General features: G+C 62.6%; 107 protein-coding genes and 1 tRNA gene (2 of these 108 cut by a window edge). 56 read left to right on the plus strand and 52 right to left on the minus strand.

The window, feature by feature from the left end; translation table 11 throughout:
* Window positions 1-122, minus strand: the 5' end (the start) of a protein-coding gene (locus tag J8C05_RS09095; protein WP_211421896.1) for a hypothetical protein. 277 nt of this gene lie to the left of the window's left edge; only the first 122 of its 399 coding nucleotides appear in the window; its start codon is at window positions 120-122; the stop codon falls past the left edge of the window.
* A gap of 93 nt (window positions 123-215) precedes the next feature.
* Between J8C05_RS09095 and J8C05_RS09100 the strand changes: the two genes are divergently transcribed.
* The 8 genes from J8C05_RS09100 (at window position 216) to J8C05_RS09135 (ending at window position 7,115) form a co-directional block, all read left to right on the plus strand.
* Entirely contained in the window at window positions 216-1,397 is a 1,182-nt protein-coding gene (locus J8C05_RS09100; RefSeq protein ID WP_211421897.1) for an acetyl-CoA C-acetyltransferase, read from the plus strand.
* A gap of 29 nt (window positions 1,398-1,426) precedes the next feature.
* A complete protein-coding gene (locus J8C05_RS09105; protein WP_211421898.1) occupies window positions 1,427-1,771 on the plus strand; it encodes an AtuA-related protein in 345 nt (114 codons plus the stop codon).
* 132 nt (window positions 1,772-1,903) lie between these two features.
* Window positions 1,904-3,382 carry a hypothetical protein gene (locus tag J8C05_RS09110; RefSeq protein WP_211421899.1) on the plus strand — a complete coding sequence of 493 codons (1,479 nt, stop codon included), beginning with the start codon at window positions 1,904-1,906 and terminating at the stop codon, window positions 3,380-3,382.
* A complete protein-coding gene (locus tag J8C05_RS09115; RefSeq protein ID WP_211421900.1) occupies window positions 3,379-4,113 on the plus strand; it encodes a DNA-binding transcriptional response regulator in 735 nt (244 codons plus the stop codon). Before J8C05_RS09110 ends, J8C05_RS09115 begins: the two co-directional genes overlap by 4 nt.
* Entirely contained in the window at window positions 4,110-4,367 is a 258-nt protein-coding gene (locus tag J8C05_RS09120; RefSeq protein ID WP_211421901.1) for a hypothetical protein, read from the plus strand. The genes J8C05_RS09115 and J8C05_RS09120 overlap by 4 nt, the downstream gene beginning before the upstream one ends.
* 291 nt (window positions 4,368-4,658) lie before the next feature.
* On the plus strand, window positions 4,659-5,990 hold the full coding sequence (gene iscB / locus J8C05_RS09125) for an RNA-guided endonuclease IscB (RefSeq protein ID WP_211421902.1): 1,332 nt from the start codon (window positions 4,659-4,661) through the stop codon (window positions 5,988-5,990).
* 84 nt (window positions 5,991-6,074) lie between these two features.
* Window positions 6,075-6,392 carry a hypothetical protein gene (locus J8C05_RS09130; protein ID WP_058866928.1) on the plus strand — a complete coding sequence of 106 codons (318 nt, stop codon included), beginning with the start codon at window positions 6,075-6,077 and terminating at the stop codon, window positions 6,390-6,392.
* Between the two features lie 3 nt (window positions 6,393-6,395).
* The gene (locus J8C05_RS09135) at window positions 6,396-7,115 is read left to right on the plus strand and encodes a tetratricopeptide repeat protein (RefSeq protein ID WP_211421903.1); all 720 of its coding nucleotides are present in this window, start codon (window positions 6,396-6,398) and stop codon (window positions 7,113-7,115) included.
* A 60-nt stretch (window positions 7,116-7,175) separates the two neighbouring features.
* Here the strand turns inward: J8C05_RS09135 and J8C05_RS09140 are convergent, their stop codons facing one another.
* Entirely contained in the window at window positions 7,176-8,555 is a 1,380-nt protein-coding gene (locus tag J8C05_RS09140; protein ID WP_211421904.1) for a hemolysin family protein, read from the minus strand.
* Window positions 8,556-8,621: 66 nt separating this feature from the next.
* A complete protein-coding gene (locus tag J8C05_RS09145; RefSeq protein ID WP_063896901.1) occupies window positions 8,622-9,161 on the minus strand; it encodes a CarD family transcriptional regulator in 540 nt (179 codons plus the stop codon).
* A gap of 247 nt (window positions 9,162-9,408) precedes the next feature.
* Here J8C05_RS09145 and J8C05_RS09150 point away from each other — a divergent pair, with 247 nt between their 5' ends.
* The 5 genes from J8C05_RS09150 to uvrC all read left to right on the plus strand — a co-directional run bounded on the left by J8C05_RS09150 (window position 9,409) and on the right by uvrC (window position 14,671).
* Entirely contained in the window at window positions 9,409-10,302 is an 894-nt protein-coding gene (locus tag J8C05_RS09150; RefSeq protein ID WP_211421905.1) for a class I SAM-dependent methyltransferase, read from the plus strand.
* Window positions 10,295-11,632, plus strand: coding sequence for a tetratricopeptide repeat protein (locus J8C05_RS09155; RefSeq protein WP_211421906.1), 1,338 nt, complete (start codon window positions 10,295-10,297; stop codon window positions 11,630-11,632). Before J8C05_RS09150 ends, J8C05_RS09155 begins: the two co-directional genes overlap by 8 nt.
* Before the next feature lie 82 nt (window positions 11,633-11,714).
* Complete coding sequence (locus J8C05_RS09160; RefSeq protein ID WP_211421907.1) at window positions 11,715-12,266, plus strand: hypothetical protein; 552 nt, start codon at window positions 11,715-11,717, stop codon at window positions 12,264-12,266.
* Between the two features lie 68 nt (window positions 12,267-12,334).
* Entirely contained in the window at window positions 12,335-12,802 is a 468-nt protein-coding gene (locus J8C05_RS09165; RefSeq protein WP_211421908.1) for a hypothetical protein, read from the plus strand.
* A 42-nt stretch (window positions 12,803-12,844) separates the two neighbouring features.
* Window positions 12,845-14,671: an excinuclease ABC subunit UvrC gene (gene uvrC / locus J8C05_RS09170; RefSeq protein ID WP_211421909.1), complete on the plus strand. Its 1,827-nt coding sequence runs from the start codon at window positions 12,845-12,847 to the stop codon at window positions 14,669-14,671.
* Window positions 14,672-14,687: 16 nt separating this feature from the next.
* On the opposite strand, the gene J8C05_RS09175 is transcribed toward uvrC, so the two are convergent.
* Window positions 14,688-18,968 carry a translocation/assembly module TamB domain-containing protein gene (locus J8C05_RS09175; RefSeq protein ID WP_211421910.1) on the minus strand — a complete coding sequence of 1,427 codons (4,281 nt, stop codon included), beginning with the start codon at window positions 18,966-18,968 and terminating at the stop codon, window positions 14,688-14,690.
* 321 nt (window positions 18,969-19,289) lie between these two features.
* Between J8C05_RS09175 and J8C05_RS09180 the strand changes: the two genes are divergently transcribed.
* The gene (locus J8C05_RS09180; RefSeq protein ID WP_211421911.1) at window positions 19,290-19,892 is read left to right on the plus strand and encodes a sigma-70 family RNA polymerase sigma factor; all 603 of its coding nucleotides are present in this window, start codon (window positions 19,290-19,292) and stop codon (window positions 19,890-19,892) included.
* Window positions 19,889-20,509 (plus strand): cupin domain-containing protein, encoded by a 621-nt coding sequence (locus tag J8C05_RS09185; RefSeq protein ID WP_211421912.1) that lies wholly within the window; start codon window positions 19,889-19,891, stop codon window positions 20,507-20,509. The genes J8C05_RS09180 and J8C05_RS09185 overlap by 4 nt, the downstream gene beginning before the upstream one ends.
* Window positions 20,510-20,568: 59 nt before the next feature.
* Here J8C05_RS09185 and J8C05_RS09190 read toward each other — a convergent pair whose 3' ends face one another.
* The 8 genes from J8C05_RS09190 to ffh all read right to left on the minus strand — a co-directional run bounded on the left by J8C05_RS09190 (window position 20,569) and on the right by ffh (window position 25,775).
* Window positions 20,569-21,090, minus strand: a complete 522-nt coding sequence (locus J8C05_RS09190) for an NADH-quinone oxidoreductase subunit B (protein WP_014100356.1) — start codon at window positions 21,088-21,090, stop codon at window positions 20,569-20,571.
* A 78-nt stretch (window positions 21,091-21,168) separates the two neighbouring features.
* On the minus strand, window positions 21,169-21,585 hold the full coding sequence (locus J8C05_RS09195; RefSeq protein WP_110249689.1) for an NADH-quinone oxidoreductase subunit A: 417 nt from the start codon (window positions 21,583-21,585) through the stop codon (window positions 21,169-21,171).
* 119 nt (window positions 21,586-21,704) lie between these two features.
* Entirely contained in the window at window positions 21,705-22,160 is a 456-nt protein-coding gene (gene rplS, locus J8C05_RS09200) for a 50S ribosomal protein L19 (protein WP_211421913.1), read from the minus strand.
* A 19-nt stretch (window positions 22,161-22,179) separates the two neighbouring features.
* Complete coding sequence (trmD, locus tag J8C05_RS09205) at window positions 22,180-22,953, minus strand: tRNA (guanosine(37)-N1)-methyltransferase TrmD (RefSeq protein WP_211421914.1); 774 nt, start codon at window positions 22,951-22,953, stop codon at window positions 22,180-22,182.
* A 78-nt stretch (window positions 22,954-23,031) separates the two neighbouring features.
* A complete protein-coding gene (gene rimM / locus J8C05_RS09210; RefSeq protein ID WP_211421915.1) occupies window positions 23,032-23,580 on the minus strand; it encodes a ribosome maturation factor RimM in 549 nt (182 codons plus the stop codon).
* Entirely contained in the window at window positions 23,577-23,816 is a 240-nt protein-coding gene (locus J8C05_RS09215; protein ID WP_407062868.1) for a KH domain-containing protein, read from the minus strand. The genes rimM and J8C05_RS09215 overlap by 4 nt, the downstream gene beginning before the upstream one ends.
* A 119-nt stretch (window positions 23,817-23,935) precedes the next feature.
* The gene (gene rpsP, locus J8C05_RS09220) at window positions 23,936-24,205 is read right to left on the minus strand and encodes a 30S ribosomal protein S16 (RefSeq protein WP_058866915.1); all 270 of its coding nucleotides are present in this window, start codon (window positions 24,203-24,205) and stop codon (window positions 23,936-23,938) included.
* A 79-nt stretch (window positions 24,206-24,284) separates the two neighbouring features.
* Entirely contained in the window at window positions 24,285-25,775 is a 1,491-nt protein-coding gene (gene ffh / locus J8C05_RS09225; RefSeq protein ID WP_211421916.1) for a signal recognition particle protein, read from the minus strand.
* 501 nt (window positions 25,776-26,276) lie between these two features.
* Between ffh and J8C05_RS09230 the strand changes: the two genes are divergently transcribed.
* Complete coding sequence (locus tag J8C05_RS09230) at window positions 26,277-27,035, plus strand: patatin-like phospholipase family protein (protein ID WP_211421917.1); 759 nt, start codon at window positions 26,277-26,279, stop codon at window positions 27,033-27,035.
* 47 nt (window positions 27,036-27,082) lie between these two features.
* Here J8C05_RS09230 and J8C05_RS09235 read toward each other — a convergent pair whose 3' ends face one another.
* Window positions 27,083-29,380 (minus strand): S9 family peptidase, encoded by a 2,298-nt coding sequence (locus J8C05_RS09235; RefSeq protein ID WP_211421918.1) that lies wholly within the window; start codon window positions 29,378-29,380, stop codon window positions 27,083-27,085.
* Between the two features lie 120 nt (window positions 29,381-29,500).
* Between J8C05_RS09235 and J8C05_RS09240 the strand changes: the two genes are divergently transcribed.
* The 5 genes from J8C05_RS09240 (at window position 29,501) to J8C05_RS09260 (ending at window position 34,745) form a co-directional block, all read left to right on the plus strand.
* Window positions 29,501-30,289 (plus strand): ABC transporter ATP-binding protein, encoded by a 789-nt coding sequence (locus tag J8C05_RS09240; RefSeq protein WP_343316624.1) that lies wholly within the window; start codon window positions 29,501-29,503, stop codon window positions 30,287-30,289.
* 51 nt (window positions 30,290-30,340) lie between these two features.
* Complete coding sequence (locus J8C05_RS09245) at window positions 30,341-31,597, plus strand: ABC transporter permease (protein ID WP_211421919.1); 1,257 nt, start codon at window positions 30,341-30,343, stop codon at window positions 31,595-31,597.
* A 198-nt stretch (window positions 31,598-31,795) separates the two neighbouring features.
* Complete coding sequence (gene mce, locus J8C05_RS09250) at window positions 31,796-32,245, plus strand: methylmalonyl-CoA epimerase (protein ID WP_211421920.1); 450 nt, start codon at window positions 31,796-31,798, stop codon at window positions 32,243-32,245.
* Between the two features lie 72 nt (window positions 32,246-32,317).
* Complete coding sequence (locus J8C05_RS09255) at window positions 32,318-33,463, plus strand: peptidylprolyl isomerase (protein WP_211421921.1); 1,146 nt, start codon at window positions 32,318-32,320, stop codon at window positions 33,461-33,463.
* Between the two features lie 97 nt (window positions 33,464-33,560).
* Window positions 33,561-34,745 carry an acyl-CoA dehydrogenase family protein gene (locus tag J8C05_RS09260; RefSeq protein WP_211421922.1) on the plus strand — a complete coding sequence of 395 codons (1,185 nt, stop codon included), beginning with the start codon at window positions 33,561-33,563 and terminating at the stop codon, window positions 34,743-34,745.
* A gap of 93 nt (window positions 34,746-34,838) precedes the next feature.
* Here J8C05_RS09260 and J8C05_RS09265 read toward each other — a convergent pair whose 3' ends face one another.
* The 4 genes from J8C05_RS09265 to J8C05_RS15730 form a co-directional block, all read right to left on the minus strand.
* Window positions 34,839-36,008, minus strand: coding sequence for a hypothetical protein (locus J8C05_RS09265; RefSeq protein WP_211421923.1), 1,170 nt, complete (start codon window positions 36,006-36,008; stop codon window positions 34,839-34,841).
* A 142-nt stretch (window positions 36,009-36,150) separates the two neighbouring features.
* The gene (locus J8C05_RS09270) at window positions 36,151-38,268 is read right to left on the minus strand and encodes a protein kinase domain-containing protein (protein ID WP_211421924.1); all 2,118 of its coding nucleotides are present in this window, start codon (window positions 38,266-38,268) and stop codon (window positions 36,151-36,153) included.
* A 97-nt stretch (window positions 38,269-38,365) separates the two neighbouring features.
* Entirely contained in the window at window positions 38,366-39,406 is a 1,041-nt protein-coding gene (locus J8C05_RS09275; protein ID WP_211421925.1) for a 6-phosphofructokinase, read from the minus strand.
* 221 nt (window positions 39,407-39,627) lie between these two features.
* A complete protein-coding gene (locus tag J8C05_RS15730) occupies window positions 39,628-40,404 on the minus strand; it encodes a J domain-containing protein (protein WP_211421926.1) in 777 nt (258 codons plus the stop codon).
* 268 nt (window positions 40,405-40,672) lie between these two features.
* Here J8C05_RS15730 and J8C05_RS09285 point away from each other — a divergent pair, with 268 nt between their 5' ends.
* Window positions 40,673-41,443 carry an SseB family protein gene (locus tag J8C05_RS09285; protein ID WP_211421927.1) on the plus strand — a complete coding sequence of 257 codons (771 nt, stop codon included), beginning with the start codon at window positions 40,673-40,675 and terminating at the stop codon, window positions 41,441-41,443.
* An 11-nt stretch (window positions 41,444-41,454) separates the two neighbouring features.
* Here J8C05_RS09285 and J8C05_RS09290 read toward each other — a convergent pair whose 3' ends face one another.
* The gene (locus J8C05_RS09290) at window positions 41,455-42,414 is read right to left on the minus strand and encodes an ROK family protein (RefSeq protein ID WP_211421928.1); all 960 of its coding nucleotides are present in this window, start codon (window positions 42,412-42,414) and stop codon (window positions 41,455-41,457) included.
* Window positions 42,415-42,551: 137 nt separating this feature from the next.
* On the opposite strand from J8C05_RS09290, the gene J8C05_RS09295 reads away from it, so the two are divergent.
* The 5 genes from J8C05_RS09295 to J8C05_RS09315 all read left to right on the plus strand — a co-directional run bounded on the left by J8C05_RS09295 (window position 42,552) and on the right by J8C05_RS09315 (window position 48,661).
* Window positions 42,552-43,541 carry a VWA domain-containing protein gene (locus tag J8C05_RS09295; RefSeq protein ID WP_211421929.1) on the plus strand — a complete coding sequence of 330 codons (990 nt, stop codon included), beginning with the start codon at window positions 42,552-42,554 and terminating at the stop codon, window positions 43,539-43,541.
* Between the two features lie 141 nt (window positions 43,542-43,682).
* Entirely contained in the window at window positions 43,683-45,584 is a 1,902-nt protein-coding gene (gene dnaK, locus J8C05_RS09300; protein WP_211421930.1) for a molecular chaperone DnaK, read from the plus strand.
* Window positions 45,585-45,692: 108 nt separating this feature from the next.
* On the plus strand, window positions 45,693-46,634 hold the full coding sequence (locus tag J8C05_RS09305; protein WP_211421931.1) for a DnaJ C-terminal domain-containing protein: 942 nt from the start codon (window positions 45,693-45,695) through the stop codon (window positions 46,632-46,634).
* 23 nt (window positions 46,635-46,657) lie between these two features.
* Window positions 46,658-47,095, plus strand: coding sequence for a MerR family transcriptional regulator (locus J8C05_RS09310; RefSeq protein ID WP_211421932.1), 438 nt, complete (start codon window positions 46,658-46,660; stop codon window positions 47,093-47,095).
* A gap of 51 nt (window positions 47,096-47,146) precedes the next feature.
* Complete coding sequence (locus J8C05_RS09315; RefSeq protein WP_211421933.1) at window positions 47,147-48,661, plus strand: phytoene desaturase family protein; 1,515 nt, start codon at window positions 47,147-47,149, stop codon at window positions 48,659-48,661.
* A gap of 23 nt (window positions 48,662-48,684) precedes the next feature.
* Here the strand turns inward: J8C05_RS09315 and J8C05_RS09320 are convergent, their stop codons facing one another.
* From J8C05_RS09320 to J8C05_RS09400, 17 genes are all read right to left on the minus strand, one after another.
* Window positions 48,685-50,145 (minus strand): alpha/beta hydrolase, encoded by a 1,461-nt coding sequence (locus J8C05_RS09320; protein ID WP_211421934.1) that lies wholly within the window; start codon window positions 50,143-50,145, stop codon window positions 48,685-48,687.
* 40 nt (window positions 50,146-50,185) lie between these two features.
* Entirely contained in the window at window positions 50,186-50,779 is a 594-nt protein-coding gene (locus tag J8C05_RS09325) for a DUF1990 family protein (protein WP_211421935.1), read from the minus strand.
* Between the two features lie 98 nt (window positions 50,780-50,877).
* Window positions 50,878-51,561, minus strand: a complete 684-nt coding sequence (locus tag J8C05_RS09330) for a hypothetical protein (RefSeq protein ID WP_211421936.1) — start codon at window positions 51,559-51,561, stop codon at window positions 50,878-50,880.
* 296 nt (window positions 51,562-51,857) lie between these two features.
* The gene (locus J8C05_RS09335) at window positions 51,858-53,321 is read right to left on the minus strand and encodes an NADP-dependent isocitrate dehydrogenase (RefSeq protein ID WP_211421937.1); all 1,464 of its coding nucleotides are present in this window, start codon (window positions 53,319-53,321) and stop codon (window positions 51,858-51,860) included.
* A 151-nt stretch (window positions 53,322-53,472) separates the two neighbouring features.
* Complete coding sequence (locus J8C05_RS09340) at window positions 53,473-55,845, minus strand: ATP-dependent Clp protease ATP-binding subunit (RefSeq protein ID WP_211421938.1); 2,373 nt, start codon at window positions 55,843-55,845, stop codon at window positions 53,473-53,475.
* 487 nt (window positions 55,846-56,332) lie between these two features.
* On the minus strand, window positions 56,333-56,533 hold the full coding sequence (locus tag J8C05_RS09345; protein WP_198539640.1) for a hypothetical protein: 201 nt from the start codon (window positions 56,531-56,533) through the stop codon (window positions 56,333-56,335).
* A gap of 188 nt (window positions 56,534-56,721) precedes the next feature.
* Window positions 56,722-57,369: a hypothetical protein gene (locus tag J8C05_RS09350; RefSeq protein WP_211421939.1), complete on the minus strand. Its 648-nt coding sequence runs from the start codon at window positions 57,367-57,369 to the stop codon at window positions 56,722-56,724.
* A gap of 140 nt (window positions 57,370-57,509) precedes the next feature.
* The gene (pyrF, locus tag J8C05_RS09355) at window positions 57,510-58,232 is read right to left on the minus strand and encodes an orotidine-5'-phosphate decarboxylase (protein ID WP_211421940.1); all 723 of its coding nucleotides are present in this window, start codon (window positions 58,230-58,232) and stop codon (window positions 57,510-57,512) included.
* 105 nt (window positions 58,233-58,337) lie between these two features.
* A complete protein-coding gene (locus J8C05_RS09360; protein WP_211421941.1) occupies window positions 58,338-59,564 on the minus strand; it encodes a lytic transglycosylase domain-containing protein in 1,227 nt (408 codons plus the stop codon).
* Window positions 59,565-59,850: 286 nt separating this feature from the next.
* Window positions 59,851-60,861: a phosphate acetyltransferase gene (gene pta, locus J8C05_RS09365; RefSeq protein ID WP_211421942.1), complete on the minus strand. Its 1,011-nt coding sequence runs from the start codon at window positions 60,859-60,861 to the stop codon at window positions 59,851-59,853.
* 30 nt (window positions 60,862-60,891) lie between these two features.
* Complete coding sequence (ftcD, locus tag J8C05_RS09370; RefSeq protein ID WP_211421943.1) at window positions 60,892-61,776, minus strand: glutamate formimidoyltransferase; 885 nt, start codon at window positions 61,774-61,776, stop codon at window positions 60,892-60,894.
* Between the two features lie 6 nt (window positions 61,777-61,782).
* Complete coding sequence (gene dps / locus J8C05_RS09375; protein ID WP_211421944.1) at window positions 61,783-62,277, minus strand: DNA starvation/stationary phase protection protein Dps; 495 nt, start codon at window positions 62,275-62,277, stop codon at window positions 61,783-61,785.
* Between the two features lie 97 nt (window positions 62,278-62,374).
* Window positions 62,375-62,890, minus strand: coding sequence for an NADPH-dependent FMN reductase (locus J8C05_RS09380; protein WP_211421945.1), 516 nt, complete (start codon window positions 62,888-62,890; stop codon window positions 62,375-62,377).
* 95 nt (window positions 62,891-62,985) lie between these two features.
* Window positions 62,986-63,462 (minus strand): rubrerythrin family protein, encoded by a 477-nt coding sequence (locus tag J8C05_RS09385; RefSeq protein WP_211421946.1) that lies wholly within the window; start codon window positions 63,460-63,462, stop codon window positions 62,986-62,988.
* Window positions 63,463-63,528: 66 nt separating this feature from the next.
* A complete protein-coding gene (locus J8C05_RS09390; RefSeq protein WP_014100397.1) occupies window positions 63,529-63,969 on the minus strand; it encodes a Fur family transcriptional regulator in 441 nt (146 codons plus the stop codon).
* A gap of 47 nt (window positions 63,970-64,016) precedes the next feature.
* Window positions 64,017-65,936 carry a serine/threonine-protein kinase gene (locus J8C05_RS09395; RefSeq protein ID WP_211421947.1) on the minus strand — a complete coding sequence of 640 codons (1,920 nt, stop codon included), beginning with the start codon at window positions 65,934-65,936 and terminating at the stop codon, window positions 64,017-64,019.
* A gap of 158 nt (window positions 65,937-66,094) precedes the next feature.
* Window positions 66,095-66,517, minus strand: a complete 423-nt coding sequence (locus tag J8C05_RS09400; protein WP_211421948.1) for a DUF2752 domain-containing protein — start codon at window positions 66,515-66,517, stop codon at window positions 66,095-66,097.
* Here J8C05_RS09400 and J8C05_RS09405 point away from each other — a divergent pair.
* Complete coding sequence (locus tag J8C05_RS09405) at window positions 66,516-68,507, plus strand: tetratricopeptide repeat protein (protein WP_211421949.1); 1,992 nt, start codon at window positions 66,516-66,518, stop codon at window positions 68,505-68,507. The genes J8C05_RS09400 and J8C05_RS09405 overlap by 2 nt on opposite strands.
* Before the next feature lie 138 nt (window positions 68,508-68,645).
* Complete coding sequence (locus J8C05_RS09410; protein WP_211421950.1) at window positions 68,646-69,269, plus strand: PilZ domain-containing protein; 624 nt, start codon at window positions 68,646-68,648, stop codon at window positions 69,267-69,269.
* A gap of 56 nt (window positions 69,270-69,325) precedes the next feature.
* Here J8C05_RS09410 and J8C05_RS09415 read toward each other — a convergent pair whose 3' ends face one another.
* The gene (locus J8C05_RS09415) at window positions 69,326-70,441 is read right to left on the minus strand and encodes a hypothetical protein (RefSeq protein WP_211421951.1); all 1,116 of its coding nucleotides are present in this window, start codon (window positions 70,439-70,441) and stop codon (window positions 69,326-69,328) included.
* Between the two features lie 38 nt (window positions 70,442-70,479).
* Window positions 70,480-70,845, minus strand: a complete 366-nt coding sequence (gene rpsT / locus J8C05_RS09420; RefSeq protein WP_211421952.1) for a 30S ribosomal protein S20 — start codon at window positions 70,843-70,845, stop codon at window positions 70,480-70,482.
* A 215-nt stretch (window positions 70,846-71,060) separates the two neighbouring features.
* On the opposite strand from rpsT, the gene J8C05_RS09425 reads away from it, so the two are divergent.
* Window positions 71,061-71,483 (plus strand): MerC domain-containing protein, encoded by a 423-nt coding sequence (locus tag J8C05_RS09425; RefSeq protein ID WP_211421953.1) that lies wholly within the window; start codon window positions 71,061-71,063, stop codon window positions 71,481-71,483.
* Between the two features lie 30 nt (window positions 71,484-71,513).
* Here J8C05_RS09425 and J8C05_RS09430 read toward each other — a convergent pair whose 3' ends face one another.
* Window positions 71,514-72,443: a DUF3108 domain-containing protein gene (locus J8C05_RS09430; RefSeq protein WP_211421954.1), complete on the minus strand. Its 930-nt coding sequence runs from the start codon at window positions 72,441-72,443 to the stop codon at window positions 71,514-71,516.
* A 244-nt stretch (window positions 72,444-72,687) separates the two neighbouring features.
* Between J8C05_RS09430 and J8C05_RS09435 the strand changes: the two genes are divergently transcribed.
* From J8C05_RS09435 to lpxC, 3 genes are all read left to right on the plus strand, one after another.
* Entirely contained in the window at window positions 72,688-73,452 is a 765-nt protein-coding gene (locus tag J8C05_RS09435; protein ID WP_211421955.1) for a hypothetical protein, read from the plus strand.
* Between the two features lie 55 nt (window positions 73,453-73,507).
* Window positions 73,508-74,167: an arginine-tRNA-protein transferase gene (locus tag J8C05_RS09440; RefSeq protein ID WP_211421956.1), complete on the plus strand. Its 660-nt coding sequence runs from the start codon at window positions 73,508-73,510 to the stop codon at window positions 74,165-74,167.
* 229 nt (window positions 74,168-74,396) lie between these two features.
* Window positions 74,397-75,338 carry a UDP-3-O-acyl-N-acetylglucosamine deacetylase gene (lpxC, locus tag J8C05_RS09445; RefSeq protein WP_211421957.1) on the plus strand — a complete coding sequence of 314 codons (942 nt, stop codon included), beginning with the start codon at window positions 74,397-74,399 and terminating at the stop codon, window positions 75,336-75,338.
* On the opposite strand, the gene J8C05_RS09450 is transcribed toward lpxC, so the two are convergent.
* From J8C05_RS09450 to J8C05_RS09460, 3 genes are read right to left on the minus strand one after another with little or no spacing between them, the layout of a single operon-like run.
* Entirely contained in the window at window positions 75,274-76,746 is a 1,473-nt protein-coding gene (locus tag J8C05_RS09450) for a PDZ domain-containing protein (protein ID WP_211421958.1), read from the minus strand. The genes lpxC and J8C05_RS09450 overlap by 65 nt on opposite strands.
* Before the next feature lie 10 nt (window positions 76,747-76,756).
* Window positions 76,757-77,431 carry a hypothetical protein gene (locus J8C05_RS09455; RefSeq protein ID WP_211421959.1) on the minus strand — a complete coding sequence of 225 codons (675 nt, stop codon included), beginning with the start codon at window positions 77,429-77,431 and terminating at the stop codon, window positions 76,757-76,759.
* Window positions 77,432-77,473: 42 nt separating this feature from the next.
* The gene (locus tag J8C05_RS09460) at window positions 77,474-78,118 is read right to left on the minus strand and encodes an RNA polymerase sigma factor (RefSeq protein WP_211421960.1); all 645 of its coding nucleotides are present in this window, start codon (window positions 78,116-78,118) and stop codon (window positions 77,474-77,476) included.
* A 247-nt stretch (window positions 78,119-78,365) separates the two neighbouring features.
* Between J8C05_RS09460 and amrB the strand changes: the two genes are divergently transcribed.
* Window positions 78,366-79,646, plus strand: a complete 1,281-nt coding sequence (amrB, locus tag J8C05_RS09465) for an AmmeMemoRadiSam system protein B (RefSeq protein ID WP_211421961.1) — start codon at window positions 78,366-78,368, stop codon at window positions 79,644-79,646.
* A gap of 760 nt (window positions 79,647-80,406) precedes the next feature.
* On the opposite strand, the gene J8C05_RS09470 is transcribed toward amrB, so the two are convergent.
* The 3 genes from J8C05_RS09470 to J8C05_RS09480 form a co-directional block, all read right to left on the minus strand.
* Window positions 80,407-80,715, minus strand: coding sequence for a HepT-like ribonuclease domain-containing protein (locus tag J8C05_RS09470; RefSeq protein ID WP_246840690.1), 309 nt, complete (start codon window positions 80,713-80,715; stop codon window positions 80,407-80,409).
* A gap of 31 nt (window positions 80,716-80,746) precedes the next feature.
* A complete protein-coding gene (locus J8C05_RS09475; protein ID WP_211421962.1) occupies window positions 80,747-81,040 on the minus strand; it encodes a nucleotidyltransferase family protein in 294 nt (97 codons plus the stop codon).
* A gap of 267 nt (window positions 81,041-81,307) precedes the next feature.
* A tRNA-Val gene (locus J8C05_RS09480) sits at window positions 81,308-81,381 on the minus strand.
* A gap of 107 nt (window positions 81,382-81,488) precedes the next feature.
* Here J8C05_RS09480 and J8C05_RS09485 point away from each other — a divergent pair.
* Together J8C05_RS09485 and J8C05_RS09490 are read left to right on the plus strand one after the other, a co-directional pair.
* The gene (locus J8C05_RS09485; protein ID WP_211421963.1) at window positions 81,489-82,550 is read left to right on the plus strand and encodes a homoserine dehydrogenase; all 1,062 of its coding nucleotides are present in this window, start codon (window positions 81,489-81,491) and stop codon (window positions 82,548-82,550) included.
* A gap of 198 nt (window positions 82,551-82,748) precedes the next feature.
* Window positions 82,749-83,273, plus strand: coding sequence for a TlpA family protein disulfide reductase (locus J8C05_RS09490; RefSeq protein WP_211421964.1), 525 nt, complete (start codon window positions 82,749-82,751; stop codon window positions 83,271-83,273).
* Window positions 83,274-83,345: 72 nt separating this feature from the next.
* On the opposite strand, the gene J8C05_RS09495 is transcribed toward J8C05_RS09490, so the two are convergent.
* A complete protein-coding gene (locus J8C05_RS09495) occupies window positions 83,346-83,888 on the minus strand; it encodes a NifU family protein (RefSeq protein WP_211421965.1) in 543 nt (180 codons plus the stop codon).
* Window positions 83,889-84,043: 155 nt separating this feature from the next.
* On the opposite strand from J8C05_RS09495, the gene J8C05_RS09500 reads away from it, so the two are divergent.
* Both J8C05_RS09500 and J8C05_RS09505 read left to right on the plus strand, forming a co-directional pair.
* A complete protein-coding gene (locus J8C05_RS09500) occupies window positions 84,044-84,652 on the plus strand; it encodes a thiamine phosphate synthase (RefSeq protein WP_211421966.1) in 609 nt (202 codons plus the stop codon).
* A gap of 56 nt (window positions 84,653-84,708) precedes the next feature.
* A complete protein-coding gene (locus J8C05_RS09505) occupies window positions 84,709-85,503 on the plus strand; it encodes a hypothetical protein (protein WP_211421967.1) in 795 nt (264 codons plus the stop codon).
* 112 nt (window positions 85,504-85,615) lie between these two features.
* Here J8C05_RS09505 and J8C05_RS09510 read toward each other — a convergent pair whose 3' ends face one another.
* Complete coding sequence (locus tag J8C05_RS09510; protein WP_211421968.1) at window positions 85,616-86,761, minus strand: acyl-CoA dehydrogenase family protein; 1,146 nt, start codon at window positions 86,759-86,761, stop codon at window positions 85,616-85,618.
* A 174-nt stretch (window positions 86,762-86,935) separates the two neighbouring features.
* On the opposite strand from J8C05_RS09510, the gene J8C05_RS09515 reads away from it, so the two are divergent.
* From J8C05_RS09515 to J8C05_RS09545, 7 genes are all read left to right on the plus strand, one after another.
* Complete coding sequence (locus J8C05_RS09515) at window positions 86,936-88,402, plus strand: DASS family sodium-coupled anion symporter (protein WP_211421969.1); 1,467 nt, start codon at window positions 86,936-86,938, stop codon at window positions 88,400-88,402.
* A gap of 220 nt (window positions 88,403-88,622) precedes the next feature.
* Window positions 88,623-90,689 (plus strand): alpha-ketoacid dehydrogenase subunit alpha/beta, encoded by a 2,067-nt coding sequence (locus tag J8C05_RS09520; protein ID WP_246840766.1) that lies wholly within the window; start codon window positions 88,623-88,625, stop codon window positions 90,687-90,689.
* A gap of 20 nt (window positions 90,690-90,709) precedes the next feature.
* Window positions 90,710-91,462: a 1-(5-phosphoribosyl)-5-[(5-phosphoribosylamino)methylideneamino]imidazole-4-carboxamide isomerase gene (gene hisA, locus J8C05_RS09525; RefSeq protein WP_211421971.1), complete on the plus strand. Its 753-nt coding sequence runs from the start codon at window positions 90,710-90,712 to the stop codon at window positions 91,460-91,462.
* 51 nt (window positions 91,463-91,513) lie between these two features.
* Window positions 91,514-92,200, plus strand: coding sequence for a helix-turn-helix transcriptional regulator (locus tag J8C05_RS09530; protein WP_157850607.1), 687 nt, complete (start codon window positions 91,514-91,516; stop codon window positions 92,198-92,200).
* On the plus strand, window positions 92,187-93,266 hold the full coding sequence (locus tag J8C05_RS09535) for an Mrp/NBP35 family ATP-binding protein (RefSeq protein WP_211421972.1): 1,080 nt from the start codon (window positions 92,187-92,189) through the stop codon (window positions 93,264-93,266). Before J8C05_RS09530 ends, J8C05_RS09535 begins: the two co-directional genes overlap by 14 nt.
* Before the next feature lie 4 nt (window positions 93,267-93,270).
* The gene (locus J8C05_RS09540; protein WP_014100438.1) at window positions 93,271-93,492 is read left to right on the plus strand and encodes a hypothetical protein; all 222 of its coding nucleotides are present in this window, start codon (window positions 93,271-93,273) and stop codon (window positions 93,490-93,492) included.
* A gap of 252 nt (window positions 93,493-93,744) precedes the next feature.
* Window positions 93,745-94,509, plus strand: a complete 765-nt coding sequence (locus J8C05_RS09545; protein WP_211421973.1) for a glycerophosphodiester phosphodiesterase — start codon at window positions 93,745-93,747, stop codon at window positions 94,507-94,509.
* Here J8C05_RS09545 and J8C05_RS09550 read toward each other — a convergent pair.
* Window positions 94,496-95,959 (minus strand): trypsin-like peptidase domain-containing protein, encoded by a 1,464-nt coding sequence (locus J8C05_RS09550; RefSeq protein ID WP_211421974.1) that lies wholly within the window; start codon window positions 95,957-95,959, stop codon window positions 94,496-94,498. The genes J8C05_RS09545 and J8C05_RS09550 overlap by 14 nt on opposite strands.
* Before the next feature lie 142 nt (window positions 95,960-96,101).
* On the opposite strand from J8C05_RS09550, the gene larC reads away from it, so the two are divergent.
* Together larC and J8C05_RS09560 are read left to right on the plus strand one after the other, a co-directional pair.
* Window positions 96,102-97,445: a nickel pincer cofactor biosynthesis protein LarC gene (gene larC / locus J8C05_RS09555; RefSeq protein ID WP_211421975.1), complete on the plus strand. Its 1,344-nt coding sequence runs from the start codon at window positions 96,102-96,104 to the stop codon at window positions 97,443-97,445.
* A gap of 116 nt (window positions 97,446-97,561) precedes the next feature.
* Window positions 97,562-98,275, plus strand: coding sequence for an inorganic pyrophosphatase (locus J8C05_RS09560; protein ID WP_058866852.1), 714 nt, complete (start codon window positions 97,562-97,564; stop codon window positions 98,273-98,275).
* Between the two features lie 71 nt (window positions 98,276-98,346).
* Here J8C05_RS09560 and J8C05_RS09565 read toward each other — a convergent pair whose 3' ends face one another.
* Both J8C05_RS09565 and J8C05_RS09570 read right to left on the minus strand, forming a co-directional pair.
* Window positions 98,347-99,072: a hypothetical protein gene (locus J8C05_RS09565; protein ID WP_211421976.1), complete on the minus strand. Its 726-nt coding sequence runs from the start codon at window positions 99,070-99,072 to the stop codon at window positions 98,347-98,349.
* A gap of 163 nt (window positions 99,073-99,235) precedes the next feature.
* Window positions 99,236-100,090, minus strand: a complete 855-nt coding sequence (locus tag J8C05_RS09570) for a formylglycine-generating enzyme family protein (RefSeq protein ID WP_246840691.1) — start codon at window positions 100,088-100,090, stop codon at window positions 99,236-99,238.
* Window positions 100,091-100,378: 288 nt separating this feature from the next.
* Between J8C05_RS09570 and J8C05_RS09575 the strand changes: the two genes are divergently transcribed.
* Together J8C05_RS09575 and J8C05_RS09580 are read left to right on the plus strand one after the other, a co-directional pair.
* Complete coding sequence (locus J8C05_RS09575; RefSeq protein ID WP_014100447.1) at window positions 100,379-100,957, plus strand: thioredoxin family protein; 579 nt, start codon at window positions 100,379-100,381, stop codon at window positions 100,955-100,957.
* A 55-nt stretch (window positions 100,958-101,012) separates the two neighbouring features.
* Window positions 101,013-101,669, plus strand: coding sequence for a riboflavin synthase (locus J8C05_RS09580; RefSeq protein WP_211421977.1), 657 nt, complete (start codon window positions 101,013-101,015; stop codon window positions 101,667-101,669).
* 17 nt (window positions 101,670-101,686) lie between these two features.
* On the opposite strand, the gene J8C05_RS09585 is transcribed toward J8C05_RS09580, so the two are convergent.
* The gene (locus tag J8C05_RS09585) at window positions 101,687-103,135 is read right to left on the minus strand and encodes a M16 family metallopeptidase (RefSeq protein WP_211421978.1); all 1,449 of its coding nucleotides are present in this window, start codon (window positions 103,133-103,135) and stop codon (window positions 101,687-101,689) included.
* A gap of 390 nt (window positions 103,136-103,525) precedes the next feature.
* Here J8C05_RS09585 and J8C05_RS09590 point away from each other — a divergent pair, with 390 nt between their 5' ends.
* The 5 genes from J8C05_RS09590 to J8C05_RS09610 all read left to right on the plus strand — a co-directional run bounded on the left by J8C05_RS09590 (window position 103,526) and on the right by J8C05_RS09610 (window position 109,903).
* On the plus strand, window positions 103,526-103,834 hold the full coding sequence (locus tag J8C05_RS09590) for a nucleotidyltransferase family protein (protein WP_014100450.1): 309 nt from the start codon (window positions 103,526-103,528) through the stop codon (window positions 103,832-103,834).
* Window positions 103,821-104,159 (plus strand): HepT-like ribonuclease domain-containing protein, encoded by a 339-nt coding sequence (locus tag J8C05_RS09595; protein ID WP_211421979.1) that lies wholly within the window; start codon window positions 103,821-103,823, stop codon window positions 104,157-104,159. The genes J8C05_RS09590 and J8C05_RS09595 overlap by 14 nt, the downstream gene beginning before the upstream one ends.
* A gap of 319 nt (window positions 104,160-104,478) precedes the next feature.
* Complete coding sequence (locus J8C05_RS09600; RefSeq protein ID WP_211421980.1) at window positions 104,479-106,320, plus strand: ABC transporter ATP-binding protein; 1,842 nt, start codon at window positions 104,479-104,481, stop codon at window positions 106,318-106,320.
* A gap of 47 nt (window positions 106,321-106,367) precedes the next feature.
* Complete coding sequence (gene murJ, locus J8C05_RS09605; RefSeq protein WP_246840692.1) at window positions 106,368-107,978, plus strand: murein biosynthesis integral membrane protein MurJ; 1,611 nt, start codon at window positions 106,368-106,370, stop codon at window positions 107,976-107,978.
* Between the two features lie 257 nt (window positions 107,979-108,235).
* A complete protein-coding gene (locus J8C05_RS09610; RefSeq protein WP_211421981.1) occupies window positions 108,236-109,903 on the plus strand; it encodes a formate--tetrahydrofolate ligase in 1,668 nt (555 codons plus the stop codon).
* Here the strand turns inward: J8C05_RS09610 and J8C05_RS15630 are convergent.
* Entirely contained in the window at window positions 109,887-110,018 is a 132-nt protein-coding gene (locus tag J8C05_RS15630) for a hypothetical protein (protein WP_281503752.1), read from the minus strand. The two genes, J8C05_RS09610 and J8C05_RS15630, sit on opposite strands and share 17 nt — an antisense overlap.
* Before the next feature lie 35 nt (window positions 110,019-110,053).
* Here J8C05_RS15630 and J8C05_RS09615 point away from each other — a divergent pair, with 35 nt between their 5' ends.
* Window positions 110,054-110,437, plus strand: a complete 384-nt coding sequence (locus tag J8C05_RS09615) for a hypothetical protein (RefSeq protein ID WP_211421982.1) — start codon at window positions 110,054-110,056, stop codon at window positions 110,435-110,437.
* 414 nt (window positions 110,438-110,851) lie between these two features.
* Here the strand turns inward: J8C05_RS09615 and J8C05_RS09620 are convergent, their stop codons facing one another.
* Entirely contained in the window at window positions 110,852-112,861 is a 2,010-nt protein-coding gene (locus J8C05_RS09620) for an arginine--tRNA ligase (RefSeq protein WP_211421983.1), read from the minus strand.
* A gap of 147 nt (window positions 112,862-113,008) precedes the next feature.
* Between J8C05_RS09620 and J8C05_RS09625 the strand changes: the two genes are divergently transcribed.
* Window positions 113,009-113,610, plus strand: the 5' portion of a protein-coding gene (locus tag J8C05_RS09625) for a peptidylprolyl isomerase (protein ID WP_211421984.1). It continues 97 nt past the right edge of the window; 602 of the gene's 699 nt are visible here — the first part of the coding sequence; its start codon is at window positions 113,009-113,011; its stop codon lies off the right edge, out of view.

Raw genomic sequence — 113,610 nt, forward strand, 5'->3', positions numbered from 1 at the left:
AAGCGCATCACCGGCGCCGCCGCCACCGCCTGCCAGCACAACACACCCTGCCGGGTGTGCGCTTCGAGTCGGGCGATGCCTTCAGCTACCTGCCGCGAAAGGGACGTGTGCTCATCAACCATGCTTTGCTCCACCAGAACAACCGTAGTCTGTCCAACCAAAAGTGGCTTATAGTAGGGCTACGTCATGATTCCTTCTGCGAGAAAGCATCCACAATGCCAACTTCCGTCATTCTTTCCGCCGTCCGTCTCCCGATTGGGAAGTTTCAGGGTTCGCTCAAATCCTTCACGGCTCCGATGCTTGGCGCGCACGCCGTGCGGGCCGCCGTCGAACGCGCCGGGATTGATGCCGTCCAGGTGGACGAAGTCATCATGGGCTGCGTCCTCCAGGCCGGACTCGGCCAGAATCCGGCGCGGCAGGCCGCCCTGCGTGCCGGACTTCCGCCCGCTGTGGCGGCACTCACGGTCAATCAGGTGTGCGGTTCAGGACTCCGTGCGGTCATGCTGGCCGCGCAGGCCATTCAGGCCGGAGATGCCGAGTATGTCGTCGCCGGCGGGATGGAATCCATGACCAATGCGCCTTACGTCCTGCCCAAGGCGCGGGAGGGCTACCGGATGGGCCACGGCGAAATGCTCGATGTCATGATTCACGACGGCCTGTGGTGCACCTTTGAAAACTGGCACATGGGCTGCACGGCGGAAGTCGTTGCCGAACGCTATGGCATTTCACGGGAAGCGCAGGACGCTTTTGCCGCCGGCTCCCAGGCCAAAGCCGTTGCCGCCCAGCAGGTGGGAGCCTTTCGGGCCGAAATCGAGCCGGTGACGATTCCGCAGCGCAAAGGCGATCCGCTTGTTTTTGCCGAAGATGAGGGACCGCGCGCCGATACGACGGCCGCCGCCCTGGCCAAGCTCAAGCCGGTTTTTCAGCCGGACGGGACGGTGACGGCCGGCAATGCCTCCACCATCAATGATGGCGCGGCGGCTGTGGTCGTCACCTCGGAATCCCAGGCCGCACGTCTGGGACGCCAGCCCATGGCACGCATCGTGGCCCAGGCAATGAGCGGCATCGAACCGAAGCTCATCATGATGGCTCCGGTGGAAGCCACCCGGCGCGTCCTGGCCAAGGCCGGCTGGAAGGTCGAAGATGTGGATTTGTTCGAGTTCAACGAAGCCTTTGCTGCGCAGGCCATTGCTGTCACGCAGGAAGTCGGCGCTGATCCGGCGCGGGTCAACGTCAACGGCGGGGCCATTGCGCTGGGGCATCCCATCGGCGCCAGTGGAGCGCGCGTCCTGGTGACGCTTCTGCACGCGCTCCAGGCCCGCCAGGCCAAGCGGGGCGTCGCGGCCCTGTGTCTGGGCGGCGGCAATGCTGTCGCTCTGGCCGTTGAGCGCGACTGAAAACCAAAACCGGAATGGGGAGATGCCGTATGCGAGTCAGGCTTTTCGACATTGCCCATGCCCGTTCGGGCGACAAGGGCGACACGTCCAACATCGGTCTCATTGCCCGCCGCCCGGAGTTTTATCCGGTGCTGTGTGAGCAGGTCACAGCCGAGCGCGTCAAAGCACATTTTGCCGAGCTGTGTCACGGCCCGGTCGAGCGGTATGAACTGCCCAACCTCGAAGCCCTTAACTTTCTGCTTCACAAGGCGTTGGGTGGCGGCGGCACGGTCTCGCTGCGCAGCGATGCCCAGGGGAAAACGTACAGCACGGCTCTGCTGCGTATGGAAGTTGAGCTTCCCGAACACCTGGCGCACTTGGTCAACCCGGCGTAAGACAGGCATTCCGCGGCCGGGCTGGCAACCGGGCCGCGACTTTCTTTTTTGCCTAATGTGTTTTCTCATGCGTCTTCGTCCCGCACGACCTGTGTTATGTTTCCTGCACATCACACGCGATGACATTCCACTATGGATCGTTTCACTTCGCTTGAGGCCTTCGTCGTCGGCGTCGAAGACCACACGACGTTGCTCAGGCTTTATCTGGAACGGCTGCGCCGCGCGCCGCACAATCCGGCCTACCACCTGGCGGTCTGTGAGCACACGGACGAACTGCTGACGGCCGTCCGCGAGCTGCACCGCGACCAGAACAACCTGTCGCCACACACCCGCGAGGGCGTCGAGGCGCTGCTGTCTCTGGCGGAAGCCGGTGCAGCCTTGGCGTTGCGTCTGGCCAGCTTTGCCCCGGAACAGCAAACGTCGGCACTCGATGGGCTGACCCAGGCCACGACCTGCTTTGTGGATATGGTGCGCACAATGAGCGACACAGGCCGGGTGATAGAAGTTTCCCTGACGCATCAGATTACCCAGCGGCTTCAGGGCTTCCTTGCCGCGCCGCTGTCAGCCACGCCCGACACCAACCAACAGACGCGACGGATTACCACCGAAGTCACCTTCGACGGCAATGAAGACCCCTTCGATGACCTTGCCGTGGACCTTGACGACGACTTTCTCGATGACGTGATCGGCAGTCTCGAAGGAGCTTTTGATGCGGCCACGCATCCAACGTCGGAGTTCGCCCTGCCGGAAGGCGTCTGGCAGTCCGAAACCGAACCCGGCGTTCCCGCTGAAGTGCGGCAACTGTTCGCGGACATTGCCACGGGCTACGTCCAGCCCATCAAGGATTTCATCACTGAACTGCGCAAAGGGGCCTTCGCCCGCGACTGGCTGGAAGCCTGCCGTCCGGCCGTGGTGAACCTGCGGCGTGCCTCACAGTCCATTGCCTTCACCGATCTGAGCATCCGGCTGGAACGCCTGGAAGCCGTGCTGCTTCAGGACCACAGCGAAGGCGACCGGCGGCGCTACGGCCGGCACTGGAAGCTGCGCGTCCTGAGCGCTTATGCCGATCTGGAGGATTACCTGCCCGCGACCTTCTTCATTCCGCCGGCCCCAACGTCATCAGAGAGCATCGTGCTGACAACACTGCTCAAGCAGGTTGAAGGTGTCGGGCAAAAAACCATCCAGAAACTGTTTGCAGCCGGGATGTCGCGCCTCGAAAGCTACACCACCGGGCTGCCAAGCGATATTGCCCTTGCCGCCGGAATCAAACGCACCCTGGCTGAGCGCATCTGTCAGCGCATTGACGCCTATCTGCGGGCCCGTGAAACCACCGACACCGCCGGGCCACAACGCCTGCTGGGATTGGTCGAAGAACTCAAGCAGCGTCAGTTTGAGTTCAAGCGGGCAACCCTTGAAGAATGGTATCGCCGGACGGACTCAGCCGAGAAAAAACGCTGCCGCAAGGCCCGCCAGGAAACCATGTGGCGCATCAACATTGCCCTGGTGGAGCTGGAACAACTCGATGTCCTGCACGAAATCCGCAACGCCGTTTTTGACAAACGCATCCGGCGGCTGGAAGAACTGGTCGCTACGCTGTTGAGAACGCCATGAGCCTTGTTCGTCACCAGACCATTTTGTTTGTGGGAAGCGACCCGGAAACGGCGCAGCTCATCAACAAAACCCTGACGCTGGCCGGCTACCACGTTCTGGTGGCAGATGACCCAAACACGGCGCATACGCTGTCTGACCAGCCCCCAACGCTCATCATTGCGGATACCACGCCGGGCGTCGGGGAACTGGCCCCGGCCCGCATCATGCGGGAGCGGTTCGTCACCACGCCGATCATTGCCCTGACGCGCCTGCCGGATGAGATTCTCTCCCGCGCCATGGAGCGGCTGCGGCTTTCTTCACTGGTCAAACCCGTGACGCCGGCACTGCTGCTGGCCACGGTGGCCGACGAAATCGAGTGGTCGCAAAACCAGGGTTCACACACCCGCATCACCTCGCCACTCGAAACCATTGACATCAGCGAAGACCTCGTTTTCCTGCTGGGCGATCCCCGGTTCGCACCGCCACTCGATGTTGCCTACCGCCGCACACCGGCTATGGAATCGGCCATGGCCGCGGCCAAACTCTCTCCCTCGAATGTGACGCTGCTCGACCTGTTCGACGGTCAGAACTCCCTGGCCGACATCATTGCCAACCTGCCGCACCTCGAACCCAAGATTCTGTTCCTGGCGACCTACCTCGTGCGGGTTGGGTGGCTTGTGCCGTGGTCGGCTGAGCTTACGGACGAACCCTCGCAAGAGGATGCCCAGAAAGATAGAATGGCTGGGCTATGAACATAGATGTCATTCTGTGGGCCAAGGAAGTCGAAGTGCGCGGGCTGCCGCGCGAACTGGAAACCGAATACGAAGGTCGGGGCGCTTTCTGGGTGACACGCGGGCTGCGGATGACGCGCAGCCTGTTTGAACTTCTTGAAATCGAACACCCGGAGCTGACCTTTCGGAAGTATGAAGTTCCCCGGCCGCCCGCGGCCGGACAGCCGGAGGCACCACGTCAGGGAGAAGCTGTGATGTCAACTACCCCGCCCTAAAGGGCGGAGCTTGTCAACTACCCCGGCCCCAAGGCCGGAGCTTTGGGAGCAGGCTGGGTTGACCAGGGAAAGCGGTAGCCAATCCGCTACGTTTGCAACAGGTCGTTGAGACCCACTCCGGGATGCTTCCTCAGTCCCGGACACTGGAAGGTGGGGATCATGCTGGTGAAAGGTAAAGCGCCGAAGGTTCTCATCGCTTCCGCAAGGAAGGAGCCGGTTGCAGACATTCCCGAGGGGAGATGGGCAGAAATGCCCACAAGGCCCGTAAGGGCGGTTTGAAAGGAGTTGAACTTGGCAGTTTTCGTGTTGGATCGCAGGAAAAAACCGCTGATGCCGTGCTCGGAGAAGCGGGCGCGGCTGCTGTCGGAACGTGGGCGGGCGCGGGTGCATCGGCTGGTGCCATTCACCATCCGGCTGCTCGATCGTGAGCAGGAAGATTGCGCCCTGCAACCCGTGCGGCTCAAGCTCGATCCCGGCAGCAGGGCAACGGGTGTGGCCCTGGTTCGAGAGTCGCAAGAGGTCGGTGCCGACACGGGCGAAGTGCAGCGCAGCGCCCACGTGCTGTTCCTGGCTGAGCTCGTTCACCGCGGGCACGCGATCCGCGCTGCACTCAGACAGCGCGCGGCGTTTCGTCGGCGTCGGCGCTGCGCGAACCTGCGCCACCGCCAGTCCCGCTTCGATAACCGAACCCGGCGGAATGGTTGGCTGCCGCCCAGCCTGCAACACCGCGTGGACACGATCACGTCCTGGGTGCGGCGGCTGTGCCGCTGGGCGCCGGTTTCGTCACTGTCGCAGGAACTGGTGCGGTTCGACACCCAGGCGCTGCAAAACCCGGAAATCTCCGGCATCGAGTACCAGCAAGGAACATTGGCTGGCTGCGAAGTGCGGGAGTATCTGTTGGAGAAGTGGGGTCGCAAGTGCGCCTACTGCGATGCAGAAAACGTGCCGCTGGAGATCGATCACATTCATCCGCGCTCAAAGGGCGGAAGTGACCGCGTGAGCAATCTGACGCTGGCCTGTCATCCTTGCAACCGGCGCAAGGGCGCGCAAGACATTAAGGATGTTCTGGCGAAAGACCCGAAGCGACTGGCCCGCATCGAGGCCCAGCGAAAAGCGCCGTTGCGCGATGCGGCTGCCGTCAACAGCACGCGATGGGAACTGTGGCGCCGCCTGACGGCCACAGCCCTGCCGGTCGAGGCTGGAACGGGCGGGCGGACGAAGTGGAACCGACATCGGCTCAACCTTCCAAAGGCGCATGCGCTGGATGCAGCCTGTGTGGGCGAAGTCCACGCTGTTACCAACTGGCGGGTTCCGACGCTGAAAATCCAGTGCACAGGACGCGGGAGCTATCAACGCACGCGCCTGACGAAGCATGGGTTTCCACGCGGATACCTGACCCGCAGCAAGAGTGCATTCGGGTTTCAGACCGGGGACCTGGTGCGTGTGGTCGTGACGACCGGCAAAAAGGCAGGCAACTACCTGGGTCGTGTCGCCATTCGAGCCAGCGGCAGTTTCAACATCCAGTCCGCAACCGGGCTGGTACAAGGCATCCATCACCGATTTTGCACACTGCTCCAGCGTGCAGACGGGTATGGATATTCGTGGACAAGGATAGCCATCTGAAGAAAGGAGATGCGGGAACAGGGCGGCTTGCGCCGCCGCGCTATCCCTCCCCGGCCTGAAGGCCGGGGTCTCCCGCGCATGAGGATGACGACGGCACGGCTGGAAGCCCTGCAGAAAATGCTGGCGGCGAATCCCAACAACCCGATGGCGCACTACGGCCTGGCCAATGAGTACTGGAAACTGGCCGACTACCAGGCCGTCGTCAGACACCTGACGGCTTACCTGGAAACCGGCGATGACCAGGGGGCCGGCTACCGGCTGCTGGGACAGGCGTACCAGCGTCTTGGCGACATTGCCGCCGCCCGCGCCGCCTGGGAACAGGGCCAGCGTGCCGCGGAACGCCACGGACATCCCACCATGGCCGCCGAAATTGGCGAGCTGCTGGCCGATCTGGAGACATAAGCCATGCCGTTCTCACCCCAGCCTCCAGCGCCTTCCCGGCGGCCGACGTGGCTCCAACGGCGTTGGTTTGTCCTGGGCAGTCTGACCGTTGGCCTCATCGGGGGGGGCTGTTTCATCGCCTGGCAGGGCCAGACCGTTGGCGCGCAAGCCGAAGCCACGCTGCACCAGGTGTCAGCCAGCGCCGGCCTGACGCTCAACGGACGCCTCACCCACCTGCCGGTGGCCAAAATGGCCCCTGTCCACCGGGGCAGCCATGACAACGACCAGCCTCAACTCCAGCTCAAGGCGACCCGGCAGGCGCTCGAACGGGAACTCATCCGCCGCCCAACCCCGGACGGCCACCGTACGCTGGGCCGCTGTTACCTTGCCGAAGGCAAACCACTCGCAGCTTTTGCCCACCTGCAAATGGCGGTTCAGCAGTTTCCCCGTGATGCCGCCCTGCACAGCGACTTGGGGCTGGCTCTGCTCGAAGTCGCCCGCACCTCACCGGCAGCAGCCGAAGAAGCCTTGGATGCCCTGGATATGGCGCTGCGTCTGGAGCCGAATCTGCTCGAAGCCCGGTACAACCGCGCCCGCGCGCTCGAAATGCTTGGTCGGTGGGACGAAGCACGGCTGGCCTGGCAGGACTACATCCGGCGCGATCCTGACTCGACTTGGGGCACAGCCGCCCGTGAACGGCTTGCCTTTCTCGACCGCTACGACCGCACCCCTTCGCAACCCTGACCGCACAGCTTCCTGACCTGAACGGTTCCGGCAGAGACCGTCCAGGCACTCACCAGGCACTCACACCGATGGTTGCCGGATCAGCACCGGCGGCGGCAGTGTGGGCGCTTCCGCCCGCCGGGTGACACGCACGCGCGCCACGCGCCGCCGCTCGACCTGCTCGACGCGAAATTCGTGGTCTTGGTAGGAAACGACATCGCCGGAAGCCAGCAGCCGCCCGGCCTGGGTCATGAGAAAACCGGCCAGTGTGGCGTAGTCATCCGATTCGGGAAGGTTGAGGCCGAATTTGCGATTGACTTCACGCACGGCGATAGCGCCGTCGAAGATGAGCGTGCCATCCGGTTCCGTCCACACCCTGGTTTCCTCGTCAGTGACATCGTGCTCGTCCCGGATGTCGCCGACAAGCTGTTCGAGGATGTCTTCCAGCGTCACGATCCCTTCGACCGTACCGTGCTCATCCACAACAACCCCCAGCGGCGACTGCGCCGTACGCAACTGGCGGAGGGCTTCCTCCAGGTGCGCGGTGTCCGGCACGAAGACGGGCCGGCGCAGCAGCGTACCAACGGACAACGGCTCCTTGCGGGCCAGGCAGCGCAGGATGTCTTTGGCGTGGATGAACCCCACGATGTTGTCCGGGTGGGCATCGTGAACCGGCAGGCGTGAGTAGCCCGATTCACACAGCGTCTGAAGAATGTCATCTGCCGTCGCCGTCAGCGGCAGGCTGATGACCTCCGGGCGCGGCACCATGATTTCCCGTACCACGGTGTCGCTGAAATGAAAGACGTTGTGGATGAGTTCCTGCTCGTCAGCCTTGAGGTGTCCGCTCTGGTGTGACAGGGCGACAAGCTGCTGGATTTCTTCCTGGGTATAGGCTGCCGTGTGATGTCCGCCGGGCAGTGGCGTCACACCGAAAAGGCGCACGGCGCGGGCCCCCGCCCGGTCCAGAAGCCAGATGAACGGACGAAAGATGCGGCAGAAGATGTCCAACGGGACAGCCACCGCCAGGGCCACCTGCTCCGCCCGCGCCAGTGCCAGCGACTTGGGCGCCAGCTCACCAAAAACAATGTGCAGCGCGGTGATGAGCGAAAAGGCGACGGCGACGGCAATGGCGTGGGCGGAAACATAGAGCCACAGCCCGGCGGGCATCCATGCCGACAGCCAGTGCTCGAAAATCCGGGCAAAGGTCAGTTCACCAATCCACCCCAGGGCCAGACTGGCCAGCGTGATACCGAACTGGGTGGCCGAGATCGTGCCATCGAGGTCGTCTATCAGCCGCAGGGCCGTCACGGCCCGCCGGCGCCCACTTACCGAAAGCGACGACAACCGTGGACGCCGCGCCGCCACGAGGGCAAACTCAGCCGCCACGAAGAAGGCATTGGCAGCCACGAGAAACCCAACGGCGACAACCTTGAAGACGACTAGGGGAACGGGATCACCCATTCTGAACCAACCTGGAAGGACGGCGACGCCCGGCAGGCATCGCCGTGGGGGGCAGAATGACGCCGCTTAGACCGCCGCGGAAGCAGCGGAAGCTTTGCCATTTTTCTTCTCGAACTTGATGAAGGCTTTTTGCAGCGCCTGTTCGACGGCTTCTTCGACTTTTTCCTGGGGTTTTCCCGAAGCCATGGTCAGTTCACTGATGACCAGATACCGCGCCCGTTCGAGCAGGCGCTTCTCACGAAACGAGAGCGGCTTGAGGCTTCCCAGATAGGTCAGGTGCTTGAGAATTTCAGCCACACTGAAAATGTCACCGCTGCGCATCTTTTCTGAAAATTCCTTGAAGCGGTCCTTCCAGTCCGACGGCGGCGCAACGAAGTTGGTCGCCAGCAGTTTCAGCAGCTTCTCACCATCCACAGTCTTGATGGGCGTTCGGATGCCGATGGATTGAACCTTGTCAACCGGGACGTTGACCGTCGTGTTATTTCCACTGAGGCGCAACTGGTAAAATTCCATTTCGACGCCATCGAATTCCATGCGCTTGATAACTTCGATGACGCCGATGCCGTGATTGGGATAGATCACTTTGTCGCCTACTTTAAATCCCACAGTGATGACCTCCTGAGTGATGAAGAAGGGGCCGTGCAAGTGTTTGGCACAGTTTGGATAGCAATGGCAGACCGACCATTTCGAGAAAAACTACCCAAAAACGAAGACGTGACCACGGCGCATTTTACGCCGGAGAGGGTGGACGGTCAAACGGATTGCGATAGCATGCCTGTCTCCCGGTTCCGGGAAGACAGTATGCCCCCAGACGGTGGCGCTCCACACTTTCCCTGTCCAGAGGATGTTACCGATGCCCAGCCCGGATGACCGCACGCGCGCCTTTCTGCACGATCTCACCATCAGCCCGCTGTGGTGCGAATGCTTCCATCAACTGCTCACCGAGACCATTCCCCTGCCGGAAAGCGGACACATCCTGCTCGTGGAGTGTGGCACCGGCGGACTGGCCATCGAACTTGCCCACCGGCTGCGCGACACCGGCACGGTCACGGCCAGCGACAGCGACCCGGCCCGGTTGCAGCTCATACGGGACAAGTGCCAGGTGGCCAAGCTCGACAACCTGCGCATTCTCGACCGTGACCAACTGGCGGATGATCCCGTTGCCGAAGGCTATGATCTGGTCGTGGGGGATGCCTCACTCCTTCCGACCGAGGCCCTGCCGCCCATGCTGACGCTCCTGCGGGAGCGCGTGGGCGACGGTGGACAGATTGCCGCCTATGCGCTCCTGCGCGGCAGCTTCGACGAGTTTTTCTCCATTTTCTGGGAAGCCCTCTATGAGTGCGACCTGGCGGAAGACCTGTCTGTGCCGCTCGAAACCCTGCTGCGCACCCATCCAACGCCGGCTGACATCCGGGCGCAGGCGACTGGCGCCGGGCTGCACAACGTTGCCCTCACCAGCAGCAAAGAGACCTTTTCCTTCGACAGCGGACACGCTTTCCTCGAATCACCGCTCATTGCCGGCTACTGGCTCGACCGCTGGCTGTCCATCGTACCACGGGACTATCTCAGGACCGTCCGGGATTCACTGTGCGACATCATTGACCGCGACCGTGGCACCTACCCCTTTGAGGTCAGCATCAAAGCGGCGCTGCTGACCGCCCACGCCGAGCCATTCCCCGGCGCGGACGACGAAGACCCGGAAGACAAAGACCTGGAATTGGAAGAAGACCCGGAAAACGATGCTTAGACGCCCCGGACACACGGACGCAACCGGAACCGGGTACAACGCCTGCCCCCTGGCGGCGGCCCATCACGTGGCTCCAGCCCGCTGGTGGACAGGCTGGCGCTGGCTCCTTCTGGCGCTCGGCCTATGGCTTCAGAGCGTGGCCCTGCCCGTTCCGGCCCAGACACCTTCCGCCCCGGCGGCCCCGGATACCGCGGCCGCCATTGCGCGGTTCGAGGCCGGCCAGGATGCCCATCAGGCTGGCCAACTCACTGTGGCGCTCCAGCTCTACGACGAGGCTCTGGCGCTGGATGACACCCTCGCGCCCATCCACTTCCAGCGCGGCATGGCCCTCCTGGCGCTCCGGCGCACCGCCGAGGCCGTCACGGCCTTTGAACGCTGCGTGGCGCTTCAGCCCGATTTCCTGCGCGGCTGGTTGCAGTTGGGCGCGGCGGCGCTGGCGGCTGACAACACCGTGCAGGCGGAACGGGCCTATGCCACGGTGCTGCAACTCGCGCCGGACCATCTGGAGGCACGGCTCCACCTGGCGCGCCTGGCGCTTGGCCGCCAGAAACCGGAAGCGGCTCTGGAAGTCCTGGCACCGCTCGGCACGTCCGCAGTCCTGCCCGAAGTGGATGTCCTGCGCGGACAGGCGCTTCTGCTCGCCGGACAGACCGAGGCCGCCATCAAAGCCTTTTCCCACGCACTCGCCGGGCAGTCCAACCACCCCGAAGCGCGCCGTGGACGCGGCGACGCCTACGCCGTCCAGGGACAGATGGAAGCGGCCGTAGCTGACTGGCAAGTGGCTTATGCCTCCACGCCACATGCCGAACTGGCCGCCAACATCGTCAGCGCCCTCTACCGGCTCGACCGGCCGGAAGCCGCCCGCGCCTTTCTCGCAGCCGCCCGGAAGCAGTTTCCCCAGGATGCACAACTGGCCACGCTGGCCTCGTCGCTGGGCAGGGAAGCGGCGGTTGCATCCGCTGCCGCCCTGCTCCGGGCCGGGCGCTTTGCCGAAGCCGCTGCCGCCTACGCCCCCCTTGTAGCCCAAAACCCCGAGGCCATTGCGCCGCGTGCCGGACTGGCCACGGCCCTGTTCAAACTCGACCGCTTTGCCGAAGCCGCCCGGCACTTCGCCCTTCTTTCGCAACAACAGCCGGAAGTGGCGGCAACCTACTTTTTTCTCGGCGTCTGTTATGACAAAATGGGCGACTACAGACAGGCGCTGGCGGCTTACGAAGCCTTTCTTGCCCGCGCCGATGGCGTTCACCACCAGCTCGAAATCGAAAAAGTTCACCTTCGGTTGCCCAGTCTGAGACGGCAGGCCGAACAGTCGAAACCCCGAAAGCCCTGAAACTGGGCCATGGCTTCAATGGCATCCCCAGTCGGGCCGTCTTTACCAGCCGGGCTACCCCGGCGCACAGGAGGGCAGGACGATGCGGCATTCGACCCTATTGCAGCGCGATTGTCGTCAGGCACGTCGAATCCTTGGCCTCTGGCTCTGGATTGCCGTGTTTGGTGTTGGTGTCTGGGCGGATGACCTGGCCGGGTCAGCGTCCGCGTTGCCGGCGGGACTGTCCGAAACCGAGCGGCAGACGCTTCAGAAAGAGACCAATCCCAAGGACCACCTCGATGCCTGCCTGAAAATCGGCACCAGCCGACTGGCCACGGCCGTTGAAGCCGTCAAGCAGGAACGCTACGAAACGGCGGCCCAGGCGCTGCGGGTTTACACCGGGTTGCTTGATTACACCCACGGTTACACCCGGCAAACGGCCAAGGAAAAGGTACGCCAGCACATGCTGCGCAAGCTGGAAACGACGCTCCGCCAGCAACTGCCGGTGCTGGAGTGGATGGTCAACGGCATGCCCGAATGTCACGAAGGCTGCGCCCGGCAGGCGCTCAACCGCGCCCGGAGTATTCGCCGGGAATCCCTCAATGCCTACTTCGGCGGTGAATTTCTCAGAGCCGGCGACCCACCGACCGAATAAGCTCACGACGTACCATGACGGCACGATGGTTCGGACTTTGCGGCGGCTGGCGGCGAAGGCTGGTGTTTTTGTTCAGTCTGTTGCTGCTCAGTCCGGGGCTGGCGCAGCAGCGGGGCGACGTACTCAACGAACAGGAAATCGAGCGCGTCCGCGAAGCCCAGGAAATTGACCAGCGCACCGAGGTGTTCCTCAAGCTGGCCGGACGTCGCCTCACCGCCCTTGAAGGCCGTCCTGACCCGCTTACCAAGCGTGAGCAGTGGGGCGAGCCGCCCAACGGTTCACCCCAGCAACTCCTTGCGGCTTACACGCGCATTCTCGAAGAACTCGCCGACAAGCTCGATGCCGTTGCCGAAACCAAAGGCGAAAAAGACCCCCGGCTGCGGAAGGCGCTGGCGCGTGTCCGCCACGATATGGAATCCCACCTCACCCGCCTGGAACGCCTTTCCCCCGGCGATGATGAACGACCCGCACACCGGGCTGCCCTGCAGATGGCGCGCCTGCTGCTTGACGGAGCCAGCGACGCCTTGGCGAAATAGCCCCCTCCCCGGCACGTTTATCCACGTCGTTTTACCTATCCAATGTCTCTGGCTGAAAAACTGTCCAGTCTGCCCACCGGTCCGGGCTGCTACCTGCACAAGGACGCCCACGGGACGGTCATTTACGTCGGCAAGGCCAAAAACCTGCGCCACCGCGTGCGCAGCTACTTTCAATCCAGCCGCCACCACGATCCCAAAACCCAGGCCCTTGTGGCGCACATTGCCGATGTCGAGTTCATCGTCACCGATACGGAAGTCGAGGCGCTGGTGCTCGAAAGCAACCTCATCAAGCAGTACAAGCCGCGCTACAACGTCCTGCTCAAGGATGACAAGCAGTATCCGCACCTCAAGCTGACGCTCAACGAACCGTTCCCACGGGTCATCAAGACGCGGCGCGTACTCAACGACGGCGCGCTGTACCACGGGCCCTACCTGCCGGCTTCACTGGCGCACCAGACGCTCCGGCTCGTCAACCAGATGTTTCAGCTCCGCACCTGCGACATCGAGATTGACGGCAAGCGCGACCGCCCCTGCCTCGAATACCACATCAAACGCTGCCTCGGCCCCTGCGTCCGGGAGTTGTGCGGCCCGGCGGAATATGCGGAAGCCGTCCGGGACGTGAAGCTGTTTTTCGAGGGCAAAAACAAGCAACTCGTCGCTGAGTTGCAGGCCCGGATGGAACGGGCGGCCGAAGAACTGCGCTTCGAGCAGGCCGCCCGCTACCGCGATCAGCTTCGCCTCATCGAGCGGCTCGGTGAAACCCAGAAAATGATGCTCAAGGACGCTGCCGACGTGGACATTTTCGGCTACCACCGCGACGGCGCGCGGCTGGCTCTCCAGCTTTTCACCATGCGCGAGGGCCGCATCATCGGACGGCGCGAGTTTTTCTGGGAAGACCTCCCGCCCGGCGACGACTTCGACCCGGCCGCCTTTCTGGGCGAGGCGCTGACCCAATACTACGCCCTGGGCAACTACGTGCCCCACGAAGTCCATGCCCCGCACGACTTTGCTGACCGGGACGTACTGGAAGCCTTCCTGTCGGCGCGGCGCAGCGCCAAAGTGCGCATCCTGACGCCCCAGCGCGGGCAGAAGCGCGAACTCATCGAACTCGTCGAGCGCAATGCGCGCGTGGCTTTCGACCAGCGTTTTCGGACGCTCAAACCCGACATGGCCGATGTCCTCGACGAACTGACCGACCTGCTGGCGCTGCCCCACTTCCCGGCGCGCATCGAGTGTTTCGACATTTCCCACATCCAGGGCGCGGAGGCCGTCGCCTCCCTGGTCGTGTTTGAAAACGGGCAGCCGGCCAAGGATGAGTACCGGAAGTTTCGGATCAAAACGGCCACCGGCGGCGACGATTTTGCCGCCATGCGCGAGGTCGTCGGACGGCGCTACGCCCGGCTGCTGCGGGAAGAAAAACACCTGCCCGATCTGGTCATTGTGGATGGCGGCAAGGGACAGCTCAGCGCGGCAGCGCAGGCGCTGCGGGAACTCGACCTGGAGGCCCTGCCGCTGGCCTCGATTGCCAAACGCGAGGAACTCATCTTCGTCAAAGGTCGGGAATCCGACCCGCTCCGGCTGGAGCGCCATTCCCCCCTGCTGCATCTCATCCAGGCCATCCGGGATGAAGCCCACCGCTTCGCCGTCACCTTCCACCGCCAGCGCCGCACACTGCGGGATTTCGATTCCGAACTGCTGGCCATTCCCGGCATCGGGCCGAAGCTCAAGAACCGCCTGCTGCGCAACCTTGGCAGTCTGGAAAACATCCGGCGCGCCAGCATCGCCGAACTGACCCCGTTCGTTGGTGTGCAGCGCGCCCGCGCCATCTGGCAGCACTTTCACCCGGAGACCCCGGCCGCCGACGCCTGATACCCTCCAAAGCAGGTCAGAACCGCTTGGTCACGCGCACGTCGAAGCCGAAGTTGCCGCGCTGGTCGCGGATGCCGATGATGGACACGTTGTTGCGCAGACGGTACTCGATGAGGATGATCTGCTCTTCGGCCGTGGCCAGGTTCGTCGAAAAGGTCACGCTCAGGTCCTTCGTAATGCGGCGTCCGACGGTCAGCCGCGCCGTGGGGTCGCCGCCGCGCCCCACCAGCAACGGGTCAATCTGAAACCGGTTGATGCCAAACAGCCGTCCGGTCTGCTCCTCGATGCGTTCCGTCAGGAGTTCGGAAAGCAGGGTCGTGGCGGCGCTCACGTTGGCCTGCTGGGCCGCCGTGGTCGTGTTGGCAATTTCCGGCGGCGGCAGGGTTCCGGTGGCCAGCAGGGACAGAATGCTCGACTGCGGCAGGTTTGGCTCCGAGCGCAGAATCGGATTGAAGTTGTCGGCCGTTCCCGTCAGACCGACAATGATCCGGTAGCCCTGAATCGTCGCCTCGGCCTGGATGTCATAGAACGTCGTGCCGGCCGGCCCTTCGGGAATCACGACCACGCCGCGCGTCACCTCGAAGCGGTCGTTGCGAAATTCAAGCTGCCCGCGCGTGATCAGGACGCGGCCGGAAACATCCGGGTCATCTATCGAACCGCTCAGCCGCAACGACGCCGCGCCCACCACATCGGCAATGTTGTTCCGAATGAACAGTGTGTCCGGCGCTTCCACCCGGACATCGAGCGTCGTGAACGTCGCGCGCCGGGCGCGGGTCTGAAGGGAGCTGCCCACGCCGCCCAGGCCGATGAACTGCGTCCGTACGAGCGTGGCCAGATCGGTATTCGTCGTGTACTCGGCGCGTTTGATGCGCACCACGCCGCTCAGCACCTGAAGCGACCGGTTGCCCTGCAGCACCAGATCGCCATCGGCCAGCGAACGGATGTCACGCGGATACTTCACGCGCACGTTCTCGGCGCGCAGTCCGAACCGCCACCGGACATCGCTGAGGCGCTCGAAGATGGCCCCGCCGGTCACTTCGACCTTTCCGCCGCCGGCGTCGGCCGTCAGCGTCTCGATCTGCGCCCGGTTGGCATTGAACAGAATGCGTCCGCCGCCGTTTTCGAGTGCCAGCGGCACATCGGTAATCCGCAGCCCAAAGTCATCAATGTCGGTGTAGCCGGTCAGGCGCGGATTGAGGAGGCTGCCACCCAGGGTGGCCTTAATGGTCAGCTCGCCCCGCGAGGTGATGCGTTTCGAGAAGCCGCGCAGTAGCTTCAGGTCAACTTTTCCTTCGGCCGTGACGGTATCGCGGCCGCCGGTCAGCCCCAGTTTCCCGGCCAGCGCCAGTGAAGTCGTTTCGCCGCGCTCATCCCGGAGACGAAAGTTCCGAAACTCCAGCGCCCGGTCGCTGACGGAAAACTGAAGAGGGCCGTCGTTGACAATGACGTAGTTATCCTGCACCGCGCCAAGTTCGCCCAGCGGCACGACGAGCCGCAGCGCCGAAAAATCTCCGGTCAGGGCCAGCTTGCCGGTGGTGAAACCGCCTTCGTCGGTGACCGGGTCCACGGCATAGAGCGGTCCCGCAAGGCGCAGGCGGCCGGTGATCTCGCCGTTCAGATTCTGCGGCCCGACATCGAAAATGGACAGCACCGGAGCCAGCGGCGTCTGGTTGAAATCAAATTGGCTTTCGACCAGCAGGGCCAGTTCGCCGTCCGGGTCGAGGTACGTCACGGTCGCGTCCGCACGATAGGCAAAATCGCGGTACTGCGCCGTCAACGTCAGCCGGGCTTTTTCCCCATCAGGATCACTGGCTGCGCTGAGCCGGACATCCCGGAACGTATCATTGCCAATGGTCAGCGTCTCACTCGTCGCCTTGAAGGCGAAATCCAGATGATTCGACAGCACCTGGCTCACGGTGGAACGCGAGCTGACATCGAACCGGATGACACCCGCCAGCGGCAGATCGGTTCGCCCGAAGGTCTGTGCCACGGCGGCGGCATCAAGGCCGTTGGATTGCAGCGCCACGTCGTAAGCGCCGGCCGACGGCTGGTAACGTCCCTGACCGCTGATGACACCGGCCGGGAAGCGGGCCACGAGGCCCTCCAGCACCCACTCGTCATCCCGAAAGGAAACCCGTGCTTCTCCACGGCGCAGTTCACCCAGCGGCGTTTTGGTCGTCGTCAGCGCCAGTGTTCCGTCGCCCCGTATCTGCTCGGCCGCTTTGAGCCAGTCACGTGACCCAAGACCGCCCGTGAGCGCTGCCAGGTTGGGCAGTCCGGTCAGGTTGAATTCACCGTCGGCGCGTCCGCCCAGGTCGGTCAGGCGGTCACCAAGGGCGTTCGTCGCCGGAATGGTTTGCAGGATAGCGCCGAGGGAAGCCAGTTTGAGTTCGTATGCCTTAAGGTTGACCTGAGTTGGCTGGCTTTCCGTCCAACTGCCATTGAAACCGGCGACGATACAGCCGCCGTCCGGCTGGACGAGCGAAGCCTCGGTCAGGGTCACGGTCGTCGGCGACGCCTCGAACTTTACAGCCGCCCGGCCGATGCGTTGGTCGTTGACGTAAATTCCGCCCACGCTCGCTGTTCCGGTCAACGTCGGGGCTTTCAGGGAACCGGCGATGGTTCCGGTGACATCCCCGGCCCCGCGCAGCTCCAGCCGGGCGTCTTCGGTTTGGGTCGTCAGTGCAGGAATGTTGAAGCCAAGCCACTTGGCCAGCGTTTGTGCCTGGGCCAGTTCCGGGGTGTGGTAGTCGAGCGTGGCATTCACCTCCCGCGCCCGCCAGCCATAACGGCCGGAGACCGTCAGGACGCCTTCCCCGACACGGGCCACCAGGGATTCCACCTCGACGACGCCCGGCGTCAGGCCGGCGCGGACTTCGGCGGTCAGCGGCAGCGGGGCCGTTTCCGGGCTGCCTTCGGGCGGCACGGCCTCGCCAGTCAGTGTGGCCTGGACGCGCCCGCTGGCCCGCAGTGCCTCCAAGCCGGGCCAGGCGGCTTCCAGTTGCACGTTGCCGCGTCCGGTCAGGACGCGCGCCGGCAGGGGGGTCAAGCGGGCCACCTGCCCGACATCGAAGCCCGTGAGGTTGAACCTGGCCTGTGACCGCTCGCGGGTTTCGGCCGGATAGGCCAGGCGCATCTGTCCCTGCAACCGGCCGCCCATGACCCGTGCCGTGGCCCCGGTGATGTCCACGGCCGTTGGAGAGACGGCGACGTGCGCAGACAGGCTATCCAGCGCATAGCCGGCGAAAGTGACCCGCCCGGCTTTGACATCGCCTTCGGCGCGGTTTGGAAAACGTCCGAAGGGTGTGTCGAGCACGTACTGGGCTGTCAGCCCGGAGACCGTCACCCCGGCCAGGCGTCCGGTCAGCGGTTCGAGGTTGCCTTCCAGGGCAATTTGTTCAGCGTCGCCGGCCACGCGGACGGGCATCTGCACCCGTCCCGTCAGAGGCAGTCCAGCGAGCAATGTCTGGCTGGTGGCGGCAAGATCGAGCGTCACATAGGCATTGCCTTCGTAGCGCGGTACGTTATCGGGCCAGCGCACGCGGCCGGCTGCCGTCACTTCGCCGAGCGGCGTTGTGAGCAACAGTGTGTCAATCTCGGCGGCCTCTTTTGTGACCGTTCCCGTCAGGCGCAGCCGCGCTTCGTTGAGCGTCCGCCGGCGGCCGTCGCCGGCTGTCACTGTGACCGTTGCTGCATCGAAGCCGGTTTCCACGCGCAGGGTGCGTTTGTCGAGTGTGCGCCCAAACAGCGCAAAGTGGTCAATCTGCCCATCCACGCCATAGGTCGCAGCGGCAACCTGCACCGTACCGTCCCGGATGACGATGCGGCTCCCCTCAAGCACCTCATCCACCAGCGGCTCATCGGCTTCGGCCGGCAGCGTCCGGCGGCGTTCCGGCAGGCGGATGCGCGCCAGGTTGATGCCCCGGTCATCGAAGGTCAGGTTGAGCGCCGGGCGGTCAAGGGTCAGGTGACGCAGGGAAAACGCCTGCCGCCAGAGGCTTTCGACGTTGATTTCCGCCGTCAGGCGGTCAGCAGTGAAAAATGGCTGGGCGTCGCCCGGCAGGAAGCAGGCAATCCGTCCGGCTTCCGCCGAGGTCGAAAACAGATGCACCCGCAGATCGTCGATCTCTGCCCGCACGTCCGTCTGGCGTTCGAGTTCGGCAATGAGTTTGCGCCGTACGAAGTCGTCCAGCCCGCCCTGAACCACCCAGACGACACCGGCGCTGAGCAGTCCCGTGACGACGAGCGCCAGCGCCAGGAAGGCCATCCGCCAGCGTTGTCCACGTGTCACAGCCATGTTGCAGTGCTCACACAGGGGAATTTTGGGGGACCCGCACGAACCCGCCGCAGGCAGCTTAGCACGCCGGTTCATCCGCCCGGTTTCCGAAAGATAACGCCAGGGACGGTAAGATAACGCCAGGGACGGTCCTGTTGCCCCTGCCGGACGTATCCCCGGTATTTCCGGTCAGCTACTTTACGCGCGAATCTTATGCGCCAATCTTACGGATGACGTGCGGCGGAGCAGCGGATATAGTCGTGGGCACTTTATCTGTATTCAGTTCACGATCTTTGTCTGACCCTTTTCTCTGGTTATGCCGTATATCGAGGAGAACATCCTGTGTTACCGCCGGATTCCCCACATCGTCATCTGCTTGAGTTGATTCGTCGGATCGCCGCGGGAGACCAGGCTGCCCTGGGAGAGTTTTATGACCTTACATCCCGACAGGTCTTTGGCGTGGCCAGACAGGTTTTACACAACGACAGTGATGCCGAGGAAGTGACCATGGCCGTCTATCTGGAAGTCTGGCGCCGCGCCAAAGATTATGACATCCAGCGTGGACGCCCCATGACCTGGCTCCTGATGATGGCCCGCAGCCGGGCCATTGACGCCCTACGAATGCAGCGGCCGGGCCGGCAGCTTCCGATGGAGTCCGTCACCAACGAGAATTATCCTGCCTCCCTGGAATCCCCAGAGAAGGTGCAGGACGTGGAACAATCCCTCCTTGCAATACAGCGGGGAGACCTGGTGCACAAGGCACTCCAGAACCTCTCGCCTGACCAACGACAAGTCATTGAGCTGACATTTTTCCTGGGCCTGACCAATCAGGAAATTGCCGACCGCCTGGCAATTCCACTGGGAACGGTCAAAGGGCGCCTGCGCCTGGCGCTTCAACATCTGCGGCGCTGGTTGGGTCCGGCGATGAAGAAAGGTTGGTTATGACAAACAATAGCTGGTCCGAGGAAGAGCAACCGTGGGAAACGCTTCTGGGTTATCTCCTCGAAACACTCGACGCAGATGAACGTCGGGCGATTGAAAACCACTTGGTGGACGACCATTGGCTGCGCACCGAAGGGTTGGAAACGATGCGCCAACTGGCCACGCAGATTCTTGAAAGCTGTGCCGCCGAGCCGCCGGTGGCGCTCCGTGAGCGGCTGATGTCCGCCATTGGTCAGCCTTCCACCGTACCACCCTCTCCACCCGAAGCCATTCCCTATTCGACGCTTTCGCGGGCGCGCGATGGCGCGTGGATCCCCTGGCAGCCGGGGTGGATGACCCGGCTGCTTTATCACAACCCGGCCGAAGACCTCATTGTGGCCTTGGTTCGCGCCGAGCCGGGCGCGTCACTTCCACCACATCGCCACCAAATCGCTGAGGAAGTCTTCGTTCTGGAAGGCGATTTGACCGTGGGTGAAGAACGCCTTGGACCCGGAGATTACATTCGGTCGGAAGCCGGCACGACCCATACCCGCAACTTCACGACCACCGGCTGCACGATTCTGGTTCGCCGTTCCCTGAGCGAATGCCAAGCTGAATATCCAGGCAAAGGCGCAGAATAAAGCGCATCCGACCGGCATCGGTCGGATGCGCTTCAGGGGAATATCTGGCAGGCGTGACCCTAAGCGGCGGCGGATTTTTCCGGCTCGATGATTTCGTTCCCGCGCCCAAACAGGAAGCGCGTCGGGTGCTCCCGCATGATCTTGTCCTGCAGGCGCATCAGCCCGTAGAGCAGGGCTTCCGGGCGCGGCGGACAACCCGGTACATAGACATCCACCGGAATGATCCGGTCCACACCCTGCAGGGTTGAGTAGGTGTTGAACGGCCCGCCGACATTGGAGCACGACCCCATCGAAATCACCCACTTCGGGTCGGGCATCTGCTCATAGACGCGGCGCACCACCGGGGCCATTTTGAGCGTAACCGTGCCGGCCACAATGATGAGGTCAGCCTGCCGCGGACTGGGACGGAAGACCCCGGCGCCAAAACGGTCCAGGTCAAAGCGGGAAGCCCCGGTAGCCATCATTTCAATGGCACAGCAGGCCAAACCAAAAGTCATCGGCCAGAGTGCCGACTTGCGCGCCCAGTTGAAAATGTAATCCACCGACGACAACACCAAACCCGGAGCTTCTTCACGCACCATGGTCTTCACCACCTTTCACAAAGGTCAGAGCAGCCTGTGCCGGAGCAATTTCCAGCGCGCAGGGCAACCGGGCCACCTTTACGCCCAGTCCAGCGCCCCTTTGCGCCAGGCATAGTAGTAGCCAACCACCAGGATGCCGATAAAAATGAACGCTTCGATGAGTCCGAACAGGGCAAGCTGATCGAAAATCACCGCCCACGGAAACAGGAAAATGGTCTCCACGTCAAAGATGAGAAACAGCATGGCGATGACGTAGTACCGCACCGAGATGCGTTCCCGCGCGTCGCTGACCGGGTCAACGCCACACTCGTAAGACATCATCTTTTCAGGCGTCATGACCGTCCGGCGGACAAACCGCCCGACGGTCAGGGCCCCGACCGGAATCGCCAGCGCAATGGCAAAGAGAATCGCAATCGGTATGTAGCCCATGATGGGGCCGCGTACCGGCATTTCCGTGGCAGCTTGTTGCAGGAGAAAAAATACCGTGGAAACCATAGCGGGCAGACCATGGGCGATACGCGGGCGACTTTCCGTAACCCAACGTACGCTGGAAGGTTGTCACCCGGTGATTGTTCCGGGCCTTTGACCGGTTCCGCAGCCGTGAAGCGTGGGCGTTACTCGGCCGCTGGCGTCGGAGTGGACTCGCCGGACGCAGGCTCAGCAGCCGGCGCATTTGTGGCCGCCGCCGGCGCGGCTGCCGCTACGGCTTCCTTGTTGAGCTGCCGGGTGTCCAGTTCGCGGATGCGCGCCGCCTTGCCACGCAGCTTGCGCAGGTAGTACAGCTTGGCCCGCCGCACACGTCCCCGCCGCACAACCTCAATCTTGTCAATGCTCGGCGAGTGAAGCGGAAAGATACGCTCCACCCCGATGCCAAAGCTGATCTTGCGCACGGTGAAGGTCTCCCGGACTCCCCCGTGCTTGCGGGCAATGACAACGCCTTCAAACACCTGAATCCGCTCTTTCTCACCTTCCTTGATCTTGACGTGGACGCGCACAGTATCGCCGGGAATGAAATCGGGATGCTCCCGCAAATAAGACTGCTCGATGGCCTGTAGTTCCGGCTTGATCATGGCTCTCGTTCCTCTCGCACTATGATGATGAATGGCATGTCATGGGCTGACCGGCTGGCGGCGACGGGTGCAACAGCTCTGTCAGCAAGCGGCGGTCAATCTCATCCAGCCGCGTTTGGTCGGTCAGTAAATCCGGGCGATGGCGCAGCGTTTTGCGCAGGGCGGCCCGCCGCCGCCAGAGTTCGATTTCGGCATGGTTGCCGGTCAGCAGTTCGGCCGGCACGGCGTGTCCGCGATAGACGGGCGGGCGCGTATAGACCGGATAATCGAGACGTCCGGTCTGGAAGGATTCCTTCTGGGCTGAGGTCGGGTTGCCCAAAACGTCCGGCAGCAGGCGGATAACGGCATCCATCACAACCATTGCGGCCGGCTCGCCTCCGCTCAAAACGTAGTCGCCAATGGAAATCTCTTCGGTGGCCACGTGCTCCGCGACCCGTTCATCCACCCCTTCGTAGCGCCCACAAATCAGAACAACCTGGGATTGCCGGCTGAGGCGCTGCGCCACGGTCTGGTCAAAGCAGCGTCCCTGGGGTGTCAGCAGGACGACCGATGGGTTGGACTGGCGGTGGGTCAGGGCTTCGACTGCCCGAAAAATCGGCTCCGGCTTGAGCACCATGCCATCTTCGCCGCCATAGGGACGATCATCCACGACCTGGTGGCGATCATAGGTCCAGTCGCGCAGGTTGTGGATGCCGATCTCGACCTGGCGGCGCTGGCAGGCGCGCCGGACGATGCCATAGGACAGGAAACCTTCAAAAAACGCCGGAAATATCGTCAGAACATCGAACCGCATGATGTCGCTCGCACTCCCTCCGGCCGTGTGGGTCTGGTCCCCATCAGCCGCCGGCGTTCTCAGCTACCCGGCTGCCCCTCAATCCAGCAGCCCTTCCGGGGGTGAAATCCGAATCCACTTGGCAACCACATCCACGCTGGTGCAGATGGCACGCACAAACGGCACGAGACATTCCTGGCGGCGTCCGTCGGGGTGTATCCGTTCCACCACCAGGGCTCCCCCGCCGTAGGGCACCACGTCCACCACCGTCCCGACGACTTCCCCGTTTTCCAGTTCCACCCGGCAGCCGATGAGATCATCCTGAAAGAACTCATCGGGCGGCGGGACGACCCGCGCCGAGAGCGGTACACAGACCTGGTGCCCGGCCAGCGGCTCGACGGCGTTGATGTGGTCCAGACCGACAAACTTCAGAATGACGTTCCCTTTGTGAAACCAGGCCCGTTCAATCACGGCGGCCCGCGCCGTGCCACGTGGGGGGCGCAGCCACACCGGGATGCCGGGCGCAAACCGTTCGGGGTAGTCACTCAGCGACGTAGCCACGACTTCCCCCCGCAGTCCACGGGGACGGCGGATGGCCGCAATCGTGATGAGTTCTTCGCTCTGGTGCGGGTCAGCCAGCCCACTCATTCGACGAACTCCAACACCACCCGGCGGGCGGATGCACTCTCGACCGCAGTCAGCAAGGTACGGATGGCCGTGATGGTACGCCCTTGGCGGCCGATGACTTTTCCAACGTCCGGCGGCGCCACGGTCAGCTTGACCACCAATGTGTGGCCGTGCATTTCAGCCGAGGCCGACACCGCTTCGGGGGCATCCACGAGGGCGCGTGCCAGATGCTCTACCAAACAAACCACGTCGGCCACGAGCGTTCCTCACCAGGCAGTCCACCATCCGATGTTGCCGCCGGCCCGTACTTGGGGGTCCGTATCCGGTAGCGCCGCCGGCGCAGGCCCGGTAGCGCCGCCAGCGCAGGCTGGCAGCTTCAGGCTGAAGCCTCCGGCGTGGCCGTTTCAGCTTCCCGCCGCGCCCGCGCAATCAGGGCCCGGACAGTATCCGAAGGCTGTGCGCCGCACTTGAGCCAGTAGTCCACGCGGTCAAGCTTGACGACCAGCTTTTCAGGGTTGGTCAGTGGATCGCGATAGCCGAGCACTTCGATGAAGCCGCCATCCCGCTTCGAGCGTTTTTCCGCCACGACGATGCGATAAAAGGGCCGCCGATGTGTCCCACGGCGCGTCAAACGTATGGAAAGCACCGCTGATTTCCTCCCACAGGTCTTGAAAAGTTTATTTCCCAACAACGCGCGCTGGCCGCCGCAGCCGCCACGTCACACATCACTTCCGCTTCTTTTTCTTTTTCGGGGGCGTATGCTGCTTGCTCCGCTTGCCGCCGCCGAAACCGCCACCAAAGCCCATGCCGCCGCCGCGTGGACCGGCCGGGAGCATCCCGCCCAACCCGCCGCCCGGTCCGCCCCCAAACAGGCCGCCCAGTCCGCCGAAAAGCCCACCCCGGGTCATCTGCTGCATCATGCGGCGCATGATGGAAAACTCCTTGAGGAGTTCCTCGACCTGGCGCACCGAGGTGCCACTGCCCTTGGCCACGCGCCGCCGCCGGGAGGTGCTGGCCGCCAGCAGGGTGTGGTCTTCCCGCTCCTGCTTCGTCATCGAGTTGATGATGGCTTCTGTTTCCTTGAGTTTCCGCTGCATCATCTGGGTTTGCTGGGGCGTCATCCGCAGGTTCAGCCCCGGCAACAGTCCATCGGGAAGCATTCCCAGCAGCTTGTCGAGTGAACCGAGCTTCCCGACCTGGCGCAACTGGGCGCGGTAATCTTCCAGCGTGAAGCGGTTCTCCAGCATCCGCTGCTGAAGGCGCAGGGCCTCGGCCTCATCCACCTCCTGCTGCACCTTCTCGATGAGCGACAGGACATCGCCCATGCCCAGGATGCGCTGTGCAATGCGGTCCGGATGGAAGGGTTCGAGGGCGTCGTACTTTTCGCCCACCCCGACGAATTTGATGGGCTGGCCCGTCATGCTCCGAATGGAGAGCGCCGCCCCGCCGCGCGCATCGCCGTCCATTTTCGACAGGATGACGCCGGTCAAGCCGATGCGTTCGTGAAACTCGGTGGTGCTGCGTACGGCGTCCTGCCCGATCATGGCATCGGCCACGAAAAGCGTCTCGATGGGATGGAGTTCGGCCTTGAGCTGGGCGAGTTCCACCATCAATTCGTCGTCAATGTGCAGCCGTCCGGCGGTATCCACGAGCAGCGTATCGAAGCCGCGCAGTTGGGCTTCCCGGTGCGCTGCCCGCGCCAGCTTGAGGGGATCGTTGGTGGTGGGGTCTTCATAGACCGGAATGCCAATGGCCTTGCCGATGACGGACAACTGATCGCGTGCTGCCGGGCGATACACGTCCACGGAAACCAGCAGCGGATGGCGTTTGCGTTGCTGCGCCAGAAAGCGCGCCAGTTTGCCGGTTGAAGTCGTCTTGCCCGACCCCTGCAGCCCGACCATCAGGATGACATTCGGCGTCTGGGAAGTGAACGCCAACTCTGACGTATCGCCGCCGCCCAGCAACTCCACCATTTCGTCGAAAACGATCTTGACAACCTGCTGCGCCGGCGACAGCGCCTGCCAGACCTCCTGCCCCTGGGCTTTTTCCTTGACGCGCTCGACAAACTGCCTAACCACGCCGTAGTTGACATCCGCTTCAAGCAGGGCAATGCGGATGTCGCCCATGGCCGCGTTGATGTGCGCTTCCGTGAGTTTGCTCTCGCCACGCAGCGTCTTGAGCGTTTTTTTCAGCTTCTCTGAAAGCGCCTCAAACATCGGTCATCCTCCCGCGCCCCATCTTCCCGCGTTGTATGGGGCGGCATCCGGCAGACAGTCGGGGGTCATGCTCCCACAAAGGAAAGCGGTGAGCATAGCGACCAGCAGAGTACACGTCAAGCGCGATGCCAACCGTCAGGTGGCGAGTGGTGAGTAGCGAGTGGCGAGCGGTGAGTAGCGAGTGGCGAGTGGGGGCGAGTAGCGAGTGGTGAGTGGCGAGTGGTGAATGGGGGGAGAATAGCGAATGGTTAGTGGCGATAGCGCGCACGGCGATGCATGGCGTGCCGGAGAGCTTTTGCCGCCCCTGGCTTCTCCTGCTTTCCCATTTACCACTCGCCACTCGCTACTCGCTACTCGCTACTCCCCACTCGCCACTCCCCTCCCAACCGGACTAGGCCATTTCAGCCCCGGCCGCTACACTCGTCTTCCCCCTGGCGATGGACGAACCCATCCCCTCCAGTTGCCGCCTGCATCAGAAGCCGGGCGGCTTCCGTGACACCCATGGCAGACCTGCTTTCATCCGCCCGCCTTGGACTGGCCCTGAGCGGTGGCGGCCCGCGCGGACTGGCCCACATTGGCGTCATCAAGGCGCTCGACGCCTACGGTCTCAAACCTGACTTCATCGCTGGAACCAGCGCTGGCAGCATCGTCGGCGCGATGCTGGCCGCTGGCATGAACTGGCGTGAAATGCGCGCCATCGCTGCTTCCATTTTCTGGCCGGAACTCTTTGACGGCAAAAACCTGGAACGTTTCTGCGCGCAACACCTGCCAGCCACCTTTGCCGAGCTGCGGTATCCCTTCGTGGCCATTGCCGGCGAGTGGCCCTCGCGGCGGCTGGTCATCCTGCGGGAAGGCGACCTGCCGAGCGCCATCAGCGCCAGTTGCGCGCTGCCGGGTGTACGCCGGCCGGTCCAGCGCGACGGGCTTTCCCTGCTCGACGGCGGCATTGCCTGTCCGCTTCCGGCGGAACCGGTCCGTGACATGGGCGCCACTTATGTCATCGCTTCGGATGTCCTTGGGATTTCTTCCGTCCTGCGCGCCGTCGGTGTCGAGCCGACGACGCCGACCGTCCGCCGGTTTTTCCCCCATCACTACCGGCAGGCGCTGGACGCAGCCGACATCCTGATTTCACCGGCCATTCCACTCGTCGGGATGCTGCCCGTCGGTCGCGGACTCGATGCCGTCATCGCCGCTGGCGAAGCCGCAACCTATGCCGTTCTCGACCGCCAACGGCAACTGCGGCTTCAGCAAACGGCCTGAAGTGGCGGCCCTTGCCCCTGGTTCTCTCCGCCATCCACATCCGGCGCTTACAGGTGTTTTTCAATGAAGGCCAGCATGCGCCCGTAGAGGTGTTTGACCCGGTAGGGCGTGACCACCCCGTGGCGGGATTGCGGATAGGGCAGGAACTCAAAGGGACGGTCGGCTTTGTGCAGGGCATCGATGAGCTGCACGGAGTTGCGCGGATGCACATTGTCATCCATCAGCCCGTGAACGAGCAGCAACGGCCCGTGGAGTTGCCGGGCGGCAGCCACGACGGAACTTCGTTCGTAGCCTTCCGGGTTGTCCTGCGGCAGCTTCATGTAGCGTTCCGTGTAGATTGAGTCGTAGTTGCGCCAATCCGTGACCGGCGCACCGGCAATGCCGCACCTGAACACCGTGCTGTGCGTAAGGGCGTAGGCGGTGATGTAGCCCCCGTAGCTCCACCCCCACAGACCAATCCGGTTGCCGTCCACGTAGGGCAGCGTCTTCAAATAGGCCACTCCATCTTCCAGGTCACGCAACTCCAGTTCACCAAGCCGTCCGTAAACCGGCGCCATTGACCGCATCCCCTTGCCGCTGGCCGAACGGTTGTCACACACCCAGACCAGATAGCCCCGCTGCGCCAGCAACTGATGCCAGAGCATGCGCTGGCCGCCCCACCGGTCAACGACCGACTGTGCCCCCGGGCCGCTGTAGGCATAGCACCAGACCGGATATTTCTTCTGCGGACCGAAATCCGGCGGACGCAGCAGCATGGCTTCCATCACGAAGCCATCGCGCGTTTTGACCTGCTGAAAATCAGGACGCGCCAGACCATACTCGGCAGCCAGCGCCCGCGCCTCGGCGTTGTCGGCGATGATGCGCACCAGCTTGCCGTCGGACTGGTGGAGTGTGATTTGCGGCGGCGTTGTGGCCGTGCTCGACACATCGAAGTACGCCGTACACGTCGCGTTGAACTCCGCCGCATGGGTTCCTTCGGTCTGGCTCAGGCGGGTCAGCCCCGTGCCGTCCAGTTTGATGCGGTACAGGTGATTGGCAATCGGCGAGTGTGCGGCGGCGGCAAAATACACCTGCCCGTTGGCGACGCCATACACCTCACGCACATCCCACTCACCCTGTGTCACCGCCCGCAGGCGTTTCCCATCCGCCGCGTGGTGGTAGAGATGCCGAAAGCCGGTCTGATCGCTCTGCCAGAGAAACGATCCATCCGGGAGAAAGGTCGGCAACTCGACGACTTCCACCCACGCCGTCGCACTCTCTTCCCGCAGCAGCCGCTCCGGCGCCGCCGGGCGTGGCAGTGGCGGCATGCTTTCCAGCATCAGCACTGTTGTCGTGTTGAGATCAAGCCGTGTCTGACGCCGGTTCTGCACCTCGAACAACAGCGTGTTGGGCTGCCGGGGATGCCATCCGACACGGGTGACGATCCGATCATCGGCCGGATACGCCTGCAAGCTGACTTCGGCAGTCTCGCCCTCACAGGTGGCCACGTGCAGCGACACCAGCGGGTTCGGATCGCCGGCCTGTGGGTAGTGCGTCCGCTCCACGCGCTGCCGGAAGGGTACGTCATCGGTCAGGACGTGGACAGGCACGGCCGTATCATCCAACCGCAGGTAGGCCAGCAACGTCCCCGTCGGATTCCACCAGTAGCCCCGGCGCTTCCCCCGTCCATAGACTTCTTCTTCATACACCCAGTCGAGAATGCCGTTGAACACACTGGTCGAGCCGTCCTGGGTCAGACGCTTTTCGGTTGGCGGAGTGGCGGTCAGGTCGAGCAGATACAGGTCATTACCCCGCACGAAACTGACGCGCCGCCCATCGGGGCTGAAGTCGTACTCCTCTTCGGCTTCGCCAGGCGATGTGGTGAGCCGCTGGGCGCGGTCGGTCGTGAAGTCGTAGAGATACAGGTCGTTGTCGGCACCAAGCAGTACGCGGCGGAAAGTGGCATCGAAAACGGCCCCCCGGAGACTGGCTGCCGGACGGCTGTCATCCGCCGTCATGCCGGCGGCTTCCAGGGCGGACTGCATCCGCGCCGGGTCGTGGAAGGGTGTCCGTTTGCCGGTCAGCGCCTCGACCCGCACCACTTCGTACTGGCGCGTCTGGGCATTGACCTCAAAGGACAGGTATTGCTTCCCATCCGGCAACCAGACGAGACGCGGCAGATTGCCGGAAAAATTCACCCGCTGGACGGGATCGAACAGGGCTTCCAGGGTGAGTTGCTTTGTACCCTTGTCGGACGGACTGCCTTTCGCTGCCACACGCGACACAGAAGGGGACAGAGCCGCCGATACCAGAAGGGCCGCGCCAAGGAGCGCCAGCCGGGCTGCCGACCATCGAAAATATGTCATGCCTGTGTTCTCCAGTGATTTGACGCCATTCGCCAACCCGCCATGTTTGGACATGGCGGACGCCATGTCCAGCCACCAGCACCATCCGCCGGCGCTGGTGGGAGCGCGAAGCTGTCCCCGGTGGCTTGGCCAGTGGCAGCGGCTTCCGGCACACTGCGCCGCATGATTGTCGCTGAGCAGCTCGTCAAGGTGTATCGTGACCGCAAACGCGGCGAAATTCGCGCTGTGGATGGGATCAGTTTCACGGTCCGGCCCGGAGAGATTTTCGGACTTCTGGGTGCCAACGGCGCCGGAAAAACCACGACGCTGCGCATGCTCGGCACGCTGCTGCAACCCACCGATGGCACGGCTTACGTGGCCGGCTTCGATGTGCGGCTCGAACCGGAAAACGTCCGCGCCAACATCGGCTTTCTTTCGACGACGACGGCGTTGTACGGCCGCCTGACCGTCCGGGAAATGGTGGAATACTTCGGACGCCTCCACGGCCTTGACGAAACGACCCTGCACCGGCGCATTGACGAGATTTTCACCACGCTGGATATGCACGACTTTGCCAAAGCACGCTGCGACACCCTCTCGACCGGGCAGAAGCAGCGGACTTCGATTGCCCGCTCGATCATTCACGAACCGCCCGTCATGATTTTCGACGAGCCAACGACGGGCCTCGACGTGATGACCTCCCGGACGATTGTCGGTTTCATCCGGCGCTGCCGGGATGAAGGGCGCACAGTCATTTTCTCGACCCACGTCATGAGCGAAGCCGAACGGCTCTGCGACCGCATCGGGATTGTTCACGCCGGGCGGCTCGTGGCCACGGGCACGTTGGCGGAACTGCGGCAACAAACCGGGGCCACGTTCCTGGAAGAGGTGTTTTTACGGCTGGTTGCGCCTGACCAGCCGGACCTGTGAACCCATTAACCGCCCGGACAAACGGCGACACAACCCCGCACAAGACGCACCATGCCCAACGATCTGCCTGCCGTCTCCCGCCCCCCGGATGTGTCCCCCCGGCCGCGGTCGCGTCCCGTATGGCGACGCCTCTGGTTCATCTATGAGAAGGAAATGCGCGAAACCCTGCGCGACAAGCGGGTGCTGTTCGGCGTCTTCATCTCACCGCTCCTCATCACACCGCTGCTGCTGGTGGTCATTGGTTATTTTGCCAACCGGAAGGCAGCGGAAGAAAAGGCGGAAGTCCTTACCATTGCGGTGGCGGGTGCCCCGGCGGCGCTTCAGGAAGCTCTGGCGCGGACGCCTTCACTTTCCCTGCTGCTCATTGAAGCGGCCCAGGAGGCCGATGCCCTGATTGCCCAGCGCAAGGCGCGGGCGGCGCTCATTGCCCCACCGGCGGCCGAACAGGCACTGGCCAGCAACCAGACGCTGGCGCTGGAACTCGTCTTTGACCCTTCCAACGAAAAATCCATCGCGGCCATGCGGCGGGTGCAGGACGCTCTGGAGGAGTTCAACCGCGCGACGACCGGTGAACGCCTGAAGCGGCTCAACCTGGACACCTCGCTGGTGACGCCAACCACCCTGACCAAACGCAGCGTGGCTTCGGACAAGAATATCGGCGGTCTCATCCTGGGGGCGCTGCTGCCCTACCTGATTGTTCTGACGGCGGCTTTTGGTGGGATGACAAGTGCCTTCGACCTGGGCGCCGGTGAGAAAGAACGTGGGACGATGGAAACGCTGCTGGTGTCACCGGCGACCCGTACGGAGATCATTCTGGGCAAGACCCTGACCATCATGACCGTCAGTTTTGCCTCGGCGCTGTTTACCATCATCGGACTGGTCGGCTCGTTTGCCATCGGGCTGAGTTACTTTGCGCAGCTCACACAGGGCAAAATTGCCATTTCCTACACGGCTGTCGCCGTCATGACGCTGGTGACGCTGCCGCTCACCCTGTTGACTTCATCGCTGCTGATGATCCTTTCGGCCTTTGCGCGCAACCAGAAAGAAGCCCAGTCCTATTCGCTGCCCTTTGTCATGGTTGTCATTCTGCCGGCCCTGCTGTCATTGTTTGTGGGGGATGAAAACCCGCTGGGGATGAGCCTCATCCCGCTGCTCAACTGCGCCCTGGCTATCAAGCAATCCCTGGCCGGTTCACTGACGGTCGGATTCTTCGGGCTGACCCTGCTTTCGTCCGCACTCTATGCTGCGCTGGCCATTGCTGTGTGTACGGCGCTTTTCAACCGGGAGGAAATCCTGTTCCGCTCCTAAGTCTCAGACATCAGCCTTTCGCCGCGTGGGGCAGCGTGGCAGACGGGCAGGAGGCACTAGCATTTGTGGGCGGCTCCGTGCAACATGGGCGATTGACACGAAAACTGCGCGGCCGTCCACAGCACCAGCCGGTGCTGAACACGGGCCGCCTCCCCATCATCACTTTTGTCCACAGTTGTTGGCCCCAAGGAAATCCCCATGAAGATTGACCATCTTGGCATTGCCGTCGAATCCATCGAGCAGGCGCTGGTTTTTTACCGGACGGCACTGGGACTGGAACTGACCCACACCGAAGTTGTCGCCGAACAGGGTGTCAAAGTGGCGATGCTTCCGGTCGGTGAAAGCCGCCTGGAACTTCTGGAGCCGACCGGTCCCGATACGCCCGTCGGGAAGTTTCTGGCCAAGCGCGGCGGCGGCATCCACCACATCTGCCTTGGCGTGGATGACCTGGAAGCCGTCCTGAGCCGCCTCAAGGCGCAGGGTATCCCGCTCATTGACGACAAGCCGCGGGTTGGGGCCGAAGGGTGTCTCGTGGCCTTTGTCCATCCCAAAGGGACAGGCGGGGTGTTGGTCGAACTGTCCCAGAAGCAGCCACAACCACTATCCTCCACGGAAGAAACAGCATCAGCCGCCGCCCACACGGTTTAGTTGGCCGGTCCGGTGTTGACCTGCGGACAACGCCTGTCAACGCATCGGACTGGCTGAGGAATGTATCGTTTTATGAAAAAATCACTCATCATCTTTACCGTCGTGTGCTTTCTGGCCACCGGCGCACTGGTTGCCCAAAACTACCTGACCAAACCCCAGCCTCCCCTGACCCTCACGACCGACGACATCAACGCCTTTCTGGCCGAACTTCCAGACGCCAACCTGGAAGGACTGCGCTCCGACCCCAAAGGCAAGGAACTCTTCCGCCAGCAGATTGCCCGCTCCCTGGCCATTGCGGCGGAAGCCGAGCAGCGCGGACTGTTCCAGAAGCCCGAAATCAAGAGCCAGCTCGACATTGCCTACGCGCAAATTGTCGGTGAACTGTGGAAGCGCCGCCCCGAAGCCCAGGAAAAACCCATCACCCCACAAGACGTTGCTGCCTTTTACCGGGAAAAGCCCACGGCCTTTGAAGATTTCCTGGCGCAGAACCCACAGTACCGCCAGGCGCCCAAAATGGATGAGCTGAAGGAAAAGTACGGTGAGTTCCAGGTGGCCCGGATGCGTGGTGAGGCAGCCGGCATCAACAAGACACCGACGTTCCAGCTTCAACTGCGCCTCGTGCAGGCCCAGATCGTTGGCAACGACATCATCACCAAGCTCCAGGAAGCCGCCAATCCCACGGATGAGGAAATCGAAGCCTACTACAAAGCGCATCCAGAAGAGTTCGAGGAATACAAAGCCAGCCACATTCTGATCTCCACCCTGCAGCCGCCTGCCGGCGCGGACGGCAAACCGGCCCCCACCAAGCCCCTCACTGAGGAAGAAGCACTGGCCAAAGCCGAAAAACTCATCAAAGAGCTTCAGTCCGGCGCTGACTTTGCCAAGCTGGCCGAACAGCACTCCGATGATCCCGGCTCGAAAAAACAGGGCGGCGATCTCGGTTACTTCCGCGAGGGCATGATGGTGCAGCCCTTCTTTGAGGGGGTGAAGGCGCTCCAGGTGGGCGCCTTCTCCACCACCCCCGTCAAGACCCAGTACGGCTACCACATCATCAAGCTGCTGGACAAACGCACCAAAACCATTGACGAGCCGCTCAAGCGCGAAATCACCGAGAAGCTCCGGCAGCGCAAGGTCGAAGCCAAGCTCGATGAGCTGGTCACGCGCTACGGCATTGTTGTTCCCGCAGATTTCACAATTCCCCCGGCACCAACGTCATAGCCCCCGCACTTGTAAACCCGCGCGATTTCAGGCCGGCTTGTTAGCCATAAGCTTCTTCCGGCTACCGTCTGAAACCTACGGCAAGGAGGCAGCCCCGATGCAATTCACCGAAGAACATCAGCTTTTCCGCAAGACGCTCCGCGACTTCATTGAAAAGGAAATCAACCCATACGTTGACCAGTGGGAAAAGGACGGGATATGGCCCGCCCATGAGGTACTCAAGAAAATGGGCGACCTCGATTTTCTGGGCGTGAACTATCCACCTGAGTATGGCGGCCTCGGTCTGGACTACTGGTACAACGTCATCCGGGCCGAAGAACTCGGCCGGATTCCCTGCGGCGGTGTACCGATGGGCATCACCGTGCATACGGACATGTGTACGCCGGCGCTGGCTGAGTTTGGCTCCCACGAACTCAAAAAGCGCTTCCTGGAACCTGCCATTCGCGGCACGCAGTTGGGCGCCATTGCGGTCTCCGAACCCGATGCTGGCTCGGACGTGGCCCGCATTCGCACCCGCGCAGAATCCGACGGCGATCACTATGTGATTACCGGCAACAAGATGTGGATCACCAACGGCACCCAGGCGGACTGGATTTGCCTTCTGGCACGCACCTCACCCGGCGAGTCGTTTGAAGGTATGTCCCTCATCATGGTGCCGACCGATACGCCGGGCTTCATTGTCAGCCGCAAGATTGAAAAACTGGGCAACTGGTCTTCCGACACCGCCGAGCTGGCCTTTGAGGGCGTCCGGGTTCCCAAGTCCTTCCGCATCGGTGAGGAAGGGGAGGGGTTCAAACTCCAGATGCAGCAGTTCCAGAAAGAGCGCCTCATTGCTGCTGTGACGTGCTACTCCGGGGCGGAGCGCATCGTCAACCTGACGAAGAACTACCTCAAAACCCGCAAGACCTTCGGCAAGCCGCTCATTGACAACCAGTACATCCAGTTCCGCCTGGCCGAAGTCGTCACGGAAATCGAATGCCTGCGCCAGCTCTGCTACCACTGCACGGAAAAGCTCGTTGCCGGGCAGGACATGACCCGCGAAGCCTCGATGGCCAAGCTCAAGGGTGGGCAGCTCGTTCGTCTCGTCGCCGATGTCTGCCTCCAGTTCCACGGCGGCATGGGGTACACCGAGGAATACCCGCTGGCGCGCTACTTCCGCGACACGCGCCTGTTCCCGATTGGCGGCGGCGCGGACGAAATCATGATGGGCATCATTGCCAAGTATGAAGGCTTTTACAGCGAGCGCCCACGTCCCACGACGAAAGCGGCGACGGCTTCATGAACTGAACCAGGCAACAGCCAACAACACCAACGGGGTGGCTTCAGTCAAAGCCACCCCGTTTGCTTTTCACACTCAGGCAGTTCGGATGCTGGACTAGCCGCGATAATCAGGCAGGATGACGTTGCGATCCACGGCGGCCGGATTCCGCATCCAGTCCTGCATCCGGCGTGTGACTTCAGGGTTGCCATTTGCGCCAAAGTAGTTCAGGTGATGACGAATGCCGAACCCGTTACGGATGAAGTCATCGAAATCACGGATGTTGATGCGCCCAAAGGCATCGCGGTTGGCGCCGAAGTACTGGCTGACGATGTCGCTCTGGTGGGCAACGGAAGTGACGTTGACAGCCGCCGGAAAGTCATTGGCGTTGGCCGCACCGCCCAGCGTCATGACCTGCACGCGGGCAAGCATCTGGTTGGCCGTGGCGGAACCATGCCGCCGCACAAGTTCCTGCTCGACCATGCGGAGCGCCTCGGCGCTGATGGCGGCCCCCTGGCTGTAGCCAATGACGCGCACCGGATCGTTCGGATAGTTGGCGAGCTGCGACAAAATCATGTTCGCCTGTGTCTGGGCAGCCGGTGGGTTCTGGAGTGCATTCCGTTTCACCCAGTCGGCCGTCGCCGGGTTGACCGTGGCTTCCGCCAGATACCGCGTCGTCCGACCAAGGATGAAGGCTTCCCGGTTGGCGGGGCTGATGATGTTCATGGCCACCCGTACCGCCAGCGGCAGGTTGTTGTAGTCGGCTTCGGCACGCGCCCGCGCCTGGCGGGCATGGTGCGCCAAGGACACTCCGGCGGCCACGGCCGGGTCGGAGTTGTTATAGACCATCTCGACCGGTCGCCCGGTCATCCGGGACATCTCCTGGGCAAAGCCCGTTGCGCCTGCAAACGGGGTACTGATGCCGTTGACGACGATGACCGGCGGACCGGCGTTGGGATTGACCCCCGGCGCCGTCACCCGAAAGGCCGCACCGTTGAGGTGGCTGTCTGCGGAAAGGGGTGACACCCGTGGCGGCGCAGCCGGGTTGGGGCGCGCGCCGGTGATGGGCCCGGTCGGGAAAATCCGGGTGGGCGTCGCGGCCGAGGCCGCCAGGATTTGTCCCTTGCGAAGTGCACCGGCGGTCTGAAGTTCGCCCAAGCGGGTCGTGTTGGCCGGCGTGGTGGCCGCAGTGACTGGTGTTGATGGCTGTTTGCGCGGGGTGGAGACCTTCGGTTGTACTGCTGGGGTGGGCGAAGCTGGCCGCTGGGACTGAATCCGGTTCGTCATGGGAGCAGGTTCCTCGGCAAAGCCCCTTGGAGCGTTCATCAAGGGGATGCGTTATGTTGTGCTTGCCCTTGTTATCGAAGTTTGGCCGGCATTGTTGCGTCCGAAAGGTTGGAAGTTTCAGAAATGTTGCCCCAACCAAACCTCAGCGCCGGTACTGGCGAAGCGTCCGCGCCAGCTTTTGGTACTCTTTGTTCTGTGGGTCGAGCTGAGTAGCGCGTTCGACGGCTTCGACGGCTTCGGCATATTTCTTTTCAAAGAAGGCGACGACGGCCAGTTGGGCATAGACCATCCCCCGCTCCCGGTCCGTCTTGATCGCGTTGTCCTGCATCAACTTTTCAAGCTGCTCACGCGCCAGGGCATACTGCTGACGATCAATGAACAACCCGGCCAGGACGAGCCGGGGTGAGACTTCCAGACTTTTCCGGGGCGCTGTGGAGAGCGCCCCCCGCGCCTCCATCTCGGCTTCATTTGACCGCGCCGCAAACTTGCGTTTGTTGGAAAAGTATTGTTCGGCATAGATCTGCGCCAGGTTGCCGTGGGCGTAGCAGGCATATTCCGGTTCGGGATCGAGTTCCAGACAACGCTTCTGATTGGCAATGGCCTCGTCCACTTTTCCCTGGCGGTATTGCAGCACACCCAGATTCTGGTAAGCCGGCCCGTAATCCGGGTGGGAGCGCAGTACGGCATAGACGATGTCTTCCGACTCCACGAAGCGTTCCTGCTCGAACAGGATTTCCGCCTTTTCGATGCGTAGTTCGGGTGAAGTTGGATTGGCCGTCAGCGCCTCATCCACCACGCGCAGCGCTGACTCGTAGCTGCTGACTTCCCGCAACGAACGTGACTGCTGCAGGATGGCCGCGACATCCTTCCCACCCCGGCGCGGCCCTGAAGTGTCATCCTTTTCTTCAACAGCCACCGGCCCTGAGCCGGTGCTTACGTAAAAGACATACAGACCGATGCCAACCACAAAGGCGAGAAGCAGGACTCCCACCCCGGCCACGAGTCCGCCAACAAGCCAGAAATTGGTTCCCGATGCACCAGACGGCGCGGCGACGGGGGGACGGGCCGCGGGTGTGGGGAGCGTCGGGGACGGAGGGATGGCCGCCATCGGCGGCGGGGACGGGTTGGGTTGCACAACCGTCCCCGCCGAAACCGGCGACACACCGGGCATAACCGGCGGACGGAATCCCTCGTGGGGCGCCGGTCGCGGTGGCTGTGCCGTGACCGGCGCTGACGCGCCGGCCGTGGAAACCGTTGCCCCCTGATACTGGGTGGGTACACTGCCCGGCGGCGGAGAGGCCACCGGCCGGGTGCTCTCCATCACCGCCAGGGCTTTTTCGAGCTGTGCGGCAAAAGCCCCGGCCGAAGCCGGCCGGTCGGCCGGTCGCTGCGCCAACCCCTGGCGCACAACGGCTTCGATACCCGCCGGAACAGTCACCTGGGGCGCGGCGACGGACATCGGACGGGGCGGCTCCGACAGCCGAACGACCATCTGGGCCTGCATCGAATCACCGACAAAGGCCCGGGCGCCGGTCAGCATTTCGTAGGCGACGAGCGCGAGGGAGTACACATCCGAGCGGGCATCCAGCGGGCTGCCCATCACCTGCTCCGGCGACATGTAGTGCGGCGTCCCGACCACGAGGCCAACCTGCGTCATCGGCACGACGCTTTCCTGTCCGCCAACCGCCTTGGCAATCCCGAAGTCCACGACCTTCACCCGGTCGCCATCCATAACCATGATGTTGTCCGGTTTGAGGTCGCGGTGAATGACACCCAACTGATGGGCCACATCCAGCGCCCCGGCCACCTGGCGGATGATGTTCACCACCCGCGCCGGCGAAAAGGGACCCTCCCGTTGCAACAGCCTCGTCAGCGACTGTCCCTGGATGTATTCCATCGCCAGGAACGTCACCCCGGATTCCGTCTGTCCGAAATCGTGAATGACGACGGCGTTCGGATGGTTGATGCTGGCCGCCAGCTTGGCCTCCCGCAGAAAACGGCGTCCGGCGTCGGCATCGGCCGCCTCCGGGCGCAGGACTTTCACGGCGTCAATCCGCCCCAGGGTGCGGTGGCGCGCCGCATAGACGCTCCCCATGCCACCTTCGCCCAGTTTGGACAGGACTTCATACCGCCCGGCCAACACCTGCCCAATGAAGGGATCATCCGGGGCAGCCGCCACGGAAACCAGAGTCGCGCCATCGTGTGGACAAAACTGGGCATTGTCCGGGTACTCGGTCCCACAGGTTGGGCAGCGTTTCATCGGTTGTCGGGGCCTCGCCTGAAAACATCCTGGTCACGGATGACACAGGCGCAACGCCCATGCCACCCGGCTCTGTCGCACAAATGAGACACAGAGTTTACCCGAAAAAGACACGCGCTGTCTCATAGAGTTCGTCATCCAGGCGTTTGATGCACGAAACCGCATGCGCAATCGGAACCGAGACCATGTGCTGGCCCTGCAGCGCCGCCATGTAACCAAACTCGCCGGCGCGCACCATATCCACGGCCTTGACGCCCAGCCGGGTCGCCAGCAACCGGTCATAGGCCGTCGGTACGCCGCCGCGCTGCGTGTAGCCCAGCACCGTCACCCGCGTTTCAATGCCTGTCAGTTCCTCGATCTTCTGCGCCAGCAGGTGCCCGATGCCCCCCAGCCGGGTGTGCTGAAAAACCCGCTCCCGTTCTTCCGCCGTGAGAAAATCTTCGTCGGGATGCGGGTGGGCATCCTCGGCCACGACAATGATGGAAAAAAACCGCCCCAGTGACTTCCGGTGATTGAGAATCTGGCACACCTCGCTGATCCGAAACGGATGCTCCGGGACGAGGATGATGTCCGCCCCGCCGGCAATCCCGGCCCCGGCCGCAATCCATCCGGCATGGCGTCCCATGACTTCGACCACCATGACGCGGTCGTGGGATTCCGCCGTGGTGTGCAGCCGGTCAATGGCCTCGGTCGCCACGGACAGCGCCGTGTCGAAGCCAAAGGTCATGTCCGTCCCGCACAGATCGTTGTCAATCGTCTTTGGCACGCCGACAATCGGATAGTCATACCGGCGGTGCATGTCCAGCGCGGCGCTGAGGGTGCCTTCGCCGCCGATGACCACCAGCGCATCGAGTTCGTACTTGCGCCAGTTGGCGCGTACCCGCTCGGCCACCTCATCGGTTTCCAGGGGATTGATCCGTGACGTGCCGAGAATCGTCCCGCCGCGGGGCAGGATGCCCGAAATGGAATACCGGGTCAGTGGCTCAACCCGCCCGTGAATGAGACCGTTCCATCCCTGATGAATGCCCAGCACCCGTATCCCGTACTGCATGGCGCGACGAACGACGGCACGCAGCGCGGCATTGAGTCCGGGGGCATCCCCACCACCGGTCAACACACCCAACGTACGAACTTCCATGACGCTCCCTTTCCCTGTTTATCCCAAAGTCGCCAGGCGCAGGTGACACCCCGGCGGGCACCCGACGCGCTCCCCCACTATAGCAAAGCGCCAGGGGCATTCCGTTTCACCAGTGTGACATTTCGCACATTTGACCTCCATACCGCAGCCTGCACATGACTGACGCGCACCCGCCGGCAACCGGCTGGCAACCGCCACCACCGCCCATCGCCAACCCATCTTCAGGCGCGGCGCAGCGCCCGTTCCCAGCGGTGCAGGGCGCTGAGCAGCAGCAATGTGATCGGGGGAAACAGCAGCCCGTCATGGACGGCATCAAAAACCGGGAACAGCGCGTTCGGACGCCGGTTGACAAGCGTCCCCAGCCAGTATCCGATCACCAGCGCCGAAGCGTAACCGGCCAGAAGCAGACCGACGACGGCGCTTCGGCTGAAGGGCTGCGCCGGGACGGAGGGCGCGGTCACGGAAAGCAGGGTCTGCCGGTAGGTGTAATGCTCCAGCATCACCCACAGCCGCCGCCCCAGAAACCACAGGCTGAACAGGCAGGCGCCCCACAGGACAAGCCGCACAACGAGATCATCCGGCCCAAACAGCAGGGAGGGCTGGACGGCCGTGGCCGCCAGCGTCGAAAACCAGCCCACCACGACAAACAGTACGGCTTCCGCCCGAAACTCGGCCTCCCGGCGCTCGGCTTCGAGCATGTCGTTGATGATGCTCTCGATGCGAATCTTGTAGGCCCGCGCCCGCGCTGCCCGCCGCCGGCGGCTTTCACGCGGACGTGGCGGTGGCGGCGCAACCGACTCGCCCCGGTCATACCGCGCCCGCAACTCCGGGTTGCCCAGCACCCGGTAGGCCGCCGTGATTTCCGCAAAGCGCGCGGCCGCATCCGGCAACTGGCTTACATCGGGATGATACAACCGCGCCAGCCGGCGAAAAGCGGACCGGATTTCATCTGGCGAAGCCTCACGGGACACGCCCAGGGTTGCGTAGAAGTCCCCCATAACGCCACATGCGGGTCACAGTAAAATGGTGGGTGCGATCAGGCGTGGATTGACCCCGATGGTGCCGCCCGATGCGCGTGAATTCTAGCGCAACCGGGTGGCATCGGACGACAGCTTTGCACGTTGCGCCCATCGCGGGTCTCTGCCCGGCAGTTTCGCCTTTTTCCAACCATCCAGTACACTGGAGATGTATCCAGCACCGGCCTTGGGCACCGGCCATGTACGCCTGCCTGACGCCAGGACCCGTTATCCGTGGAGAACCTGCCCTATGTCTCTGCCTGATGCCCGAACGGCCGTGCGCGAGCACCTGGCCGGACGGTTGTCGTCTGCAACGCTTTTCCGCAGCCTTATGACACATCCCGACTGGCACGTGCCGGTGTACATCAGCACCGAGGGCGAAGCGGCCGTGATGACCTTCGTGGATGCCGCCGGCGAACGTTGGATCAAAGTGTTTACTGACCTGGCCGCCGTCGAAGCCTGGGCTGAACAGTCCGGGGGCGCTCCCGATCAACAGTGCGTCGTCACGGACGGCGCCAACCTCTTCGGCGCCCTCGACGACACCCTGGCCGGCGTCGAAATCAATCCCGGACTGCCCGAAGGCGTTCACTATCAGCAGGCACACCTCCCGCTCCTGCGCCAGTGGGCCCGGATCGTGGAACTCGAAAGCGCCCTGGAAACGATTGACACGGGGGAAACCCCCATCGGGCTGCTGCGCGACTACGATGCCTATGTGCTCGTCCTGAAACGAACCGGCGCCGACACGGCCCAGTTGGTGCTGGCCCCCGATGCCGACGGACGCCTGCTTGCCGCCGTCTTCACCGCCGAAGACACCCTGGCCGCGTTCTTCGACCAGGTGCTCGCCACGGCCGACTTCGAGCCGATTCCCGTACGGGTCAACGGCATGCAACTTTTCGGACAACTCCAGGCGCTGCCTCTCGACGGCCTGGTGTTCAACTGTAGCGGCCCGACACCACCCCGCGCCTTCGGCAAACGGCTGGCGGCGTATGTCCTCGCAGCGGACGACGAAACCGCCCGCTAGGGACTGCCGGATTACCGCCCGGCGGCCGTGGACAAGGCCTGACAGGCCGCCTGGGCAGCCCCCACCGCCGCGCCAACCGTGGCCGGCAGCAGGCGGCAGACGGCCAGCGCCGAAGGTGCTGTCCGGCGCTCGACTTCCTCACGTACCGGAGCGAGCAGAACCTCGCCGGCGGAAACCAGCTCGCCCCCGACAATCAGCAACTCAGGATTGAGCAGGTTGATGAGGCGCGCCGCCGCCATGCCCAGGTGAACCCCGGCACGGGCAATGATGACCTGCGCCAACTCGTCCCCCAGGCGCGCCATGGTGAGCAGGTCTTCAAGACCGATTTCCCGGTCACGCGGGATGCCGCGCCGTGAGAGCGAAGAGGTACGGTCACGGTACATCCGCTCCTTGGCCCGCCGAATCAGTCCTTCGCCGCCGACCCGTTCCTGCAGGGTGAGGTCGCCGTCCACATCCACCGAATCGTAGCCAATCGCGCCGGCAATGCCCGTTGCCCCGCTCCAGAGTCGCCCATCATGGAGCATGGCCGCTGAAAGTTCCGACCCGACTTCGACATAGACCACCGTCTGGCAGCCCCGGGCCACACCGCACCGGTATTCGCCCATCAGGGCCGCCGTCGCCCGCGAGACCAGGTGGGCTGTCCCCAGGGTGCCACACGGCCGCAGCTCATCCAACGCCACGGCCGACCAGAGCGTGTTGGACTCACACCGGTCCGTCGCCCGGTTGAGGCTGCCCGGCAAGGCCAGCCCGACACCGCCAAACAAAGCCGGCTCGGACTCGGTCGCCAGCAGTTCGGCGATGAGCGCCCGCACGGCAGCCACGGCTTCCGCTGGCGCATGCCCGGTCAGCGGCCGCTGACGCTGCGTGACGACTTCCCCATTCGCTTCACAGACAATGCCCCGGAGAAAGGTGGCCGCGCACTCTACCCCCATCCACAAGCGCCCGTCTGTCGCGTCTGATGCATGTGCCATAGTGCTACTATTGCCTACGCCAAAGGATGTTTGGGGACATCCGACACGGCACGTACCGACATCGGATACCCAGCATAGCAAACGGCCGGGTGCGGCCACCAATACCGAAGTCTTCGCCAATACCGGAAGCCCTGCCTGTGAAACCGTCAAACCGTCTGACTCCCGCCCCTGGTATTCTGCCGGAAAGGCTGCCCCGGCGCGCGTTCCTGCTGCGGGCCGGCCTGGGATTGATCTGCGGACTGGGGCTGGGCCGGGACGCCCGCCAGCGTGTCTGGGGACAGTCGGGGCGGGCTGGAGACGCCCCGGTACCGTACCTCTCGCTCACGGTCATTGCGCAGGTGCCCACGCCGGAAGCTCCCCCAACCCGCCTGACGACAACCGATCTGACCCTGTATGACGCCGGGGTGGAGCAGGTCATCGAAAGCATCGAGCCGGACCCATCGGCGGCAACGATCGTCTTTCTGGCTGACAACTCGGCCACGTTCCAGGTCGAAGTCGGTGATATGGAGCAGAAGGCGCGTTCGCTTATCCGGGAACTCTTTACCGGCGACCGGCTGATGCTTGTCGGCTACGCCAAAGCGCCGGAAATTCTGTGTGATCTGACAGACGACGCGGCACAGCTCGTCGCCGGAGCCAAGCTCTTCCGCAAAAGCTCCGCGCCACGCCTCTACGATGCGCTTCTGGCCGTGACCGAAGATGTCTTCCGTCCGGCGACGACCGTCAGCAAGCGTGTCATTGTCCTGCTGTCAGACGGCTATGACGAAGGCTCCCAAACCTCGTTTGAAGCGGCGCTGGCGGCCCTTCAGTCGGCAGACGTGGTGGTGTATGCCATGCAGGCGCAGGACCGGACGTACGGCGCGCCCCGCGCCAGACGGCTCGGCCCGAAGCCGGCCGAGGCCCTCCGGCTGCTGACCGAGGGCACGGGCGGGCGCAGCTTCAAGCTGGATGAAGCCCAGGCCGCGGCCGTACTGACCGATGAAGTGCGGCGGCGCTGGTTTCGCCTGCGTTACAACCCGCAGGCGGTGAACAGCACGACGGCCCGCCGGCTGTTTCTGGTGGCGGCCAATGACCAGGTGGTGCTGCGCGCCAAGAAAACCCAGCCGCCGCCATCCACAATCCTGAAGTAAGAAAAAGTTGACAGCACCATACTCAAATCTTATAGTCCCACACAGGACACTTCCAATGCCGGCCGGTGAGCGTCACGACGCTCTCCAGCGGTGTTTGGTGAGCCTGATTTCAACGATTGTGTGGAGTGCAACAGGAAAGCCATGGGGAAAATCATTGGCATTGACTTGGGAACGACCAACTCGGTGGTCGCCGTGATGGAAGGCGGCGAGCCGATCGTCATCACGAACTCGGAAGGGGCGCGGACGACGCCTTCCGTCGTGGCCTTTACCAAAGACGGAAGCCGCCTGGTGGGACAGGTTGCCAAACGTCAGGCGGTCACCAATCCCGAAAACACGTTTTACTCCGTCAAACGCTTCATCGGCCGGCGTTTCAACGAGGTCAAAGGCGAGGTCAGGCAGGTGCCGTACAAGGTGATGGAAGGTCCGAACGGCGACGTGCGCCTGGTCGGTGGCGGGAAAGAGTGGGCGCCGCCGGAGATTTCCGCCATGGTTTTGCAGAAGCTCAAGACGGCGGCGGAAGACTACCTGGGGCAGCCCGTCACCGAGGCGGTGATTACCGTCCCGGCGTACTTCAACGATGCCCAGCGTCAGGCCACCAAGGATGCCGGCAGGATCGCCGGTCTCGAAGTCAAGCGGATCGTCAACGAGCCGACGGCGGCGGCGCTGGCCTACGGGCTGGACAAGAAAAAGGATGAGACCATTGCCGTCTTTGACTTTGGCGGCGGCACATTCGACATCTCCATTCTCGAAGTCGGTGAAGGCGTGGTCGAAGTCAAGTCCACGAATGGCGACACGCACCTCGGCGGCGACGATGTGGACGAGTGCCTGATCAACTGGATCGTCAGCGAGTTCAGGAAGGACCAGGGTATTGATCTGACGGCCGACAAGATGGCACTCCAGCGGCTGAAGGAAGCCGCCGAAAAGGCCAAGATCGAGCTGTCGTCGGCGATGGAGACCGAAATCAACCTGCCCTTCATCACGGCGGACGCCTCCGGGCCCAAGCACCTGGTGATGAAGCTGACGCGGGCGAAGTTCGAGCAACTCGTTGACCATATCCTCCAGCGGACGCTCGAACCCTGCCGCAAGGCGCTTGAAGATGCCGGGCTGAAGCCCTCCCAGATTGACGAAGTGATTCTGGTGGGCGGCTCGACGCGCATTCCCAAGGTGCAGCAGATGGTCAAGGAGTTCTTCGGCAAGGAGCCGAACCGTTCGGTCAACCCGGATGAGGTTGTGGCCATCGGGGCGGCCGTCCAGGCCGGGGTGCTGGCCGGCGATGTCAAGGACCTGCTCCTGCTCGATGTCACACCGCTCAGCCTGGGGATCGAAACGCTCGGCGGCGTCAACACCGTCATGATCCCGCGCAACACGACGATCCCGACGCGCAAGAGCGAAATCTTCTCGACAGCCAGCGACAACCAGACGTCGGTCGAAGTCCACGTCCTCCAGGGCGAACGCCCCATGGCCCGCGACAACCGGACGCTCGGCATGTTCCGTCTGGTGGACATTCCCCCGGCGCCGCGTGGTGTGCCGCAAATCGAAGTCACCTTCGACATTGACGCCAACGGCATCGTCAACGTCACGGCCAAGGACCTTGGGACGGGCCGCGAACAGAAGATTACCGTCACCTCCGGTTCGGGTCTGAGCAAGGAAGACATTGACCGGATGGTGCGCGAAGCCGAGTCCAACGCCGCCAAGGACCGCGAACTGCGCGAGCGCATCGAAACCAAGAACAAGCTCGACTCCCTGATTTACTCGACCGAGAAGCTCATTGCCGACAACCGCGAGAAAATCGAAGCGGCAACGCTTTCCGAAATCGAGGGGGTTCTGTCCGAGGCCAAATCGAAACTCGAAACCGCATCGCTTTCCGAACTCAACAGCCTGTATGACCGCCTGACCAAGGCGACGTACAAGGTTTCGGAAGCCATGTACAAAGACGCCGCCGGCAGCCGCGCGGCTGGCGCCGGGGCCAGCGGCACCGAACCCGGCAAGGGCGATGACAACGTCATTGACGCGGAATACGTGGACGTGGATGACAAGCGGTAGGGACCCGCGCGCCGGGGCCGGGGCCGCCCCTCCCGACGCCAGGTGCGGCAGGGATGCACGGTCCCGGCGGCGCGGCCCGGTTCTTCAAGTGTGGTCACGGAGGCGACCATGGCGAAGCAGGACTATTACGCGACGCTCGGCGTTCCCAAAACCGCTTCGGCCGAAGAAATCAAGAAGGCTTACCGTCGGCTGGCGCGCAAGTATCACCCGGATGTCAACCCGGGTGACAAGGCTGCCGAGGAAAAATTCAAAAGCATCTCCGAGGCGTTCGACGTGCTGGGCGACGAAGAAAAGCGCAAGGTGTATGACCGGTTCGGCGTGTACACCGAAGCCCATGCCGAGGCAGCCAGACGTGGGGCGGACGGGGGCGGCATGCCCTTCGACTTCTCGACGTTCGACTTTGGCAGCGCCACCGGCGGAGCCTCGTTCCGGGACATCTTTGCCGAGATGTTCGGCGGCGGCCGCGCCACCGGCCGGAGTCCTTTCCCGCAGGCCGGACGTGACATCGAACAGACCGTCTCGATTACCTTCGAGCAGGCCATGGAAGGCACAACGGTCAAAGTCGCGCTGCCGCCCATGGCCGGGCGCCCGGCTGAAACCATCACGGCCCGCATTCCGGCCGGTGTGGACAACGGTTCAAAGGTGCGCATTGCCGGCAAAGGCTACCCCGGCGTCAATGGCGGGCCGCCCGGCGACCTCTACCTGGTGACCAACGTCGGGTCACATCCCTTCTTCACGCGCAAGGGGGACAACATTTACTGCACCGTGCCGATCACCGTGCCGGAAGCGGCGCTGGGCGCCAGAATCGAAGTCCCGACGGTTGGGGGCAAGGCGCAGTTGCGCATTCCACCCGGAACACAATCCGGGCAGAAGTTCCGCCTCCGTGAAAAGGGCTTCCCGGTGCTGCGCAGTCCCGGACAGCGCGGCGACCAGTTTGTGGAAGTCAAAATCGTCCTGCCGGCGATCATCAGCGAAGAAACCAAGGAACTGCTGCGCCAGTACGAGCGCCTGAACCCGGAAAACCCACGCAAGTCACTCGGCGTCGAGTGACGTCACCTGTGCAGGACAAAGCCATGACGACACGCGACCGGAAGCAGACCAAAACACGCCGATACTCGATTGGTGTGGTCGCTGAAACCTTTGGCATCCACGAGCAGACGCTCCGCATGTACGAGCGGGAGGGGCTGCTGATCCCTTCGCGCTCGGCGCGCAACACCCGCTATTACACCGACGCCGACCTCGAACGCCTCAAGTGCATTCTCAACCTCACCCGCGAGATGGGCGTCAATCTGGCTGGCGTTCAGGTCATTCTGGGGATGCGCGACCGGATGGAGGAAATGCACCAGAACATGATGGCCCTGCTCGACTACATCCGCGAACACATGGCCGAGCATGCCGCCCACGCTCTGGTACGCATGCCGCCCATGCATCTGGTGCAGATGGAACCGCTCGCGCCGGAACGTTCTCCAGCGGTTCAGGTTCTGGACGCTTCGCGCCGCCGGCAGCCGTAGTCAGGACGGCCGTCGTCAGGACTGAAGCCGCATCCGGGGAGCAGCGTTGTCATGAAGGCCAAGCGCGTCATCATCGTCGGTGCCGGACTCGGCGGCCTTTCAGCGGCGCTGCACCTCGCCGCGAGCGGTTTTCAGGTGACGCTTCTGGAAAAAAATCCGACGGTGGGCGGCAAGCTCAACCGTATCGTGGCGGATGGCTACACGTTCGATACGGGCCCCTCGCTCGTCACGATGCCGGACATCCTCCGCGACACCTTCGCGGCCGCCGGCGCCTGCCTTGACGATTACCTCACGCTTCAGCCACTTGACCCGATTTGCCGCTACCGCTGGCCCGATGGGGCGCAACTCGATCTTTCGGCCGATCTTTCCAAAACGGTCGCGGCACTGCGCCGCATCGCCCCGGAAGATGAAGCCGCTTTTTTTCGCTTCCTGAGCTACGGCGCTGACCTTTACACGGCCACCGCGCCGGTGTTTCTGTTCAGTGACTTTCGCAACTGGCGCCAGCTCTGGCAACGCCTTGACCGCCAGCTTCTGCGGCAGCTGCCACGCCTGGCCACGCTCAAAACCGTTGCCGACCGCACGACGGAATTCTTTTCCAGCCCCTACCTGCGGCAGTTGTTCAACCGTTATGCCACCTACAACGGCTCCTCGCCCTACCGCGCACAGGCGACGTTTTGCCTGATTCCCTACGTCGAGTTTGCCTTCGGCGCGTGGTACGTCGCCGGCGGGCTGTACCGCATTGCCGAAGCCCTGCTTCAGGTGGCGGCGGCGCGGGGCGTCACCATCCAGACGAATGCCCCCGTGGCCGAAATCGTCGTGGAAGGCGGGCGCGTCCAGGGGGTACGCCTTGAAGACAACACCTTTCTGGCGGCCGAGGTCGTGGTATCGAATGCTGACTCGCTCTACACCTACGCCAGACTGCTTCCCGGACTGCGGCGGCGCACCTATGATGACCGGCGGCTGGCGCGCATCGAGCCATCCTGTTCGGGCTTCATCCTGCTGCTCGGCACACGCCGCCGTTTCGACACGCTGGCCCACCACAACATCTTCTTTTCGGGCGACTATCCCAGGGAGTTCAGCGAAATTTTCGACACCCTGACGCCGCCCCGGGACCCGACGATTTACGTCTGCGCCACAAGCCGTACGGACCCAACCCAGGCCCCGCCCGGAGGTGAAAACCTGTTCGTCATGGTCAATGCCCCGGCCGTCTGTGAAGCTTATGACTGGGACGACATTGCCTCCGCATACCGGCACCACATTGTGGCGCGGCTGGAAGCTCTGGGACTGACCGGGCTTTCGGAAAGCATCGTGGTCGAAGAAAGGCTGACACCCAAGCGGTTTGCCGGCTGGTTCAACGCCCATCGCGGCGCCATTTACGGGCTGTCCTCCAACAGCCTGCGCAATGCCTTCTGGCGTCCGCCGATTCGGGCACAGGAAGCCCAGGGACTCTATTTTGCCGGCGGCGGAACGCATCCCGGCGGCGGGATTCCGCTGGTCCTGCTGTCGGGCAAGCTGGCGGCCGCGGCTGTGGCTGAAGACTTCGGACTGCCGTCCGCGACGGCCTGAGCCGAAGCCGCCTTCGCCCGGAGTCAGCTTTGGCGCTGACCGCGCACCAGCGCATCCATCCAGGCAAAAATATCCGGCAGCGCATCGGGCACGACGAGCAGGTGTTCGGCTTCGTAGAGCTTGAACGTTGTAGGTGTTCCCTGCGCCCGGAGGCGTTCGGCAAGCTGCTCGGAACCCGAACGTGAGAAGTCCTTTGTCCCGGCAGAAACAAAGGCCGGCACGGCTTTGAGGGCGGACAGGCTGCCAGGGGCACGGCCGGAAATGGGTGCAATGCCGGCCAGGCGGTCGGCGTACCTGGCGGCCACCGCCAACGTCGTTGCTGCGCCGAGCGAGTGGCCGACGATGAACAGGCGCGTCGCCCTGGGGGCCACCAGCGCCGGCAGCCGCTCGATGACGGGACCGTAGTCATCCAGCGGACTCGTCACCCGTGGGCAGATCAGTCCCCAGCCCCGCGCGCGGCACAGGCGGACGATTTCGCCGTCGCCGTAGCTGTCAAAAAACATGTTTTCGCTGCCGCCCGCTCCGTGAAAGGCCACGACCACGACGGGCGCTTCCGGCGCGGCCAGGGCGCGTACCGGAAGGGGTCCCTTGGCCGTCGGGACGCTCAGGAACAGCTCGCCCTGTCGCCCGGCCAGCGTCGAGGCCGCCGGTTTGGCGCGAAGCTGCTGCACCATGGCTTCGGTATCCTGCAACAGCCGGACGCCGGGCACATCGGTCTCGGCCGGGGCGCTTTCGCGCATGGACTTGAGCATCGCCAGCCGGCTGGAGAGCGTGGCCAGGTCCACATCCAGCGCGTCAGGCGGGGGTGTTTTCGTCAACTCGGCCGCAGCGGCCTGCAAGGCGGCCAGCCGCCGGTCGAGGTCGCGCGCCCGGCTGAGTCCGACACGCCAGCTCCGGCGTGCCGGCGCGTCCGGCGTTCCCACCACGATGTCGAGCGCCGTATCCGCTTCCTGCCGTGCCGGTTCGCAGGTCACACGTACCCGGTGCGGCAGGGCCGTCCGGGCCGCAAGCCGGACGTTGGTCGTCTGCCGGCCAACCCGCAGTTGCAGCACCAGTTCGGGACGCGGCGCAGTGACCTCGTAGAGCGTGTTGATGACGACGTCACAGGCTGTTTCCCGCAGGTCGAGCAACGCCCGCGCCGGCGTGACGGACAAGGCCCCAGCCCAGCGGTCGGCAGCCTCCATGGGCTGGTTGCCCAATGCCGCCGCCGTTTCATCGAGCGCCTGGGCAACGGCGCCGGTATTGCCCGAAAAAAAGCCCAGCACGGCCGTTTGCACCCGTGGAATCGCCGCCGCGCGCCGCTCCGGGTCGCGGCACTGCATCCAGGCGCGTTCAAGGGCGCGGGTGCGCCGGCCCAGTTCATAACGTCCTTCAGCAAAACGGATGGGGCCCGACGGCCCCTGCACCGACGGCGCGGCCAGCACCACCCCGGCCAGCGCCAGACTCACCATCCCCAACATCACGCGCATTGGTTGCTTCATCATCAGGCATCCTGCATGTGGTCCCGGCCCGCAAACGCATCCGTCACCCCTCCGGTATGCCTTCCCCGGCCACTACGGCCCGGCGCATGGCCCGGCCGGAATCGGCGGCAAAGCGCCACTGAAACAGCCGTGTCACCGGATACGCCAGTTGGGTGAGCGGATGCGCCGGACGCGAAAAGGCCAGAATGTCATACGCCACGGTGTCCGTGGAAGCCTCCCACTCGATGAGAAACCGCTCTTCCCCGGATTCGACATGGGCCGGCAACGTTCCGTAGCCAAATCCGAACCGGCGTTCCTCAGCAATGACATAGACAATCCGGCAGGCATTGAGTGACCAGAACCCGAAGTGCCACGGCACAATCGCCACCACCTGTCCGGCTTCGATTGGCGTAGCGCGGGGGTGGCAGGTGAGCCAGCCCAGGTTGAACATCTCCCACCGGCGCAGGGCGGCACAGGCCCGCCGGAAGACGGTTTCGCCAGAGCCAAGCGCAACGCGCCTGTGGTCAACCGTGTAGCCGTCCGGCAAGGCGGCGGCCAGGCGCGTGGCTCCCTCGGCCGTATAGGTCAGGGGCTGCCGGGTCTGGCTTTCCAGAAAGGTTTTCAACTGCTCCGCCGTCGGCGGTGTGAAGAGGAACATGGACAAACGACAGCGCCGGGAACCTGCGCATGCAACCGGCGCATGTCCCCGGCGGCATGGTGGAGCCGGCAGGTGGTCCAGTGTAGGGGGGTGATCCGTTAGCTGTTACCGCTCGCCCCACCGCTGTACATGGTGAAGCTGCCCCAAATCTGGTCAATCTCCTGCTCGTGGGCTTTGAACTCATCCTCCGTCGTGCCGACAACCATGATGTAGTTGTCCGTGACGTCGGTTGCGACGAGAATCTTCACCTTGTACTTCTTGCCATCCTTGTCTGTCAGGTTGCCCAGGGCCAAACCGTAGTCATCGGAGAGCATCTCTTCCTTGCCGTGTGAGAGCAGGAAGCCAAGCTCTTTGAGAATGTCCTCGGAAGTCTTGAACAGGTCATTTATTGTGAGCCGCTTGTCCTTGAAAGCCACAACCAGGATGGTCAGTTCCGAAGGTTTGGGCGTCGTGCCGATATAGACATCAACGCCGTCCTTGCCCTCGTTGTGATCTTCCGTCGTACCCTTGGGAACTTCAAACGAATAGCCGCGCACCGGGTCATACATGGTTTCCCAGTCGGCGGGTGGTGCGACCCGCTTCTCCCTGGGCAGTTCTTTTTTCTGGGCGTTCGGGGGTGGCGCCGGTTTCGTACCTGAAGCCGCCGGCGGTGCGGCTGACGGCGCTGGGGCTGGCGTTGTCGGCTTGGCAGGTGGGGGAGTCGGCTGGCTTCCTGTGGAACAGGCCAAACTCGCTCCGATTGCGGCAACAAAAGTAGCCGCCAGGATTGTTGAATGGGGCATAAGGCATCCTTTTTACGCTGGACGTGGAAGGCTGTGGCGCAGTACGGGTCAGGGCCGGCTGAAATCCCGGAAGGGAAACACCTGCCCGGCAGGTGCGTCTTTATACTCCAAGCCAAACCAAAGCAAGCTCCGGCTGTGTTTTTTCCCAGCCCGACACAGGGCACAGGCAGCCGTTGCGCCATTGAGCAACATCCGGCCAACAAAGCGGGGGACACGCGCCGCCCGGCGCGCATCCCCCACCGGAACTTCCCTTCCGGGACATCAGCTTTCAGGCCCGGAGTTCAAACCACCGCGGCTCAGTCTTCCCCTTGGGCTTTGGTGTAGCCGGCTTCGCCATCAAACTCCGGCAGCTTCTCGATGTGCATCCAGCGATACTGGCTGCCGATGCGCTGTACCAGATCGAGAATCTGAGCGTCGTTCAGATCGCCGGCGGCATCCCGCGCAATGAAGCGGCAGCGGTAGTGGTCAACGCAATCCGTCATCGCCCCAACCGAGGGATAGACCTTTGTCCCACGGTTGGAAATCATCTTGAGCTTGAGGGCGCTTCCTTCGGCAATGGCTTCAAGCGCCGGCCCAAGCTGTTCCGGCAACTGGCCCGTCTCAACAAAAATGTCCGCGCCAATCGTCCGCCGCACTTCAGCCTTGACCACATCCGGGGCCTTCGGGAAGTCAGGCAGCACAATCGGCTTGTATTCACGCACCCGCCAGTTTTCGGACTGCCTGCCCAGATTGCCGATGATGGTGTCCGTAAAGGCCCGCGTGCCGACAGCTTTGGCATCGCCCACGACATCCCGGGTCAGAATGCCCTGTTCCAGCGTCACGAGCAGGGCGTTTTCGATTTTGGCCGCCGCCTCGAACTCGCCCAGATGGCGCAGCATCATCACCCCGGACATCAGCACCGCCGTCGGGTTGATGACATCTTTCCCGGCATACTTGGGCGCTGAGCCGTGGACGGCCTCGAAGATGGCGACTTCACTTCCGATGTTGGCGGAAGGCGCAAAGCCCAACCCACCAATCAAACCGGAAGTCAGGTCACTGATGATGTCGCCGTTCATGTTCGTGGTGACGATGACATCGAACTGCTCCGGGCGCTTCACAAGCTGGTGGGCGCAGTTGTCAATGATGATGTGGTTGGCCTCGATGTCGGGATACTCCGGCGCAATGGCCTCGAAGGTACGTTTGAGCATCCCTTCGGTCTGCTTCATGATGTTCGATTTTGTCGCACAGTGGACTTTCGTGCGTCCCTCGGAGCGGGCAAACTCGAAAGCCAGACGTACGATCTTCTCGCATCCCTTGCGGGAAATGAGCTTCAGACACTGGGCGACGCCGGGCGTCTGCATGTGTTCAATCCCGGCATACAGGTCCTCCACGTTTTCCCGCACCACCACCATGTCCAGCCGCCGCCCGGTGAAGGGGGTCGGCACGCCGGGCATCTCGCGTACCGGACGGATGTTGCCGTAGGTCTCAAACAGCTTGCGCAGCGTCACGTTGGCGCTCTTTTCACCGAAGCCAACCGGTGTTTCGAGCGGCCCTTTCAGAACGACGCGCGTTTTGGTGATGGATTCAATGGTTTCAGGCAGAACGCCGGAGGGCACGCCCTGCTGAAAGACACTTGCCCCGGCCGCCCGCTCCTCCCAGGCCACAGCCGCCCCGGCGGCCTCGATGATGCGCCGGGTTGCCTCAACACATTCCGGCCCAATCCCGTCACCAGGGATCAGCGTGACGAGCTTCTTCCCATCCGCAGTGATGTGAAACGCCATGTAACGATGTCCTCGAAGAAAAGTGTGCGAAAGCGCACATAATGTCAGGCAGTCTAGTTCCCGGATGCCGTCCGGTCAAGAAACAGCAACGGCGTCGCGCCACGTGGACGCAACGCCGTCAGAAGCAAGGTCCGGAACTGGAAACGGGGAACTAGGAAGTTGCTAGGGCTTCGGTTGGTTCCGGCGTCAGGGCGCGGAACTGAATCTGACCGTTTTCGATGAACACCTCGATGTGCGTGGCATCCTTGAAGTCGCCACGGATGACGGCATCCGACAGTGGGTCCTCAATGAACCGCTGGATGGCACGCCGGAGAGGACGCGCGCCATACTGGCGCTCATGCGCCGTCTGCTGCACGATCCAGGCCAGCACTTCCGGCGTGGCCGACAGGGACAGCCCCCGGAAACTCAACGTCTCGTTGAGATGGGCCAGCAACAGGGCCACAATGGCTTCCAGATCGGCTTCGACAAGCGGCTCAAAGAGGATGATGTCGTCCAGCCGGTTGATGAACTCCGGGCTGAAGGTCTGCCGGACGGCATTCATCACCGCGGCTTCATCGTCCGGGACACTGCCGGGATGAAAACCGAGCCGTCCCCGTTTCTGGATGTGGCGGGCGCCGATGTTTGAGGTCAGAATGATGATGCAGTTCTTGAAGTTGACCGTCGTGCCCAGACTGTCCGTGAGTTGTCCGTCTTCCAGAACCTGCAACAGGAGATTGAACAGGTCAGGGTGGGCTTTTTCGATTTCGTCAAACAGCAGCACGGAGTAGGGATGCCGCCGTACCTGCTCGGTCAACTGCCCGCCTTCCTCGTGGCCCACATAACCGGGCGGTGAGCCGATGAGTTTGGCTACGGCGTGTTTTTCCATGTATTCCGACATGTCGAACCGGATCAGCGCCCGCTCGCTGCCAAAGAGCAGTTCGGCCAGGGTGCGGGCCGATTCGGTTTTCCCAACGCCGGTCGGGCCGAGAAAGAGAAAGCTTCCGACAGGCCGTTTCGGGCTGCGGACGCCGGCGCGGGAACGGCGGATGGCCCGGGCCAGGGCCGAAATCGCGCGGTCCTGGCTGATGACCCGCCGGTGCAGCTCATCTTCCAGACGCAACAGCTTCTGGACTTCATCTTCCTTCAGGGCCGACACGGGAATCCCCGTCCAGCGGGCAATGACTTCCTCGATGTCGGCGCGTGTCACCACAGGAGTGGACAGCGGCGGGGGTGGGGTCTCCAGGGACGGCGGCAACTCGCTGCCAAAACTGGTGAAGTAACTCGTGCGGCGGGGCGCTGGTGAGACCGGCGCCGGGGTGACCTGCTGCGCAGCGCGCAGTTTGACCTGGGTGCCGGCCTCATCAATGATGTCAATCGCTTTGTCCGGCAGGAAACGATCCACGATGTAGCGGTTTGACTGGTGAACGGCCGTGGACAGGGCTTCAGCAGTGTAGGTTACGCCGTGGAAGTCTTCATACTTTTCCTTCAGACCGGTGAGGATGGCCAGGGCTTCCTCCTCGGTGGGCGGCGCGACCGGAACCGACTGGAAGCGGCGCTCCAGTGAGCGGTCTTTTTCGATGCTCCGGCGGAAATCGGCAGGCGTTGTGGCGCCAATGCACTGGATTTCCCCGCGCGACAGCGCCGGCTTCATGATGTTGGCCGCGTCGAGGGAGCCTTCAGCCGAACCCGCGCCGACGAGCGTATGGATTTCGTCAATGAAGACGATGACGTTCTTGGCCTCGGCCAGCTCCCGCATGATGTTTTTGAGGCGTTCCTCAAACTGCCCGCGGTACTTCGTTCCGGCCACGACCAAGCTGAGGTCAAGGGCGACGATACGCTTGTCCGCCAGAAAACGTGGAACCTCACCGTTCACAATCCGCTCGGCCAGCCCCTCGACAATGGCGGTTTTGCCCACGCCCGGCTCCCCAATGAGCAGCGGGTTGTTCTTGTTGCGCCGGCAGAGAATCTGAATGACCCGTTCGATTTCGGTCTGCCGTCCGATGAGGGGATCAAGCATCCGCCGCGCCGCCATCTCGGTCAGATCGCGGCTGTATTCGGCAATCCCGGAGGATTCTTTCTTGCTGCCGCTGGAGGGCGTTGTGCTGGGCGCGGGCGAGAGGGTCCGCAGGATTTCCTCCCGGATGGCCTGCGGCCGCAGGCCATGTTCATACAGGATACGCGCCGCCAGGGTGTTTTCCTCGCGGAGCAGTGCCAGCAACAGGTGCTCGGTGCCAATGGCACGCAGGTTCATCCGCTCGGCCTCTTCCGCCGCATGGACAAGAATCCGCTTGGCTTCCGGCGACAGGGGCAGGTCCATCGCCACCGTCGTCCGTTCCCGCCGCACCGTGCGCGCTTCGATGTCACGGCGCACCCCGTCCAGCGTCAGGTGCGCCTTGAGAAAGAACCGGTTGGCCAGTGCCTTGTCTTCGCGCATCAAGCCCAGTAACAGGTGCTCGGCATCAATGGCGGGCGCGCCAAACTGCCCGGCCTCGTACCGGGCGAAGAAGACGACCCGCCGGGCCTTTTCGGTATATCGCTCGAACATACAGTGAGTTCCTGGTTGTAAGGTCAGTGTGGGGCTGGCTACCTGATGAGGACGTAACCGGATAGCCAGAGGATGTCCTGCTGCCAATACCCTTGGATTATGCGCCGATGGGCGGGGGTTGTTCGTACCGAAAACGACACTGGTGCATTTTCCATGCTTCTGCCCTGGCGAAAAAGGCGGGAAAGCACCACGTCCGGGCTTCAAAGCGCCAGCGGGCAACCCGTTTCAGGCAGCGTCCCTGGGGGAAAGAACCTGCCAGTCAGAAACCGAAGGCTTGATACCGTCCGGGAAATCAAGCGTGTTTTTGCGGGGGAAAATCCGCCATGCCACCAGGAAACACGGCCGGCAGTGGAGTGAGCCGCCGATGGCAGGATGCCTGACGGGGCGATCCTGCCATGTTCTCTCCGGCTATCGGGGTTGGGGCGTGGGAACCGCACCGTTTCCGGTCAGGCTCCCCGGAAGGACAGGAGATGATTCAGGCCGGGCTTCACTCTTTGGCTTCACCCTTTTGCTCACGTCCGAGGTTACTGCTCAATTGGCGTGCCAGATTTTCCCGCAAATCTTCAGCCGCGCGCGCCAGAAGTTTCCCGGCAACGGCACTTGCCGAGGTTGCCTGGCCGAGCATGACATAAGTTTCAAGAACGGCCATCGTCTGGCGACTGACCGGTATCGTGATACTTTGTGCCACTCTTCCGCGGCGCTTCTTCACTTCACTCTGGGCTGAGTTTTGCTTTGTGTTTGCCATAGCTTTTACACTTCCCCTTTTTTCGAGTTATCTCGGTAATGCTTTCAAGTGGACGAAATGTCTTGAAAGTGCCAGGCCGTTTATAGACGAAATAACTCAAAAAAGGGAAATACTTTTTCTCTGAATTACCCCTAACCAGCCACCGACAATGTTGTTTCCGGGGTGAGTGGGGATGATTTTGCAGCACACCGCGCCGAATCAATCGCAGCGCCGAGCTTTTCGGTTACGTTTCGTCTCCCCTGAAGTAATACCGTTTGGACGGTGCCATCCTGATTTCGTATCAGCAGGCCAAGGTAGTGCCGTTTTTTCTGAACGAGATAGGCCAACGGCCCCAGAATGGCTGCCCGAAAGCCTGTCAACTGCCGTTCGGAGTAGCTTCGTACCGCTTCCAGGTTGGCATAACGGACGACCACTTCCGACTGCCAACCCTGGTGGTGCAGGCTGGCCAGAACAAGCCCCTGCTCGTAGAGTTGAACGGCGCTGTACGCCCGTTCTGATTCATCCGTATCCGCGATATTCAGCCGATCCAGAACCACCGGTTGGTCAATGGCCACACCGAGTTGGTGGGATTCGGCCAGATGTGCCAACCGCTTTATATCACGGGCTTCAATCCGGGTGGCCTGACGGATCAAATCCCGAAAGACAAACACCCAGATGGCGTACATGGTGCCGATGGCAACGACCGTAAAGGTGATGCGCATGGGCAAAGGCAACTGATTGAAACCTGGCGCGTCCTGAAGGAACACAACCCAGCCCGGCATCATTGGCAGCAGTGGCATGGCAGAAACCTCGGATGGAAAGCAGTCAGGAGACCTGCTTCCAACATAGTCAATTGTCTTCCGAGGTGTGAGAAGAAAAGCGGTCCAAATGAAAAAAGCCGGCCATTCCGGCCCGCTGCTCCACCGTTACCGGGCAGATTTCAGAGTGCAGCCAGGTCTTCCACGATGCGCTGCGCGGCGGCCGCCGGGTCAGTCGCCGCCGTAATCGGACGCCCCACCACAAGGTAGGTAGCCCCGGCCGCCAACGCCGCGCGGGGCGTCAGCACCCGCCGCTGGTCGTCCGGGATGGCATCCGGCAGACGGATGCCCGGCGTCACAATGGCGAAATCCTTGGGCACGAGACGCCGCACTGCCGCGACTTCCTGGGGCGAACACACCACGCCCCCCAGCCCGCAGTCCACGGCCAGACGCGCCAGACGGAGAACAACCTCCTCCGGTGTTCCAGCCAGCCCAATCTCATCGAGTGTCGCCTGATCGGCGCTCGTCAGCAGGGTCACGCCCAGAATGGTCGGCCGCCGGCTGCCCGGCGGTAGTGCAGCCAGTGGCTCGACGGCCGCTTGCAGCATCGCCCGTCCGCCCAGCGTGTGTACGGTGCACAGGTGTACGCCGAGCTGCATCACCGCCGCCACCGCACCGGCCACCGTGTGGGGAATGTCATGAAACTTCAGGTCCAGAAAGACACGTGCGCCGGTCGCCAGCGCCGCTGCCACAACGGGTGGACCGGCCGCCGTAAACAGCGTCTTGCCAATCTTGAAGCCTCCGACATAGGGAGCGACCTCCCGCATGAGCTGCTCGGCCACGGCGCGGTCGGCCGTGTCCAGTGCAACCAGAAGCCGCCCGGCAGGCGAGGACGGATGATTCATAGGCGCGGTCAAGCCAATCTGCCGCCCGCGGCAGCCACAACGCCACAGACGGCAGGTGGGAGGTCATCCGAACGGCGTGCCCAGCGGGGCAACCGTAGCACGCTGTCAGTAACGGGTCCGGTAGCGGCGTCCCGTCGTGCGCGCATTGCGCGTGGTGTAACGTGGGGCGACGGCCGGCCGGCTTTCAGCCAGGGTGGGCGTCACAGCCGCGCCCAGACGGTCCTGGGGTGTCAGCGCCGCATAGGCCACGGCAAAGCGCTCGCGGGTGCCCACCGGAAGCTTGAGGCTGAAGCCTGCCGGGGCCAGCGCCCGGTGCAGCTCAGGATTGAGGGTCGAAAGCTCACTGACCGGAACCTGGAGCAGGTCGGCCGCCACAACCAGCGAGGTTGGCGAATCGAGCGGGAACGTTTCGTACTGCATCGGCGGCTCCGGTGTCACATCAAAGCCGTATTGCCTGTGATTTTTGGCAATGGCGATGACGGCCAGAATGGCCGGAACATAGTTCTGTGTCTCACGGGGCAGCAGTCCGCGCTGATGCAATTCCCAGAAGTCGGCATAGCCGCACCGCTCGATGGCGCGCTCGACATTGCGCTCACCGCAGTTGTAGGCCGCCATGGCCAGCAGCCAGTCGCCGGCAAAGTAGTTGTGCAGAAACTTCAGGTAGCGGGCCGCAGCGCGGGTGGAAGCTTCCGGCGCCACGCGCTCATCCATGTAGGCATCCTGCCGCAGTCCAAAGCGCGTGCCAGTCCCCGGAATGAACTGCCAGATACCGCGCGCCTTGGCAAAGGACAACGCCCGTGGCTGCCACACCGATTCGACCTGGGCCAGCCAGATGAGGTCTTTCGGAACACCTTCTTCGGCAAAAATGCGCTCGGCCATCTCGCGGTAGCGCCCGGAGCGGATCAACCCACGCTCCATCGTGATGCGGCCCCGCCCAGCCGTGTAGAAGTTCATAAACTGATACACCTGCGCCGTCACCGTGAACCTGAAGTCGAAGTTCGACATATCCAGCTCACCCATCGGACGGGCGCTGATGCGGCTGATGTCCAGGGCCGCCAGTTCGTCGCGGTAAGTCCCCTGACCGGCTGCCAGCGCCGCCTGTCGCAAACCGGTGTGCAGCAGTTCAATGCGTCCCTGGAGTTCAAAAGCGTAAGCCTGCACATCCTGTCCGGCGCGCAACTCGGCTGGAGCCTGTTCAAGAACGGCCCTGGCCTGCGCAAAACACTGCCTGGCGTCTTCAAACTGACCGTTGCGGAAGGCTTCTTCACCGCGTTTGAAATGACGCTCCGCAGCCGCAATGAGGGCGCGCCCCGACGTTGTTGGAGTGGACACCAGAGGCGCTGGCGACTGCGCAACCGCGACGACCGTTCCGCATAGCGTCAACGCACAGAATGCGGATACGCGCCAAAGACCAAGGCATGACGTCATGGCATCTCCTGAAAAGTCCCAACTTGAATGGTGGTGAGCCTCCGAACGCATCAACCTGCGAGAACAGATCAGGGCGGAGTACGCAAAACGCTCGAAAAGCTCAGCCGGAAGTGCCAGCCTTCTATCATCAGGGTGAAGGCAATGTCAAACCCTGTCTCATATTTTTGGGGTCAATCGCCGCCTGCAAAGGCTATTCGGCAGCCGGGGTCTGCGCCGCCTGGAGTGCCGTCAGGGCAATGGCGTCCACGATGTCGCTGGCATCACAGCCACGGGAAAGGTCGTTGGCTGGCTTGGCCAACCCCTGCAAAATCGGCCCGATGGCTGTCGCCCGGCCCAGGCGTTCGACCAGCTTGTAGGCAATGTTGGCCGCTTCCAGACTGGGAAAAATCAGCACGTTGGCGTAACCGGCCACCGGGCTGCCAGGCGCTTTGCGCGCCCCGACGACGGGCACGATAGCGGCATCGGCCTGCATTTCACCATCCACGAGCAGTTCGGGACGCCGCGCCGCCACCAGCCGCACAGCCGCTGCCACCTTGTCCACGAGCGGATGCTCGGCACTGCGCCGCGTGGAAAACGACAGCATGGCAATCTTTGGCTCGACGCCCAGAAAGGTACGGCAGTTTTCCGCTGCGGCCAGCGCAATGTCGGCGAGTTCAGCCGCGGATGGTTCGATGACAATCGCGCAGTCCGCAAACAGAAAGTTTCCGTCAGCACCAAAGGACGGGTCCTGTACCGTGACGAGCATGAAGCTGGAAACGATGTTGAAGCCCGGCGCCAGACCGATGACCTGAAGCGCCGCCCGTACGGTTTTGGCCGTCGAATGCGTAGCCCCGGCCACGGAACCGTCGGCACGTCCCGTCTGCACCATCATGTTCCCGAAGTAAAGGGGGTCACACATCACTTCGCGGGCCTGTTCCAGAGACAAGCCCTTGGCTTTGCGGCGCTCATAAAAAGCTTGGGCGAAGGTTTCGTGCTCCGGGGCCGTGGCTGGTTCGACGATGGGAAAGCGGTCCGGGTCAATCCCCAGCGCCTGGGCCTGCTCACGAATACGCGCGGCGTCACCCAGCAACGTCACCCGTGCCATTCCCTGTTCCTGGCACATCACGGCCGCGCGCAGCGTGCGCGGGTCCTCCCCTTCCGGCAGAACAATATGCCTGGACAACTGCGCGGCCCGCTGACGCAGGCGTTCAAGTAGTGTCATAGCGGTGCTCCTTGCGGATAAGGCGTCCGTTCATTCGAGCCGTAAGCGACGACTGAGGATTTTTTCGTCGGGAAACAGGCTCGCTTGTGTAGCCGCATCAAATCCGAGGGTGGAATCCGGCGTCGGTACGAGACCAACCAATTCCGGCCGCCCAACCCGAACCCCATGGCGTTTCGCCGCCGCCACGACCGCGTGAAATACATCTGCCGGGTGTGTCCGGCGCACGTCGGTCAGGTTGCAGGAAACCTGTACCGTACCACGGGAAGCCAGGTGCAACCCCAGCGCCTTGACCCCTGGCAGGCCGCCCTGCGCTGCCCGCAGTTCCCGCGCGATAGACCGGGCAATGTCCAGCGCGTCCGTTTCAAGTTCGACATTGAAGGCAATCAGGTAATCGCGCGCCCCGATGGCCACGGCTCCGGCCGTGGGATGCGGCCGTGGCGGGCCGTAGTCCGGCGTCGGAAAGGTCGGCACAGTCCGTACGGCCCGCCGAATCGCAGCCAAATCACGGTACACCGCCTGACGCACCGCCTCGCCATAGCAGAAGACCGGAAGCCCATGGCGGGCGGACACCTGCTGGCTGACCTGATGGGCCAGGGCCACGCAATCGGCCATGGTCACGCCGCGTACCGGAATGAACGGCACGACATCCACGACGCCAATGCGCGGGTGAACGCCCTGATGTCTGGAGAGATCAAGGCATTCCACCGCCTGGGCCAGGCCGGCTATGGCGGCGGCGCGCACGGCTTCGGGTGAACCGGCAAAGGTGATGACCGACCGGTGGTGATCGGGATCAAGATGCTGGTCAAGGATCGGTTGCCCCAGGGCGTGCTCTATTGCCGCCACAATGGACGCCACGACCTCCGGCCGCCGACCTTCGCTGAAGTTGGGGACGCACTCGACCAGCGGTGCACCCATAGCTCGTCAGCGCGCTGCCTGCAGGTGGGCTTCAAGAAACCACAGCCGCTTGTCCATCGCGCGCGAAATGCCGGTGTAGAGATCGGCCGTATCGGCATCGCCCAGTTCATCGGTTTCGGCAATGGCTGCCCGAACATGGTGGGCAAATGGGGCATACCGCTCGGCCAGCGCCTTGACGTGATCCAGCCCGTCCTGGATGTCGGTGGGATATTCCGCCAGAACCGACTGCGCCGCCGCGATCCGCGCCGTTCCCAGCGCCGTACCACCCAGCGCCGTCACGCGCTCGGCAAGGTCATCCACGAAGCCGTCCAGCTCGGTCGCCATCTCGTCAAACATCTCGTGCAGGGCAATGAACTGCGGCCCTTTGACATTCCAGTGGGCCTGTTTGACCTGGGTTTTGAGGTCGAGTGCCGTGGCCAACGATTGATTGAGAAGCCGAATGACCGCAACCCGAATTTCTTCGGGCAGGTCAAGGCGTGTTGCGTGCAGTTGCTCACCCATAACGCTATCCTCCTGTGGAAAAAACTGTGAAAATGTGGAAACCCGTAAACAAGCCCCGGCACCCGCTGGAAAGGCCTTGCCTTTACACGTAGCGCAGTTACACGTAGCGCAGTCGCATGGAAGTTTCCGCCAACTCATCAACGCGGGCGGCGATTTCCGGTGAGAAGAGTTGCCCGTCCCGGAAGTCGGCTTTCGTAGCATAGACGAAGCGCGGGACAATCACGGCCCGAAAATCCAGCATCAGGCTGTTGGCCAGTCCAAGCACTGACATATAGCTCCGCTGTCCGCCGGCGGCGCAGAGAAAGGCCACGATCTTGCCCGCCCAGGCCGGGCCGGTAAGTTCGACAAGGTTCTTGGCCGCTGCATTCACATCGTAGTTGTAGATGGGAACGGCCAGCGTCACCACCCGCGCCTTGGCAATGAGTGCCGACAGGGCCGCCACGCCGGGGTCATCGTAGGCCGGCCCGCCATCGCAGAGCGGCAGAGGATAATCGCGCAAGTCCACGAATGCCACCTGTCCACCACGTTGGGCATAAGCCCCAGTCACCTGGCGGGCCAGAATCCGGCTGTGGCTGTCCGTACGCAGCGACGTGGCCAAAACGAGGTATTCCATAAGTGGTGCTCCTTGGTGCCAGGACACGCGCCAGACGCCTCCGGGAACACCAGCCTGCGCCCGGGCGCGCGTCACCTGGCTGAGAAAATGAACGTTCAGCGTGCCGTCACTTTTTCCAGCGCCTCGGCATAACGTCTGGCATGGGCAGCCTCGACCCGTCCAAAGGCTTTGAACTGTTTGGCAGCCCGCTGGAGCATGGCTTTGAACCGCTCGGCATGCTCACGGGATTCAGCCCCCTGCTCGACGAATTCCGCCACGGCGGCAGACTCCCCTTCCTGCCGCGCTTCTTCGGCAAAGGTCGGGTACATCTGCTCGGTTTCGTACATTTCGCCTTCATAGGCGATTTGAAGCAGCTTCTCGACGGTCATTTCCGACTCTGGATATATCAGTTGCAGGTGGGCAAAGGCGTGCCCGGTTTCTTCGTCGGCCGTACGCTCGAACAACTGGGCGACTTCCTCGTTGCCCAGCTTGCGGGCGAGCTGTCCGAAGTAGAAGTAGCGGCGGTTGGCCATGGCTTCACCGGCAAAGGCCGCCTGGAGGTTCTGCTGGGTTTTGGTCTGGGGTTGGTTCATGGTGTGGTCTCCTTTATGGACAGAATTCTGATTTAGATTTTGTCTAAATCAGTGGGTAAAAAAATTTCAGGCCCCGGCCGCCTGGCCCGACTGGGCACAGTCCGCACACAGGCCACGCAAGGTCAGGTCGAAGCCCTCGATGACGTGCCGCCCCGGTAACGTGCACTGCGGCCACGGCCCGACCAACTCTGACTCAACATCCTCAACCCGTCCGCACTGACGGCAGACAAAGTGATGATGTGGCTCAAGGTTGGGATCGAAACGCATCACGCCCCCTTCGTGGATTTCCATCAGATGCCCGTTTTCCCGAAGCCAGTTGAGCGTGTTATAGACCGTTGCCCGCGACGCCATGGGAAACCTGGCGTTGACGGCAGCCAGCACCTCTTCGGCCGTCGGATGGTGGGTGCACTGCTGCAAATACTCGACGATGGCCAGGCGCTGCGGCGTCAGCTTGAGGCCACGGGTGCGAATCAGGGCAATTACTTCTTGGGCCGTGAGTCGTTTCATAACACTGGCTAGACTAAGTCCAAAAAAGGAATTTGTCAATACCCTTTTCACCGGCCCAGCGACCCGCCAGATTGCCGCTCGCTACGGTACCGCTCTATCTCACGTGGCGACACATTCACGACTTCCGCCTGGGACGGAGTGATGCCAGCCAGGGTGTCAAGCGTCATGGCAACCGGCTGCGCCTGCCCTTCGGCCTCAAAGCGCAGCGGCAACCACCCAAGCCAGGTGCGCCGGTAGCGGACGTGCAGCATGACCTGCTGATTGGGGGGGTCCAGCCGGACACGGACACTTTCCACCTCCAGCTTCCGGGCGGCAAGCCGGGCTGCTGTCCGTTCGCGCAGGGTGGCCAGAGGCTGCTGCCGATCCCGGGCCAGCGCCGCCAGTTCTGCCCCCAGGCGGAAGTTTGCCTGGCGATAGAGGAGATACATCGCCAGGGCGTAGGTCAGCACCACCAAACCGACCAGCAGCATTCCCGTTTTCATCCACGGCCAGGCTGCGGTCCGACGGATGGCCCACACCGGTTGCGACTCAAACGTGGGACTGGAGGAACGCACCGGCTCCGGGGCGGCTTTCAGAGCAACGCCCTTTGACGCACGGGCCGGGGCAGCCGCCGCCGCGGCTGCACTTTCCATAGCGGGGAGTGACGGCTCGGGTGCCCGGTCAACCGTTCCGGCAACCGGCGCAACCGCCTCGGGCCGAATAGAAGCCACCTCCGGTGGCGGCGGCGGTGCCGGGGCAGAAGGCGCTGGAGCCGAAAGCTTTTCCGTGGATGAACGCGCCTCGGCCGCCCGCATGGACTCAGGGCCGCTGTGGGCTTCCCCACGGTCGTGCACCGGCAACGGCACAACCGGCGTGGCGGGCAATTCTTCGGACGGAGGTCTCCCTCCCCGCGGGAGAAGCACCGGTGGCGCGACCGCCGCGGCCTGGCGAAGCTGGGCGCGAAAATCCAGGGCCGGATTCGATGCCGGTTCCTCCGTGTGCAGACATGGCGCGGGAGAGGACAGCGCGGCCTCAAACTCAAGGGCAAAGTCGAGCGCCGTCGCATGCCGGGCTGCCGGATTTTTGCTCAAGGCACGCATGACGCAGAGTTCGACGGCTTCCGGCAAATCCGGGCGCAGGTCACGGAGCGGACGCGGCGCGGCAGTCACCTGCTGCATCATGACGGTGGTTGTGACCTTGCCCGGAAAGGGCACATTGCCGGTCAACAGTTCATAGACCAGCGTCCCCAGACTGTAGATGTCGGAACGGGCATCGAGCGGCTTGCCTTCACACTGCTCCGGCGACATGTAGTGGGGCGTGCCCATGACACTGCCGGTTTCGGTCGTGAAGTCCGTGCCGACGGCGACGGCATCCATGAGTTTGGCAATCCCGAAGTCGAGGACGCGCGGGATTTCCTCGCCATCCACGACTTCAATCATCACATTGTCCGGCTTGAGGTCACGGTGAATGATCCCCTTGCGGTGGGCGGCATGGACGGCCGAGCAGATCGGTTTCAGCCAGCCGACGAGCTTTTCCGGCGCCAGCGTTCCCTGCGCATTGAGAATACGGCGCAGGCTCCTGCCCTCGATGAAATCCATAACGAGGTAGGCCACGCCATCCGGCGTAAGGCCAAAGTCCGTCACAGAAACGATGTTGAAGTGCTTGAGGCGTCCGGCCATGGCGGCCTCGCGGCGGAAGCGGGCCAGCGCATCGTCATCCGAAACCAGGTCCAGGGACAGCACCTTGACGGCAACGGTGCGGTGGATGAGCAGGTGACGCGCCCGATAGACCGTACCGGACCCGCCGCGGCCAATCCGCTGCTCGATGCGGTATTTGCCATCCAGTGTCCGTCCCAGAAAGGGATCATTCTGGGAGGCTTCACGCGGGGCAGGGTCCGAAGTCACATCCAATGGCAGGCGCATCGTCAAACCGGCCAGCAAAGCCGGCGGCACGGCCGACGCGCCGTGGGGAACAGAAGCGTCGCGCATGGCGAATCCTCAGAAGATGGTCGGGAAGAAGTCAACCTGGCTGAAACGAATGCCACGTCCGGGAAGGTGTTGAAAACTTCCTCAGAAAAGGATTCCCAAACCTTGAGGAACCGCAGGTTACACGCCCACGGCCACAAGTTCAACCCGGAATCCGGCCCCTACTGGAACCACAGCTTGAACAACCAACTGACGAGCATCCCCGTCACCACGACCAGCACCGTCAACAGCGGTGGGAACCAGGTCTCCACCCGGTTCACCCAGTCTCCCTTTCCCAGCAGGTGCAGCAGGGAACGCAGCCACCACCAGCCAAAGAGGGCAAACACGGCCGGCGAGAGCGGATGAAAACGCAGGGCGCGCTGCCACTCCCCCTTGGCCAAGGCACAGAAGGCACGGGTCAAACCACAGGTCGGACAGTCAATTCCGGTGGTGGACTTCAGCGTGCAGAGCACCACCGTCGGCACATCCGGCGGGCGATACCAGAAGCTGACCAGAAAGACGAGCGTCGTCAGGACAAATCCCGACAAATATGCCATGATGGCAATTTGGTCAGAAGCCTTGGGTGTATCAGGTGTGGGACGCATGTCCGAAAGCCATCAGATACGGGATGCCGGAATACCGCTTTCTCCCGGATTGGAAACCCCGTCAGCCACGTTGCCAACCGCCACACCGGGGCTGGCGCGACGTACCGCCTGCCTCGTCATCGCCCTGGTGGTCACGATTGGCTATGCCAACAGCCTCAACTGCGGGTTTGCGCAGGATGATGTGTATGTCACATTCAACCGCACCCTTCGTGATTTGCTACACATCTACCGCGCATTTGCCCAGCCCTACTGGGGAACGGGTTATGAAGAACTGGCCACCTACCGGCCGGTGGTCAACATCAGCCTGGCGCTCAACTACGCCGTTCACGGATTTCACCCCCTTGGTTATCACTTCGTCAACCTGGTGCTCCACGCCTTCAACTGTTGCCTGCTGTATGGTCTGGTTTACGCCTACACCCGCTGGAGCCAGCTCGCCCTGTTTACGGCGCTGCTGTTTGCCGCCCATCCGGTGCACGTCGAAGCCGTCACACAGGTGGTGGGGCGCACCGAGTTGCTGGCGGCCGGATTTGGTTTTCTAAGCTGGCATGCCTACCTGCGCATCGGCGAAGGACGGCACTGGCGCTGGCTGGCCTGGGCCGCCTTTGCCGGTGGGATGTACGCCAAGGAAAGCGCCCTGACCCTCATCGGCGTCATCGGCTTGGCCGAACTGTGCGCCGGACGCCTGCGCACCCGGCAGGAGTGGCAACGCGCGGCACTCGATGCCACAGGGTATCTGGTCGTCGCGGCGAGCTACATCCTCATCCGCCGCCTCGTCAACGGGCAGTTCGGCGTCCACGGCGACCAAACCTTCTTTCACGGCGATCCGTGGCACACCCGCTTTCTGACCATGGCGCAGGGCATGGTGGAATACTTCCGCCTGCTGGTGTTTCCCTACAGGCTCTGTGCTTTCTACGACTTCAGCTTCTTCCCGAAAGTTTCGACGCTCACCCCCCGCGTGGCGGCGTCACTGCTGTTGGTGGCAGCGGTCATCGGGGTTGGTCTCCGGGCCTGGCGGCGGCAACCGCTCGTCGCGTTTGCCATCCTGATGTTTTTTGTCTCGGTGTCGCTGGTCTCCAACATCGTTGTCCCAACGGGTATCGTCATTGCCGAACGGGTCCTCTATGTGCCATCGGTTTCCATCTGTCTTCTCGGTGGGCTTGGATTGGCAACGCTCTACCGGCAGTCACGGGGTGGACGCTACGCGGCCGTCGGGCTTTGCGTCATCATTCTGGGACTGATGTCCTGGCGAACCATCACCCGCAACCCCGACTGGACAGACAATGAAGCCTACGGTCGGGCGCTGGTACGGGATGCCCCCGGCAACCCCAAAGGCTGGCTGGCCATGGCCAAAGTCCATGAAGAGGCTGGTGACCTGGCGGCGGCGGAAGCGGCGCTTCAGCACGCCATTGCGATTGGTGCTCACCGTGCGGCCCCGCGTACGGCCTTGGGACAGCTCTACCTGCGCCAGGGACGGCTGGCAGAAGCCGAGGCATTGTTCCGGGCGGCTATCGCCGGTAATCCCCTTGGCTGGCAAGCCTACTATGCCCTCGCCAACCTGCTGGCCCGACAGGGGCGCACGGCAGAAGCCCTCCAGTGGTACGAAGCCGGGAAACGGCAGTATGTGCCTTCCGCCGAGGTTCTGGCCGGAACGGCCGCCAGTTTCTACCGGGGCGGTCAGTACCCGGAAGCCCGCCGTATTTACGAAGACGCCCTGCGCCGTGATCCCCTTCTGGCACAGGCCTGGGCCGGATATGGCACAACCCTGCTCCGCCTCCATCAACTGGATGACGCGCGGAGGGCCCTGGAGCAGGCCGTTGTCCTCGACCCCAACCTGGCCGATGGCTGGATGAACCTGGGGAGTGTGGCTGGCGAACAGGGTGACTACCCGACGGCCCGGCGGGCCTTTGCTGAAGCCCTCAAACTGGACTCGGCCTCAGCAGAAGCCTATGCCAATCTTCGGTTGGCAACCAGCTTGGCCTTTTCTCAGTAGGCCGGACGGTGCACAATCACCACACCCGCACGGTCAGGCTTGGGGGGTTGACTTGCATCGTCCAGACCCGCAGCACAACGTCTTCTACATAGAAGCCAGGTCGCCGAACGTAACACCATCCTGGCAGTTGATGGAGCGATGACCACTTCAAACAATCTGGCTCAGAGCACATCCGCGACAAACCTTGACTTGGCACGGCAGGCCTTTCAGCAGGGCAACTATGAAGAAGCCCTGATGCACATCTATGCCGCGTTATGGAACAACACGCCTGATCCCAATGTGCACCTGCTTCTGTGGGATGTCCTTGAAGCCCAGCGGCTGGAACGAAGCCGGGTCAAACTGCTGCGCAAAGCCATCGAGGAAGTGGCGTTTTCACGCAAGCCCAAAGCCCCTCTGCCGGTCATCGAACCCGATCCCGATCCGAACGGAAAGCGACGGGCGCCGCGCTTTCCGGTCTCGCATCCGGTGATCCTCGTCGCCAATGATCCCCGGCGCACACTCTGGGCGGAACTGGCCGTGGTCGAAGTCACGAGTCTGGTGGGTGCGCGGCTGCGTGTGGCTACGGAGTTTATGGCGGGCGAACACATTCACCTGTTTGGCACCCGGGGCGACGCCCAGGAGGCGATTGAAGCTGTCATCCGCAACATTCGCCCCGATGAGGAGGAAGAAGGGCGTTTCCTCGCCGGCGTCGAGTTTCTGACGCCCGCCGGCCACTGGCTGCTCCCCAACCAAAACCAGGCTGAAACCGCAGACGCTTCCTGAACGCTGACGACCCTGTTTCGCAGTGGTGGCCAGCGCCGGTCAACGACTTCCGTCCATCACCGTTGGGCGCGGCGGCCGGCGCGCAGGAGCGGGTGGGCGGTGTAGCTCGTCGGGAAGTTGTTCCCCAACTGAAAATGGCGCTTGATGGTGGCCGCCGGGTCGAAGTACCACTCACCGAGTGGGCGCTGTCGCTCATTGCGGTCAAACCATCCCCAGGGGGGACGGGCCATGTTGCGGCCGCCGTTGACGCCCAGGAACGCCGAACCCAACACGCCCAACCAGATCGCCCGACGCTTTCCGGCCACGGTGATATGGCGTGTGCCGTAGTTGAACTGCTCGCCGTAGGTTTCGTTGCGTCCATCCTGCGCACGCGCCCACAGCGTGGTCTCCAGCGGCACGAGGGCATAACCCAGCCGGCGCGGTGGTTCACCATCACCGGGAACATCCGCCTGTCCTGTGTACTCATAGCGCACGACGCCTTTGACTGCGGCGCGAAGCTGGCGCTGGCTGCCCCGGTACGCCTCGATGCCATGCCCGCGTGGCTCGATAAACAGCAAGGGCCGCTGCCCTTCGAGGCGGATTGAGTTCGAGGACTGCCCGGTACCGGGGGTGTAACGGAGAAACTTGTTGTGGGCCAGCGACTCCACAAAGACCACCTGCTCCCCCGCCCGTCCGGCCCGGGACTTGGCCACGACGACGAGACAGCCTTCGAGGTCGTTTTCGTGGGCCAGCACCAGATCATCCACCACGCCGGTGGGGTCGTACTTCCGCCCGTAGCGCGCCCCCAGACGCATGAGATCACTCATCACCACGCCCCGGCGGTTACCCCCCTTCCAGTCGCGGGGATGAAAGACGGCATAGTGGATGAAGTAGTGGGTCGCCGTTTCGCAAACCGAAAAATAGACCCACGCCGCCAGCGGAAAGCGTGGGTCGTCAGCATTCTGCCAGTTGTTGTCGCCGCGCCAGTCACCATCGAAATCAAAGTTGGTGATGTAGTCGAAACGCGGCGTCTGACCCAGCCCCTGGTAGAAAACCGGCGCATAACGGGCGGCCAACGCCAGATCGGCGTCAAAGCCCGGCGACTGGGCGTAGCCAAGAACAGACGACGCAGCCAACAGAACCCAAGTCAACCAGCAGAAGTCAACCAGCAGACCAGCCAGCCTGTTGCCCACCGAAGCCAACCTTGTGCACTGCGGGTTGGCATGAAACATCAGGCACTGGGCGTTGACGAGGCCGTACCGCCGGCTTTGTGCTGGTTCAGTACGGTTGTGATCCGATGCCAGAGGCGGGATTTGTACCGGGCCGCCGTGTTGCGGTGAATGATGCCTTTCTGCACCGACTTATCAATGACCGAGATGGCATCCAGATACACTTTCTGAAGCCCCGTCGCCGTCTTCCGCTTGACGCCCGAAAGCTTCTTCGGTTCGACCAGCGCGAGGTCTTCAGCCGTTGGTTTTCTCAGGGCAGCGCGAAGTTTTTTGATAAAGGTACGCAAGCGGCTGCGGTTGCGACGATTGACGGCGTTGCGCCGCTCGGTCTGGCGGACCCGTTTGATGGCGGAAGCCTTGTTCGGCATGTGGCTTGATGTGTCTCCTTCGTAAAACGCTGGCTCAAAGCAAGTCGCTTAGGATAAGGACTCAGCCTCTTTCCGTCAACGTTCACCGCATGACGGGCTGGCAAAAATTTTCCCTGACGGAAACGCCCACGGCGCTGACGCTTGCCAGGTGCATCGGCAGGCCGGTATGGTTGCTCCCACGATTCAAACAATAATTTTCCTTGATTGGATGCGCCATGACCGAGCCGCACACCCCACTAACCGACACACCTTCCTGGATGGACCGGCTCAACTGGGTCGGAGCGACGGCCTCACTCATCTGTGCCGTTCACTGCCTGGCCATGCCGCTGCTCGTCGGTGTACTCCCGATTCTGGGGCTGAGCCTGCTCACGTCCCCATGGCTTGAATGGTCTCTGATTGGCTTTACGGGCGCAATTGGTCTGCTCACGCTGCTGCCCAGCTACCATCGGAAACATCGCCGGTTACAGCCACTGGCCCTGTTCCTGCTGGGCTTCGGACTCATCCTTGGCACAAAGTTCCTGCTCGATGAAGGCTCCTCGCTGGAAACCTCCGGCATGGTCACGGGAGCGCTCTTCGTGGCCGGCGCCAATCTGACCAATCACCGCCTTACACACACCTGCACTGTCTGTCGGCACTGACGGGCCACACCAGCAACAGTCACAGAGCACTCACTTCCCGGAAGGCAGGGCTTCCAACGTGTCGCTCCGGCTGGGAAACCGTGACAACTCGGCCTTGAACTCGCCGATCTCATTGCCGCCCGTGATCCGTACGGCATAGCGATAGGCATCATCCGTAATCCACAGTCGGATTCTGCGTTCATCGGAGGGCTTCCCGTTGGCGTCGAGTGGGCGCAGCGCAAGCTGTACGACCGGGACAGTCTGCCCGTCAACCTCCAGGGTCTCACGTCCAAGGCGCTCAATCTCAACCGTCACGAGCGTGCCGTTGCGTTCGTTCAGGGCCGACAGCCTGACGGTCGCCGGCCCCTCGAAATCAAGGTTGCGCGTCGTCCAGAGCAGGCCCGCCAGGTCGTAGGTGTCGCCATTCAGCTTGACCGAACGGCTGCCGTTGACCTGCGCCGTTCGCCCGGACTGGTCAAAAACCGTCACCGTCCGCTCAACCCGCCCCCCTTCCTTGAGATCAGCTTCGGCGCGGTAGGGCAGCCGCGTCACTGGATCGAGATAGGTTACAAAGCGGTCGTCGAGATCAAACAACGTTGCCTTGACAAACCCGATGGTTTCAGCGCGCACAAGCAGCCGCAACCCCTCCCGCCCGTGGAACATCCCCTGCTCCACGACTTCCGTCGAGAAACGCGCCACTGGGGCATCGCGCAGGCCCAGGCTGGGCACCGTGACCCGTACGCCGTACACGAGTTTTTCCCCAACGACGAATTTGTGGCGGGCCGCTGGCGGCACAACCACACGCCCGTTGCCGGCCGGGGATTCCCCCGGCCCGACGACCCGTGGCCGCTGCTGTGCAGCGCCCGACACGTCCGTAACCCATGACCAGCCAACCAGCAGCAGGATGCCCGTCCACACCCCACACAGAAGCCGGGGGCAGCGCCGATGTTCACCGTGCCCGTCAACGTTCATGCTCACCATGGCAGCCAATTACCTTTCCCAAAAACGAAGCCTTCTTTCGGAAAATGCCTGTGGTGCATCATCGGATGCCGCCCCCAAGGCCGGATGTTGGCTAGGGTACGGCGCACAGCAAGACCGGGTTTGTATCCTGATGCGCAATTCAGCACAATGCGCAGGTATCACCCCAGCCTGTATTCATCCCAGCGAGCCATTTTTCATGCTTCAGTTCAAGCTTCGACGTGGTCATTGGTGGAGACTGTCCTGCATGGTCTGCCTGGCCGGTTTTTTCGCCCTGGCCACCACTCCGTCCCAGGGGCAATATGTGCCTGTCCGCACCACGGACATCGTGCCTTTCGTTCCTGACCCGGATCAGTCCGGTGGAACGGCCAGCCCAACCGATCAGGGAGCCGGGGACCCGCTCCAACCCGCAGACCCAACCAAAGATGCCGGGGGCAAGGACCGCACCGGTGTCAATTTTGCCTCTGGCAAGGGTACGGTTTCTGAAGACGACTACCATCCCCTCACCGGAAAAGAGCGGTGGGAGTATTACTTCCGGGCAACCTACTGGAGTCCGGCGGCGGTGTTCGGGGCGGCCGGCCCCGCGCTGGGCGCACAGATCGGCAACTCTCCGCCAGAATGGGGTGGCGGCATCAAAGGCTACAGTCGGCGGCTGGCTTCGGAGTTTGGCAACAACATCATCACCAACAGCATCCAGTCGGGCCTGGCGGCACTCATCAAACATGAGCCACGCTATGTTCGGAGCGCCAAGAAGGGTTTCCTGAGACGAACCGGGCACGCCCTGGCCTTTGTCTTCGTCACCTACAACGACGATGGCAAGGTCCGGCCCGCCATCGCCAACCTGGTCGCCGACTACGGCGGCGCGTTTGCGCAAATCGCCTGGTATCCAAGTCGTTACACGGTACGTGGGGACGGCGTGCGGTTTGGCAACCTGGCGCTCGGCTTCAACTTCATTGCCAATCTCATCAATGAGTTCACGCCGGACATCAAACGGGTTTTCAAGCGCAAGTAGGCTGCGCCACGTGCACGCAGATCACGGCTGACGCCTTCCGGTTTCCAACTGGACTATGGCTCATGGACAGTACTTTGAAACCTCCCATGTCTCGCCGCGACAGTTGGACGTCCTGTGGGCCAACGGCTGGCGTCACTTTGGGACGTACTTTTACCGCTACTGGATCAACCTGACGGACGAGGGCGTACGGCACGTCCTCCCCCTGCGGATCAGACTGTCCGACTTTGCCCTTTCTGAGAGCCAACGCCGCATCCGCCGCCGCAACCGGGACCTGCGGGTGGTCATTCAGCCCACAGTCATTGACACGGCGACGCTTTTGCTCTTCGAGCGCCACAAACAGCGTTTCACGCACAATATCCCGGACTCCATCTACTCGTTCCTGTCGCCGGAACCGGCGTCGGTGCCCTGCCGCAACGAGGAAGTTGCGGTCTATGACGGAGAACGGCTCGTCGCCAAAAGCTTCCTGGACCTGGGCAAACAGTCCAGTTCCAGCGTCTATGGCATTTTCGACCCGGACTATGCCAGACGCAGCCTGGGCATTTTCACGATGCTGCTCGAAATTGCCTACTCGCAGGCACGGGGAGACAAGTTCTATTACCCCGGCTATGCCTACCACGAACCCTCCCACTACGACTACAAAAAGCGGTTCGTGGCGCTCGAATGGTTTGACTGGCAGGGCACCTGGCATCCCCTCCCCAATGGCCACCGTGGGTGATGTGGACAATCGTTCACACTACAGCGCCGCTTTTGCGGCCAACCGGCCACGCCGGGGCAGCCACTGACCGGCGCGAAACAGCCAACCAGTCGGCATAAGACCTTTTGTTTTCAGATACCTGGACACCCCACCCCACCTGTCTGGTGCGTGGCACGGAAACTGCTCCATAGCTTTGGGTTGGCATCATTCCTTTGGTTTCATCCTGATGACGGCCTGATCTTTCGTTTCCATGACCTACCAAACGACGCTGCGCCGCGCAGTCTCCCTTCGCGGCATTGGACTTCATACGGGACAGGAAGTTGAACTCACGCTGTGTCCGGCCCCGGCAGACACCGGTTACGTTTTCCGCCGCACGGATTTGAACGGTTTTGAAGTGGCGGCCGTCCCCCACCATGTCACGCACGTCAGCTATGCCACGACGTTGATGCGCGCCGGCGTGATGGTTTCAACCGTCGAGCATGTTCTTTCGGCGCTCTACGGCTGCGGCATAGACAACGCCATCCTCGATGTCACGAACTGCGAAGTGCCCATTCTGGACGGAAGCGCGCGCCACTTCGTCGAGGCCATTGCTGAAGCTGGAATCCTCACGCTGGAAAGTCCCCGGCAGGTCTTACAGGTCGAGCAGCGCATCGAAGTGGTCGAAGGCAACCGCCGGCTGGCCATCGAGCCGAGTGACCGTTTCTTCATCGAGAGTACGATTGACTTCGACCACCCGTGCATTGGGCGTCAAACCTTTGCCTGCGAAGTGACCCCGGTGACGTACCGGCAGGAGATTGCCCCGGCGCGCACCTTTGGCTTTCTCGCCGAGGCCGAGGCACTGCGCCGGCACGGGCTGGTGCGCGGGGCAACGCTCGAAAACGCCATCGTCCTCGATGCCGATTCCATCCTCAGCCCGAAGCCGCTGCGATTCCCGGATGAATTTGCTCGTCACAAGGTGCTGGACATCATTGGTGACTTCGCCCTGCTGGGGCTGTCACTGCGGGGACGCATCATCGCCGAACGCTCCGGGCACGGACTGCATTCGGCGCTCATCGGACGCCTGCTCCGGGAAGCCCGGGCCTGGACGGTCAACGGACTACCCAACGGGAACGGGCGGCCCTCTGCAACTACAGCTTCGGCGGGGGCAGCGGCAGGGTCAGGAGCAACTGCTGCGCTTGCCGCTCCCGGATGATTTCCACTGTTACCGGCGCTTCACCCTGCTGACTCAGGGACTGAAGTATCACTGCCGAGAGGTCGCGGCCGCGCCGGACCGGCTGGCCCTCCACCCGGACAATCACATCGCCCGAACGCAGCCCGGCCGCGGCGGCCGGGCTGTCGGCCAGAACATGCGTCACCAACAGACCGCCCGCCACACCAAAGAACTGTGCCAGTTGGGTGGTCAGGTCGGATGTCACCAGCCCGATGGCCAGGTGTTCGGCGGCCGGCGCTCTGGGCGTCGGCATATCTTCCGGCGAACCAAGTGTGACCTCGCACACCTGCTGCTGACCGTCGCGCTCCACCAACAGCTTGAGGGTCTCTCCGGCGGCGTGACTGACAACGACTTCATTGAGTTCACGCCTGGACTCCAGCGGTTGGTCATTGGCGGTCAGGATGAGATCGCCGGGGGACAGACCGGCTTCCTCGGCCGGACTTCCCGGCACAACGGCCGTGACCACCACCCCTTGGGCGGCAGAAGCCCCGAAGCGCGCGCGTTCTTCGGCTGGAAACGTCGCCAGGGTTTTTCCTTCAATGCCGAGCCAGCCGTGGGGGACACTCTTCCCGGCGGAAATGATGCGGTGCATCACCCGCTTGACATCTGTAACAGGCAACATGCGCAGGGACTTACCCTTCGGCTGCACAATCGCCACCAGCCGGTTCTGGCTGTCAACGGCGATGCCACAGTTGGCTTCAACCGGCAGGGCCAGCGATGGGTCCACGACCCAATCCGTCACCACCTCATCCCACACCAGGCGCGAAGCTGACTCCTCCGCCCGCCCGGGTGCCGCGTGCGCGGCCGGCGGCTGAAACATCGGCAGCATGATGCGTACCGTAAGGGGCTTGGTTGAGGCGCGCGTGTCCCGGACGGACAGTTTGCGCTCCGGCGCGGCCAGGGCATGCATGGTTGGCGGCGCAACCTGTAGCCCCGGAACCTGCAAGACACACAACCCCGTTGCCCCGTCCCGGCCAATGAACCGGGCCTGAAACTCCTGGCGGTCCTGGGTCTGGACCACAATGGTTGGATTGCCGGGGCCGGGCGGTACGTTGACGAGTTGGGTCAGCACATGCCCTTTGTCATCCACCACGATCCCCGTCGTGACATTCGTCAGCACGACATCCGAGGGCGCACATGTGCCATCAAGGGCGGCCGTGGAGACATCTTCGGCCGCGGCCGTCAGTTCCCCCATCGTCACGTGATGGTTGACGATGACGAGCCAGCGCCCCACACCAGTGGTGTCTGATTTGCGGAGGTCGGGCCTGCGCGAAGCGGAGGCGGCATCACGCGGGCGCTCGGCAACCTGGGCGTATCCGATAGCACCCGACAGAAGCGCACCCGCCAAAACCTTCATGGTCAATGCGCGCGCGCTGTGCGACAGCATCATGGGTGTCACGTTAGAATATGGAGTCGTCAGATGACTCTCCCTCTGCGGCTGGCCGGCGGTCCACGATCGGCTGCGCGCCGTACACCACGGGGGGCAGGCGCAGGACCTGCTCACCAGAGCGTCCCCGCCACAAGACGACGACGCCATTGGCTTCCCGGGCCGGCAACGATGCCTGGCGTACGGCAGCCGGTGTCATGCGTCCCGGACGGGCAACGGCCACCGCGGCCCGGGCCGGGACCGGCCGCGAACCCGGAAGGTTTCCACTGAGCTGACTCCTCAGTGCCGTCACCAGCGCCTGCTCCGGCAGGGTGGGCAGCACCAGTGCTGCCGCCACCGTGGGCGCGGGGTGGAGCACCATCTGCATGGACGAACGGACGGCGAGGGCACTGGTGACAACCACCACCAGCGCCACGGCAGCCAGTACGGGCGTGGGCACCCAGGCTAGGAAAGGTTCCCGAAAACGATGGGCATCCCGCCCCAACCGCAGGCGAAGTTCTGCATCGAAGGTGGCGGGCGGCAGGATGCGCGGCTGCCCGGACAGCAGGACCCGCAGAGACTGCATTTGTGCCGCATACGCCCGGCACTCCGCACAGGCCATCAGATGGGCGGCTGACTCTGGCGGCAAGGCTTCCGGGTCATACTCGACGGCTTCCAGTTGACGACGAATCGTGGAGCAACTCACCATAACGATCACTCCTGCATACTGCCCGGCAACAAACCGGCCACGTCACAGGTAAGCGCGCAGCTTGTCGCGCAACAATCCACGGGCGCGGTTGATGCGCGATTTCACGGTTCCTTCCGAGATGTTCAGGATGCCGGCAATTTCGTCATAGCTCAGCCCTTCGACATCCCGGAGCACCAGCGCCGCCCGGTATTTCTCCGGCAGCGTCTGAATGGCGCGCCCCACGGCTGCCCGGCGCTCACGCTCAATCAGGTCGGCATCCTGAAGGGGGCGCTCGTCAGGAATATCCAGTGGGGTTTCTTCCTCATCCTCGTGACGTGCCCAAGGGGTGAACAGCGAAACCAGTTTGCGGCGGCGACGCTGCCGTAGCTCGCTAATCGCCAGGTTCGTCGCAATCCGGTAGATGTAGGTCGAAAAATGAAACGTCGCCCGATAGCGCGCCACATTGGCATAGACGCGCAGGAAGGTTTCCTGCGCCAGTTCCACGGCGCGGTCGTAATCATCGAGCATGCGAAAGATGAAGTTCGTAATGGGCGTGCGGTAGCGCCGGACAATCTCCTGAAAGGCCTGTTCATCACCAGCCTGGACGGCGGCAATGAGTTCGTGGTCGCTGGCCGCATCCACCGTCACGACACGGTGTATCTCACCAGGTACGGGGTATGTCAGGGCGCTACTCATCAGATGCGACATCAACGCTCATTCCTCGCTCACAAAGTCAACATTCCACACAACCCGCAGTGACAGAGTTCGTTGGGGTTACACGCGCCAGACAGTCCGAAGTTCCACGATCTCAAAACGTTCTGCCGAATCGTCGGCGGGCCGTCGCCATGGCGCGCGTGGATGCCGGCGCGTTTCATGGCTATAGCGTGTTCACACGGCGCGCACAAGTGTTACATTGGCAGACAGGTCTCCCCCGCGCCATCCTGAATCCGTCCGTATGTCGCTTCATCCGATGACTGAATTTCCACGTCTCCGTCCGCTCCAGCTTTTTGCCGACGAAACTGCCCAGGTCATCATTGCCTATGATCCTCAAGGCTTCACGGAACCCATCGGTCTTGACATCCGCCTGGCGCCGCTGCTCCTGCTGTGCGATGGACAGCATTCCCTGTCCGAACTGCCGGCGCTGCTTCTGCACCGTTTCGGACAGCGGTGGTCGGCCGATGACCTGGCGGACATCATCCACCGCCTCGACGAGTGGTTGCTTTTGGACAGCCCACGTTTTGCCACCCTGGCAGCGCGTCAGATGGTGGAGTTCCGGGCGGCAACGGTACGGCCAGCAGCGCATGCTGGTGTCAGCTACCCGGATGAGCCGGAGGCGCTCCGCCAGCGCCTCGACGCCATTCTGGCGCACACGCCGGACTGTCCGCTTGGGGCCGCCCGGCTTGAGCAGCTTGTGGGCGTTGTGGCGCCGCACATTGATTTGCGGGTTGGGGAGCGGGCTTATGCTCCGGCCTACCGGCTCATCGAACGGCTTGCCGCCACCCTGCCGGACGGCGAACCGGTGACGTTCGTCGTGTTGGGCACGTCGCACTATGGCGGCGACGGGCTGTTCGTCGCCTCGCGCAAGGACTATGCCACGCCCTTGGGCGCGCTGCCCTGCGACCGTGAATTCCTTGACCGGCTGGAAATCCGCCTGGGCGCTTCCATCAGTGCCGACGACACCCCTCATCGGCAGGAACATGCCATTGAGTTTCAGGCGGTGTTCCTGCGGCACATCTTTGACCGGCATCTGGAGGCTGGGCGGCCGGTACGCATGGTGCCCATCCTGTGCACTTCCCTGCACGAACTGTATGCCGCAGACGAGGCCTGCCGCGAGCGCACGCAGGCGGAGTACCGGGCATTTATCGAGGCGTTACAGGCGACGCTGGCTGAACAGACCCACCGGACGCTGTTGCTGGTTGGCGGCGATCTGGCGCATGTGGGCCCCAAGTTTGGCGACCGCTTCGATGCCCAGACCAGGGCGGCGGAGCTGGAGCGCGCCGACACGGAACTGCTCGACTACGTTGCCACCGGCGACAGCGCAGCGGTGCTTGACCACATTGCCCGCGACGAAGATGTGCGCCGGGTCTGCGGTTTTCCGCCGCTGATGGCTTATCTGGATGCGCTGGCGGCGTTTGGCCCCACGGAAGGGCAGGTTCTGCACTATGAACAGTGGCAGGAACGCCCAACCCGTTCGGCCGTCACCTACGGCGCAGCCGCCGCATGGCGCAGCGTTTGATGGAGCGGAAACCGCGCCCCACCCTCCTGCATGTCGCACCCTGTTCATCGGTACCGACAAAAGCTGGTCCGGGACAATCTCCGCGCCTGCCTCGTCGTCAATTCAGCCCTGCAAACCAGATCGCATTGATCGTTCGATACAAGTCAGGTCTGAATCAGTTTATCCGGCTCACCTGCTTCCCGCACTGCACTACGTGCCGCACTGCCCCGGAACTGCGCCAGGGACGAGAGATTCCATCCCGGCCAGGCGTTTGTAACCTTGGTAGCCATGAGCCGCACCGGGGCAATTTAAATTGTGCGCGAGCAATTCCCATTTGCACGCGAACAATTATTTGCTCGGCAATCCATATCGCGTTCCCTTCGTCGAACCGGCAACGCGCCTGATTTTCCAGTTTTTTCAAGCCTTTTCAGCAAGCGGTAAGCCTGCATTGGGCCTGTTTTGCAGAGTTCGGCAACTTCACCCCGATCGGTAGAGCCGTGTCTTTCCAGGTATTGGAGTACCATCTGCTCCTGCTGGAGCAGTTCAAACCCACGCTGGTGGATGCAGGCGGATGTTGACCAAGGCGGCGTTTGAGCCAGACGTAGAAGAAATCAGAGAGGTCGGCGTAGGTCCACGTTGCCACAGTACGGCGGGTCGGTCAGCACAGCGTTGAAAGAGTTGTCGGGATAGGGAAGTTGCGTCGCTGCCCCCAGTGAACCTGTGGGATGCTCAAAACTTTCATTATGCTCTTCCTTGCTGGCTGAACCTCGTCGAAGAACTCTCACTGCAAGGTCTCTCTGGCCAACCGCTCCAGTACCGGAAGCAAGGGCGGAATATCCTGAGAAACTGTTTTCCAGATAATCTGCAAGTCAACACCGTGATATTCGTGAATGAGTTTATCGCGCATCCCTGCGATTTCCTTCCAGGGAACTTCGGGATACCTGCTCCGGGTATCTTCCGGTATCTTCTTTGCCGCCTCGCCCATGACCTCCAGCGAACGAATCACCGCATTGGCGGTCTTCCGGTCGTGGATGAATTCTTCGAGCCCATCCCCTCCACAAACTCCAAAGCCTCTTCGGCCGCGTTCCACATGTCCTCCAGATAGTCCTTCAAGGTTCGGCTCATATTGGCAACGCCTCTTGGAGGATGTACTTGCCGATGTGGGGTTTGAGGGCCTGGCGCGTCACCAGTTCCACCCGCACGCCCAAGAGATCGCTTAGGTACTGCTCCAGTTGAAGGAACCGAAAGAAGCCGGGGGGATCGTCAAACTCCACCAGGATGTCCAGGTCACTTTCTGCCGTCGCCTCTCCCCGCACATGGGAGCCGAAGATGGCAAGCTCCCGAACCCCGTAGCTTTGCGCCAGCTCTTCTTTGTGCTGCCGGAGAATCTGTATAAGCCGCTCAAGGTTTTCCATTTACTTTCCTCTTGATGCGCATAACGGATACGGTGCGCTTCCATGGCGAGGAAGAAGGCTTCGCTGCGTCCACTAAAATCGCGCCCTGTCCCGGTTGTCACGCTTACCCTGTCAGGTTCTTTACACTGAGAATACAGGGATAAAACTTCTGGGTCTTCGCGCTAACGACTTCAATCTTGATACGGTTTCCAAGCTGCTCGTGCGTGAGCAGGCGCACCGGCTCGGGCAAAAGGGGATGAATCGGCTGGCTGTGCAGGAAAGCTGGAGTGGGCGGTACAGGACTCGAACCTGTGACCCCTCGCGTGTGAAGCGAGTGCTCTACCAACTGAGACTAACCGCCCCCGCAACGAAGGCCCCAGACCCTAACAAACTCTTGCACCAACGTCAATTCAACCGATACAAACCAGCGCACAGGCACGCCATCCCACCACTGCATACATAACCCTTTATGCAAACACGAACCCTGCGCTGCATCCTGACCGGACTGGGCAACATCGGGCGTACCTTTCTGGAAATGCTCCCCAGCCGCACCACGCTCCTGCGCGAACGCTACGGACTGACCCTTCAGTTCGTCGCCGTGGCCGATACTTCAGGCTGCCTCGTCGGTGAACAGGGGCTGGACCCCGCCGCCATTGTGGAAGCCAAACGCCGCCGCCAGGGCGTCACCACACTGGCCGGCGGCAACCTCCACGTCACGGACATGCTGACCGCCGTCCGGCAACTGCCCGCCGACCTGCTCCTGGAAGCCACCCCGACCGACATCCAGACCGGACAGCCGGGACTCGACCTCGTGCGCGCGGCCCTCCAACGCGGGATGCACGTCGTCATGGCAAGCAAAGGTGCGCTCGTCGTCGCCTTCGATGAACTGGCCCGACACAGCGACTGGTCCGGCAACCGCCATGCGCCACGGCTGCGTTTCAGCGGCGCCGTGGCCGGGGCGCTCCCCAGTGTCAACGTTGGCTGGCGCGACCTGGCCGGCGGCGAAATCACCACACTTGAAGCCGTCCTCAACGGCACAACCCAGGTCATGCTGACCATGATGGGGGAAGGAAAAACCTACGCCGAAGCCTTGGCGGAAGCGCAGCGCATCGGCATTGCCGAACCCGATCCGACCCTCGATGTCGAGGGCTGGGATGCCGCCAACAAGCTGCTCATTCTGGCCAATGCCGTCCTGCGCCAACCCACACGCCTTTCCGGCATCGCCGTGGAAGGCATCACGCATATCACCCCGGATGACATCCGGCAGGCCCGGCATAACGGCGGCAATCTCATCCTTCTGGCCCGGGCCGAACGCGGAGCCGATGGACGCTATGCCCTGAGCGTCCGCCCAACCGCCGTTCCAGCCCATCACCCGCTGGCGCGTCTGGGCATGCAGGAAGCTGGCATCGTCTATCACAGCGATATTTTCGGACGGACGGCAGCCTTCAGCATGGAAGACGGCCCCCTTGGAACCGCCGCCGCCATGCTGCGCGATATTCTCTCCATCGCGCCTGACATCCTGCCCGAATAATGCCCGGACCAACGCCGTGCAAGGTACGCTTTCCAGCCAAAGCGTATGGCGGCTGCCAGGCAACGTTCGCAGATGGCTTCGCTTCGTAAGCTTACGTTCACTGCCCGAACATCAGATTTCGCTATGTTTTTGCCCGTATCTCAACCCACCGTTCGCACAGGACAGAACCCCAGACGTAGAGGAGGACTGACTTCCACGATGGTTCGCAAGGCAGCGGCTTGGCTTTTACTGGCAGCACTTCTTACCTTCATACCGAGCCGGACGGCACACGCCGGCGTTCCTACCGCTGACAACCTCATTGGCGGACAATCCCAAACCTTCACGCTTACCGACCAGTACAACCGCCCCCGTACAATTGCTTTCCCAACCGACAAACCGCTGGTGCTTATGCTTGGCGACCGTGGCGGTTCGGAACAAATCGAACCCTGGGTGCGGGAACTGTACCAACGCTATGGCGACAGCATCGAGATTCAGGGCATTGCCATCCTGCGCGGCGTGCCGGCGCCGATCCGTCCCATCATTCGGAGCCAACTGCGCAGCCGCGCGCCCAAAAGCGTCCTTCTCGACTGGGGCGGCGCGATTGCCGACATGTACCGTTGCCAAAGCGAAGTCTGTAACGTAGTGGTCATTGACCGCCAAGGGCGCATTTCCACCATCGTACGCGGCGGCGTCTCACCCGAACGTGCCCGGCTGGTCTGCCAGGCCCTTGACCGCATACGCTAACCTCACGGCTTCGCTCCTTGGACATCACCGGCCGGGCGCAACGCGCTGGCCGGCAATGACCAAATCCCATCATCAAACAGCGATAACTGTTATCTCCGGGTTGAACTCATCCCGCAGGATGCTCTGAATGCCATACAGCGTGCCGGAAATCGAACTCGGACAACTGCCACAGGCCCCCTGATAACGGACGGCCAGTGTGTTGTCCTGGTAACTGACGACTTCCAGTCCGCCACCATCGCCCGCCAGACCCGGACGAATCCGCGCATCCAGAATGTCGTTGATTCGGTCAAGGTCGGGATTTTCCCCCCGCTTGATGTTCGGCGCAGCCGGCGCACTTGCGCTGACCGGCTCGGCCGCACGGATGGGAATTGCCACCTGACGCAACAACTCATCCCACTCCACTTCATTGTCTTTGGTGATGGTGATGAAGCGGTCCATCATAAAGACACTCTTCACGTGGGGAATGGCCAACAACGCCTCGGCCAGCGGATGGGCTGCCGCATCCTGAAGGTTGGAAAAACTGAGCGAAACGCCCGGCGCGGTAATGGGTTCCTTGAGTACGATTTTCCGGGCTGCCGGATTGGGCGTGTACTCGATGTCATAAATCTTTGGCATGGCAACACAATCCTGAACAACAAGGTCTGACCACCGGCCGGCAGGACCACCTCCCCCGACAACGCGCGTGGTCTCTGCCAGCATCATAAGCAACCTGCCCGCCTTCGGTAGGCCGAATTTCCGTCACGGGCGCATACGTGCCTTGCTGATAGTCTATGCAACGCTACCTCATCACTGACCGCCGCCGTCTGTTCCGGGAAGGCGAACCCTACACCGAAGCGATAGCTGTACGGCGTCTCGTGGCGCTGGCCCGCTTCGCCGCCAGGGAAGGCATAGACTACCTTCAGTTGCGGGAAAAGGACTGGACAGCGCGCCAGATCACCGAGGTGGCAACGGCGATGGCCGCCGTTCTGGGCGAGACCCGAACCAGGTTGCTGGTCAACGACCGCTTCGATGTCGCCCTGGCTGCCCGGGCCCATGGTGTTCACCTCACCACGCGGTCGCTGCCAGCAAGGATCGTCCGGCAGTGTGTTCCGTCGGGCTTTCTCATCGCCGTCTCAACCCACAACCGCTGCGAAATTGCGGAAGCGGAAGGCTTTGCTGACTTTGCCGTGTGCGGTCCGGTTTTTCCGTCGGGAGACAAACCGGTTCTGGGGCTGGAAGCCTTTGCCGAACTGGCACGGACGACTTCCCTGCCGCTCTTCGCACTGGGCGGGATCGGCCCCGACCAGGCAGCACACGTACGGCAGGCCGGCGCTGCCGGCATCGCCGCCATTCGCGCCTTTGCCGGAGAGTTTCTCACCAGCTTCAACCCTGACACTTGACAGAACAATAATTGTGATGGCATTTCATCCACATATCATCCAAGGAGGAAACAACCATGGCATTCCGTCTGTTCAGTTTTGTGGTGTGGTTGGCATTTTCCCTGATGGTGGCGACACCCGTCGGTGCCCAGGAGGGTGAGCGTACCGGTAGCGCCACGCCCTCACAAACCGGCTCGGTCATGCCTGTGCCGGATACCTTGACCGGCAGTGGTCAGGCAGCCGTGCGCGTCTGGGGGGTGGCGCAGACGGCCCAACCCTATGCGGCGGCTTTTCTTGTAACCCACAACCGCACCGGGAAGTACGTTTCAGCCCTGCAACTCAAATGGCTGCTCTTTGACCTCAAGACGGACAGGCTGCTGGAAGAGGGTCGTGCAACGGCCCGCCGGCTGCCGGTCAGCATTGTTGAATCACTGCAGGAGAAGTCGCGCCTTGAGGATTTTGTCAACCTTCTCGGAACATCCGACTACGGACTGCCACTTGAGCCTTTCCGAAAGAAGTATCCAGACACGGCGCTGAAGCTGGTTTTCGTCGTTGAGCAGGCCCAGCTTCTGGGGGGCGAAACCTGGTCACGGGAAATCGTCCCGACGTTTCCCAACGAACCAGAAACCAGCGGCTACTGTCCAAACCAAAGGTGTGAGGCCGTCACAGACGCCAACGGCAATCTCGCCGGGTTTCGGTGCGATGACTTCAACGCCAGGGGGTTGCGCTGTGAAAACCACGGGACGTACTGCGCGATCTATCCTTGCCAGGCCCTTCAGCCCCAAGGGCTGAACCGAGGAATGGGACGTCCGCTCTGTGACACCCAGGGCAAACCTTCGTTTTGCGAAGACTGGTGGGCCATTTTCCCCTGAATGCCAAAAAACGTAGGGGCGGTTAGCCGTAGCAGTAGGGGCGGTTGGCCAACCGCCCGTTCTACAGCCAACCACCCCCACGGACAACCGCCCCCACGGCCACCGGCCCTGGTCACGGCTGCCGCAGCATCTCACGCGCAATGACAAGGCGCTGAATTTCAGACGTTCCCTCGCCAATCGTGCAGAGTTTGGCATCGCGCCAGAACTTCTCGGCCGGATAGTCTTTCGTGTAGCCGTAGCCGCCGTGAATCTGGATGGCTTCTTCCGCCACCCGGACGGCCATTTCTGAAGCGTACAGCTTGGCCATGGCGGATTCCTTTGTCGTACGCTTGCCGGCATCCTTCATCGCTGCCGCTTTCCAGGTCAGCAGGCGGGCGGCTTCGATCTGGGTTGCCATATCGGCCAGCTTCCACTGAATGGCCTGAAACTCGGCAATCGGACGCCCAAAGGCATAGCGTTCCCGGGCATAGCGCAGGGCCGCTTCGTACGCGCCCTGGGCAATACCGACCGACAGGGACGCAATGGAGATGCGTCCGCCGTCGAGAATCCTGAGCGCATCCACGAAACCTTCGTTTTCCCTGCCGAGCAGGTTTTCGGCCGGCACTTTCATATCCACAAAAGCCAGGCTGGCCGTGTCGGAAGCGCGCATGCCGAGCTTGTTTTCCTTTTTGCCCCGCACAAAGCCCGGCGTGTCCGTCGGGACAATGAAGGCTGAAATCCCATGCGTCCCCTTTGACCGGTCAGTGCTTGCCAACACAACGCACGTGTCGGCATAGCTTGCGTGAGTGATGAAGTTTTTGTTGCCGTTGAGAACAAAATGCCCATTTTGTCGCACGGCCGTGGTGGATAAACCGGCCGCGTCACTGCCGGAGCCGGGTTCGGTCAGGGCCCACGCGCCAAGTTTTTCGCCACGCGCCAGTGGCGCGACGAAGGTCTCCCGCTGCGCCTCCGTGCCGGCTGTGAAGATGTGATTCGTCCCCAGCGAGTTGTGGGCGGCAACCCCCAGCGCCACGGACGGGTCCACCCGCGCCAACTCTTCGATAATGGTGGCATACTCGATGTAACCCAAACCTGCCCCGCCATAAGCTTCCGGGATGATGATGCCCATCAGCCCCATTTCAGCCAGTTTGGGCTGAAGTTCCAGGGGAAACTGCTGCGGCTCATCCCACGCCATCACATAGGGGGCAATTTCGGCTTCGGCAAATTCCCGGACCGAGAACTTGATCCGGGACTGTTCTTCAGTGAGGTCCAGATGCATAACGCCCATAGTCTGACTCCTTGTTGCCGACGACCGGCGGAAAGAAACGAATGCCCAGCCGAAGCGGCCTCACACGACTTCGGCTCTATAAAAAAACCTTATTCAACGATAAGCTAAAACATTACCCGGAACAACCCCGGCGGAGCCGGGAGCAGAAGCGGACAGCAGAGGTTCATGACGCAGCCTGCCCACGATTCCCAACGTCCGGCGCGCTGGTGGCGCTGGCTGGCAACCCTTGGTGTCGGAAGCTTGGCCGGGGCATTGGCTCCGACGGACCTGGCCCCGAACACCCGTCCTCTGGCCGGGGTTTTTGCCGCCGTCATCACGGGTCTCATCCTACAGCCGGCGCCGGGCGGACTCGTCGTTTTGCTGGGCGTCGTTGCAGCGGCCGTCACCGGTGCGTTGTCACCCAAGTCGGCGCTGGCCGGTTATGGCGATCCCACGGTCTGGCTCGTGCTGGCGGCGTGTCTGATGGCGCGTGCCATGACGCTCACCGGCTTTGGGCGGCGACTGGCCTTCTGGTTCATCCGGGCTATGGGCCGCCGGACGCTCGGCCTGGGCTACGCGCTCGTTGCCACGGATGTCACCTTGGCAGCGGTGATTCCCTCCAACGGCGCACGCGCCGGTGGGGTATTGTTTCCCATCGTCAAGAGTGTCGCTGAAGCGTACGACTCGCACCCCGGAGCAACGGCGCGTCGTCTGGGCGCTTTCCTGGTGGTGATGGTCTATCAGTGTGAAGTCATTGCCTGCGCCCTGTTCCTGACCGGGCAGGCCTCGAACATCCTCATTGCCCGGCTGGCCAAAACGACCGCCAATGTGGATTTGACCTATGGCGGCTGGTTTGTCGGCGGCAGCATCCCGGCGCTCATTTCGCTGGCCGTCGTGCCCCTGCTGCTCTACCGCCTGTTTCCGCCGGAGATCACCCACACGCCGGACGCCACCCGTTTGGCACAGGCCGAACTGGCGCAACTCGGCCCGATGAGCCGCGCCGAATGGATACTCGCTGGGATATTCGTGCTCGTCATCGGATTGTGGCTGGCGCCGACGGTTCCTATTTTCGCGGCACCGCTGCGTAGCCTCGGCCTCGAAGGCTTGCTCAACTACACCAGCGTGGCGCTCATCGGCGTCGGAACGCTGCTGCTGACGGGCGTTCTCACCTGGGAAGACGTGACCGGCGAACGCTTCGCCTGGGATGTCTTCCTGTGGTACGGCGGGCTGGTCCGGCTTGCCGAAGCCCTGGGCGAAACCGGGCTGACCGAACGTTTCGCGCAGGCCGTCGCCGGCAGTGCAGAAGGATGGACGTGGCCTCTGGCCGGGCTGACGCTGCTGGCCGCCTACTTCTATGCCCACTACGCCTTCGCCAGCATTACCGCCCATGCCACAGCCATGTACGTCCCCTTTCTCGTCGTCCTGACGGCCGCCGGCACGCCTCCACTGCTGGCCGCTTTCGCGCTGGCCTATGCCTCAAACCTGTGCGCTGGACTGACCCACTATGGAACGACACCGGCCCCCATCTACTTTGCGGCCGGCTATGTCTCGCAGCGTACGTGGTGGCGGCTGGGACTGGTGGCCTCAGTGGTCAATCTGACCATCTGGCTGACCGTGGGACTGCTCTGGTGGCGCTTCCTTGGTTACTGGTGACGGCACACCGGCTGGAAGGAAAAGTGCCAAAACATACACTTTACATTTTTGGGCTTGAAAAACGACGCGCAACCAACGACAAACAGCATTTTACGCTCCGTCGTCCGGCGGCGCGGCGTGCTTCCCCGGCACGCCCGGATTTCTTTCCAAAGGAGATTGTCTTGTGCAGCCCCAACCCGTCCTTCATCCGACCTACGCCGGACTTGAACCGGCCGACCTGATGGCGATGTACCGTACGATGGTGCTGTCGCGCCGTCTCGACGACAAGGAAATCCAGCTCAAGGGCCAGAACAAGGTCTTTTTCCAGATCAGCGGCGCCGGCCATGAGGCCATTCTCGTCGCGGCCGGACGGGTTCTGCGCCCCGGCTACGACTGGTTTTATGCCTACTACCGCGACCGCGCGCTGTGCCTCGAACTCGGCATGACGCCGCTGGAGATGCTGCTTGCAGCCGTCGGCGCGGCGGCTGATCCCAACTCCGGCGGGCGTCAGATGCCCTCCCACTGGGGACACAAGGACCTCAACATCGTCTCGAAATCAAGTTGCACGGGAACGCAGTTTCTGCAGGCTGTCGGCTGTGCCGAAGCCATGTACCGGCAAGCCAGATTGCAGCTTGATGAAAGGACGTTGGGGCGCACATTCCCACCTGATGCCGTCGTCTATTGTTCGGCCGGTGAAGGGACGACGAGCGAAGGCGAGTTTTTTGAATCCCTCAACACGGCCTGCAACCTCAAGCTGCCCGTCGTCTATGTAATTGAAGACAACGGCTATGCCATTTCCGTGCCGGTCGAAGTGCAAACGGCCGGCGGGAGCATCTCCCAGCTTGTGCGCAACTACCCCGATCTGCTGGTGCTGGAAGTGGACGGCACCGACCTGCTGGCCAGCTACCAGACCATGCAGACGGCCGTGGCCTATGCCCGTGCGCGGCGCGGCCCGGCGCTCGTGCACGCGCATGTCATCCGCCCCTATTCCCATTCCCTGTCAGACGATGAGCGGCTGTACCGCACACCAACCGAACGGGAAAGTGACGCCCGGCGCGATCCGCTCGTGACCTTTGCCCACTTCCTGCTGCGTGAGGGCATCGCCACCGAACAGGACCTGGTGGCGCTCCGGGCCGATGTCGAACGGGAAGTCAACGCGGCGGCCGATGCGGCGCTGGCCAGCCCGCAGCCAGCGCCGGAAACGGCCACCCAGTATGTCTATTCGCCGGATGTGGACCCGACTTCGCCGGCCTTTGACAGCCCGCGCACCAACACAGAAGGGACGCCGGGCACCATGGTGGACCTGCTCAACGCCTGCCTCCGTGACGAAATGGCGCGCGACCCACGGATTCTCATCTTTGGCGAAGACGTGGCTGACACAAGCCGCGAGGAAAACCTCAAGGAAGTCAAAGGCAAGGGCGGCGTCTTCAAGGTGACGCACAACCTGCAACGGCTCTACGGCAGCCAGCGGGTGTACAACTCGCCGCTGGCCGAAGCCAACATCATCGGACGGGCCATCGGGCTGGCCACGGCCGGCTTCAAGCCGGTTGTCGAAATCCAGTTTTTTGACTACATCTGGCCGGCCTACATGCAGCTTCGCAACGAGCTGGCACTGCTGCGCTGGCGCTCCAACGGAGCGTTCAAGTGTCCGGTTGTCGTACGTGTGCCGATTGGCGGCTACCTCAAGGGCGGAGCGATTTATCACAGCCAATCCGGTGAAGTGCTCTTTACCCACATTCCCGGCTTGCGGGTGGTGTTTCCCTCAACAGCCGAAGACGCCAACGGACTGCTGCGGACGGCCATCCGCGCCGACGACCCGGTGATCTTTCTCGAACACAAGCACCTGTACCGCCAAGCCTACAACAAGGGCATCTACCCCGGACCGGACTACATGATTCCATTTGGCAAAGGCAAGGTCGTCCGGGAAGGCGATGACCTGACCGTTGTGACCTACGGCGCGCTTGTCCAGCAGGCGCTCGTGGCCGCCCGGGAAGTTGAACGCGACCATGACATTTCCGTGGAAGTCATTGACCTGCGGACGCTTTCGCCCTACGACTGGGAAGCGATCGTGGCTTCGGTGAGAAAGACCAACCGCGTCATCGTAGCCCACGAGGAACCGCTTTCCTGGGGCTACGGAGCCGAAATTGCCGCACGCATCGGCGAAGAACTCTTTGACGACCTTGACGCTCCGGTGCGGCGGATTGGGGCGCTGGATACCTTCGTCGGCTATGCGCCGCAGCTTGAAGACTACATCCTGCCCCAGATTCCCGACCTCATCGGGGCCATGGTGGCGCTGGCCGAATACTGAGCCGTTCCGGGTTGAATCTTATGTCACAGGGCTTTGAAGTCATCCCGGCGATTGATTTACGCCACGGCAGATGTGTCCGTCTGCGGCAGGGAGAAAAAACCAACGTTACGGTCTATGCCGATGATCCTCTGGCTGTTGCCCGGCAGTGGCAGGAAGAAGGCGCCACATGGCTTCACGTCGTCAATCTGGACGGCGCTTTTGAAGATGGCGACGCTGAAAACCTTACGGCCACGGCGCGGCTGGCGCAGCACCTTGACCTTCCAATCCAGTTCGGCGGTGGCATCCGCCACCCGGCCGACGCTGAACGGCTCTTTGATCTCGGCGTCAAGCGCATCATCCTCGGCACGGTGGCTGTCGAGCAGCCGGAGGTGCTCGATCAGTTTCTGGCGCGGTTTGGCCCGGCGGCGGTCGTCGTCGGGATTGACGCCCGTCAGAACCGCGTGGTCACCCATGGGTGGCAGACCGACAGCCAGCACACGCCCATCGAACTGGCGCTTCAGGTCAAGGCGCAAGGCGTCGGGCGTGTCATCTACACGGACGTTGCCCGGGACGGCATGCTCAGCGGCGTCAATGTCGCGGCCACGGCGGAACTGGCACGGGCAACCGGGCTTCAGGTCATCGCTTCAGGGGGCGTGGCTGAAGTGGCAGACATTCAGGCGCTGGCCGCCACCGGTGTGATTGAAGGGTGTATCGTCGGCAAGGCGCTGTATGAGCAGCGTTTCACCCTGGGTGAAGCCCGGCAGGCCGCGCAGCGTGGGATTTTGGAAAAATAAAAAGTTTTTTATTGACAAAAATCCCCCTTCTACGGCATGCTCCGGCCTGCCATGACAACGTTTTCGGCGCTTCTCAAAGAACATCGCAGTGACATCATCCGGCTGCTCAAGCAGCACGGTGAAATGACGAACGAGGCACTGGCGGCTGCCTTGGGGTTGACCCGTGTCAGCACGCGCCGTCACCTCGAAATCCTGGAGCGCCAGGGGTATGTGACCTACCGCGCTGTTGCCCACGGGCGCGGGCGACCAAGTTACTACTACTCCCTGACGGCGCAGGCCGCGGAGCTTTTTCCCCGCAGTTATGACGTTCTGGCGTGTGAACTGCTCCAGATGACCCACGAGTGCTTTGGCCGGGAGGGCATGCTGCGGGTCATCAGCGCCCGCGCCGAGCAGGTGCTGCGGCATCTGGCGCCGCAGTTGGCACCGCTGGATTTTGCCGCGCGTGTAGCAAAACTCGCAGAGTTTCTCATCGAGCGGGGGTATCTTGCCGAGTACGAAGCTCTCCCCGATGGTTCGTTCCGGCTCATTGAGCGTAACTGCCCAACCATTAACGTCGCCACGGCTTTTTCGGAGTTGTGTACGCAGGAACGCCAACTGTACGAAGCGTTATTGGGGGGTAAAGTCGTTCGTGAGCAACGGCTTGCGGACGGCGACGGCGCCTGCGCCTACCGTATCTTTCCACCTTCGCAGCAACCTGCGACCGACCCACAGGAACGATCCCGTCATGCGAATTCTTGAACAGCAAGTCCTCGACGCACTCCGGGCGGTCCACGACCCCGACTTGCACCGGGATGTCGTCTCACTGGGGATGATTCGGGACGTGACGATTGACAACGGGGCCGTGTCCTTTCGCTTTGTCCTGACGACCCCGGCCTGTCCGGTCAAGGAGCAGCTCGAACATCAGGCGCGGGAGGTCGTGGCGGCCATTCCCGGCGTCAAACAGGTGACAGTCAAAATGGAAGCCCAGGTTCCGCAGGGACGTGGCATCCCGGAAAAGGCCGGTATCCCCGGCGTGCGCAACATCATTGCCGTCAGCTCCGGTAAAGGCGGTGTCGGCAAATCCACAGTCGCCGTCAACCTGGCCGTGGCGCTGGCCCAGCGCGGCGCGCGTGTGGGATTGCTCGACACGGACGTATATGGCCCGAACGTTCCCATCATGATGGGCGTTATTGAAGAGCCACGGGTACGGGGCAACAAGATCATCCCCCGCGAAGCCCACGGCGTGAAGTTTATGTCCATTGGGCTGATCAATCGCGGCGACAAGCCGGTCATCATGCGCGGGCCGATGCTCCACGGCGTGGTGCAGCAGTTTCTGCGGGATGTCGAATGGGGCGAACTGGATTACCTGGTGGTGGACATGCCGCCCGGTACCGGTGACGTACAGCTTTCCCTGGCGCAGCTCGTGCCGGTTTCCGGCGCCGTGCTGGTGACGACCCCGCAGGAAGTGGCGCTGTCCGATGTGCGCAAGGCGTTCAATATGTTCAAGCAGGTCGGCATCCCGGTTTTCGGGATTGTCGAAAACATGAGCTACTTCACCCACCCCAACATCCCCGAACCGATCTACATCTTCGGGCAGGGTGGGGGCGAGAAAATGGCCAAACAGTTTGAGACAGTTTTTCTCGGCGAAATCCCCCTGAGTATCGAAGTCCGGGAAGGCGGCGACAGTGGCGTGCCGGTCGTCGTTGGTCACCCCCAGAGCACGCAAGCCAAAGCCTTTCAGGCCATTGCCGAACGACTGGCCGCCCAGGTTTCCGTGGCGGCAATGGCTTCCCCTGAACTTCCTGAACTGAACCTTGGAGGGTAAAGACATGGGACAGATGGTCAAAATTTGTGAAGAAAACCGCTTTTCCACCTTTGTCAAAAGCAAGAAGTCCGAAGGTTATCGTGACTTGGAGCGTTGGCAGCGGTGGTTTGCCGAACGTGGGATTCCCTCTATTATCGCCAGCACTGCCAGCGGTTACGCCCTGTACCGCAACGGACTCATCCAGGTGGACATCCACGACGATAGTCCGGCGCGGGCAGCAGCCTGACCTCGTCTGAACCATTCTTCCCCACAATGGGGAAGAAGCCCCCTTCCCGATTGGGAAGGGGGCTTCCGATTCACAGCGCGTTGTGATCGAGGCGGGTTGACGGATTTCGTTTCGTGGCAGGAAACGAAATTTGCTGGGTTTTTGACGACCCATGCCCTGCCGTCACAGGGCAACTGAACTAACGCAGTTATACACCTCTTGGTTCCAACTGGCAACCCGGTTTCCTCCCTTTTACGCAGGTCTGGCTCCTTTATGTCTCCCGCCTCCCGGCGCCCAGTGGTTTTTGGACACCGTGGCGCGGCCGGCACCTGCCCGGAGAACACTCACGCGGGTTTTCAGCAGGCGTTTGCTGAAAGGGCCGATGGGATTGAACTCGATGTGCACTGCTGTGCGTCGGGTGAGGCCGTCGTCATCCACGATGAGACGGTTGACCGCACCTCGGATGGCACCGGGCGGATTGCCCATCTCTCCCTGTCTGACCTGCGCGGCTTTGACTTTGGGCGGGGGACAGGCTTTGGGCGTGAAACCATCCCTACGCTCGAAGAGGTCTTTGCCCGGCTTCCGGCGGACAAACTCATCAACGTCGAAATCAAAAACGACGACCTGCACAGCCACGGGGAAGAGCGCGCCGTGGCACAGCTTGTTGCCCGGTTCGGTCTGCACGGGCGCTGTCTGGTGTCCTCATTCAATCCTCTGGTGCTGTGGCGGCTTCAGCAGGCTGATGCCCGTCTGTCCCTGGCCTATCTGTACCGCCCGCAGTCGCGCTGGTATTTGCGCCATCTCCCGGTCACCTGGTGGCTCCGGTTACGGGCGCTGCATCCACACCACAGGCTGGTTACGGCGCACGGGGTGGCGCAGGCGCACCGCCGGGGGCTTCAGGTCAACACCTGGACGGTCAATGATGAAGCCGACCTGGAGCGCGTGGTGGCCTGTGGCGTGGATGGCATCGTGACCGATTACCCGGCGCGGGTCGTGGCCTGGCTGGATGCCCGGATGGAACGGCTCACGGCAGCGTGAACGAAAAGAAGTTGGTGACGGCGCGGCGTTCGCCCTGTGGCGTCCTTCCGAGCGGACGGCTCACGGCCAGCACCAGGTCATCGCCCGGACGCAGCGTGCCCAACCGCGCCAGAAACTCATCCACCGTCCGCACCGTGTGCCGATTCACTGCTGTAATCAGCATCCCTTCCTGCAAACCGCTTTCCGCCGCCAACCCCACCGGGCTGATTTCCGTAATCAGGACGCCATTCTGCCCGGCATACAGGTCCTTGACGCCAAGCTGCATGAGCTTCAGCGGTGAAGCATCCGCCACATTCAACCCCAGGCGGCGCAGGGCTGTCTCCGGCTCCTCCGGCAGTGCATCGCTGGACGGTCCACCGCGTCGCTCGAACCGCGGGCGCATGGTACGCACCGCCGGCGATACACGCTCTTCCGTTCGGAGCATCACCGACGTCGGCTTACCCTCCCGGAAGTAACGGACTTCCACCGTAGTGTCGCCGGGGGTTGCTGCCAGTTCACGAATGAGGTCCCGTTCGCTGGTAATGGGTCGTCCGGCATACGCCACCACGACATCCCCACTGCGCAGCCCGGCAGCATAGGCCGCACCACCTTCTTCGACGTGCTGGATGAGCGCCCCGTGGTCATTGGGCAGGCCGTACACCCGCGCGAATTGCGGTGTGACGCGATCCACCTGCACGCCCAGCAAACTGCGTGAAACCTGTCCCCGCTCAATCAACTGGCGGACGACTTCGCGCACCGTCGCCGACGGCAGGGCAAACCCAATGCCGCTGTAGCTCCCGTCGCGTGAAGCTATCTGCGTGTTGACGCCGATGACTTCACCAGCGAGGTTGAGCAGTGGGCCGCCGGAGTTGCCAAAGTTGATGGCAGCATCGGTCTGGAGAAACTGTTGCAGCGTATTCCGCCGGTCGGTCACACGGTCCTTGGCGCTGATGACCCCCGTGGTCACGGTCTGATCCAAACCAAAGGGACTGCCAATGGCCACGACCCACTCGCCGACCCGCAAGGCATCTGAATCGCCAAACGCAAGCGGCTGAATGTCGGCGCGTCCGATGAGCTTGAGAACGGCGAGGTCTGTTTCGGCGTCGCCGGCCACCAGGCGTGCCGGGAGTTGCGTGCCATCGGCCAGGCGTACGGTCAGGCGTGTGGACTGCTGGACAACGTGGAGATTCGTCACGATGTGACCTTCACGGTCAATGACAAAGCCCGAACCGGTTGCCCCGCCCATGCCACGCGCCAGGCTGGGTCCGGCGGCACGGATGTTGACCACGGCCGTCCGCGCCTGCTGGGCAACACGGCTGAAAGCCAGACTGAGGGCATCAGCCGTCGGGTTGGGCATTGCCCGGGAAACCGGCCACCGGGCAGGAGGCCATCCCCACAGCAACCCCACGCCGGCGACGGCCAGGACAAAGCCGACGCCCATCCAACGGATGCGCTGCCACCTCGTTGCCATCCTCTTTGCCCTCCCCGGTGAGACTGGTTGTGACGGCTGTTCAGAAGTCGGCACGTTGCGTTACCGAACAGACTTGCATCATGGCAGTAAGCGCCCCATGGTGCAGCGTCGAATTCCATCCGCGCAAGTGAGAAACGCCCGCATGTCCACGGTTCACGCCCGTCACCTTCACTTCGATACGTTTGCCGGTGCCAGCGGCGACATGATCATCGGCGCCCTGCTGGATGCCGGCGCTTCCTTTGACCGCCTCCAGTCCGACCTGGAACAACTTGGCCTCGGCGGCTATACGCTTTCCCTGCGCCGCGTCCGGCGTGCCGCCATTGACTGCGCCAAATTCGATGTGTGCCTCACGGATACTTCTGATGCCGAAGCCATCCCGCACCGGCATCCGCACGAAGGCCACCATGAGCATCATCACCCTCACCCGGAACCGCATCACCACGAACCGCACCCACCGGAGCCGCACCATCACGGGCACCGGCACGGGCGCGGTATCCGTGAAATTCTGGCCCTTCTGGATGCCGCCAATCTGAACGCGCGGGTCAAAGCCCGGGCCGCAGCGATCTTCCGGCGACTGGCTGAAGTCGAAGGGCGCGTCCACGGCATTCCCCCGGAGGATGTTCACTTTCACGAAGTCGGTGCGGTGGATGCCATCGTGGACATCGTGGGTGCATGTCTTTGCCTTGAGCAGTTGGGCGTCGAACACGTCACCTCCTCACCGTTGCGTGTTGGTTTTGGCTTTGTCGCCTGCGCGCATGGGCGCTACCCGATTCCGGCTCCGGGCACGGCGGAACTGCTCAAAGGCGTGCCGTTTTATGCCGGCGACGTGGAAGGCGAATTCACAACGCCGACCGGCGCCGCCATCATCACCACCCTGTGCCGGAGCTACACCCGGACGCCGCCGTTTACCGTCACCCACACCGGCTACGGTGCCGGCACGCGCGACACGCCGGGACTTCCCAATGCCCTGCGGGTGTTTCTCGGCACGGACGGGCAGCCGGACGAGCGCCCGGATGAAGAGACGCCGTCCCTCCAGCGTATTTCCACCCTTGAAGCCAACCTGGATGACCAGTCGCCGCAGGAACTGGGCTACGTTCTGGAGCGGCTGCTCGCTGCTGGCGCGCTCGATGTGTTTTTCACGCCTGTCTATATGAAGAAAAACCGGCCGGCGGTGCTGCTGAGCGTCCTCTGCTGCCCCGCAGACGAGGAGCGGCTGACGCAGCTCATCTTCCGTGAAACCACGACTCTGGGCGTCCGGGTACGTCCCGCGCTGCGCCACATCCTGCCGCGCCGGCAGGTTCGCGTCGTCACGCCAGACGGCGAAGTGGAGGTCAAGGTAGCGACACTGGCGGACGGCACGGAAAAGGTCAGCCCGGAATATGAAGCCTGCCGCCGTCTGGCGGAAGCGACGGGACGCCCGCTGCAGCAGGTCTATGCTGCGGCGCGTGAAGCGTACGAAAAGCAACGAACTGCCAGTGCAGAATAAGCACGAAACCCACAGCCGCACCGGCCGGAGGAGTCACCCACCGCGTCACGGTTCATCATCCGTGCGATGTCCCCCGCCGTGCGGACAAATGTTTGAGGAGACTGGATATAGCCGTCATGGACAAAACACTGGAAGCCATTTTGTGGAAGATGATGCGGACTCTGTTCAAAGCCCACCCGTGGCATGGCGTCTCCATCGGCGAGCAGGCCCCCGCGCAGGTTACGGCCTACATTGAAATCGTGCCGACGGACGCCATCAAATACGAACTCGACAAGATGACCGGGCACCTCAAGGTTGACCGTCCGCAGAAGTATTCCAACCACTGCCCGACGCTCTACGGACTGATTCCCCAAACCTACTGTGGCAGGCGGATTGGAGCATTCTGTGCTGAACGCACCGGGCGGACAGACATGGCGGGCGACGGCGACCCCCTCGACATCTGTGTACTGACCGAGAAGCCCATCCACCACAGTGACATTCTCGTGCAGGCCATCCCGATTGGCGGGTTGCGGATGATTGACGGCAACGAAGCCGACGACAAAATCATTGCCGTGCTCCGCAACGATGAAGTCTATGGGGAATGGCGCGACATTTCAGAGTGCCCGAAGAACCTGGTCGAGCGGCTGCGGCACTACTTTCTGACCTACAAGGAAATTCCCGGCGCCACCGAGCGGCGTACGGAAATCACCCACATCTATGACGCCGCCGAAGCGCAACACATCATCCAGTTGAGCCGGGAGGATTACCTGGAGTCGTACGGTGAGTTTGAGACCCTGCTCAACCGGGCGCTGGCCGGCGGAGGCGCAGAAGCACAGGCCATGCGCGCCTAAGCTATGGCGGCCCGTGAAGCACCTCCTCCATCTCCCCTGCGACAACGCCCGGTCGGCGTATCTGATCAGAACTACTTATCCTTGGGCGCCGGTCTCAGGTAGTTCAGCATGATGCCTGTCTTCTTCAGCTCTTTGTTGGGCATCGCCGAAACCATGACCACCTCACCGGATTGACGGCGGGCGCTGACGGCCTGGGTCTCACCGGAACCCGTGCGGACGACGGTGAATTCGCTGTCCTTGAGCAGCTTCTCATAGAAATTGGCCACGGTTTCCGGTGCATCATCCGAGGCCATGATGAGGCGCCCGGCCAGTGTGTTCGGATTTTCAGCCTGAAGGTTGTTCTTGATTTCCGCGTTGGGGTAGATCACCACCCACGGCGGCAGGTCTTCCGGCTTGACCTCCTTGATGCCGGGCTGAGCCTGCGGCTGGGCCTTTTGCGCGCGCGCCTTCTCCCGCTCGCTGGCACGTTTGTAAAACTCGTCCATCGGGAGCGTTTCGGTCTTCCCGGTCTTTTTGTCGCGGAAGGTGATGGTTTTCTTCTTTTTGTCGGTCGAGATGATCTCCAGTTCATCCTCGGCCGGCGCAGCCTCGGCTGGCGGCGCTGGTGATTGCTCGGTCGGGGCCGCCTGAACAGCGGGCTGCTGGTCGGGCGGCTTGGGGGTGTCCTTGGTGTCGCACCCGACAAGCACCAGCGCAACGGCGCTGAAACTGAGAGCCAGCAGCCCGCGTCGCAGGCCCGGTTCTGAAGGAACGGAAGAAAATGCAGCAACAGGTGAGAACAAAGGTGCAGACGGCACGGTGACAATTCCTCTCCTCTGAAAAAATCAAGCCGTCTTTTTTACCAGCCAACACGATTTTTAGAAAGAGGGTAAGGGCCCGCCTGATACACAGGGGGCCGGAAGCCAGCATATCGCCCTTTTGCCAACACTGGCCAAAAGCCCACTCGGCCGAATGCCGGAGCTAGCGAACACTGGCCGCCACCCGAAAGCCAACCGAATCGAGCCTGAGTTCAGGGTCGAGTTTGTAGCGTACGGCTGACCGGCAGGCAGCAGCATTGGCAAAGTAGGAGCCACCGCGAATCGCCCGCCAGGTGCCATTCGTCGGCCCGGTCGGGTCCTCACCGGGCGTTTTTTTGTAGTAGAGGTCATCGTACCAGTCCTGGCACCACTCCCGGACGTTCCCGTGCATGTCGTGCAGGCCAAAAGCGTTGGGTTCTTTCCGCCCCACCGGGTGGGTCCTGCCGCCGGCGTTGTCGAAGTACCAGGCCGTGGCATCGAGATTGCCCGCATATTTGCCGCTTCCTCCGGCGCGGCAGGCATATTCCCATTCGGCTTCCGTCGGCAGGCGGTAGAAGAACGGGTCGTCCGCATCATTCAGACGCTGAAGAAAGGTTTGCACGTCCTTCCAGGAAACGCTGTCCACGGGCAGGTCGTCGCCGACGAACTTGCTGGGGTTGTTGCCCATGATCTGCTTCCACTGGGCCTGGGTGACTTCGTATTTGCCAAGGTAGAAAGGCTGGCTGATCGTGACCCGGTGCGCCGGCTGCTCATCCGGTTCACCACCGGCTTCCCCCATGGTGAACTCGCCGGCCGGAATGAGTACCAGTTCAATGCCGGCCACGCCCGCCATGGTCTTGGGCAGGTTGTTGAGGTCAAGCGGTTGGGCTTTGCTTTTCGCCCGCGCAGCAGCGCCGGGTGTACTGCCGGCGGCCGGCGTCGCCTCCCGATCACAGCCGGAGGCGAGAAAGCAACTCGTCCACACGACACACCAACCGACCAGGATTGGCAACCGGTTTCCCAACAAAGCACTTCGCATTTTCCAGTCTCCTCAGTTCCTGCGTGTTGCGTCTGGCAACAGCACCAGAAGCTACTCGTTGTCGTGGCTTTGGAAGCCAACACGATAGGATGAACTCTTGAGGGTGAACTTTTCAGGAACAGCATGAGACAGGAAAAAGCTTAATACCGTGTTACGAAGCCGGATTCCCAGCGGAAGTCACAGCCTGGCCACCGCACCGGACGGTTCATTCGAGTTTTGTTTGCGCACCAGTGCTCTCCCGGCTAGAACTTCCGCATCACGCCTTGCGCACAAGGGAGGCACTCATCCATGGCCTTGACGCCATCCACCATGCTGGCGCTGGGAACGCCGCTGCCGGATTTCACGCTGGCGGATGTCACCACCGGACGCCCTCTGTCACCAGCCACCTTTGCCGACTGTCCGGCGCTGCTCGTGATGTTCATCTGCCGCCATTGTCCTTACGTCAAGCACGTCCAGCGGGAACTCACGGCACTGGCCAATGAGTATGTCGCCAAAGGCGTCGGCGTCCTCGCCATCAGCTCGAATGACGCCGCCACCTATCCCGAAGACGCGCCGGAATCGCTGAAAGCCATGGCGCAGGAACTCGGTTTCCAGTTTCCCTACGCCTATGATGAGACCCAGGAAGTAGCCAAAGCTTTCCAGGCAGCCTGCACCCCGGATTTCTTTGTCTATGACCGGACACGCAAACTCGTCTATCGTGGGCAGATGGATGACAGCCGCCCCGGCAACGGCCTTCCGGTTACGGGGCAAGACCTGCGCCGGGCGCTGGATGCGGTGCTGGCCGGTGAGCCGCCGCTGGACGGACAAAAGCCCAGCGTCGGCTGCAACATCAAGTGGCGGCCGGGCAATGCGCCGTCCTATGCCTGATCCGGTGTTTGAACAAGGGTGTACCTGACGAAGGCAGGCCTGAACGAGGGCGAGTATGTTTACCGGCATCATCGAGGAAGTCGGCCATCTGGAACAGCTCCGGCGGCGCTCTACCGGCGGCGTTCTGTCCATTGCCGCCAGAACCGTTCTGGAGGGCACGCACATCGGCGACAGCATTGCCGTCAATGGCGTCTGCCTGACAGTGACTTCCCTGACCGGCACGGGCTTTACGGCCGACGCCTCCGAAGAAACCCTGCGGGTGTCCAACCTGGGCCAGCTCACCCCCGGCGCAGGCGTCAATCTGGAGCGGGCCGTTGCCGTCGGCGCGCGCCTGGGCGGACACATCGTGCAGGGCCACGTGGACGCCATCGGCCGCTTTCTTTCGCGCCGTCCCAGTGGAAACGCCGTCACGATGCGCTTTGGTTTTCCGCCGGACATCGGACGCTACCTCGTGCACAAGGGCAGCATTGCCGTGGATGGCGTCAGCCTGACGATTGCCGCGCTCGGCGAGGACTGGTTTGAAATTGCCGTCATCCCGACGACGCTTGCCTGGACGACGCTGCCCCACCTCACGCCCGGCGCGCCCGTCAACCTCGAAGCCGATGTGCTCGCCAAGTACGTCGAACGCCTTTTGCAGTATTCATCGTCTTCGTCATCACCTTCGTCGGCGTCCCGGCTGACGGCCGAGCACCTGCGCGCGCTGGGTTACTAGGCAGCCGGGCAAAACGGTCAACGCGCCGCAGCCAGGGCCCGTTGCTCACCAATGAGTTCGGCTTCGGTCAGCTTCAGACTGGAAGCCGCTTCGGGCGACATCAGGGCAACAGCGACGTGGGGCTGCCCCAGGATGTAGCGGCGAAGGTAGCGCTGAATGTCGGCCCGCGAGGTTTTCCGCAGGGTTGGCAGGTAGCCGCGAAAGTAGTCCAGTCCGGTTGAAGCCCACCAGAAACTCAGCGAGTGAACGTGCTCGCTGACCTTCTCCCGCGAAAACAGGTCTTCGGCTTCAAGCAGGGTTTTGGCCACGCTGAGTTCTTCATCCGTGAAGTAGTCGGCGTCGGCAAAATGTTCGATTTCGGCATAGATGGCGCGCAGGGCGGCGCGGGCTTTCTCCGGTGTGGTTTGCAGCGTGAGGGTAATCGGGCCGACGTTGCGCTGGGTCAGGTAAATCAAATCCACGCCGGTAGCGAGACCGCTGTCCACAAGCGCCCGCTGGAAACGACTGTTTGGCTGCCGCAGGATGAACGAGAACACATCTGCCGCGTAGGTGGCCGCATCGTCCCTGCCAATCGAAGGGCCGTGCCAGCCGATCTGAATGGTGACGTTCTGCACGGGCTGCGTCACCACGACGCCTTCACTTGCTTTCAGCGGCGGATGTTCCACCAACGGGTACTTTTTGAACGGGTCTTCACCACGCGGCCAGTCTCCGAAATACGTTGCCACGAGGCGAAAGGCCTCTTCGGGTTCGACATCGCCGGCAACGAGGACGGCAGCGTTGTTCGGCACATAGTACCGCTGCTGGATGAGCCGCATCTGATCGGTTGTTGCCGCAGCCACGGTTTCGCGCGTCCCAAGGGGATTTTTGCGGCTGGTGTAGGTCGCAAACAGCCGCCGCGTCATTTCGGTTGAAAGGTAGTAGTAGGGATTTGACTCATTGCGGTCTATTTCGCCCAGTACGACTTCTTTTTCGCGGGCAAATTCCTCCTCGTCGAAAGCCGGGTACAGGGCGGCATCCCGCATGAAGCGCAGCGCCGTGGGCAGATGCCGGCTGAGCGTGGTGAAGTAGTAGTTGACCAGCTCGGTGTTTGTTGTGCCGTTGTAAATGATGCCCAGTTCGCCAATGGTGCGCAGGTAGGTTTCCTGATTTTTCACGGCCCGGTTGGCCTTGAAGAACATGTGCTCATAAAGGTGCGACAGGCCGTTGAGTTCGGGCGGCTCGGTGAAGGAACCGTTGCGGCAGGCAAGTTCAATCGTCACCAGCGGTACGGCGTGGTCTTCATAGACGATGACTTCGAGGCCGTTTGGCAGTTGGCGGTTGAAAAGCTGGGCGTACTCCGGGGCCGGGGCATCCAGCGCTTTGGCGGGAGCAGGTCTTTGGGCAGCGCGCTGGCTGCTGCCCGGCGGCAGGGCGGTTCCTACGGTTGAAAACCAGAGCGTCAGGCAGATGAGAAACCAAAGGCGCATGGTGCAGGTATTTCCGGTGTGGGAGCGTGGAGTACGGCGGCGGCAGGAGCCGGCCCGGAGGGCATCTTGGCGGGACGCGGCCGGGGCGTCAATGTCGTCGGCGGCTGTGGCGACCCCGCCGCAGGTTGACCATCCCGACTCAGGCACGCTGGGAAGTCCCTTCGTCGGACTCGTGATCCAGAACCCGCAAAGACAACAACGCGCAAGGTGTACACTGGAACCGGAAAACAACCTGCCGGGGCTGGATGTGCAGAAGCGGCGCGTTGGTGACGATGAAGGGCGTGTTCTCCGGTCTGTCGCAAGCTTACGGCAACAGCGGTTCGCACATCTCTGGTGCACGATCAATGGATCGGCTACTCAAAGAACACCGGTTCGCAACGTTGGAGGTGCATGATGCACGAGCGGATACGATTCCCCAAAGACCAGGTTGCTGAGTTCTGCCGCCTTCACCACATCCGGCGTCTGGCAGTATTCGGTTCCGCCTTGCGTTCCGATTTCAACGAGAACAGTGACATTGACATTCTGGTTGAGTTCGAGCCGGAGCACATCCCTGGACTGTTTGGCATAGCGCGTATGGAGCGCGAACTTTCAAATCTTCTCGGCGGGCGCAAGGTTGATGTACGCACGCCGGAAGACCTGAGCCGGTATTTTCGTCAGGACGTGCTGAATGAAGCGGAGGTGCAGTATGCGCAGGAATGACCGTATCCGCTTGCAGCACATGCTCGATGCCGCCCGGGAAGCTATCGAATTTGCTCAAAACAGCCGCCGTCAGGATTTGGACAGCGATCGCAAGCTGACGCTTGCCTTGGTCAAGGATATTGAAATCATTGGCGAAGCGGCTTATCGAATCACGGAGGATACACGACACACTCTGCCAGAGATTCCATGGGAAGATATTGTCGGCATGCGCCACCGGCTGGTTCATGCCTACTTCGACATCAACCTGGATATTCTCTGGAAGACCGTGCAAGAAGACCTTCCCCCACTTACGCGGATTCTTTCCGAGTTATTGGGCGAGAAATAAGCAAGCCCAATAGCATCCAGCAATGCGTCAAGCTGAAAAATCACCTCGTTCGGCTGACGTGACTGAACAGCCTGCTGGGTTATAAAAGCCATTATGAATCGCTCGGGAACACATAAAAACGCTGTCTTACTGCACGGCGCAGAGTGATGTTCCCGGGGCATCGTAACACTATCTGCCGCAACCGCTTTTCAGCAACATGAGTGATGAAAACTGGCGGGGGCGCATGTCATGCCAGCCAGTTCCCGGCTATAAAGACGCTTCCGCGCCGGGCGCGACCACGGCGCACCGAAACCGGCAGACGGCTTCAGCCCTGTAAACCATGAGTTCTTCTTCCACAGCCTCGCTCGCCTCGCCCGTTGCTTCTGCGCCAACCGCTGCATCTTCAGCCCAACCTTCCAGCCCCACGCTCACCCCGTGGCAGCGCCTGCTTCGCTTCTGCGCGCCCTACTGGCCCAGCTTTCTGCTCGGCGGGCTGTGCATTCTGGCCAGCGCCTATATCAACCTGCTGTCGCCACAGGTGATTCGTACGGCTGTGGATGACCTTGGCAGGGGCGTCACGCAGTCCAAGATCGCACGCTATGCCGGGCTGGTTGTCGGCATCGCCGCCATCCGGGGGCTGTTTTTGTTCTGGCAGCGGCGCATCCTCATCAACCGCTCGCGCGACATCGAATACGACCTGCGTCAGGCCTTCTACGCCCATCTCCAGCAGCAACCGCCGTCCTTTTTCCATCGCCAGCGGATTGGCGATCTGATGTCGCGTGCCACGAACGACATCGGCGCCGTACGCATGCTCATCGGCCCGGCCGTACTCTACGGCCTCAACACACTGTTCACCGTCCTGCTCGTTCTGCCCGCCATGGTGGCCGTCAACGTCACCCTCACCGCCTTCGCCCTCATCACCCTGCCGCTGGCGGCGGCCGCCACGAAATACTTTGGGGCGCGCATCCACGACCAGTCGGAGCGCATTCAGGAATACTTCGGACTGGTGACGGCCAAGGCGCAGGAAAACTTTTCCGGCGTCCGTGTCGTGCGCGCCTTCGCCCAGGAAGCCGCTGAAGAAGCCGCCTTCGACGCCATGAACCGGGAGTTCGTCCGACGCAACCTGCAACTCATCCGCCTGTCAGCCCTGTTTCGTCCGGTTCTCGACATCCTGTTCGGACTCGGCCCGGCCATTGTGCTGTGGTACGGCGGGCGGCTCGTTCTGCGCGGCGAGCTGACCCTGGGGCAGTTCGTGGAATTCAACCTCTACCTGACCATGCTCGTCTGGCCGATGATTGCGCTGGGCTGGGTTGTCAACCTCACCCAGCGCGGACTGGCCAGCATGGGACGATTGTCCAAAATTTTCGATGAAGCTCCGGCCATTCATGACGCAGCCGCCGTTCCCAACCTGCCGCCCGTTGCCGGCGACATCGAGTTCCGACACCTGACCTTCGCCTACCCGGGCCCTGACGGCATGCCGGGTCCGCCTGTGCTGCTCGACATTTCGCTCACCATCCCACGCGGTGCGACCCTGGCGATAGTTGGCTCCACCGGCGCCGGCAAAAGCACCCTCGCCAATCTCATTCCCCGGCTGCTCGATGCGCCACCTGGGACGCTGTTTATTGACGGGCGGCCCATCCACGATTATCCCCTGCATCAACTCCGGGCAGCCATCGGCTACGCGCCCCAGGAAGCCTTCCTCTTCAGCGATACCATTGCCGCCAACATTGCCTTTGGCGTTGAGCAGGCAACGCCCGAAGCCATCGCCCAGGCGGCCGAACAGGCCGGACTGCGCGAAGACGTGGAACGCTTCCCAAAGGGCTTTGAAACTGTCATCGGTGAACGCGGCGTCACCCTTTCCGGCGGACAGAAACAACGCACGGCGCTGGCCCGCGCCATCCTGCGCAATCCCCGCATCCTCATCCTCGACGATGCCCTTTCGGCCGTGGATACCGACACCGAAGCGCGCATTCTGGGGCATCTCCGGCAGGTGATGCGCGGACGGACCACCATCCTCATCGCCCACCGGATTTCAACCGTCAAGGATGCCGACCACATCGTGTTTCTCGAAGACGGGCAGATTGTCGAACAGGGAACGCATGACCAGCTCGTGGCCCTTGGCGGCCGCTACGCGGCGCTGTATGAACGGCAAAAACTCGAAGCCGAACTCGCGGCGCTCTGAACGATGGCGGGGCCACCGGGCGGCGGCCCCTTTCAGGTAATCCCTGCATGCCGACGTTTCCCAAGCTTCCGGCGGCGCTTCTGGTTGGAATGGGCATTCTGGCCAGCCGGGTGTCGGGACTCATCCGCAACAAGGTTTTTGCCTACTACTTCGGCGACACCGATCTGGCCGGGGTCTATCGCGCAGCGCAGCGCATTCCGAACGTGCTGCAAAACCTGCTCGGCGAAGGCGCGCTCTCGGCCTCGTTCATTCCAGCCTATGCGCGGCTGCTGGCCGAAGGCCGGACCGACGAAGCCGGACGCCTCGCCGGGGCCATCTTCAGTCTGCTGGCCGTCGTCGTGGCCGGACTCGTGGCCGCCGGCATGGCGCTTGCGCCCTGGCTGACGCGCCTCATTGCGCCCGGCTTTACCGGTGAAAACTACGCCCTGACGGTCACACTGGTACGGATTTTCTTCCCCGGCATCGGCCTGCTGGTGCTGTCGGCCTGGTGTCTGGGTGTTCTCAACAGCCACCGGCGGTTTCTGCTGCCTTACGCTGCGCCCGTGGCGCTCAATCTCGTCGTCATCCTGACGCTGCTGGTGTTTGGCGGACAACCGCTCGAACACCTCGTCGTCTGGACGACCTGGGGCAATGTCGTGGGAAGCGCCGTCATGCTGGCCATACAGCTTCCGACGGTCTGGCGCATGGCACCGCCGCTCCAGTTGGGTTTTCAGCTCGACGGTGCGCCCACCCGCGAGGTCATCGGTAACTTCTTTCCGGCGCTCGTCAGCCGGGGCGTCGCACAGATCAGCGGCTATCTGGACAACATCCTGGCCAGCCTCATTTCACCAGGCGCCGTCGGCATTCTGGGCTACGCGCAGGACGTGTACATGCTGCCCGTCAGCCTGTTCGGGCTGGCGATTTCGGCAGCCGAACTTCCAGCCCTGTCCAGCGCCACCGGCACGCCGGAAGCTGTGGCCGCCCAGATGCGCGAACGCCTGAAGCAGGCCGTACGACAGATGTCGTTTTTCGTCATTCCCTCAAGTGTGGCTTTTGTCGTGTTGGGCGGCAGTATTGTCGGCGTGCTCTACCGGGGCGGACGTTTCGATGACAACGCCACGGCGGCCGTCTGGCTGACACTCGCGGCGGCAGCGATTGGCTTGCGCGCGGCGACGCAGGCCCGGCTCTACGCCTCTGGATTTTATGCCCTGGGCGACACCCGCACGCCACTGCGCTACGCACTGGCACGGGTTGGGTTGGGCGCAGGAGGCGGTGCGGTCGCGGCGCTGTACCTGCCAGGCCGGTGGGGCCTGCCGTCGGCGTGGGGCGTCGCCGGACTGGCCGCGGCTTCGGGGCTTGCCGCCTGGGTGGAGTTCGTTCTGCTGCGCCGCAGCCTGCACGGACGCATCGGGCCGCTGGCTGACAACCGCCTCGAACGTGCCGGACTGTGGCTGTGCGCGCTGCTGGCGGCCGGAAGCGCCTGGGCGGTCATCTCGCTCGTCGCTCCGGCGGTCAGTTCAGGTGCATCGTGGCGCTGGCTGGCTGATCTCGGCGGGCTGGCGCTGTACGGCGGTGTGTACCTGACAGCGACCGTTGTCCTGCGACTGACGCCGTTCGATCTTCAGGCACGGTTGCGCCGCCTGGCCGGAAGGGATGAGGGAGGGGCGGATAGCGAATAGCGGATAGCGGATAGCGAATAGCGAATAGCGAGTGGGGAGTAGTAAGTGGCGAGTGGCGAGTGGGGAGTAGCGAGTAGGGATAGGGAATGGTGAATAGAAAACAGGAAACAGAAAAGTGAGAAGCAAGAAATGTAAAACAGATAGTCATCAATTCCTTATTCCTTATTCCTTATTCGCTATCCGCTACTCCCCACTCGCCACTCGCCACTCGCCACTCGCTACTCGCCACCCCCTATTCTCCATTTCGGGAAAATTCCATGTCTGACCTTGCCATTGCACGCTCCGTCAAACTGCAACCGATTGCCGCCATTGCCGAACGTCTCGGTGTGGCCGCCGACCAACTGGAACCCTACGGGCGGTATGCCGCCAAACTGCCACTTGCCTTCAGTGCGCCGGAGAGTTCCCGACAAGGCAAACTCATCCTTGTTTCCGCCATGACACCAACCCCGGCCGGAGAAGGAAAAACCACGGTCACAATTGGTCTGACCGATGCCCTCAACCGGATCGGGCGGCAGGCCGTTGCTGTCCTGCGGGAACCTTCCCTTGGGCCGGTGTTCGGCCTCAAGGGCGGCGCCACCGGCGGCGGACGGTCGCAGGTAGCGCCTATGGACATGATCAACCTGCACTTCACGGGTGATTTTGCCGCCGTGACCGCCGCCCACAACCTGCTGGCCGCCATCGTGGACAACGCGCTCCACCAGCGGCGAAACCCCGGCGGAATTGATCTCACCAGTGTGCGCTGGAAGCGCGTTCTCGATACCAACGACCGGGCGCTGCGCCAGATCATCGTCGGACTCGGCGGCCGCGCCAACGGCCTGCCCCGTGAGGCCGGTTTTGACATCACGGCGGCTTCGGAAGTCATGGCCGCCATGTGTCTGTGCGATTCGCTGCACCACCTGAAGGAAAAACTCGGCGGCATCTTCGTCGCCCTCACCCACGACAAACAGCCTCTGTATGCCCGCGACTTCAAAGCCAACGGCGCCATGGCCGCCCTGCTGAAGGACGCCATCAAGCCCAATCTCGTGCAGACGCTCGAAGGCAGTCCCGCCATCATTCACCTGGGGCCGTTCGCCAACATTGCGCAGGGGACAAACTCGATCATTGCGACCCGCACCGGACTGCACCTGAGCGAATACGTCGTCACCGAAGCCGGATTCGGCTTCGATCTGGGTGGCGAGAAGTTTCTGCACATCAAATGCCGAACCGCCGGCCTGTCGCCGGCCGTGGTGGTTGTGGTGGCTACGGTGCGGGGCTTGAAATACCAGGGCGGCGCTGCGCTCGAAACCCTGTCCACCCCGGATATGGCAGCCCTGGAACGGGGTTTTGGCAACCTTGAAAAGCACCTGGAAAACGTCCGTCAGTTCGGACTTGAACCCGTCGTGGCCATCAACCGCTTCACCAGTGATACCGCCGAAGAAATGGCGTGGATTCAGGCGCGCTGCGCGGCACTGCACGTGGCGGCAGCCGTGTCCGAAACCTGGGCCCACGGTGGGGCCGGAGCCGAAGCCCTCGCCCACGAAGTCCTGGCTGCGGTCGGGCGTTCCACGTCGTCGTGGCAGCCGCTCTACGACCTGACGGACTCCATCGAGCGCAAAATCGAGACGGTGGCCACGCGAGTCTATGGTGCCGGCGAAGTGCAGTGGTTCCCCAGGGCCCGGCGCGATCTCCGCCTGATTGCCGAACTGGGACTGGAGCAGCTTCCGGTGTGCATCGCCAAAACCCAGAAGTCGTTTTCCGACGACCCAACCCAACTCGGACGCCCCACCGGCTTTACGCTGACCATTCGTGAAATCGAAATTGCCGCCGGCGCTGGTTTTGTCATTCCAATTGCCGGCGACCTGGTGCGCATGCCGGGACTGCCGGCTGTCCCGGCTTCCGAGCGGATTGACATTGACGCCGAAGGAAACATCATCGGTCTGTCGTAGGGCTGCCGGTTTCGGGCAGCCACAGCAGCCCTTTGCGCAGGACGGTGATCTGTCCCGGCTGGAGACCGATTTCAAACGGGTCACAGGCGGCGGCCGTCTCAGGCAGCGGGTACACAGGGCGTTCAACTGCCGGCGGACATCCGCCTCGATGTGAAGCAGCGTTTCGTGCAGGTCCGGGTCGCTCACCACGCTGTTGAGCGGCTGGTTGTCTTCGGCCGCCACGATGAGACGCTCCCCACTCGAAAAGAGCGCTTCAAGACGGGTAATGGACGAAAAAAATTCCTGCCGCCGCTCGGTCAGGATTTCATTGAGCTTGGCTTCCGGCAGGTTCTGCCCAAGGCCCTTGCGCTCGGCGGCAGACTGCACCTGCATGAGCTTCAGGTTGACGCGCGCCGTGAGTGCCGCCAGCTCATCCTCGATGGTTTCGGCCGCCGATTCCGCCAGCCGTTGGACGAAGCTTTCGCGGCTCTCCCCGACTTCGGAAAACGCATCAAACTGCTGATTGAACCACAGGCGCAGCTTCTCCCGCCGTGAAAGCCGCGCCACCAACTCCTCGACGTGGCGCGTCAGCGCCGTCTGTGTAAGCAGGTAGCCTTGTTGCCGGTGGGGCAGATCGCGTGGCGGAGACTTCCACAACTGGTTGACCTGCACCGTGGACGGCTCGCGTGGGGGCGCATCCCAGTCCGGCTCGCCTTCTCCCCGTGGCACCCAGGCCAGAAACAGCCGCTCATCCGTATGCTTGAGCCGCGCCCGCAGGCTGTGAAACTTCAGGCTGCACTCCGCAAACCATGCCGGCCGGTAAGCCTGTGCGGTGTCCGGCACATCCGCCAGCCAGTATTGCGGCACGTCGAGCGTCGGTGGTGGTGAAGTCGTCATGGCAGCCAACCTCGCAGGGACACAAAGGAAAAGCTGACCGTAGGGGGACACGGCCCGGGCAGCTACATACGCTTACATGCGCTCTGGAGCGTCAATCCCAAGGACATCCAGCGCCGCCCGCAGGCGGCTTTCCACCAGGCTGACCAGCGCCAGCAGAAATGCCCGCCGAACCTCATCCGGTTCATGCCGGATGTTGTGCCGGTTGTAAAACCCGCTGAATGCCTGGGCGAGTTGGAAAGCATACTTGGCGACGACAGAAGGTTCCAGCGTTTCACTGGCTTCCACGAGCACGGTGTCATAGCGCAGCACCAACCCGATGAGCGTCCAGAACTCATTGGCGGTTTTCCCTTCGTCCCGCAGCCAGGCTTCGAGCTGTGTGTGGTTCCCGGCAAGCACGGCCGCCGGGTTGGGGCAATCCAGACCGGCCTCGCGCAGCTTGCGGCGGATGCCGGCCACGCGCACCAGGGAATAGAGCAGATACACCCCTGTTTCGCCCTGCTCGGCCATGGCGTCGGCAAAATCGAAGGCAATGAGTGTCGTCCGGGCAAATTTGAGCAAAAAGTAGCGTACCGCCGCCACGGCGATTTTATGGGCAATGGCACGCTGTTCGGCTTCGGGCAGCGTGGGCTGGTGCGCCTGGACGTGCGCCAGGGCCTTGCTTTCCAGCCGGTCCAGCAGGTCATCGGCTTTGACGCCCAGCCCCTTGCGTCCGCTCATGGAAATGAACGGGCGCTGACGGTCAGCTTCGGACAGCTCGAAACCCAACTCCAGGCAGCTTGCCGGTGTCAGCGCCACCTTCTCGTAGGCGACATGGGCGCTGGCGGCAACGGCGTCCCGCAGGGCATCCGGGGCCAACGACAGGACACCCCGTTTGACAAACTCCTGCGCATAGCTCTGCCCCACATCAATGACGTTCAGATAAGCTGCGCCGCGCCCAAACGCCGGCGGCGGAGAAGCATCATCCGCTTCAGCAGCCGTTCCCATCCACACGGTGTGGCCGTCGGCGTAGCGGTGAAACGCCCGGTAGTGGAAATCCCGCTCCAGAATGCCCAGTTTCCACAGGTGATAGGCAATGTCCTTGCCGGTGTAGTTGACCGTGCCGTTTGAGCGCACAAGTATCTTGTCGGCGTCGTGTTCGTCGTCGGTCGTGGCCGCTTCCTGCCCGGCCCGCATCACCCAGCAGCCGGCGCGCCGCCCTTCGGCTTCATAGACAATCGCCCCGGCCGCCTTGAGGCGCTCAAACGCCTCGGCCCAGAAATCAAGCCGCAAAATGGCGCTTTCACAGGGAAGTACGTCGTAGCGGATGCCCAGCCGTTCCATCGTGGCCAGATGACAGTGCACGATGCGTTCGGCAATACGGGCACCCAAGGCGGCCAGTTCCCCTTCGTGGCGTTCAATGGCGTGGAGTGTCTCCGCCCGCCAGCGCAGGCGCGACTCATCTTCGGCATACCACGTACCGACGCGGGCATAGAGGTCCCAGCAGTAGTCATCGAACTTCCCGTCAATGGCCGCCACCTCGCCCAGTGACCTGCCTTCGATGTGCACGAACCCCACCACCACATCGGCCACCTGAACCCCGGTGTCGTCAATGTAGTTGTGGACTTCAACCGTCTCGCCGGTCGCGCGCAGAAGGCGCACCAGGGCATCGCCCAGCACGGCATTGCGCAGGTGGCCGATGTGGGCGGCTTTGTTCGGGTTGACGCTCGTGTGCTCGACGATGACCTTTCCCCTGAAACGTGGCGCATGCACGCCGGGCGGGGCATTGAGCGCCCGCAGCAGGGTTTCGGCGCGGTTCAGAAACAGGTTGATATAGCCGGCGCCGGCAACTTCGATCCGCTCGAAATCGGGCAGCACCGTCCGCAACCCATCGGCCAGTGTCTGGGCGATGTCACGTGGTGCGTGTTTTTCGCCGGTGATGGCCTTGCGGCGTTTGGCTACCTCGAAAGCGGCCGGCGTCGCCAGATCGCCCAGGGTCACGTTGGGGGGAAATTCGACGGCAACATCCGGCAGGACAATGCCAAACTGTCGCTCAACCAGAGTTTTGACCGCCTGGCGAACGGTTTCTCGCAACGGGTGTAACATAGCGCCATGTTTAGCATGAAATGCGGCCGGGCAGTACGGGCGTTTGTCCTCCGACCTTCCCGGCTGTGCTATCTTCAGCCGCAACAACCTTCACAAAATGCAGTCATCAGGCACGATTCACGGCAGTGTGCAGGGAGGATGCCAGCCATGGTGTGGCGAGTCGCAGGATGGATGTTGATTCTTGGCAGCCTGTTGGTGTTTGGCGAGCAGGCCATCGCGCAGCAGCGGCGTCCGGCGGCGCGTCCGGCGCCCACACGCCCGACCGTTCCCCCTGAGCCGGCTGCCCCGAAACCCAGCCGGGCCGAAAAGCTCTCCGTCGAAGAACTCAAACAGGTACGCGCCGTCATCGAATCTTCAGCCGGCAACATCGTCCTGGAGTTTTTCCCCGAAGTCGCCCCCAACCACGTGCGCAACTTTCTGCGCCTCGCGGAACAGGGTTTTTACGACCGCACGGAGTTCAACCGCATTGCCAGGGATTTCGTCATTCAGGGAGGCGACCCGGCCAAGTGGCCGGCTGACAGCCCCAACCGCCGTCTGCGCTTCGACACCTCGCCGCTCAAGGCGGAATTCAACGAAACGCCCCACGACAAGGGCATTCTCTCCATGGCGCACGGCAGCAACCCCGACAGCGCCACGACCCACTACTTCATCTGCCTGCGGCGGCTGGAGTCGCTCGATGGCAAGTACACGGTCTTTGGGCGGGTCATCGAAGGTCTCGATGTCGTGGACAAAATTGCCGAGACCCCCAT

Source organism: Chloracidobacterium sp. N, assembly GCF_018304765.1.
GTDB lineage: Bacteria > Acidobacteriota > Blastocatellia > Chloracidobacteriales > Chloracidobacteriaceae > Chloracidobacterium > Chloracidobacterium aggregatum.

Excerpts from the sequence above, each read along its gene's own strand:
- J8C05_RS09325 (WP_211421935.1), bottom strand. The coding sequence starts at position 50,779 with ATGTTCCTCTTCACACCGCCGACGGCGGAGCAGTTGAAAACCTTTCTG.
- J8C05_RS09450 (WP_211421958.1), bottom strand. The coding sequence starts at position 76,746 with ATGATGCTGTCGCACAGCGCGCGCGCATTGACCATGAAGGTTTTGGCG.
- J8C05_RS09275 (WP_211421925.1), bottom strand. The coding sequence starts at position 39,406 with ATGGAAGTTCGTACGTTGGGTGTGTTGACCGGTGGTGGGGATGCCCCC.
- pta (WP_211421942.1), bottom strand. The coding sequence starts at position 60,861 with ATGACACTACTTGAACGCCTGCGTCAGCGGGCCGCGCAGTTGTCCAGG.
- J8C05_RS09310 (WP_211421932.1), top strand. The coding sequence starts at position 46,658 with ATGACGACACGCGACCGGAAGCAGACCAAAACACGCCGATACTCGATT.
- J8C05_RS09130 (WP_058866928.1), top strand. The coding sequence starts at position 6,075 with ATGACGACGGCACGGCTGGAAGCCCTGCAGAAAATGCTGGCGGCGAAT.
- J8C05_RS09105 (WP_211421898.1), top strand. The coding sequence starts at position 1,427 with ATGCGAGTCAGGCTTTTCGACATTGCCCATGCCCGTTCGGGCGACAAG.
- J8C05_RS09585 (WP_211421978.1), bottom strand. The coding sequence starts at position 103,135 with ATGCGCCTTTGGTTTCTCATCTGCCTGACGCTCTGGTTTTCAACCGTA.
- murJ (WP_246840692.1), top strand. The coding sequence starts at position 106,368 with ATGCCGACGTTTCCCAAGCTTCCGGCGGCGCTTCTGGTTGGAATGGGC.
- J8C05_RS09570 (WP_246840691.1), bottom strand. The coding sequence starts at position 100,090 with ATGCGAAGTGCTTTGTTGGGAAACCGGTTGCCAATCCTGGTCGGTTGG.
- J8C05_RS09195 (WP_110249689.1), bottom strand. The coding sequence starts at position 21,585 with ATGGTTTCCACGGTATTTTTTCTCCTGCAACAAGCTGCCACGGAAATG.
- J8C05_RS09600 (WP_211421980.1), top strand. The coding sequence starts at position 104,479 with ATGAGTTCTTCTTCCACAGCCTCGCTCGCCTCGCCCGTTGCTTCTGCG.
- J8C05_RS09460 (WP_211421960.1), bottom strand. The coding sequence starts at position 78,118 with ATGTCGCATCTGATGAGTAGCGCCCTGACATACCCCGTACCTGGTGAG.
- J8C05_RS09500 (WP_211421966.1), top strand. The coding sequence starts at position 84,044 with ATGCAACGCTACCTCATCACTGACCGCCGCCGTCTGTTCCGGGAAGGC.
- J8C05_RS09335 (WP_211421937.1), bottom strand. The coding sequence starts at position 53,321 with ATGGCGTTTCACATCACTGCGGATGGGAAGAAGCTCGTCACGCTGATC.
- J8C05_RS09140 (WP_211421904.1), bottom strand. The coding sequence starts at position 8,555 with ATGGGTGATCCCGTTCCCCTAGTCGTCTTCAAGGTTGTCGCCGTTGGG.
- J8C05_RS09340 (WP_211421938.1), bottom strand. The coding sequence starts at position 55,845 with ATGTTCGAGCGATATACCGAAAAGGCCCGGCGGGTCGTCTTCTTCGCC.
- J8C05_RS09115 (WP_211421900.1), top strand. The coding sequence starts at position 3,379 with ATGAGCCTTGTTCGTCACCAGACCATTTTGTTTGTGGGAAGCGACCCG.
- ftcD (WP_211421943.1), bottom strand. The coding sequence starts at position 61,776 with ATGGGTGCACCGCTGGTCGAGTGCGTCCCCAACTTCAGCGAAGGTCGG.
- J8C05_RS09160 (WP_211421907.1), top strand. The coding sequence starts at position 11,715 with ATGCGGCATTCGACCCTATTGCAGCGCGATTGTCGTCAGGCACGTCGA.
- J8C05_RS09150 (WP_211421905.1), top strand. The coding sequence starts at position 9,409 with ATGCCCAGCCCGGATGACCGCACGCGCGCCTTTCTGCACGATCTCACC.
- mce (WP_211421920.1), top strand. The coding sequence starts at position 31,796 with ATGAAGATTGACCATCTTGGCATTGCCGTCGAATCCATCGAGCAGGCG.
- J8C05_RS09620 (WP_211421983.1), bottom strand. The coding sequence starts at position 112,861 with ATGTTACACCCGTTGCGAGAAACCGTTCGCCAGGCGGTCAAAACTCTG.
- J8C05_RS09400 (WP_211421948.1), bottom strand. The coding sequence starts at position 66,517 with ATGCGTCCCACACCTGATACACCCAAGGCTTCTGACCAAATTGCCATC.
- J8C05_RS09410 (WP_211421950.1), top strand. The coding sequence starts at position 68,646 with ATGACCACTTCAAACAATCTGGCTCAGAGCACATCCGCGACAAACCTT.
- ffh (WP_211421916.1), bottom strand. The coding sequence starts at position 25,775 with ATGTTTGAGGCGCTTTCAGAGAAGCTGAAAAAAACGCTCAAGACGCTG.
- J8C05_RS09395 (WP_211421947.1), bottom strand. The coding sequence starts at position 65,936 with ATGCGCGACGCTTCTGTTCCCCACGGCGCGTCGGCCGTGCCGCCGGCT.
- J8C05_RS09100 (WP_211421897.1), top strand. The coding sequence starts at position 216 with ATGCCAACTTCCGTCATTCTTTCCGCCGTCCGTCTCCCGATTGGGAAG.
- lpxC (WP_211421957.1), top strand. The coding sequence starts at position 74,397 with ATGACCTACCAAACGACGCTGCGCCGCGCAGTCTCCCTTCGCGGCATT.
- J8C05_RS09610 (WP_211421981.1), top strand. The coding sequence starts at position 108,236 with ATGTCTGACCTTGCCATTGCACGCTCCGTCAAACTGCAACCGATTGCC.
- J8C05_RS09560 (WP_058866852.1), top strand. The coding sequence starts at position 97,562 with ATGGACAAAACACTGGAAGCCATTTTGTGGAAGATGATGCGGACTCTG.
- J8C05_RS09190 (WP_014100356.1), bottom strand. The coding sequence starts at position 21,090 with ATGGTGCGTGAAGAAGCTCCGGGTTTGGTGTTGTCGTCGGTGGATTAC.
- J8C05_RS09305 (WP_211421931.1), top strand. The coding sequence starts at position 45,693 with ATGGCGAAGCAGGACTATTACGCGACGCTCGGCGTTCCCAAAACCGCT.
- J8C05_RS15730 (WP_211421926.1), bottom strand. The coding sequence starts at position 40,404 with ATGGGGGACTTCTACGCAACCCTGGGCGTGTCCCGTGAGGCTTCGCCA.
- J8C05_RS09290 (WP_211421928.1), bottom strand. The coding sequence starts at position 42,414 with ATGGCACATGCATCAGACGCGACAGACGGGCGCTTGTGGATGGGGGTA.
- J8C05_RS09545 (WP_211421973.1), top strand. The coding sequence starts at position 93,745 with ATGTCTCCCGCCTCCCGGCGCCCAGTGGTTTTTGGACACCGTGGCGCG.
- J8C05_RS09485 (WP_211421963.1), top strand. The coding sequence starts at position 81,489 with ATGCAAACACGAACCCTGCGCTGCATCCTGACCGGACTGGGCAACATC.
- J8C05_RS09575 (WP_014100447.1), top strand. The coding sequence starts at position 100,379 with ATGGCCTTGACGCCATCCACCATGCTGGCGCTGGGAACGCCGCTGCCG.
- J8C05_RS09255 (WP_211421921.1), top strand. The coding sequence starts at position 32,318 with ATGAAAAAATCACTCATCATCTTTACCGTCGTGTGCTTTCTGGCCACC.
- J8C05_RS09135 (WP_211421903.1), top strand. The coding sequence starts at position 6,396 with ATGCCGTTCTCACCCCAGCCTCCAGCGCCTTCCCGGCGGCCGACGTGG.
- J8C05_RS09175 (WP_211421910.1), bottom strand. The coding sequence starts at position 18,968 with ATGGCTGTGACACGTGGACAACGCTGGCGGATGGCCTTCCTGGCGCTG.
- J8C05_RS09260 (WP_211421922.1), top strand. The coding sequence starts at position 33,561 with ATGCAATTCACCGAAGAACATCAGCTTTTCCGCAAGACGCTCCGCGAC.
- dps (WP_211421944.1), bottom strand. The coding sequence starts at position 62,277 with ATGGGTGAGCAACTGCACGCAACACGCCTTGACCTGCCCGAAGAAATT.
- J8C05_RS09595 (WP_211421979.1), top strand. The coding sequence starts at position 103,821 with ATGCGCAGGAATGACCGTATCCGCTTGCAGCACATGCTCGATGCCGCC.
- J8C05_RS09510 (WP_211421968.1), bottom strand. The coding sequence starts at position 86,761 with ATGCATCTGGACCTCACTGAAGAACAGTCCCGGATCAAGTTCTCGGTC.
- J8C05_RS09350 (WP_211421939.1), bottom strand. The coding sequence starts at position 57,369 with ATGCCACTGCTGCCAATGATGCCGGGCTGGGTTGTGTTCCTTCAGGAC.
- J8C05_RS09580 (WP_211421977.1), top strand. The coding sequence starts at position 101,013 with ATGTTTACCGGCATCATCGAGGAAGTCGGCCATCTGGAACAGCTCCGG.
- J8C05_RS09490 (WP_211421964.1), top strand. The coding sequence starts at position 82,749 with ATGGTTCGCAAGGCAGCGGCTTGGCTTTTACTGGCAGCACTTCTTACC.
- J8C05_RS09155 (WP_211421906.1), top strand. The coding sequence starts at position 10,295 with ATGCTTAGACGCCCCGGACACACGGACGCAACCGGAACCGGGTACAAC.
- J8C05_RS09440 (WP_211421956.1), top strand. The coding sequence starts at position 73,508 with ATGGCTCATGGACAGTACTTTGAAACCTCCCATGTCTCGCCGCGACAG.
- J8C05_RS09535 (WP_211421972.1), top strand. The coding sequence starts at position 92,187 with ATGCGAATTCTTGAACAGCAAGTCCTCGACGCACTCCGGGCGGTCCAC.
- J8C05_RS09495 (WP_211421965.1), bottom strand. The coding sequence starts at position 83,888 with ATGCCAAAGATTTATGACATCGAGTACACGCCCAATCCGGCAGCCCGG.
- rpsT (WP_211421952.1), bottom strand. The coding sequence starts at position 70,845 with ATGCCGAACAAGGCTTCCGCCATCAAACGGGTCCGCCAGACCGAGCGG.
- J8C05_RS09425 (WP_211421953.1), top strand. The coding sequence starts at position 71,061 with ATGACCGAGCCGCACACCCCACTAACCGACACACCTTCCTGGATGGAC.
- J8C05_RS09390 (WP_014100397.1), bottom strand. The coding sequence starts at position 63,969 with ATGAAACGACTCACGGCCCAAGAAGTAATTGCCCTGATTCGCACCCGT.
- J8C05_RS09385 (WP_211421946.1), bottom strand. The coding sequence starts at position 63,462 with ATGAACCAACCCCAGACCAAAACCCAGCAGAACCTCCAGGCGGCCTTT.
- J8C05_RS09270 (WP_211421924.1), bottom strand. The coding sequence starts at position 38,268 with ATGAAACGCTGCCCAACCTGTGGGACCGAGTACCCGGACAATGCCCAG.
- pyrF (WP_211421940.1), bottom strand. The coding sequence starts at position 58,232 with ATGAATCATCCGTCCTCGCCTGCCGGGCGGCTTCTGGTTGCACTGGAC.
- J8C05_RS09405 (WP_211421949.1), top strand. The coding sequence starts at position 66,516 with ATGTCCGAAAGCCATCAGATACGGGATGCCGGAATACCGCTTTCTCCC.
- uvrC (WP_211421909.1), top strand. The coding sequence starts at position 12,845 with ATGTCTCTGGCTGAAAAACTGTCCAGTCTGCCCACCGGTCCGGGCTGC.
- J8C05_RS09540 (WP_014100438.1), top strand. The coding sequence starts at position 93,271 with ATGGGACAGATGGTCAAAATTTGTGAAGAAAACCGCTTTTCCACCTTT.
- amrB (WP_211421961.1), top strand. The coding sequence starts at position 78,366 with ATGTCGCTTCATCCGATGACTGAATTTCCACGTCTCCGTCCGCTCCAG.
- J8C05_RS09435 (WP_211421955.1), top strand. The coding sequence starts at position 72,688 with ATGGTCTGCCTGGCCGGTTTTTTCGCCCTGGCCACCACTCCGTCCCAG.
- J8C05_RS09455 (WP_211421959.1), bottom strand. The coding sequence starts at position 77,431 with ATGGTGAGTTGCTCCACGATTCGTCGTCAACTGGAAGCCGTCGAGTAT.
- J8C05_RS09185 (WP_211421912.1), top strand. The coding sequence starts at position 19,889 with ATGACAAACAATAGCTGGTCCGAGGAAGAGCAACCGTGGGAAACGCTT.
- J8C05_RS09475 (WP_211421962.1), bottom strand. The coding sequence starts at position 81,040 with ATGGAAAACCTTGAGCGGCTTATACAGATTCTCCGGCAGCACAAAGAA.
- J8C05_RS09230 (WP_211421917.1), top strand. The coding sequence starts at position 26,277 with ATGGCAGACCTGCTTTCATCCGCCCGCCTTGGACTGGCCCTGAGCGGT.
- rplS (WP_211421913.1), bottom strand. The coding sequence starts at position 22,160 with ATGATCAAGCCGGAACTACAGGCCATCGAGCAGTCTTATTTGCGGGAG.
- trmD (WP_211421914.1), bottom strand. The coding sequence starts at position 22,953 with ATGCGGTTCGATGTTCTGACGATATTTCCGGCGTTTTTTGAAGGTTTC.
- hisA (WP_211421971.1), top strand. The coding sequence starts at position 90,710 with ATGTCACAGGGCTTTGAAGTCATCCCGGCGATTGATTTACGCCACGGC.
- J8C05_RS09505 (WP_211421967.1), top strand. The coding sequence starts at position 84,709 with ATGGCATTCCGTCTGTTCAGTTTTGTGGTGTGGTTGGCATTTTCCCTG.
- J8C05_RS09530 (WP_157850607.1), top strand. The coding sequence starts at position 91,514 with ATGACAACGTTTTCGGCGCTTCTCAAAGAACATCGCAGTGACATCATC.
- J8C05_RS09120 (WP_211421901.1), top strand. The coding sequence starts at position 4,110 with ATGAACATAGATGTCATTCTGTGGGCCAAGGAAGTCGAAGTGCGCGGG.
- J8C05_RS09245 (WP_211421919.1), top strand. The coding sequence starts at position 30,341 with ATGCCCAACGATCTGCCTGCCGTCTCCCGCCCCCCGGATGTGTCCCCC.
- J8C05_RS09430 (WP_211421954.1), bottom strand. The coding sequence starts at position 72,443 with ATGGTGAGCATGAACGTTGACGGGCACGGTGAACATCGGCGCTGCCCC.
- J8C05_RS09265 (WP_211421923.1), bottom strand. The coding sequence starts at position 36,008 with ATGACGAACCGGATTCAGTCCCAGCGGCCAGCTTCGCCCACCCCAGCA.
- J8C05_RS09520 (WP_246840766.1), top strand. The coding sequence starts at position 88,623 with ATGGCGATGTACCGTACGATGGTGCTGTCGCGCCGTCTCGACGACAAG.
- J8C05_RS09590 (WP_014100450.1), top strand. The coding sequence starts at position 103,526 with ATGATGCACGAGCGGATACGATTCCCCAAAGACCAGGTTGCTGAGTTC.
- J8C05_RS09285 (WP_211421927.1), top strand. The coding sequence starts at position 40,673 with ATGTCTCTGCCTGATGCCCGAACGGCCGTGCGCGAGCACCTGGCCGGA.
- J8C05_RS09550 (WP_211421974.1), bottom strand. The coding sequence starts at position 95,959 with ATGGCAACGAGGTGGCAGCGCATCCGTTGGATGGGCGTCGGCTTTGTC.
- J8C05_RS09235 (WP_211421918.1), bottom strand. The coding sequence starts at position 29,380 with ATGACATATTTTCGATGGTCGGCAGCCCGGCTGGCGCTCCTTGGCGCG.
- J8C05_RS09320 (WP_211421934.1), bottom strand. The coding sequence starts at position 50,145 with ATGATGAAGCAACCAATGCGCGTGATGTTGGGGATGGTGAGTCTGGCG.
- dnaK (WP_211421930.1), top strand. The coding sequence starts at position 43,683 with ATGGGGAAAATCATTGGCATTGACTTGGGAACGACCAACTCGGTGGTC.
- J8C05_RS09110 (WP_211421899.1), top strand. The coding sequence starts at position 1,904 with ATGGATCGTTTCACTTCGCTTGAGGCCTTCGTCGTCGGCGTCGAAGAC.
- larC (WP_211421975.1), top strand. The coding sequence starts at position 96,102 with ATGTCCACGGTTCACGCCCGTCACCTTCACTTCGATACGTTTGCCGGT.
- J8C05_RS09515 (WP_211421969.1), top strand. The coding sequence starts at position 86,936 with ATGACGCAGCCTGCCCACGATTCCCAACGTCCGGCGCGCTGGTGGCGC.
- J8C05_RS09315 (WP_211421933.1), top strand. The coding sequence starts at position 47,147 with ATGAAGGCCAAGCGCGTCATCATCGTCGGTGCCGGACTCGGCGGCCTT.
- J8C05_RS09330 (WP_211421936.1), bottom strand. The coding sequence starts at position 51,561 with ATGCCCCATTCAACAATCCTGGCGGCTACTTTTGTTGCCGCAATCGGA.
- J8C05_RS09380 (WP_211421945.1), bottom strand. The coding sequence starts at position 62,890 with ATGGAATACCTCGTTTTGGCCACGTCGCTGCGTACGGACAGCCACAGC.
- rimM (WP_211421915.1), bottom strand. The coding sequence starts at position 23,580 with ATGAGTGGGCTGGCTGACCCGCACCAGAGCGAAGAACTCATCACGATT.